The sequence below is a fragment of the Pseudomonas aylmerensis genome (genome assembly GCF_001702265.1).
GTDB classification, from domain to species: Bacteria; Pseudomonadota; Gammaproteobacteria; order Pseudomonadales; family Pseudomonadaceae; genus Aquipseudomonas; species Aquipseudomonas aylmerensis.
In genome coordinates, this window is sequence record NZ_MAUE01000014.1 from 1 (window position 1) to 87,258 (window position 87,258).

Genomic DNA, 87,258 nt, shown 5'->3' on the forward strand with positions numbered 1-87,258 from the left:
TGAACTGGTCAAGTAATCTTGGACACCGATTAAGGTTTCACGCCACCAGCTTCTCCCTGGCGACTGGTGACCGATAGTCGTTGTAGCTATGCGGCCTGGTGATGTTGTAGCGCGATACATAGCGCTGCACATCCGCTCGGGCCTCATGTTCCGACCCGTAGCCTGCTTCTGGCACCCACTCTGATTTCAAACTTCCAAAGAAACGCTCCATCGGAGCGTTATCCCAGCATTCGCCTTTACGGCTCATGCTTTGTCGGAGTCCATGTTCCAGCAGTTCATTTCTGAATTTATGGCTGGTGTACTGGCAACCTTGGTCGGAGTGAAACAGTACGTCTTTTGGGCGACCGCGCAGTTCAATCGCCATGCGCAGGGCTTCGCAGGTCAGCGTGGCATCAGAGATCATCGAAAACGACCAGCCCACAATCCGGCGAGCGAACAAGTCCAGAACCGCCGCAAAATACAGCCAACGCTTGCCGACTTTGATGTACGTCACGTCCCCACACCACACCTGATTGACCGTCGCAACATCAAACTTGCGTTTGAGCACATGCGGTGCCACCAAAGCCTCCACGCCAGGTGACTTGTACTTATGGCGCCGGCGTTGACGGCTGACAATGCCTGCTTCTCGCATCAAGCTGCGAGCCATGAACCGCCCGACATCATGCCCGCCGGCTTGCAGCTGTTTAGCCAAGGTACGAGCGCCCGCAGACTCTCTCGACGCCCTGTGGTGCTTGACCAGCATAGCCTTGAGTTTCTCTCGCTTAGGGCTCACCTTGCCTTGGCGCTGACGCCATGCGTAAAAGCTACTGCGGTTTATTCCGAACACACGACAGCAATCGTTAACGCCGTACTGCTCGCCCAGCTCACAGATCAACGAGAGTGATCTTTGGCGTCCAAAAGCAGGAGAGCACTGGCCTTTTTTAGGATTTCGATATCCCGGTCTCTTTGCCTGAGCAAGGCTTTAAGTTCCTGGATCTCTCGCTGATCCGCGGTAATCGCCTTGGCTCCCACCGGAGTCGAGCCCAAGCGTTCCTTGCGAACTTGATCGACCCAGCGGCGCAAGGCCGTAGGGCCAATATCCAAGCTGGCACAGACCTCGGGAACCGACTGCCCCTCGTCCAGCACCATGCTGGCAGCCTTGAGTTTGAACTCACATGAATAAGATTTACGCATATCCAAACACCTCAGATTTGGACGCCATCATAGCGCCCGATTGAGGTGTCCAAAATCATTAGGCCAGTTCAGCTTGCCCGCGAAGGCGCCAGATCAGTCACCCTCTGCAGCGACTGACCCACCGCTTTCGCGGGCAAGCCCGCTCCCACAGTTTTGATCGCTGTTCGGGCTTGGGATTCGGGGTGCTGCACCGGCATTTAAGCGGACAGCACAACTCGGTTCCAGCCTTGAAATACATCCCAAATGTGGGAGCGGGCTTGCTCGCGAAGGCGGTGGACCAGTCACCCTCTTCAGCGACTGGCAAACCGCTTTCGCGGACAAGCCCGCTCCCACCTTTATCGTGCCCACTCCAGAGGGAGTGAGGCGCTTAGATCCGCACGTTGCCGCGCGGCCCGGCGATTGCCCAGATGATCAGGCCCAGTACCGGCAACAACAGGATCAGCAGGATCCAGAGCACCTTGGCCCCGGTGCTCGCGCCGCTTTTGAACACGTTGATGATCGCCCAGATATCCAGCGCCAGGATGATCAGCCCGATCAGGCCGTTGAAAGTGGAACCCATGGTGTCGCTCCTAAGTGAGGGCATGCACTTGTAGGATAGTCAGCCCTGGCCGGGGTTCCGTTTTATTTCAGACGTGTACGGCGACTTTCAACGCTTCCAGGGACGGCTCGGCCTTGATGCCGACTTCAGCGCACAACTCGAGCACGCGCGGCAGGTCATTGCCGTAGACCAGCACGGCCTGGATTTCATCATCGAGCAATTGGCTGAAATCCAGCAGCACATAGCCGCCATCTTCCGGGCTCAGGGCGCTCATCTGGATCTGGATACGATTGAGCGCAGTCAGGTCCTCGGTCTTGGCCAACTGCTTGGGCTTGAGGTTGAACGCCACACCCGGGCCGAACGAGGCGACGATCTGCGCAAACAGGTCGCCATAGGTATCGGCCTGGAACAGCACCGTGTCCGGCAGGCTGCCAACCACCACCCACTCGCCCAACGGGATCGGGAAGGTGTCGTCGTAGTTGATGTCCGGGTTGGCCGCCAGGAAGGCCACCGGATCGGCGTAGGCCTGGGCCGCTTCATCGGCGATGCGCGCCACCTCGTCTGCGCCCATGACCCCGGCGCTGATTTTGCTGATGAGTTCGACGAGGGCGGTTTTCATGGGGTGGTCCTGTAGCGGGCTGGTTTTCGAGGGCGCACAGCCTACACCAGTTTTTGCAACTGCGCCGCCGTATCCGTGGCCCCCATGGTCTGCGCCGCTGCCAGCGCCGTAGCGCCTTGGGCGTCGGTGGTCTTGGGGTTGGCGCCCTGGCTGAGCAGGTAGTCGACCATTTCCACGCGATTGAACATCGCCGCCATCATCAGCGCGGTGCGGCCGTCAGAGGATGCCGCTTCGACCGGCGTGCCGCCTTCGATCAGCGCCTTGACCACCGGCAGATTGCCCTTGAACGCCGCACCGGCAATCGGCAACTGGTTCTTGTCATTCGCGATCAGCGGGTCTGCCTTGAATTCCAGCAGTACTTTGACCGCTTCGGCGTGGCCGTGATACGCGGACAGCATCAGCAAGGTGTCGCCGTTGTGGTTACGAAAATTCGCCGGCAAGCCCTTGGCCAGCAGCGCGGCGAGCATGGCGGCATCGCCCTTGCGGGCCACGTCGAAGACTTGCTCGGCAAATTCGGCGGCTTCGTCTTCGGTCATTTGTTTGGCGTGGTCTGACATGTGGGAACTCCGTGTCTGGTACTGAATAGGCGCCAGTGTCGCGACGGAGTTCCCAGCTGTCATGGCTTTTTTGTCAAAAGCGCCCATAGGCAGAATCAATAGCGGAACTGCCCACCCTGGATCTGCGCGAGTAATTGCCCGGTCACCGGCACGTAGCAGTCGGACCCCGGCAGCCACGCGTACACCGGGTCATTGCCGGCCTTGTCCGGGTCAAACGCCTCTTCCTTGAGCCGCACTTTCTGATACTTGAAGGTGCCGGTGGTTTCCATCTTCACCTTGATCCGCAGGAACAGTGGCACCGCATAGTGCGGCAGTTGGCCATGGGCGAATTGCAGCAGCTCGCGCATGTCCAGTGAGGCCAGGGATTCGCTCGGAGTGATAGCGACCATGCCCGCGCGGCCATTGGTGTTTTCGATTTCGACCCCATAGGCCACTACCTCGGCGATCTGCGGGTGCTGCAGCAGGACGTTCTCGACCTCGGTGGTGGAGACGTTTTCGCCTTTCCAGCGATAGGTGTCGCCCAGGCGATCGACAAATTGCGCATGGCCGAAGCCGATGCTGCGCAACAAATCGCCGGTATTGAAGTAGCGGTCGCCCTTTTCAAACACGTCGGTGAGGATCACCTTGCGGTTCTTTTCTGGGTCGGTGTAGCCGTCGAACGGCGATTTATCATCGATCCGCGCCAGCAACAGGCCTTGCCCGCCGGTTTGCACCTTGCGCATGAAACCATCGGCGCCCCGGATCGGCTCACCGCTGTCGTGGGCGTAGTCCACCAGCGCCCAGTGTTGCAGGCAGAAGCCGATGGTGTTGTCGAAATTCAGCACGTTGGTAAAACCGATGTTGCCGTCGCTGGCCGCGTACAGCTCGCAGATATGCTCCACGCCGTAACGCGCCTTGAACTGCGCCCACACTCCGGGGCGCAGGCCGTTGCCGACCATCTTGGTGACCTGGTTATCACGATCGAGCCCGCTGAGTGGCTGGTCGAGCAGGTAGCGGCACAACTCGCCCACGTAACCGAGGGTGGTGGCCTTGAACTTGCGCGCGTCATCCCAGAATTGACTGGCGCTGAACTTACGGCGAATGGCAAAGCCCGACGCGCCGATAATCGCCGACCCCCAGCACACGCACAGGCCGGTGGCGTGGTAGAGCGGCAACGTGCAATAGAGGACGTCTTGCGGGCCCATGTCCAGGGCGATGCTGCCGAAACTCACGGCGGTCTTGGTCCAGCGGCCGTGCTTCATGATGCCGGCCTTGGGCAGGCCGGTGGTGCCGGACGTGTAGATATAGAAGCATGGGTCGTTGAAGAAAATCTGTGCAGTGCTGGCGGGGTTGTCCTCCGCGCGCTCGGCGCTCGCGGCCAGCAGGTCGAGGTAGCCCTCGGGCACGGCGGCGGGTTGCTGGTCGGCGACAAACCAGGTACGCCGGGCCTCGATCTGCACCTGCTCACGTACTGCGTCATAGGCTGCTACCAGCTCAGCGCCCACCACCACCGCCACCGGGCTCACCAGGTTCAGGCTATGCACCAGCGCACCCTGGGTCTGCGCGGTATTGAGCATCGCGCAGATGCCGCCGAGCTTGGCCACGGCCAGCACACTCAGCAACAGTTCCGGGCGGTTTTCGATAAACAGCGCCACCACGTCGCCCTTGCCGATGCCCTCGGCCTGCAGGTGATGGGCGATACGGTTGGCGCGCTGATTGGCTTCGCGGTAGCTGAGCACGCGGTCGCCATACAACAGCGCCGCGCCATCAGGGTTGCGCAGGGTCGCTTGCTCAAAGTGCCAGCCCAAGCCGCAGGGCTGTTGGGGATCGGTGACGTTGGCGGCGCGCATGCCGCGCACCACCCGTGGCAGGGCTCGAACGATGGCGGGCATCTTACGCAGCATCATGCCCCAGGTGATCATGTCGTTTTGCGGATGGCTCATGGAGGAACGTCCTTTTTCTTATTCTTCGTATGATCCAGAAACACCGACTCTCTTGTAGGCAGAAGGCCGAATGCATTGAAGGAAAATACGTCAGCCCCTCTTCGGCTGTACACGCGGGATTTGAAAAGTTTTGTATCCCGAGGGGCGCGTGCTGAAAAAAGGAATTTAGCCGCGTGCGGGCAGTCTTTATGGATAACGGCACGCGCAATTCGCCGGGTTGAGCAGCGCAAAATGCAGGATGCATGATGGCCATTCATGCAAATTGCACGAAAACGAAAAATCTCATTTTTTATAAGCCACTGATTTATAACGATATTTTTAAAATACAGTAGCTGGCACAATCACTGCACCTATCACTCCATGCTTGCCAACTTGAGCCAACGGAGCTGATAGACATGAGCCTGATCCAAGATAAATTCGCTTCAGTATTCTCCAACTACGACGTCACCACCCAGCCACGTCCCGACGGCGGCATCCTGTTGACCCTGCGCAACAGCGAAGGCAAACAGGTCAAGCGTTCGATTTCCTACCAGCAGCTGCACACCGCCGATCAACTCACTTGGGTGATCAGCGCCATTCGCCGCGACCTGGCCGAACAAGCCAGTGAGTTGCCGCAAATCTCGATGCTGCAGAGCCAGAACCGTTTTGCCCTGCCGACTTACCATTCGGCCTGAGCAAGCAACCAAAAAAAGGGCCGCAATGCCGTTGAGCATTGCGGCCCTTTTTCATGAACTCAGCACAGGCCTCGGCGCGCCGCCTCGTTCATCGCCTGCACGCGGTTGGTGACCTCCAACTTGCCGTAGATGTTGCGCAAGTGGAATTTCACCGTGGCTTCGGACGTATTGCGTATCTGGCTGATCTCCCAGACCGTCTTGCCTTCCGCGGCCCAGCGCAGGATCTCCAACTCGGTGGGGGTCAAGGGCTTGCCGGACAAGCTCAGCCGCCGCCTGACGGCATCGGGCACGCAGTACGGTGACGACTCCTCTGTGCCTATCATTAAGTTCTCTCCCTTTTATTGGCGGACGTCCTGTCAGCATTCGGATTCCTCCTATTGACAGGTGATATAAACATCGATGCCGCAGAGAGTTACATAACGAATGGTATTAAGGCGTAGGGCCCGCAACAAACAGCCGGGCCTTACAGGAATTTAAGTTTCTTCCCACAGCAACTAACAACTCATCGGGGTTGATGTTTGTAATTCGCCGCAATCAGTCGTCCAATCCGGGGAAACGTCGGGCGATCTCATCTCCCGTGAACGCGGGTACCTGGCCTTGAGCGTTATTGAACAGCCGCAGCGTGACCAAGTGCGGGTTCTCGCCAATATCAAACCAATGTGCAATACCCGCCGGGATCACCAGCAGGTCATGCTTTTCGCAACGTATGGCGTACACATAGTCGCCAATGTGCAGGGTGTACAAGCCTTGGCCCGCAATAAAGAAGCGCACTTCGTCGTCACTGTAACGGCGCTCATCGAGGAACTGCGCGCGCAGTGAGTCTTTTTGCGGGTGGTCGCCGGTGACGCTGAACACGTCCACGCGCTCGTAGCCCAGGGCGTCGATCTGCGCCTGGTACGCCGCGATCATTTGCGCGTCGCTGGCCCCCTGCTCGATGGATGCGGGCTGCCAGCGCTCGAACCGCACACCGTGCTCGGCGAGGGTCGCGGCGATGTCGTCGGCATGGGTCAGGACCTTGTTCGGGGTATCCGGTGAAGTGACGGGGTAGACGGCGACATAGCTCATTGAGGGTTTCCTTGGTTCTGCTCTTGCAATCGAAGACCGATGATAACGGCGGCGGCCAGGGCCGCGACGCTGGCGATGCTGAAAGTCAGGGTCGGCCCCAACAGGTTCCAACTGTAGCCGGAATACAGCGCGCCCAACGCACCGCCGGTACCCGCCAGCGCGGCATACAGCGCCTGGCCCTGGCCTTGTTGTCTAGCGCCGAAGCTGCGTTGCACAAAGGCGATGGCCGCCGCGTGAAAGCTGCCGAAAGTCGCGGCGTGCATGACCTGCGCCAGCAGCAGCACCCAGAAGTACTCGGCAAACGATCCCAGCAGCAACCAGCGCAGGGCCGCCAGCAGGAAACTGGCCAGCAGCACCCGGCGCAGCGAAAAACGCGTGAGGATGCGGCTCATGCCGAGGAACATCAGCACCTCCGCCACCACTCCCAGCGCCCACAGCATGCCGATCGTGCCCCGGCTGTAGCCCAAGTGTTCCAGGTGCAGGGTGAGGAAGGTGTAGTACGGGCCGTGGCTCATTTGCATCAGCGCCACGCAGGCATAAAACGCCAGTACCCCAGGGCTGCGTAACTGCTTGAGGAACCCCTCCCCGGCCAGGCGATTGCCGAGGCTGGCCGGTTGCGCATTCGGCACCCACAGGCTGGCACCGATGATGCCGGCCATGATCACCACGACGACTACCGGGTAGATGTCCAGGCTCAGCCAGTCGAACAGGCGGCCCATGATCACCACGGTGAGGATAAAACCGATGGAGCCCCACAGGCGGATCTGGCTGTAGCGCGAGGTCTGTTTTTGCAGGTGCGCCAGGGTGATCACCTCAAACTGCGGCAGCACCGCGTGCCAGAAGAACGCATGCAGTGCCATCACCAGGGCCAGCCAGGCGTAGGTGTGGCTGACGAAGATCAGCGAAAAACTCGCCAACGTACACACCGCGCCAAAGCGCACGATGGCCAGGCGCCGACCGGTGTAGTCGCCGAGCCAACCCCACAGGTTGGGTGCCACGCAGCGCATCAGCATGGGGATGGCCACCAGCTCGCCGATGCGCGCGCTGGAGAACCCCAGATGATCGAAATACAGCGCCAGGAACGGCGCCGTCGCCCCGAGCAGGGCGAAGTAGAACAGGTAGAAGCTGGAGAGGCGCCAGTACGGGAGGGCTGGGGTCATTACCGGGGCTGCATCGCCGCCCGGCAAGAACAAGCGCCCTTGCCACGGCAAGCTCGCTCACCCCTACAGGCGGTCACAGCTGGCCCAGCACCGGGGTGGTCACCTGTACATCAGCGTTTTGCCCACGGTTGCGCAGCAGGTGGTCCATCAGCACGATGGCCATCATCGCCTCGGCAATCGGCGTGGCGCGAATGCCTACGCATGGGTCGTGGCGGCCCTTGGTGATCACATCCACCGGGTTGCCGTGCACATCGATCGAACGGCCCGGCGTGGTGATGCTCGACGTGGCCTTGAGCGCCAGGTGCGCAACGATTGGCTGCCCGGAGGAAATACCACCGAGGATGCCGCCGGCGTTGTTGCTGAGGAAACCTTCGGGGGTCAGCTCATCACGGTGCTCGGTGCCGCGCTGCGACACGCATCCAAAACCGGCGCCGATTTCCACGCCTTTCACCGCGTTGATGCTCATCAACGCGTGGGCCAGCTCGGCGTCGAGGCGGTCGAAGATCGGCTCGCCCAGGCCCGGCTTGACGCCTTCGGCGACCACCGTGATCTTGGCGCCGACGGAATCCTGGTCGCGGCGCAACTGGTCCATGTAGGCCTCCAGCTCCGGCACCTTGTCCGGGTCGGGGCTGAAGAAGGCGTTGTCTTCGACGCTGTCCCAGGTCTTGAACGGAATCTCGATCGGGCCCAACTGGCTCATGTAGCCACGAATGACGATGCCCTGGGTTGCCAGGTATTTCTTCGCGATCGCGCCGGCGGCCACGCGCATGGCGGTTTCGCGGGCCGAGCTGCGGCCACCGCCACGGTAGTCGCGCTCGCCGTATTTGTGATGGTAGGTGTAGTCGGCGTGAGCCGGGCGGAACAGGTCCTTGATCGCCGAGTAGTCCTTGGACTTCTGGTCGGTGTTGCGAATCAGCAGACCAATGGCGCAGCCGGTGGTACGGCCTTCGAACACGCCGGAGAGAATCTCGACCTCGTCGGGCTCCTGGCGCTGGGTGGTGTGGCGGCTGGTGCCGGGCTTGCGGCGGTCGAGGTCACGCTGCAAGTCTTCCAGGGACAGCTCGAGGCCAGGCGGGCAGCCGTCGACAATGGCGACCAACGCCGGGCCATGGCTTTCGCCCGCGGTGGTGACAGTGAACAGCTTGCCGAAGGTATTGCCGGACATGCAGAGCGCTCCGTGAAATCAGTTGAATCAAGTCAACCGTAATAACTTAAGGCGGCCAGTATACGCAGGCTAACTCACTAGTTCATCCTCGAAACCTTACCGGTAGACGTTGGTCCAACCGGCACCTTCCCAATGATGGCGCGATGATGCTGCGAGTTCTGCTTTTGACCCTCACCCTGTTTTCCAGCCTTGGCTTCGCCGCCTCCCCTGTCGTCCTGCAACGGCCCATCAGCCTGGACACCGGCAGCGGCGAGCTGTTTGGCTCGCTCTTGTTGCCCAAATCCGACAAGCCGGTACCGGTGGTGTTGATCATCGCCGGCTCCGGTCCCACCGATCGCAACGGCAACAGTGCCGACGGCGCACGCAACGACAGCCTGAAGCGCCTGGCCTGGGTGCTGGCGCGGCACAACATCGCCAGCGTGCGCTACGACAAGCGCGGTGTGGCCGCGAGCCTGGCCGCCACCCCGGATGAACGCAACCTGACCCTGGACGCCTATGTGGCGGACGCCGTGGCCTGGGGCAAGCAGCTCAAGGCCGATGAACGCATGGGCCCGCTGATCCTGCTGGGCCACAGTGAAGGCGCATTGGTGGCTGCCCTGGCGGCACCGCAACTGGACCCGGCCGGGGTGATCTCGCTGTCCGGCAGCGCGCGGCCGGTCGACCAGGTGATCCGCCAGCAACTGGCCGACCACCTGCCCCCTGCCCTGTTGCTGCGCAGCAATGAAATCCTTGATCACCTCAAGGCCGGCCAGGTGGATGCCGATGTGCCTGGCCCGCTGGAGGGTATTTTCCGTCCCAGCGTGCAGCCGTATCTGATCAGCCTGTTCCGCGCCGACCCGTCGGCGGCCTTCGCCAAGCTGAACATGCCGGCGCTGATCATCCAGGGCACCAACGACATCCAGGTCGGCGTCGACGATGCCCGCCAACTGAAAAACGCCAAGCCCGACGCGCAATTGACGGTGATCGAAGGCATGAACCACGTGATGCGCATCGTGCCCAATGACGTAAAGCAGCAATTGGCCTCCTACAATGACCCGCAACTGCCGCTCGCCGCCGAGTTGGGCAGCCGCCTGGTGCGCTTTATCGACGGACTTCAACCCCGTTAAGCGACAATTTGCCTCCAGTCCTGCAGAAACCGGCCGATAAGCCCTGAGTCGACAGCAAAAAGACTGTCGACTCGCTGGGCTTGGACAGGATCGCGCCGCATGACAACCACTGAAGCAACACCGGAACCAATCGCCGACACCCCGGCTGAAAAAACCGAGGCCGTCGACGCGGCGCCCCTGCCGTGGGCGGATGTTCAGGCTGAGCATTTCAAGATGCTGCGCCTGGCGCCGCTGGCCACCGACCGCGCCACAGGCGTGCGGCCATTGCGGTTCGTGCAGTTCGGCTATGCCGAGCGCCACGACAAACGCCACAGCCTGTTGCGCATGGTCATCCAGCTGCCGGGGCAGCGCGTGCGCCGTGAGCAGAACCATCTGGATATCTGGGTCGACCATGACACGCACCGCGTGCACTTCGGCCCGGGCAACAGCCTGGAAATCGAACCGGCCAACCGTGGCATCGGTCGCTTCCTGGTGGCCCAAGGCGCCGCCTGGGCGAAGAAGAAGTGGTCACACTACCGCGTCGACGGCGTCGACCTGGCCAACAAGGACGCCCTCAACGAATCCACACGCCTGCGCCGCGATCACTTCCTGCGCATCCAGGGGTTTGATGTGGCTTACGCCGATGTGCAGCACCTCAAGGGCAACGTGCAGCCGGGCAAGGTCAGCGACGTGCTCGACAGCTGGAACACCGAGAAAGTGCAGTTCGTGGAAATTCTCGAAGCCGCGCAGATGCTGCAACAGGCCGAGCAGAACCTGGCGGAGCAGGAAGTGAAGCTGCGCAAGGAAGAAGAAAAGGTCACCAAGTTCAAGCGCGAAGACAGCGGCTTGCGCTTTACGATTACCTGCCTGGTGGCGTTTACCGTGTTTCAGGCGGGGTTGTTGATCTGGATTGCCACTCACCGGTAATGCAACTGTAGGCGCCCGGTTTGCCGGCGATGGTGGCCTCAAGAGAGCCATCGCCGGCACGCCGGGCGCCTACAGGGCGTGCTTCACACCCGAGCGGCAAAGACCGCTTGATGCTGGCGGCACTGCTCGGCCGTCAACATGAACACCCCGTGGCCACCGCGCTGGAACTCCAGCCAGGCGAAGTCCACTTCCGGATACAGCGCCTCGACGTGCACCTGGCTGTTGCCCACTTCGACAATCAACAAGCCCTTCTCGGTCAGGTGGTCTGCCGCTTCGGCCAGCATGCGCCGCACAAGGTTCAAGCCATCATCGCCACAGGCCAGGCCCAGCTCCGGTTCGTGCTGGTATTCGTCCGGCATGTCGGCGAAGTCTTCGGCATCCACATACGGCGGGTTCGACACGATCAGGTCGAAGCGCTGGCCCGGCAGGCCGTCGAAGCCGTCGCCTTGCACGGTGTAGACGCGCTCGTCGACACCATGGCGCTCGATGTTCTGGTTCGCCACCTCAAGGGCTTCGAAGGACAAGTCGCCCAGCACCACTTCGGCGTCCTGGAACTCGTAGGCACAGGCAATGCCGATGCAACCGGAGCCGGTGCACAGGTCGAGGATGCGCGCCGGTGGCTGGGCCAGCCAGGGTTCGAAGCGGTTTTCGATCAGTTCGCCAATCGGTGAACGCGGGATCAGCACGCGCTCGTCGACGATAAACGACATACCGCAGAACCAGGCCTCTTTCAGCAGGTAGGCGGTAGGCACGCGCTCGTGGATACGTCGATGCAGCAAGCGCTGCACGTGGGAGATTTCCTCTTCTTCCAGATTGCAATCCAGGTAGCTGTCGGCGATTTCCCACGGCAGGTGCAGGGCGCCGAGCACCAATTGCCGGGCCTCGTCCCAGGCGTTGTCGGTGCCATGGCCAAAAAACAGGTCTTCCCCATGGAAACGGCTGACAGCCCAACGGATGTGGTCGCGCAAGGTGCGCAGGCGGGAAGTGATCACGGGGGCAGACTCCTGGAAAAAACGACTGGCGATTCTAACAGCCTTCGCCTGTACCGACGATGTACGAAAAGCCCCGGCCATACGTCGGATTTCATCAAAATTGCCATCATTCGGTTAAACAAGCCGCCCACTTGACATGGCTGCACGTCAACAACGGCGTACCTTACGATGGTAGCGATTCACAGAACCGCTCAGCCAGTGGACAATGTCACAAAAGCCCCCCTCACAGGAGCCCCCAGAATGTCCGTTCCAAAGACGATGTTTCAACTCAGCGGTCGTGGTTATGCGGCAGCCAACCTTGGCCATGCGACCCTCGTGATCATCGATGCCCAGAAGGAATACCTCAGCGGCCCGCTCGCCCTCTCGGGCATGGACGCGGCGGTCGCCAACATCCAGCAACTGGCCGCTGCCGCGCGCAACGCCGGGCGCCCGATCGTGCATGTGCGTCACCTGGGCACCGTCGGCGGCCTGTTCGACCCGCAAGGCGAGCGCGGCGAATTCATTCCCGGCCTGGAACCTGTCGGCGACGAGACCATCATCGGCAAACTGCTGCCCAGCGCGTTCCACGGCACCGGCCTGGAAAAACACCTGCAGGACCTTGGCTCCCTGGACCTGATCGTCTGCGGTTTCATGAGTCACTCCAGCGTCAGCACCACCGTGCGCGCCGCCAAGAACCTGGGCTTTCGCTGCACCCTGGTGGAAGACGCCTGCGCGACGCGCGACCTGCCCTACAAGGGCGGCATCCTCAGCGCCGAGCACGTGCAACAGACCGAAATGGCCATCATGGCCGACAACTTCGCGACCCTCGCGTTGACCAAAGATCTGATCTGATCGACCCATGGGATGAGCGGCGCGGCGTGTTTTATGTCCCGCTCATCTGCAAATGCCTGTCATTTGCTGCAATTACCTCGGGTACAGGAACAACCTGTGTATCTTCCGGTCGAAGGGCCGATACCCTGGAGGAAAGGTCGGAATGAAGATATCCGATGGTTTTGATGCTCGTCGCTTGCGCCCCAAGGGCCCGAGCAACTGGCGTCTGCGCCTGGTGGCCGGCATTGCCGCGCTGCTGGCGATTGTTGGTGTGCTGCTGGCGGGTGCGGGTGCCGCTGGTTTATTCGGTCACTCGCCGGCCCTTGGCGAACTGAATGCCAGCCCCGGCGGCTCGGCGATCTTGGCGGTCATTGGCCTGCTGGTGCTGTGGCTGGGCGTCTGGCTGTGGCGTCGCAGCCGTCGGAAGATGCGTCAGCCGTTGTCGCTGAACATCGCTTCACACCTGATGAAAAAGCACGACTGATGGCGCTTGGATAGCGTTTCCTGCGCCCTGGCCGCCGCGATTTAGGTAAACTGCCCGCCCTTCGCGGAGGCTGACATGCAAGACGACGATTTTTCCCTGTTCAAAAACGAGCTGCGCGGCGTCAAGCCGATCAAGCACGACCGCGCCGACACCGGCAAACCCAAGGCCGACCGGGCGCAGATCGCCAAACTGCGCCAGGCTGCAACCGTGCGCACCGACGCCCCCACCGTGGATGGCCTGTCGGACCAGTTCGTGATCGACGTCGGCCCCGAAGACGAACTCATGTGGGCCCGCGACGGCGTGCAGGAAAGCCAGATACGCAAGCTCAAGGCCGGCCAGATCCCGTTCGAAGGCAGCCTCGACCTGCACGGCATGACCGTGGAAAAAGCCCGGGAAACCCTGTGGGCCTTCCTTGCCGAAGCCACCAAATTTGAAATCCGCTGCGTGCGCGTCACCCACGGCAAGGCTGTGCGACTGGACGGCAAGCGTCCGATGATCAAAAGCCACGTCAACACCTGGCTGCGCCAGCACACCCAGGTACTCGGCTTCACCTCCTGCCAGGCCCGCCACGGCGGCGCGGGGGCGGTGTATGTGATGCTCAAGCGCACCATGATGGAAGGACGTGACGAGTAACAAGTGCCATCGTCAGGCTTGCAGCGATGTGCCCGCCACCGTAACCTTGCGCTTTGCGAAAATCCCACAGGTAGTTTCATGTCCCTGGAACAGAATTACACCGCGATCCTCGGCCAACTCGGCGAGGACGTTTCCCGCGAGGGCCTGCTCGACACGCCAAAGCGTGCCGCCAAGGCGATGCAGTACCTTTGCCGCGGCTATGAACAGACCCTGGAAGAAGTCACCAACGGTGCCTTGTTCAGCTCTGACAACAGCGAAATGGTGCTGGTCAAGGACATCGAGTTGTATTCGTTGTGCGAACACCACCTGCTGCCGTTTATCGGCAAGGCGCACGTTGCCTACATCCCGAGCGGCAAAGTGCTGGGCCTGTCGAAGGTCGCGCGGATTGTCGACATGTATGCGCGCCGCCTGCAGATCCAGGAAAACCTCAGTCGCCAGATCGCCGATGCGGTGATGCAAGTGACGGGTGCCCTGGGCGTGGCCGTCGTGATCGAGGCCAAGCACATGTGCATGATGATGCGCGGTGTCGAGAAACAGAATTCCTCGATGATCACCTCGGTGATGCTGGGTGAGTTCCGCGAAAACGCGGCCACCCGCAGCGAATTCCTCAGCCTGATCAAGTAATCAGCTGGGTAGGAAAAAACCGGCGTTCATCGCCGGTTTTTTTTCGCCTGCAGAAATCAGGTAAGCTGCGGCCCCTTCTTCATGGGCAAGAGGTTTCAGCCATGTTCGTCAAAGCACTTCGAGTGGGCCTCGGCCACGTCATCATCGCGGGCGACTTCCTTACCCGTCCGCGTAAAAAGCAGCGCCCCGCCGAACAACAGGCACAGGTCAACGAAGCGGCCAAGGGCCTGACCCTGTATCAATTCCACGCCTGCCCGTTCTGTGTGAAGACTCGCCGCACCCTGCACCGCCTGAATGTGCCGGTGGCGCTCAAGGATGCGAAAAACAACGAGCAGGACCGCCAGACCCTGCTGGAGCAAGGTGGCAAGATCAAAGTGCCGTGCCTGCGCATCGAAGAAAACGGCCAGACCACCTGGATGTATGACTCCAAGGTCATCATCGACTACCTGGACAAGCGCTTCGCCGCGGTCTGACAAACACTGAAGATCGAATGTGGGAGCGGGCTTGCTCGCGAAAGCGGCGGATCAGTCAATCAATCTATCGACTGACACAGCGCATTCGCGAGCAAGCCCGCACACATTGAGTTCAGATTACCAAGTCAATATTCAGCAGCGCCGAGCCCAGGCATTTGCCATGGGCATCCAGCGCCAGGGAGCGGGTCACGCCACCGCGCAGAATCCCCGGCAAGACGAAGTTCAGCGCCTGGACAGTGGGCAATTCATAACGCCGCACCGGCGCAGCACCCGGTTCCAGCAGGCCGGCAAAGAACTCGGTCACGCGTTCGGCCGTGAGCTGTTCACACAGCAACGGGTAATCCTCGGCGCGATAAGCAATGATCGAGATGTTCGAGGTGTCGCCCTTGTCCCCGGTCCGGGAGTGGGCCAGCGTGTGCAGTTTCATGCTTCGATCCTCGGGTTGACCGCGCTTCGCGGCAGCAGTAATGACGCCACCGCCACCACCTGGCGCACGCTTTTACTGGCACCGCCGCCGCCGGAGGGGCCGTTGGTGTAGAGGGTTTCCACTTCATTGCCGATCCGTACCGCTTCGCCACGCTCCTCGCATCGAGCCGCGACGCGCAAGCGCACTTCCCAAGGCTCGACACTGCTGCGCGGGCCGTGGAGCGAGTCCATGCCGATCAGCTCGGCGCGCACGTCCTGCATCTTCACGCCGGTTAACGCCAGACGCTTGAGTACGACATCCCGCGCCAATTGAGCCCGTGCGACGGCGCCGGGGCCGCCGTAGGACATCTGCCCTTCGCCGATCCAGCCATCCAGATAGCCCACGCTGACCTTCAACTGTTCAGGTCGCGCGCGACCCGCGGCGCCCTGGGCGCGCACACGATCAACCGCTTCCTCGACAAAACCCACCTGGGAAAAATCGGCGGTCACATCAGGCGTCAAATACGCCGCGGGATCATGCACTTCATAAATCAGTTGCTCGGTGCAGGTCGCACGGCTGACCCGTCCACCTGAGCCTGCAACCTTGGTGATCAGCGCTTCGCCCTCGGCATTGATCTCGGCCAAGGGGAACCCCAGGCGCGCCAGGTCATCCACATCCTTGAAACCCGGGTCGGCAAAATAGCCGCCACTGACTTGCCCGGCGCATTCGAGCAAATGTCCAACTAAAGTGCCGCGACCCAAGCGCTGCCAGTCATCCGCGGCCCAGCCGAACTCGAACATCTGCGGCGCGAGGAACAGCGACGGGTCGGCGACACGTCCGGTAATTACCACATCGGCGTCGGCGCGCAGGGCTTCAAGGATGCCGTCCACGCCCAGGTAAGCATTGGCGGATATCAGCCGTTCGCCGAGTGAACCGACGGTCTGGCCGTTATCCAGCACTTGCTCGGGCTGCAACGCAGCCAAGACATCGTCGCCCACCACCGCGACCACCTTGAGGCGCAGGCCCAGCTCGCTGGCGATGCGCCGCACTTCAATCGCCGCCGACACCGGGTTGGCCGCGCCCATGTTGGTGATTACCCGCAGGCGGCGACGCCCGGCGCCCTCCCCCACAAACGGCAACACACGGCGCATGCGCTCACTGAGCAGCGGGTCATAGCCGCCGTCGGGATCCGTGATCCGCGCCTGTTGCGCCAGGGCAATCGTGCGTTCGGCCAGGCATTCAAAGACCAGGTAATCCAGATCGCCCTGTTCAGCCAGTTCCACGGCGGGTTCGATACGGTCGCCGGAATAGCCGGCACCGGAACCGATGCGCAAGGTTTTCATCTCAAATCACTCCCAGGAGCAACGCGGTCAGGGTCATCAACACCGACGCGGCAAACAGAAAAGGGATGGTGAAGCGCTGGTGATCGGCCAATTCGATCTTGCACAGGCCCACCAACAGGAAAGTCGCGGGGGTCAGCGGGCTGACCGGGAAACCGGTGGTGTGCACGCCCAGCAGCGAGGCCTGGGCCACCTGCAACGGGTCGATACCGAGGGCCTTGCCGACTTCGGCGATCACCGGCATCACGCCGAAATAATACGAATCGGGGTCGAACAGCATGCTCAACGGCATGGAAATAAAGCCCACCACCGCCGGGATCAACTTGCCGTGGCCGGCCGGAATCTGCGCCACCGCCACTTCGGCGATCGCCTTGAGCATGCCGGTGCCTTGCATGATGCCGGTGAACACCCCGGCGGCGAGCAGGATACTGGCCATGGTCAGCGCGGTTTTCGCATGGGCATCGATGCGGGCGCGCTGGGCGTCCACATTCGGGTAGTTGATGCACAGGGCCACCACGGTGCCGAGCATGAACATCACCACCGGGTCGACCCAGCCGGCGATCATCACCACCATCACCAACACAGTCAGCACCAGGTTGACCCAGAACAGCCGAGGCCGGCGCAGCTGGATGTCGGCGTCGCTGAGCACCCGTTGCGGCACGGCATCCACGCTGGAACCGGCGCCCAGGCCCAGGCGTTTTTCCTCGCGACGGCCGAGCCACCAGGCACAGGCGAAGACGAAGACCAGGCCGACAATCTGCACCGGGATCAGCGGCTGGAACAGATCCGCCACCGGCACATGCAGTGCCGCCGAGGAGCGCAGCACCGGGCCGGTCCACGGCAGGAAGTTGACCCCCGCGGCCATCGCGCAGACACAGGCAAGGATACGTTTATCAATGCCCAGCCGCGTATACAGCGGCAGCATCGCCGGCACCGTCACCAGGAAGGTCACCGCGCCGGAGCCGTCGAGGTGCACCAACAGGGCCAGGGTCGCGGTACCGACGACAATCCTTGTAGGACGCGTCCCTACCGTGCGCAGGATGCGATCAATGATGGGGTCGAGCATGCCGGCATCGGTCATGATCCCGAAAAACAGGATCGCGAACACAAACATGCCCACCACGGGGGCGACGTTCTTGATACCGGTAATGATGAAGGCGCTGGTTTGCAGGCCGAACCCACCGAGCAACGCGGCGATGATCGGCAAGGCGATCAGGGCCACCAGCGGCGAGAGGCGTTTGCTCATGACGGCAGCGAGCAGGCACAGGATGGTGATGACACCCAGGGTAGCGAGCATGGGTTACTCCAGAGCGGCCTTTGCGGCCGGTTATTGTTTTCCCCCGAGTATTGGAATCACGTTACCCTTTGTAAATTGGAATGTTCAGCGAGTCATGTTCGTAAAAACAAAACGCTCGAGAAAAACAACAATGAAAAATTCGATCCAGCATATCCAGGCATTCCTCGCGGTGGCCCGTACCGGGAGTTTCACCAAGGCGGCCAACGAACTGCACCTGTCACCTTCGGCGCTGACCGTGCAAGTCCAGCAATTGGAGGATTGGCTGGGCGTTGCCCTGCTCGACCGCAGCCCGCGCCATGTGAGCATCACGGCCGCCGGCCAGGACGCGCGCGGCCCTATGGAAAAACTGCTGCTGGACCTGGACAACATTGTCACCGGTTCCCGCGACCTGGCCGCCTTGCGTCGCGGCGTCGTCACCATCGCCGCCCTGCCCTCGGTCTGCGCCGGCACCCTGCCCCCGGCCCTACGGCTGTTTCGCGAACGCTTTGGCGGCATCGAAGTGCGCCTGCACGACCTGGTGGCCCATCGCATTCATGCCCAGGTACGTGCAGGCGAGGTTGATTTCGGCATTGGTGTACGCGCACGGCTCAGTCACGGCCTGGCGTTTGTGCCGGTGCTCAATGATCGACTGTGCGCCTTCGTGCCGCTGGACCATCCCCTCACCCGCCATCGCCAGCTGACCCTGGAGCAACTGGCGGACCAGCCGATCATCCTCACCGGGCGTGACAGCAGCGTGCGGGAGCAAGTGGATGCGTTGTTTGATGAGACGCAGCTGACGATGAATGCAGGCATGGAGGCCAACTATATGTCCACGGTCCTTGCCTTGGTGCGCCAGGGGCTGGGCATCAGTGTGCTGCCGGAGTCGGCGGCGGACAGTTTGGCAGGCTTGAAACGCATCAATATCGATCATCCCGGCGTGAACCGGGAGATCGGGCTGATCAGCCGCAGCGGCATGAGCCTGAGCCCGGCGGCGCAGCGCTGTTTTGACCTGCTCAAGGCCCAGATGCCCTCCTTGTAGGAGCCCGGCTTGCCGGGCGCCTACAGATTGAGGGCGTTCAGTCGAGCATCGCGATGTGCTTAGGGTGGCTGGCCACACGCGCCAACCACGCCTGCACGCCCGGATACGCATCCAGGTCAAAACCACCTTCCCGGGCCACGTGGGTATAGGCATACAAGGCCACGTCCGCGATGGAGAACTGGTCGCCCACCAGGTACGGCGTCAGTTGCAGCTGGCGTTCCATGACCTTGAGGGCTTTGTAACCGCCCTTGTGCAGCTTCTTGTATTCCTCGAGGCGCTCCTGCGGCAGCCCCAGGTAAAACTGGATGAACCGCGCCACCGCAATGTACGGCTCGTGGCTGTACTGTTCGAAGAACTGCCACTGCAACACCTGCGTGCGCAGGCGCGGCTCGGTGGGCAGGAATTCGCTGCCGTCGGCGAGGAAATTCAGGATCGCGTTGGATTCCCACAGGCAGGTGCCGTCATCGAGCTCCAGCACGGGGATCTTGCCGTTGGGGTTCTTTGCCAGGAATTCGGCGGTCTGCGTATCACCCCTGAGGATGTCCACATCCACCCATTGGTACGGGATGCCCAGCAGGTTGAGCATCAATTTGACCTTGTAGCAGTTGCCCGACTTGTAATCGCCATAAACCTTGTACATGGGGCTCCCCTTATGCCGCTTGCGCGTGCTGTGCTTGACGGACCACTGCGGCCAGGCGCTTGAGACCTTCGTCCAGACGGGACGGGTCGATATGGCTGAAATTGAGTCGCAGTGAGCCCAGGTGCTGGTCCGGCTCGGAAAAGAACGGTTCACCGGGCATGAACGCGACGTCCTGATCGAGCGCAGGAGCCAACAAGGTGCGGGTGTCGAGCGGCTGTTTCAAGGTCAGCCAGAAGAATAATCCACCCTGGGGCACTTGCCAGTCGGCCAATTCGCCGAAGTGACGCAGTAATGCCGCCTGGAAGGCATCGCGGCGCTCGCGGTAAAAGCTGCGCAATTGCACTAGGTGCTGCTGGTATTTCTGCGTGCCGATCCACTGCATCGCCTGCCACTGGCCGACGCGGTTGGTGTGCAGGTCCGCCGACTGCTTGAGCTTGAGCAAGTGCGGGAACAGGTCCGGGCTGGCGATCAGGTAACCGACGCGCAGTCCCGGCAGCAAGGTTTTGGAAACCGTGCCGGTGTAGATCCAGCTGGCTTTGTTCAGGCGGCCGACGATGGGCTTGGCGCTGCCACCGTCGAAGGTCAGCTCGCGATAGGGTTCGTCTTCGATCAGGGTGACGCCGAATTCATCGAGCAACACGGCGACAGCCTCGCGCTTGGCCTCGCTGTAGCGCACGGCGGACGGGTTCTGGAACGTCGGGATCAGGTAGATGAACGCCGGGCGATGGCGCTCAAGTTTGGCGCGCAAGCTGGCCAGGTCGGGGCCGTCTGCTTCCAGCTGCACCGTGAGGCAATCGGCGCCGAACAGTTGGAAGATCTGCAACGCGGCCAGGTAGGTCGGGCCTTCCAACAGGATTTTCGTGCCCTTGTCGATATACAACTTCGCCGCCAGGTCGAGGGTTTGCTGCGAGCCGCTGACCACCAGTACCTGGCTCGCCTGGCACGGCACCCCCAGGGCGCGCGCCTCGGCCGCCAGCAACTCACGCAATTGTGGTTCGCCCTCGCTCATGCCGTATTGGCCGATGTTCAGCGGCATGCCCTCCCACTGCAAGGCAGGCAACATGGCCTCGGCCGGCAGGCCACCGGCGAACGACATCACTTGCGGGCGCTGGGCTGCCGCGAGGATTTCACGGATCAAGGAGCTTTTGAGGCGCGTAACACGTTCAGAGAAGGCCATAAGGTCACCGGTAGCAAAGCCTGTGGGAAATACGTCAAACTGGTTGACCGAAATTACGACAGCTTGAATGGATACGTCAACATGCTTGACCTTAAAAACCAGGGCAGCCAGCAAGAGGCGATGCAAGCGTTCTTCTTCGGCTACCAGGCGTTCACTGCCAAAGCCGATGAAATGCTCGAACGCCGCGGCCTGAGCCGGGTGCACCAGCGCATCGTATTTTTTATCGCACGCTACCCGGCCTTGAGCGTGAAGGAGTTGCTGGAACTGCTCGGCGTGAGCAAGCAGGCGCTGAACATGCCGTTGCGCCAATTGCAGGAGATGCACCTGGTCAACAGCGTTGCGGCGCAGACCGACAAGCGCAAACGCCTGCTGGAACTGACGGAGGAAGGTATGCGGTTCGAGCAATCACTGCGGCGTGAGCAGGTGAAGCTGTTGCAACGTGCATTCAGTGAAGCCGGGGAGGAAGCCGTGGCGGGCTGGTTGGCGGTGAATCAGGCCCTTGCCGGGCAGCCTTGATTGCTTTGCAGATGTGCTTGTGGCTGTGGCTGGACTTGTGGCGACCACTGAATCTGGGGATGCGGTAATGGCTTGTGGCAACAACTGGATCTGGGGCTGTGGCAAGGACTTGTGGCAACAACTGGATCTGGGGCTGTGGCAAGGGCTTGGGGCAACAACTGGATCTGGGGCTGTGGCAAGGGCTTGGGGCAACAACTGGATCTGGGGCTGTGGCAAGGGCTAGGGGCAACAACTGGATCTGGGGCTGTGGCACTGACTTGTGGCGAGCGGGCTTGCCCCGCGTTGGGGTGCGAAGCAGCCCCAATTCAGTCACTGCATTCTTACAGACAGAACCTGCCAGCAGGTTTTGGGGCTGCTGCGCACCCCAACGCGGGGCAAGCCCGCTCACCACAATTAAGTCCAGTTCACCCCAATAAGCCCAGTTCACCCCAACAAGCCCAGCTCCCCCCAACAAGCCCGGTTCACTCCAATAAACCCAGCTCACCAAAAAACGCGGCTCCCCCCTATCCAGACACCACACCCGTGGCCTTCCATCGACTTTCGCCCAAACAATCGAAAACATTATTTGCTTTATTTGTATACAAAAGCATAATTCGCTTCGTGCGAGTTCCTGACCTATCGGTCAACAAAACCCGCCAGTACCTCAAAGCGCTGCTGCCCACTGTCGTGACCGGCGCTGGAAATAACAATAAAACTCTTGAGGAGTACTCGCTGTGGAAAGCCGCAAATCCGAAGCCCCAACGCTGGATCTCTTACCCGCACGCAGTGGCTGGCTGGAACGCCTGTTCAAACTGCGCCTGCATGGCACCACAGTGAAGACCGAACTGATCGCCGGCCTCACCACGTTCATCACCATGGCCTACATCATCTTCGTCAACCCCAACATCATGGCCGACGCCGGCATCGATCATGGCGCGGCGTTTGTCGCCACGTGCATCGCCGCGGCGCTGGGTTGTCTGTTGATGGGCCTGTACGCCAACTGGCCGGTAGGCCTGGCGCCGGGCATGGGCCTGAACGCGTTTTTCACCTACACCGTGGTCGGCACCATGGGCTATCACTGGGAAACCGCGCTGGGTGCGGTGTTCATTTCCGGCGTGTTGTTCATGGGCCTCACGCTCTCCCGGATCCGCGAGTGGCTGCTCAACAGCATTCCGGTCAGCCTGCGCCACGCCATGGGCGCGGGTGTCGGTCTGTTCCTCGGGGTGATCGGCCTGAAAACCGCCGGGATCATCGTCGACAGCCCGGCCACGCTGATCAAGCTCGGCTCGCTGCATGAGCCGGCGCCGCTGCTGGCGGCGGTGTGTTTCCTGCTGATCGCGATCCTCAGCTATCACCGCGTATTCGGCGCGATCCTCATCAGCATCATCGCCGTGACCCTGGCCGGCTGGGGCCTGGGCCTGGTGCATTACAACGGGATCCTTTCCACCCCACCAAGCCTGGCACCGACCTGGATGGCCATGGACGTGAAGGGTGTGTTCAATGTGAGCATGATAAGTGTGGTATTTGCCTTTCTTTTTGTGCACATGTTCGATACCGCCGGTACACTGATGGGCGTTGCGCAACGCGCCGGGCTGGTCAATGCCGACGGCAGGATCGATAACCTGTCCCGCGCCCTCAAGGCCGACAGTGCCTCCAGTGTGTTCGGCGCCATGGTCGGTGTACCGCCGGTGACCAGCTATGTGGAAAGCGCTGCCGGTGTTGCCGCCGGTGGCCGTACCGGGTTGACGGCGGTCACGGTCGGCGTGCTGTTCGTGGCGGCGATGTTTTTCGCGCCGCTGGCGGGCATGATCCCGGCCTACGCCACGGCGGGTGCGCTGATTTACGTGGCGATGCTGATGATGGCGAGCATGGCCCATATCAATTGGGATGAAGCCACCGACAGCATCCCGGCCATCGTGACCGCGATCATGATGCCGCTGACCTTCTCGGTCGCCGACGGGATCGCCCTGGGCTTTATCACCTATGTGGCGCTCAAGGCCGGCACCGGCAAGTACCGCGAGATCTCCGTGAGCCTGTGGGTGCTGTGCGCGATCTTTATCGCCAAGTTCGTCTTTCTATAAAAAAAGGAGCATGCAATGAGTCTGGAAACCTGGCTGCTGTTCAGTGGCGCTGCACTGGTAGTGATCCTGATCCCGGGGCCGCTGTCGTTGCTGATGATCAGCAACAGCCTGAACTACGGCCTGCGTCGCTCATACCCGGCGTTTCTCGGCGGGGTGATCGCCTCGATCTGCCTGTTGAGCGCGTCGGCCCTGGGCCTGGGCGCATTGCTGCTCGCGTCGGAAAACCTGTTCAGCGCACTGAAGATCGTCGGCGCGCTGTACCTGTTCTATCTCGCCTGGCAGAGCTGGCAGCAATCACGCCAGCCATCCCAGGGCGCGACAGTGCCGCAGGCTGCGCCGGTGCCACGCTTTCGCGCGCTGTTCGGGCGCGCTTTTGTGCTGGGGGCCAGCAACCCCAAGGACATCCTGTTTTTCGCCGCCTTTTTGCCGCAGTTCCTGAGCAGCCAGCAACCTTTCCTGCCTCAATTGCTGATCATGATCGCCACCTGGACCCTACTCGACCTGCTGTGCAAGCTGGCCTACGGCCTCGGCGCCCATGGTGCTGCGCGGTACCTGCGCAGTGGCAGCGGCCAAAGCTGGTTCAACCGCGTCAGCGCCGCCCTGTTCGGCAGTGCCGGCGTGGCTTCGCTGATCAAGGCTAGAATGGTTTCACTTTGACGAAATAAACCGTTGGCGGCAGATTGCCCTGGCTGGGCCATTGAATGCCGGTGACGATCGGAACGAGGCGCTGCTCCCTCATGGCGCTTCGGACCGTGGCAGCCACGACTGAATCCTGATGCGCGTTGATGGCCGTATTCACCCAGCCATCAGTCAGGCGCATATTCAACTGAACGCTCCCTCGCTCAAGCCACTGATAGGTCATGTAATACAGCTGGCTTGAACGTGGATGCGTCGCCACCAGTTCATGCATCGGAACATGCCCTCGCCTTACCTGCCATTCGTGAAGGCTGAAACCCTGCTGCTCGAGCACTGACCTGACAGCCGCGCGTTGGGCGGTTCTTCTCTCAATCGCCAACGACATGTCACCGGACCGCAGCCGCGCATCCAACGCCACAGGGGGCCTGAAGTCGACACGCGTAAAGCCTGGGGTCTTGCCTTCGTAACCAATGAACACTGACGTCGGCTTCCTTTGCACAGGCCGCAGCATCCTCAGCAAATCATCCGTCTGACCGGGCCTCACCGGATTGGGGGTCATCCAATCGTCCAACGTCGCCCGCAGGTTGAGCAAATGGCTGGCCGTTGCCGAGCGAGAGGAGTCCGAAAGCTCAAGCACCCGGGCCACTGCAAACTTGCGGCTGTGACGCGTCAGCCCTGGGAACGCCCTGCCGACCTCTGCCTCCGGCGGCCCGGTGAACAGAGGGGCATGGAGCTGCCACTCACCGGTTGCGGTACGCGTCGCCGGCAGCGGTTGCTCACCCAGCGCGGTGGTGGTCCATCGCTCAATGTCCACGCTGACCCTTGAAACCAGTGGCTCGTGTTTGCCGATAAACACGAACTCGCTCAGCGGCGCGTGATCGCCTTGGTGGAGCAACCGGTAATAACCCGCCGCCGATTGCGTGGGCGTGTCATAGCGCCGGCCCACGTAAATAAGGTCATAGGGAAATCCTGGCGGTTCCAGCGGCACATGGAACACCCCTGAAGCCACGGAAGCCAGCGACTGCGCGTCGGGGGCGGGTGCACGCCAACTGAACCAGTGATCGGCCGGTGCGGATGACTGGCGGATCCGGTTGTGCGTGGCGATGCGCACACTGGGCGGGCGCCAACTCGGCGGCTGCACCGCTTGCCACGGACTGAGTAGCGCGGAACTCGGACCGGCCACGGGCGCATCCGCCCCCAGCAGCCATTCCTTGGACGAATAAATCGTCAGGATCAGCTCATCCGTTCCCGGCGCGTCGCTGTTTTTCAGGCGGAAAAACGCTTCGCCCTCACGGCGGTAAACCGGGTAATGGTGCGTGTCTTCCACCAAGAAGTGCTCGCCGCGCCGCACGTGGAGGCCCTTTTCCCCAGGCCCCTGCAACACCTCCGCGTTGTGCGGCCTGCCCGGGGTGCGAAACCGTTCCAGGGGCTTGAGCCGCGCGACTGCCGGGGACGATCGCGGCAGGTTGAGGGGCCGACCAAACTGCGCGAGGGTTGAACGATGGATCCGTCCCAGGCTTGCACCTATCGACCGCGTCATCGGGCGAACCACCGCGCCCGCCTTCACCTTTGGGCCGGGCACAAAGCTCAGCAACAGGTCTATCGCCAAAAATACCGAGCCAAATGCCACGTCCACCGCAACCCGAGGATCACCCGTGCGGTGATAGTGCCGCGCGGTCAGCAGCAGCTCATACAGTTGGTTACCCAAGCCAAAAAACGGCAGGACAATCGACAGCAAGGCCCGCCCCCGGCTATCCGCCTCGGCCTCCAGGCGCTGCTCGCGGTAGGTCTCCAGACTTTTGCGCGACTGACTAACGGCCTGTGCCTGACGGTGCAGATCAATCGCCCTCGCCTGATACAGGAGCGCCCTGGCATCACTGTGTGAGGTGGGCACCAAGGCCAGCCAGTGCTGCGGGTCACTGGCGATCTGCTCGAGAATCTGTTTTTCAATGTCCTCGACCCGTGCAGTGGGCACCAGGTGTTTGACGGAGAACGAGCGAACAAACTCGACGCCGCGCCAGAACCCATTCACCAGGGCGTAGTCAGGGCGCAAGTCGGCGGGGTCGAAGGACGTCGCGTGTGTTTGCCCGGGATGCGCGTTGATGGCTTCGAACGCCCAGCCGGGTGCAATGTGCCGTGCCAGTGCGCTGACGTGATCAGGCGATGCCCAGTGACGGTTCAGGTGTTCCTGGGCCGCTTGCAGGTTGGCGTGCTCACTGAGGCTCATGCCATCCGGCGCGGCGGGCCAGTAAACCACGCAACGTTGGGAAAGCCGGTCATGAATCACCAGGATGCCCGCGCAATAACGATCATGCTGCAGGGTATAGGCCACCAGATGCACGATGTACAGCTGCAATTGATCGCCGTGTTCCAGCAAATCCTGAGGAATGCGTGCGTTCATGGCGGTGTTGAAAAAGCGCTGCGCCTCCAGCGTCAACCCGCGTCGAACCGCCGAATACAGATCTGCGTCGGCACCTGCCCGCAAGACGCGTCTCAAGAGTTTTGGCACACGCATGTCGGTACCGGGCGAATAAAACACACTGTCGATCAATGCCGCATAGCGCCCGCCGATATCCAGCGAGAACACCATATTGATCAAGTAGTCCGCGCTCAGTTGCTGCTTCCATGCGGGTTTGAGGTACTCGGCGTACTTGAAACGCCACCACGTGGGCATCATCTGCGGGTCGAGGTTATGCAGCGCCAATTGCAGCAGGCTGAACCGCGAACGCTCGAGGCTGGGCGTCAGGACTTCCTTGCGATCGCCCACCGTACAGCTGCTTTCCCAACCACAGACCTTGCCGTCGACGTGGTCGGGCATGTCGATAAACGGTGTGTCGATATCCAGTTGCGGGAACAGGCCGTCCTCGCGTAAGCGCGCAATCAACCGTTCACGGGCATAGGTGTGCAGATCCGGCAGCCGCTGTTTAAGGTGCTCTTCAAACGCCAGCATGCTGCCCAGGGAGTGGCGCAGCAGGTGCTTGAAGCGCTTGCGCTGCGCCACGCTCGACTCGCCCAGCCAGGACGGCAGTTTTTTCTTCGCGCTCGCAGCTTTGCGCACCAGCGCCACATGCACCTGCGCCTGGATCAGCGCATCGCTGACCGGCGCATGCAGATGCTGCTCCAGTTCGACCGCCAGCAGCAGGCGGCTCAAGGCAATATCCGCGGTTTCACTGAATACTCGGGCGTCGCCATCGAGGCCGCGCTGCAGGGACAGGTAATCCTTGAGCAGCCGTTTGAGCGCCAGCAGCACGGGGTTACCCTCGATGATTTGATAACGCACCGCGAGGGTTTGGTCGGCAGCCTGCTCACGCACACTTTGGCGTTTGGGTCGCTCGACGTAGCGCCCCAGCACCGATTCATCTCGGCTGCCAAGGCTGGCCCTGATCCCCACGGATAATGCGCCAAGGCTGTCAAATACCGTCACGCCGCCGTCTCGCCCGAACGCACACAGCACCACCGGTTCGCGCCGCTCGGGATCACTGAGCGCCGCCTTGCGGGTCACCACGAACAGGCTGTGCAACGGAGAATCGGTATCGGGTCCAGCCCCCACCAGAACCGACAGCACGCAGGCCTCGCTGTCTGCCCGCTTGCTGGCCAGCGGCGTATCCAGCACTTCGAGCAGCAGGTCGCGGTGGGCTGTGCGGACCAACTTGAGTCGGTACTGCAACTCGATTTCGCCACGCAGCCAATCGGTCCAGAGTTGGAGGACAGAGGCCAGGCGATGGCGTTCACCGTCGGGTTTTGCCTTCCAGAACGCCACGTCGAACAGCTGCAGTTGCGCCCCCTGCACCAGCGCGGACAAGGTGTCCGCGGTAGCCTTGAGTTGCGCTTCAAGCGTCACGAAATCCCGCAAGGCTTGGGTGTCTTCCACAGGATCCTGCGGGTTCAGCAGTTTCATCAGGCCTTTTTCGTAGCGCTTGACTTGGTGCAGCGCAGTGTCCATCGCCAGCCACGGCGCCGTGCTGGCGAAAATGATCTCGTGGCGCCGTCGATGTCGGTCCCAGGCCTGCAATGGCTGGCGCATACTCCCCAACCGTGGCGTGCCCACCCAATGTGTTCGGCCGCGCTCGACGTCGGCGAGATAGCGGCCGGCGTCGGTCACTGGAGGCTGTCGCGCACCGGCAAAGACCTGCGCCAGGTTGATCGACACCGCGCACGCCAACTCATTTTCCCATTGGCTCTCCAGCATCGCCTGGGCGCTGAGCACAAACACATCGCTCTTCACCGCTGAACCTTGCCACACCGCTGCAGCGGTCATTTGCGCCGGGCACACCGGGTGCCGACGCCGCAAGGGCAGGCACTGCCACAGCTCATCCAGTGACGTCCCCTGGATCAGCGCCACCAGGCCGCACTGCAATTGGCTGAATGAGCGGTACTCGTAATAGTTGCGCGTCAACCCTGGCAGGTACATCACGTGCGGCGACTGCGCAGGGTCATCCGCGCGATGAATATGCAGCGCACCGGGGATGGGCATCAGCCGCGGGCCCACACCCGGCCACATCAACTGATTGACCTTGAGGCTGGCCCACGGCTCACCCGCACGTTGCCGCGCCTGCGCCGTCGGCGCATCCACCAGCGCCTGGACCATGGCCCGCCCTGCAGTCGATAACTCGTCCAGTTGCCAGGCCACAAAAGCCTGGTCGGCGAACGCCTGCTGGTGCAACTGGGTCCAGCGCTCCTGGCGCGTCAGCCACGATCCCGGCACCAGCGCCTGCCAATAGTCGCTGTATGCCTGGGCAAGCCGCCCAAACAGGTTCAGGGCAATCACCCGCTGCAACGCCTCCAGCGGGGTAAACGGCAGAACGCGGGCGGGATCGTCCTTGAGGCTCAGGGTGGTGTATTGGTTGAGATTGATCGGCACCGAAGGCAGCACCAACAGGCGCAGCGTGCGGTCGGTCAGGCTCTCGACTTTTTGCGCGGCGGCAGGCGGCTTGGGCTCGGTGAGCAGCAGCTTGTCCGGGTCCAGGTCAAAGGCCTTGCGCAACTCGGCGCGAATGACCCGCAAGACCCTGGGCGCTCCGAGGATAAGGCGCGAGCGTAATTTGGCTGATTCGGCACTGCGCAGATCAGCGGCTGCGAGCCAGTTGATCAGCAGGCTGGGATGGGGGCTGGCGTTGATCCGCCGCGTCAATTGAGTACGCATCGCCTGCCATGCATCGTCGTCAGGCACATCGGAATCGTCAGGTAAGGTCACGGCGGTATCTGCGTCGAGGAAAACACCTAGCCTATGCAGCACCCGCCCTGATAAGGCGCTAGATAATTGAACGCGCCCCGGGCAAAAAAAAGCCCGCAGTGTGGGCGGGCGAAAAACCAACGAAGAGCTTTGGGGGTGTGAAGCGAGGTGACGACTCAGCTACCGCGATAGGTGGAGTAGCTGTAAGGCGAAATCAGCAGGGGCACGTGGTAGTGGTCCTGTTCGGCACTGATGCCAAAACGCAGCACCACCACATCGAGGAACGCAGGCTGTGGCAATTGCACGCCGCGGGCGCGGTAATAGTCGCCGGCGCTGAATTGCAATTGGTAGACGCCACTGCGGTAATCCTCCCCTTGCAGCAGCGGCGCGTCGCAGCGACCGTCGCTGTTGGTCACGGCCGTGGCGACCAGCTCCAGTTGCGCGCCTTCGACGCGGTACAGCTCAACCTGGATGGCGCTGCCTGGGCAGCCGTGGGCTGCGTCCAGTACGTGTGTGGTCAGTCGTCCCATGGGTTGGGGCTCCCTTGCGTTGAGTGAAATAAGCCGCCCCCTTATGGGGCATGAAAAAGTCGCGATTGAGCTGATTAAGACACTTTTAATAAAAATTGTACACAATAAAAATCACAAAGTTTCTGACACCCCTACTGGCACACGCCCCAAGCTCAAAAACTCAACACCCCTTGCTTTTAAACGACCTTTTATCCATTTACTGACCAACCGGGCAAGTTTCTTGCAGTGTTAAGCTGCGGCAACCGCCGAGAAAAAATGCGGAAATACAGGCTTACAAAGTGACTATCAAGTTGTATACAATCAGCCCATCGCTGTGACGCCACCCAGTCTTTCCGCTGGCCGCCACACACTTGCTACCACGAACAAGAAGGAAGACTGCAGTGAGCGCTGACTACCCACGCGACCTGATCGGTTACGGCAGTAACCCTCCTCACCCCCACTGGCCGGGCAAGGCGCGCATCGCTTTGTCGTTCGTACTCAACTACGAAGAAGGTGGCGAGCGCAACATTTTGCACGGCGACAAAGAGTCCGAAGCCTTCCTTTCGGAAATGGTCTCGGCCCAGCCGCTGCAGGGCGAACGCAACATGAGCATGGAGTCGCTGTACGAGTACGGCAGCCGTGCCGGCGTGTGGCGCATCCTCAAGCTGTTCAAGCAATTCGATATCCCGCTGACCATCTTCGCCGTAGCCATGGCCGCCCAGCGCCACCCGGATGTGATCCGCGCGATGGTCGAGGCCGGCCACGAGATCTGCAGCCACGGCTATCGCTGGATCGACTACCAGTACATGGACGAGGCCCAGGAGCGCGAGCACATGCTCGAAGCCATCCGCATCCTCACCGAACTGACCGGCGAACGCCCACTGGGCTGGTACACCGGGCGCACCGGCCCCAACACGCGGCGGCTGGTGATGGAGGAAGGCGGCTTCCTGTATGACTGCGACACCTACGACGACGACCTGCCCTACTGGGAACCCAACAACCCGACCGGCAAGCCGCACCTGGTGATCCCCTATACCCTGGACACCAACGACATGCGCTTTACCCAGGTGCAGGGTTTCAACAAGGGCGATGACTTTTTCGAGTACCTCAAGGATGCCTTCGACGTGCTGTACGCCGAAGGCGCCGAGGCGCCGAAGATGCTTTCGATCGGCCTGCACTGCCGCCTGATCGGCCGCCCGGCGCGCCTGGCCTCGTTGAAGCGCTTTATCGAATACGCCAAAAGCCACGAACAGGTGTGGTTCACCCGCCGCGTCGATATCGCCCGTCACTGGCAAGCAACCCACCCGTACACGGGAGCTGCGAAATGACTGCGTTTAAGACATTGAAACCCTCGACCTTGAGCCGCGACGCTTTCGTCGCAGCCTTTGCCGACATCTACGAACATTCGCCATGGGTGGCCGAAAAGGCCTACGACCTGGGACAGGACACCTCGATCGACCAGATCGAAACCCTGCACCAGCGCATGAGCGACATCCTGTTGAGCGCCGATCATGCCAGCCAACTGGCGCTGATCAACGCTCACCCGGACCTGGCCGGCAAAGCCGCCGTCCAGGGCCAACTGACCGAAGCCAGCACCAATGAACAGGCTGGCGCCGGTATTCACCAATGCACGGCCGAAGAGTTCTCGCGCTTCACCGAGCTGAACGACGCCTACAAGGCCAAGTTCAAGTTTCCCTTCATCATGGCGGTAAAAGGCAGCAACCGGCATCAGATCCTCGCCGCGTTCGAAACGCGCATCCACAACTCGGTGGACACCGAGTTCAAGTGCGCGCTGGACGAGATCAACAAGATCGCGTTGTTCCGATTACTGACTCTTTAAGCAGACCTGGCCCGAGCGGTTCATGAACGCCCAGGGCCTGGCGAGCATCCCAAGCCACTCTATTTAAGGCAGACAAGAAGAATGAAAGCTTACGCCGTACCTTTCGAGAAGTTCGTCAACCTGGCCGACGCCCGCCTGGGCACCAAGATCATCTCCGTCACCGATGACTGGTTCGCCGACGCCAACCGCCTGTTCCAGCCGACCCCGGCCGTGTGGAAGGAGGGCGTTTTCGATGACAACGGCAAGTGGATGGACGGCTGGGAGTCGCGCCGCAAGCGCTTCGAAGGCTACGACAGCGCGGTGATCCGCCTGGGCGTACCGGGCTCGATCAAGGGCGTGGACATCGACACTTCATTCTTCACCGGCAACTTCCCGCCATCGGCCTCGCTGGAAGCCTGCTTCCTGGCCTCGGGCGAGCCGGATGACAATACCCAGTGGGTGGAAGTGCTGTCGGCCGTCGAGCTGCAGGGCAACAGCCACCACTACCACGAAATCAGCAACGACCAGGCGTTCAGTCACCTGCGCTTCAACATCTACCCGGATGGCGGCGTGGCCCGCCTGCGTGTGTACGGCGTGCCGTTCCGCGACTGGTCCGCAATCGGCGACAACGAACAGGTCGACCTGGCTGCCGCGTTGAATGGCGGTCGCGCCCTGGCGTGCTCCGATGAACACTTCGGCCGCATGAGCAACATCCTCAACCCGGGCCGTGGCATCAATATGGGCGACGGCTGGGAAACCGCACGTCGTCGCACGCCAGGCAATGACTGGGTGATCGTCGCGCTGGGTCACCCGGGCGAGATCGAGAAGATTATCGTCGACACCCTGCACTTCAAGGGCAACTACCCGGACACCTGCTCGATCCAGGGCGCTTTCGTGAAGGGCGGCACCGACAGCCAGATCGAAACCCAATCGCTGTTCTGGCGCGAACTGCTGCCGGCACAGAAACTGGAAATGCATGCCGAACACACCTTCGCCGAACAGATCAAGGCACTGGGCCCGATTACCCACATCCGCCTGAACGTGTTCCCGGATGGCGGTGTGAGCCGCCTGCGCGTTCTCGGCAAGGTCGCGAAGTAACACCCGATCGTTCCCACGCTCCGCGTGGGAACGCATTCCGTGACGCTCTGCGTCACAAGAGCGGACGCAGAGCGTCCGGGGCGGTGTTCCCACGCAGAGCGTGGGAACGATCCATAGACAAGATTAAGAAGACAGCCATGCGCACACTGATGATCGAACCCCTGACCAAAGAAGCCTTCGCCCCTTTCGGAGACGTTATCGAAACCGATGGCAGCGATCACTTCATGATCAACAACGGGTCGACCATGCGCTTTCACAAGCTGGCAACGGTAGAAACCGCGCAGCCTGAAGACAACGCGATCATCAGCATCTTCCGCGCCGACGCGCTGGATATGCCGCTGACCGTGTGCATGCTGGAGAGACACCCGCTGGGCAGCCAGGCTTTCATCCCGCTGCTCGGCAACCCCTTTCTGATCGTGGTCGCGCCACTTGGCGATGCACCTGTATCAGGCTTGGTCCGCGCCTTCGTCACCAACGGCAGGCAGGGCATCAATTACCATCGCGGCGTCTGGCACCACCCGGTGCTGACGATCGAAAAGCGGGATGACTTCCTGGTGGTTGATCGCAGTGGCACAGGCAATAACTGCGATGAGCATTTCTTCAAAGAGGATGAGCGATTGATCCTCGCCCCCCACCAATAAGAGAAGGCCGGATCACCCGACAACAAGGGTGACAGGCGAGAGGTAAAGACTGTGGAAGCACATCTGTTGGAATGGCTGAACCTTAGCGTGCGCTGGGTTCACATGATCACTGGCGTCGCCTGGATCGGCGCTTCGTTCTACTTCGTCTGGCTGGAAAACAACCTCAACCGCGTCAACCCCAAGGACGGCCTGGCCGGTGACTTGTGGGCGATCCACGGTGGCGGTATCTACCACCTGGAAAAATACAAACTGGCCCCGCCGACCATGCCGGACAACCTGCACTGGTTCAAATGGGAAGCCTATTTCACCTGGATGTCAGGCATCGCGCTGCTGTGCGTGGTGTTCTACTCCAACCCGACCTTGTACCTGCTGGCCCCGGGCAGCAGCCTCAGTGGTCCGGAAGGCGTGCTGCTGGGCATCGGCTCACTGTTCGTCGGCTGGTTCATCTACTCCTTCCTCTGCGACTCGGCCCTGGGCAAGCGCCCTGCCCTGCTCGGTTTCATTCTGTTCGTGCTGTTGATTGCCGCCGCGTACGGCTTCAGCAAAGTGTTCAGTGGCCGTGGCGCGTACCTGCACGTGGGCGCCGTGATCGGCACCATCATGGTCGGTAACGTGTTCCGCATCATCATGCCGGCGCAACGCGCGCTGGTGGCGGCAATCGCCGAGAACCGCACGCCGGATCCGGCCCTGCCGGCCAAGGGCTTGCTGCGTTCACGCCACAACAACTACTTCACCCTGCCCGTGCTGTTCATCATGATCAGCAACCACTTCCCGAGCACCTACGGCAGCCAGTACAACTGGCTGATCCTGGCCGGGATCGCGGTGGCGGCAGTGCTGGTGCGGCATTACTTCAACACCCGCCACAACAGCCAGAAGTACGCGTGGACCTTGCCGGTGGGCGCCTTGGCGATGATTTGCCTGGCGTATGTGACCGGGCCCAAGCCCGTTGCGACCGCTCCGGACGTGGCCAAGGCACCGGCGGCGATCGAGTACCAGCCGCTGCCGGAAACCGCCTTGGGCGGTGGCTTGAAGCCCGCAGCCCCTGCCGCGCCAGCCGCGCCAGCCGCAGAACCTGCACCTGCGCCGGCCCAGGCGACGATTGATTTCGACAAGGTGCACGGGGTGATCCAGGAACGCTGCGCCGTGTGCCATTCGGCCAAGCCCACCAGCCCACTGTTCAGCACCGCGCCGGCCGGGGTGATGTTCGATACCCCGGCGCAGATCCAGCAGCAGGCGGCGCGCATTCAAGCGCAAGCCGTGGCGAGCCAGATCATGCCGTTGGGCAACATCACCCAGATGACCCAGCAGGAGCGTGACTTGATTGGCACGTGGATCAATCAGGGGGCGCGTACCAACTGACAGCCTGACACAGGTCCAAATGTGGGAGCGGGCTTGCTCGCGAATGCGGTGTGTCATCCAACACATCAGTGGCTGAACCACCGCATTCGCGAGCAAGCCCGCTCCCACAGGGGATTTTCTGAGTTTCGAAGATTGCGTTCCAAACAACACAAAAATAAAAAAGATCCGAGGTGTTGCATGTCCCAGTTAGAACCGCAGATCCCTGCCGCGCCCGCGATGGAGCGGCTGCCCCTCTTGCAACTGATTCTGGTAGGCCTGCAACACGTCTTGCTGATGTACGGTGGCGCCGTCGCCGTCCCCCTGATCATTGGCCAGGCCGCCGGCCTGAGCCGTGAAGAAATCGCCTTTCTGATCAACGCCGACCTGCTGGTAGCCGGTATCGCCACCCTGGTGCAGTCATTCGGCATCGGCCCGGTGGGCATTCGCATGCCGGTGATGATGGGCGCCAGTTTTGCCGCCGTGGGCAGCATGGTCGCGATGGCCGGCATGCCCGGCATCGGTCTGCAGGGAATCTTCGGCGCGACCATCGCCGCCGGCTTCTTCGGCCTGTTAATCGCGCCGTTCATGTCCAAGGTCGTGCGTTTCTTCCCGCCGCTGGTGACCGGCACAGTGATCACCGCGATCGGCCTGTCGCTGTTTCCGGTGGCCGTGAACTGGGCCGGTGGCGGCAGTGCAGCGGCCACCTTCGGCTCGCCGATCTACCTGGCAATTGCCGCCCTGGTGCTGGCCACCATTTTGTTGATCAACCGCTTCATGCGCGGTTTCTGGGTCAATATCTCAGTGCTGATCGGCATGGGCCTGGGGTACGCCTTGTGCGGCGCCATCGGCATGGTCGACCTCGCCGGCCTGGCCCAGGCGCCGTGGGTGCAAGTGGTGACGCCGCTGCATTTCGGCATGCCCAAGTTCGAGCTGGCGCCGATCCTGTCGATGTGCCTGGTGGTGGTGATCATTTTCGTCGAATCCACCGGGATGTTCCTCGCGCTGGGGAAGATCACCGGCCAGGACGTCACGCCGAAGATGCTGCGCCGCGGCCTGTTGTGTGATGCCGGCGCGTCATTCTTCGCCGGTTTCTTCAATACCTTTACCCACTCCTCGTTCGCGCAGAACATCGGCCTGGTGCAGATGACCGGCGTGCGTTGCCGCTCGGTGACCATGATGGCCGGCGCCTTCCTGATCGTACTCAGCCTGTTGCCCAAGGCCGCGTTCCTGGTGGCGTCGATTCCACCGGCGGTCCTCGGCGGCGCGGCGATTGCCATGTTCGGCATGGTCGCGGCCACCGGTATCAAGATCCTCCAGGAAGCCGACATTGCCGACCGCCGCAACCAGTTGCTGGTGGCGGTGAGCATCGGCATGGGCCTGATCCCGGTGGTGCGCCCGGAGTTCTTCGCGCAACTGCCACTGTGGATGAGCCCGATTACCCACAGCGGGATCGCCATGGCCACCCTCAGCGCGTTGTCGCTGAACATATTGTTCAACATTCTCGGCGGGGCTGAACGCCCTGTCGTCGCCCACACGCATTGATTCCTTCGTTAAAACAACAATAACAACGAACAGGAAACTGCCCCATGCACGCCATTCACCCGGGGCCGGCCACCCGCCGTGCCCCATTCCTGCCCCATGCGCTCTGTAACGGCGCACTTGAGCCAAGGCTTTGGAGCCAGTATTCTCCGCGCCCGCTCGAATCGACTCAAAAAAAAACAGCCAATGTAAAAGCTGACTGCAAGGCCAACTTACCCCGGCCCAATGTCTGCTGCCAAAGTGCGCAAAAGTTCTCGATATTCGACTGCATCCGATGCAGCCGACGGGGATTTTTTGGCTTTTTAAACACCTTGGCGCAGCTCTTGCTAAAAGCATTAAAGCTGACCGAACAGACGATTTTTGCAGCGAACCAAAAGGCGCCACACCAGAGCGCCTGCGTAGAAGAAAAACCATAAAACTTTAACTCGGGAGCAACCGAATGAAACCTATGTTCAAAGGCCTGATGCTGGCGGGATCCCTGCTGGCCGGTGGCCAGGCCGTGGCCGGTGATCTGTTGCAGTGGCAGAACAACAGCCTGACTTACTTGTGGGGCAAGAGCTTTACCGTCAACCCGCAGATCCAACAAACCGTGACGTTCGAACATGCCGACGCCTGGAAGTACGGCGACAACTTCTTCTTCCTCGACCGCATCTTTTACAACGGCAAGGAAGACGGCAATGTCGGCCCCAATACTTATTACGGTGAGTTCAGCCCGCGCCTGTCGTTTGGCAAGATTTTCGACAAGGACTTGTCATTCGGCCCGATCAAGGATGTCCTGCTGGCCTTCACTTATGAGTTCGGCGAAGGCGACAACGAGTCGTACTTGCTCGGCCCAGGCTTTGATTTGAATATCCCTGGTTTCGACTACTTCCAGTTGAACTTCTACCAGCGCCAGACCGAAGGCAATCGTCCGGGTGACGGCGTCTGGCAAATCACCCCGGTATGGTCGTACACCGTGCCGGTCGGCAACTCCGACATCCTCATCGACGGCTTCATGGATTGGGTGACGGACAACGACAAGAACGCGCGCGGCACTTACCACGCCAACCTGCACTTCAACCCACAGGTCAAATATGACCTGGGCAAGGCGCTGCACTGGGGCGACAAACAGTTGTACGTAGGTTTCGAATACGACTACTGGAAGAACAAGTACGGGATCGAGGATTCCGGCGCGTTCAAGACCAACCAGGACACCGCGAGCTTCCTGGTCAAGTACCACTTCTAAATAACACTGCAAAACAAATGTGGGAGCGGGCTTGCTCGCGAAGGCGGTGGATCAGTCAGCGATTCGGTGGCTGACACACCGCTATCGCAGGCAAGCCAGCTCCCACATTTTTAGACCGGTGACAGGCCTAAGAACCTCGACAGTTCCTCGCGCTTGGCCAACGCATCCTTCCTGCCCAGCTCGATCAATTCGCTGCAGTACCCCGCCTCGAACAGCAGGTAGCTCAACACCCCCGCCCCGCTCGTCTTGGTCGCCCCCGGCCCGCGCAGGAACAGGCGCAGCGCCGCCGGCAATTCCTGCCGATGACGTGCTGCGATTTCATCGATCGGCTGGCTGGGTGCAATCACCAGCACTTCAACCGGGGCCAGGCCCTGTATCGCGGCATCCGCCGGCAACACGTGGCTGAACTGGTTCAAGCGCTCCAGCAGTTCGATATCACTTTCCAGGCTGTCAATGAACGTGCTGTTGAGCATATGCCCGCCAATCTGCGCCAACGTCGGCTCCTGGCCGGTGTAGGTGCGCTGCGTCGACGGCTCGTTGCCCCGCGGGTTGCCGCTGACGCCGACCACCAGCACTCGGCTGGCGCCCAGGTGCAAGGCCGGGCTGATTGGCGCCGATTGTCGTACGGCGCCGTCACCGAAATATTCCTGGTCGAGTTTCACTGGCGCAAACAACAAGGGGATCGCCGAACTGGCCAGCAGGTGTTCAACCGTCAGTTGCGTCGGCACGCCGATACGCCGATGGCGCAACCACGCGTCGATGGTGCCGCCGCCTTGGTAGAAGGTCACGGCCTGCCCGGATTCGTAGCCGAACGCCGTCACCGCGACCGCATGCAAATGCTGGTGGCGGATGGCTTCGTCGATGCCGTCCAGATTCAACCGCTCCTGCAGCAAATCGCGCAGCGGCGCGCTATTGAGCAACGCCACCGGCACCTGGGCGCCGATGCCCAGCAGGCTGTGGATAAAGAACCGGCTCGCCTGGCGAATCACCCCCGGCCAGTCGCTGCGTAACACCCGATGGCTGCGAAAGCCCTGCCAGAACACGATAAGACGTTGGACCGCGGCGGTGAAGTCCATGGCGCCACTGGCCAGGCTCACCGCATTGATCGCGCCGGCAGAGGTGCCGACGATCACCGGAAAAGGGTTCGGCGCTCCCGGCGGCAACAGCTCGGCAATCGCCGCCAATACCCCCACCTGATACGCCGCTCGCGCCCCGCCGCCGGAAAGAATCAAGCCTGTAACCGGTTCAGCTGGGCGCATCGCATCACTCCGTGTGGGGAAAGCTCGTTCTTTGTGGCGAGGGCGCTTGCTCCCGGAGGACTGCACAGCCGCCACACGCTCTTATCAACGACGTTTTTCGTACAGTTTAGGCTCACCGGGTGGCCGGCTCTTGAAGCGGCGATGGGTCCACAGGTATTGCTCGGGGCATTCTCGTACCGAGGCTTCGACCCACTGATTGATCCGCAGGCAATCGACTTCATCGCTTTCGCCGGGGAAGTCGGTCAACGGCGGGTGGATCACCAGGCGGTAACCGCTGCCGTCCGCCAGGCGCTCCTGGGTGAACGGCACCACCAGCGCCTTGCCCAGGCGGGCAAACTTGCTGGTGGCGGTCACCGTGGCGGCCTGGATGCCGAACAACGGCACGAACACGCTTTGCTTGGCGCCGTAGTCCTGGTCCGGTGCGTACCAGATGGCGCGGCCGGCGCGCAGCAGCTTGAGCATGCCGCGCACGTCTTCACGCTCGACCGCCAGCGAATCGAGGTTGTGACGCTCGCGACCACGGCGCTGGATGTAGTCGAACAACGGGTTGCCGTGCTCGCGGTACATGCCATCAATGGTGTGTTTCTGCCCCAGCAGGGCCGCGCCGATTTCCAGCGTAGTGAAATGCAGGGCCATGAGGATCACGCCCTTGCCATCCAGCTGGGCCTGCTTGAGGTGCTCAAGGCCTTCGACGTGGGCCAGGCGCGCCAGGCGCTGACGCGACCACCACCAGCTCATGGCCATTTCAAAGAAGGCGATGCCGGTGGAGGCGAAGTTTTCCTTGAGCAGGCGCTTACGCTCCTTGGCGGATTTTTCCGGGAAGCACAGTTCCAGGTTTCGCGCGGCGATACGCCGACGTTCACCGGCCACCCGGTACATGCCCGCTCCCAGCAGGCGACCAATGGTCAGCAGCGCGCGGTACGGCAATTGGGTGACCAGCCACAGCAGGCCGAGTCCCAGCCATAACAGCCAAAAACGCGGGTGAAAAAATACAGCTCGAAAACGCGGGCGATCCATTACAGATTCCGGTAAAGACAGGGCCGCGCATTCTACAACGGTTCGACTCGGCTTGCGGCCAGTGAGTGTTCTCGTTATAAGTCTCGACACTTTTCGTGACAAGCCGCTTTTGCCGACCATGAGCCAAACCGAACCGCTAGACCAAGATCCCGTGTTCCAGCTGAAAGGCAGCATGCTCGCCATCACCGTGCTGGAACTCGCCCGCAACGACCTCGACGCCCTGGATCGCCAGCTCGCCGCCAAGGTCGCCCTGGCGCCGAACTTCTTCAACAATGCCCCGCTGGTGCTGGCCCTGGACAAATTGCCGGCCGGCCAAGGCTCGATTGACCTGCCCGGCCTGATGCGTGTGTGCCGCTCCCATGGCCTGCGTACCCTGGCGATTCGCGCCAGCCGTATCGAAGACATCGCCGCCGCCATCGCCATTGAATTGCCAGTACTGCCGCCATCCGGCGCGCGCGAGCGTCCGCTTGAACCTTTGGTCGGCGAAGTGAAGAAAAAACCGGAAAAACCTCCGGAGCCTACGATCAAGCCTACAAAGATCATCACCTCGCCCGTACGCGGCGGGCAGCAAATTTACGCCCAGGGTGGCGACCTGGTGGTGATCTCCTCGGTCAGTCCGGGGGCGGAACTTCTCGCCGATGGCAATATCCATGTATACGGCCCGATGCGCGGACGTGCCCTCGCCGGCATCAAGGGTGATACCAAAGCGCGTATTTTTTGCCAGCAGTTGACTGCTGAACTAGTGTCCATCGCAGGCCAGTACAAGGTTTCAGAAGATTTGCGCCGTGATCCGCTGTGGGGGGCCGGGGTGCAGGTCAGCCTGTCGGGCGATGTGTTGAACATCATCCGTCTTTAACGGATACTGCCGCATTTTCCAAGCATCTCTAGACTCTGATAGCACAGCGAAACCGGCAAGACTTGCGTAGGAATAATTGAAAGTTGGCGTTTCCCCTACGGAAACCACATCTTTTTCCTACTAGGGCTGCCCGCCTGCAGCGAGTTCCAAGAGATGTTTTTCAGGGACTGAAAAGTCCTTTTTCCTTAGGGGTGAAACACCTTGGCCAAGATTCTCGTGGTTACATCCGGCAAGGGTGGTGTGGGTAAGACCACCACCAGCGCCGCTATCGGTACCGGCCTCGCTCTGCGCGGCCACAAGACAGTCATCGTCGACTTCGACGTCGGTTTGCGTAACCTCGACCTGATCATGGGCTGCGAACGCCGCGTGGTGTACGACTTCGTCAACGTGGTGAACGGCGAAGCCAACCTGCAACAGGCCCTGATCAAGGACAAGCGCCTTGAGAACCTGTACGTGCTGGCCGCCAGCCAGACCCGTGACAAGGATGCACTGACCAAAGAAGGCGTGGGCAAAGTCCTCGCCGAGCTGAAAGAAACCTTCGAATACGTGGTGTGTGATTCGCCGGCGGGTATCGAAACCGGTGCTCACCTGGCGATGTACTTTGCCGATGAAGCCATCGTGGTGACCAACCCGGAAGTGTCCTCGGTACGTGACTCGGACCGCATGCTCGGCCTTCTGGCCAGCAAATCCAAGCGCGCCGAGGAAGGCCAGGACCCGATCAAGGAACACCTGCTGCTGACCCGCTACAACCCTGAGCGCGTCAGCAATGGCGAAATGCTTGGCGTTGAAGACGTCAAGGAAATCCTCGCCGTGACCCTGCTGGGCGTGATCCCGGAATCCCAGGCGGTGCTCAAGGCATCCAACCAGGGCGTGCCGGTGATTCTCGACGACCAGAGCGACGCCGGCCAGGCGTACAGCGATGCCGTTGATCGCTTGCTGGGCAAGACCGTGGAACATCGCTTCCTCGATGTCAAGAAGAAGGGATTCTTCGAGCGTATCTTTGGAGGCAACTAAACAATGAAATTTCTCGACTTCTTTCGCGCCAACAAAAAGCCAAGTACCGCGTCGGTAGCGAAAGAGCGTCTACAGATCATCGTGGCGCACGAACGCGGCCAACGCAGCACTCCGGATTACCTGCCGGCCTTGCAGAAGGAACTGGTCGAGGTGATCCGCAAGTACGTCAATATCGGTAACGATGACGTGCATGTCGCCCTGGAAAATGACGGCAGCTGCTCGATTCTGGAACTCAATATCACCCTGCCTGATCGTTGATCGAACAGGCGGCCGCCACGGCGGCTCGTTCACTCTGACCCGTTTTACGGGCCGGGTGGGCGAGCCGCCGTTGGCGTTTGTTACGAGGCTGTTTAATGCCGCTGTCCACTATCCATATCCTGCACCAGGACGACGCTGTCCTGGTGGTGAACAAGCCGACCCTGCTGCTCTCGGTGCCTGGCCGCGCCGATGACAACAAGGACTGCCTGATCACGCGCCTGCAGGAAAACGGCTACCCCGAAGCCCGCATTGTCCACCGCCTGGACTGGGAAACCTCGGGCATCATCCTGCTCGCCCGGGATGCCGATACGCACCGAGAACTGTCCCGTCAGTTTCACGACCGCGAAACCGAAAAGGCCTACACCGCCCTGGCCTGGGGCCAGCCGGAACTGGACAGCGGCAGCATCGACCTGCCGCTGCGCTACGACCCGCCGACCAAGCCACGCCACGTGGTCGACCACGAATTCGGCAAACACGCGCTGACCTTCTGGAAGGTGCTGGAGCGCTGCGGCGACTGGTGCCGCGTCGAACTGACGCCGATCACCGGGCGTTCGCATCAGTTGCGCGTGCACATGCTGTCGATCGGGCATCCATTGCTCGGGGATGGGCTCTACGCCCACGAACAAGCCCTGGCCGCCTGGCCACGCCTGTGCCTGCACGCCAGCATGTTGAGCTTCACCCATCCGCAAAGCGGCGAACGCGTGCGCTTCGAGTGCCCTGCACCGTTCTAAGCTGCACACACGCTCAAATGCTGTCGAGCTTTAGCGAGGCTGCGAAGGCGGTGGCACTGACAGTCCTTCTGTGCCTGACACACCGCCTTCGCGGCCTCGCTGGGGCTCGACGGCTCCCACAGGGGGGGCGGCTGTGTGGCTGGGATTGAGCAGGCACCGGGTTTCGCTGATTGCAGTTTGTGCAGAGTGTCGCTGGGTGAGCTGGATCCCAGCGACCACTAGGTTTCGCTATGTGGCTGAGATTCCAGCCACCACACCGCCCAACTGTGGGAGATGTCGAGCTTTAGCGAGGCTGCGAAGGCGGTGGCACTGATAGCTCCTCTGTGCCTGACACACCGCCTTCGCGGCCTCGCTGGGGCTCGACGGCTCCCACAAGGGGGCGGCTGTGTGGCTGGGATTGAGCAGGCACTGGGTTTCGCTATGTGGCTGAGACTCCAGCCACTACACCGTCTAAATGTGGGAGCTGGCTTGCCTGCGATGGCGGTGTGTCAGCCACAAATCTTTCACTGACAGACAGCCATCGCAGGCAAGCCAGGTCCCACAGTGGTTCTGTGTGGTGTTCAAGAAGGCAGCTTCACTTCAAATGTGTAGCCAATACGGTAAACTCCGCGCATTGCTGTCTGGAGCTATTTATGCGCGAAGCGTTGAATCAAGGCCTGATCGACTTCCTCAAGGCCTCCCCTACTCCTTTTCATGCCACCGCCGCCCTGGCCCAGCGCCTCGAAGCCGCCGGCTACCAGCGTCTCGACGAGCGCGAAACCTGGACCACCGAAGCCAACGGTCGCTACTACGTGACCCGCAACGACTCCTCGATCATCGCCTTCAAGCTCGGCCGCCACTCGCCGCTGCTGGGCGGCATCCGCCTGGTCGGCGCCCACACCGACAGCCCGTGCCTGCGCGTCAAGCCGCAGCCGGAACTGCAGCGCCAGGGTTTCTGGCAGTTGGGCGTCGAAGTCTACGGCGGCGCGCTGCTGGCGCCGTGGTTCGACCGTGACCTGTCCCTCGCGGGCCGTGTCACCTTCCGCCGTGACGGCAAGGTCGAAAGCCAGCTGATCGACTTCAAGCTCCCCATCGCCATCATTCCCAACCTGGCCATTCACCTGAACCGTGAAGCCAACCAGGGCTGGGCGATCAATGCGCAGACCGAGTTGCCACCGATCCTCGCCCAATTTGCCGGCGATGAGCGCGTGGACTTCCGCGCCGTGCTCACCGAGCAACTGGCCCGCGAACATGGGCTGAACGCCGACGTGGTGCTCGACTACGAGCTGAGCTTCTACGACACCCAGAGCGCCGCCGTGATCGGCCTGAATGGCGACTTCATCGCCGGCGCACGCCTGGACAACCTGTTGTCGTGCTACGCCGGCCTGCAAGCCTTGCTCACCAGCGAGACCGATGAAACCTGCGTGCTGGTGTGCAACGACCACGAAGAAGTCGGTTCCTGCTCGGCCTGCGGCGCCGATGGCCCGATGCTCGAACAGACCCTGCGGCGCTTGTTGCCGGAAGGTGATGAATTCGTACGCACCATTCAGAAATCGCTGTTGGTGTCTGCGGACAATGCTCACGGCGTCCACCCCAACTACGCCGAAAAGCACGACGCCAACCACGGCCCCAAGCTCAACGCCGGCCCGGTGATCAAGGTCAACAGCAACCAGCGCTACGCCACCAACAGCGAAACCGCCGGGTTCTTCCGCCACCTGTGCATGGCCCAGGAAGTACCGGTGCAAAGCTTTGTGGTGCGCAGCGACATGGGCTGCGGCTCCACCATCGGCCCGATCACTGCCAGCCACCTGGGCGTGCGCACCGTGGACATCGGCCTGCCGACGTTTGCCATGCACTCCATCCGTGAACTGTGCGGCAGCCATGACCTGGCGCATCTGGTGAAGGTACTCGGCGCGTTCTACGCGAGCCGCGACCTGCCCTGATCTCGGCAACTGACTGCGGTCAGAACTGTGGGAGCGGGCTTGCTCGCGAAGGCGGTGTGTCAGCCACTGAATCGGCTGACTGATGTATAGCCTTCGCGAGCAAGCCCGCTCCCACATTCATTTCTACGCACACCTGATCTGTATCACCTGCATTTTCTGCAATCCGGCCTAGACTTGTCAGAATTCCCACTCTGACAAGGCCGTCGCCCGATGATCTCCATGTCCTCCTTCCACGCCATGCTTATCCCTATTGTGATCGGCATGATCATGCTCGCGGTCGGCTTCAACTTTCGTGACAAACCTGCCGGGGTGTTCGGCATGTGGGTGGGCATGCTGCTGATCCTGGGCACCGTGGTGTACAAGATCCTCGCCAAACTGGCCGAATGACAAATGCACTCGCATTGGGCATAGCGGCCTCGTACACTCGGTCAATTCGTCGTTTCCAAGGTTGACCGCCTCGTGCTTTCCCGTCTGTTCGCCCTGCCCTGTTACCTCCTGATCGCTCTGCTCACGCTGCTGCCGCTCGCGCCTGCCCAGGCCGTGAGCCTGCCCGGCCTGCTGGGCAGCACCAACAAGACCCAACCCCAGGCCGAAGTGCCGCTCGGCCAGTCCCTGGACGAGGTGATCAAGACCCTGGAAAACGACCAGCAACGCACCCAGTTGCTGAGCGACCTGAAGAAACTGCGCGAAGCCACGCAAAAGGCCCAGCCGGCCGCCGAACAAGGCGTGCTCGGGTTGATCGGCAGTACGCTGTCAGGCCTCGAGCAACAGTTCTCCGGTGCCGACAGCCCGCTGGGACGCTGGTCCAATGAAGTCGACCTGGCCAAGGATGAACTCGGCGCGCTGATGCTGCCGGCCAGCGAATGGCTGCCGATCATTTTCGGCTTTGCCTTGATCCTGGCGGTGTGGAGCCTGCTCGCAGCCGCGCTGATCTGGCTGAGCCACCGCGTGCGTGAGCGCTTCGGCCTGCCCGAGGAACTGCCGCAACACCCGCGCACCTGGGACATGCTGCGCTTTGCCCTGCGAAAACTGGGGCCGTGGCTGATCGCGCTGGTGATCACCGTGTACCTGAGCTACGCGCTGCCCTCTTCCCTGGGTAAATCCCTGGCGATGGTGCTGGCCTACGCGCTGGTGGTCGGCACGTGTTTCTCGGCGATCTGCGTCATCGCGTTTTCGGTGCTGGACGGCCCCCACCGTCACCGCGCGCTGTATATCCTGCGCCACCAGGCGTTTCGTCCGCTGTGGCTGATCGGCAGCTTTGCGGCCTTCGGCGAGGCGCTGAGCGACCCACGGATGATGCAGGCCCTGGGACAGCACCTGGCGCACACTGCCGCGACCGTGGCGAATGTGATGGCCGCGCTGTCCACCGGCGTGTTCATCCTGCGCTTTCGTCGTCCGATCGCCCACCTGATCCGCAACCAGCCGCTGTCCCGCCGCCTCACGCGCCGCGCCCTCAGCGACACCATCGAAATCATCGGTTCGTTCTGGTACATCCCGGCCTTGCTGCTGGTGGGTATCTCGCTGTTCGCCACCTTCGTGTCCGCCGGCGACACCAGCACCGCCCTGCGTCAGTCACTGTTGTGCACGGTGCTGCTGGTGTTGTGCATGGTGATCAACGGCCTGGTCCGCCGCCACGCCCTCAAGCCGCAACGTGGGCACAAGCGCCATGCGCTGTACTCCGAGCGCCTGAAAAGCTTCGTCTACACCCTGGCTCACCTGGTGGTGTGGCTAGTGTTTATCGAGCTGGGCCTGCGGGTCTGGGGCCTGTCGCTGATCCGCTTTACCGAAGGCGACGGCCATGAAATCAGCGTCAAGCTGTTCGGCCTGGGCGGCACGCTGCTGTTTGCCTGGCTGATCTGGATCCTCAGCGACACCGCGATCCACCACGCCCTCACCCGCTCGCGCAAAGGCCTGGCGAATGCCCGCGCGCAGACGATGATGCCGCTGATCCGCAACGTGCTGTTCGTGACCATCTTCATCATCGCGGCCATCGTCGCGCTGGCGAACATGGGCATGAACGTCACGCCCCTGCTGGCCGGTGCCGGTGTGATCGGCCTGGCCATCGGTTTCGGTGCACAGTCGCTGGTGGCGGACTTGATCACCGGCCTGTTCATCATCATCGAAGACTCCCTGGCCATCGATGACTACGTGGATGTCGGCGGCCACCTCGGCACGGTCGAAGGCTTGACCATCCGTACCGTGCGCCTGCGCGATATCGACGGCATCGTGCACACCATCCCGTTCAGCGAGATCAAGAGCATCAAGAACTACTCGCGGGAGTTCGGCTACGCGATCTTCCGCGTGGCGATCCCCTACAACATGGAAATCGACGACGCGATCAAGCTGATGCGCGATGTTGGCCAGAAGATGCGCAACGACCCGCTGCAACGCCGCAATATCTGGTCGCCGCTGGAGATCCAGGGGGTGGAAAGCTTCGAATCCGGCAGCGCGATCCTGCGCGCGCGGTTCAAGACGGCACCGATCAAGCAATGGGAAGTGTCGCGGGCGTTCAACTTGTCGCTCAAACGCCACCTGGACGAAGCCGGCCTGGACCTGGCCACCCCGCGCTTGAGCGTGCAGGTGGTGACGGGGGCGTCGGGCGGGTTGGAGAAAGAGAAGAACGCGTGAGTGGGAAGGGACTGTGGTGGCCTGAGGTCTTGTTGGGTTGAACGGGGCTGTTGTGGTGAGCGGGCTTACACCCGCGTTGGGCTGCGTAGCGGCCCCCTCTCAAGAAAACACTCAGTGCATCAGGTAAACATCAGCGGCTGGTTTTGGGGCTGCTTCGCAGCCCAACGCGGGGCAAGCCCGCTCACCACAAAAAGGCCTGCTCACCACAATAGCCCTGCTCACCCCAACAAGCTTTGAGGCTACAACAGGCCCGCATATCACACCAACCGAGCCTGCTGCAGCGCTGGCTCAGGACAGCGCGGCGCCGTCCATCTTCTGGCGCAGGCTCAACGGACGCATGTCGGTCCAGGTTTCTTCGATGTAGGCCAGGCATTCTTTCTTCAGGCCGCTCTTGCCCACGGTGCGCCAGCCTTCTGGCACCGCCTTGTAGTCGGGCCAGATGGAATACTGTTCTTCATGGTTGACCACTACCTGAAACAGGATGTCGTCGCGGTCAAATACTGAGGTCATTGCTGTTCTCCATCGCTCAAAGGCTGGCTGCGCACCACGCGCAGCGCTGATATCTGTAGAAACGTACCAAAGCGTAAAAAAATTAGAGGCTGGCCACCGCTGCGGCCAGGGCGCGCCCGAAGATCTCGGCCACTCGGTCGACTTCGGCGGCGGTGATCACCAGCGGCGGCAGGAAGCGCACCACGCTGCCATGCCGGCCGCCGAGTTCCAGGATCAGGCCGCGCTTGAGGCATTCACGCTGCACCAGCGGCGCCAATTGGCGATGCACCGGTGGATGGCCCTGGATATCCAGGGTGCCCTCGGGGTCGACCAATTCCACGCCGAGCATCAACCCACGCCCGCGAATGTCGCCAAGGTGCGGGAATTCACGCTGCAGGATTCTCAGGTGTTCACCGAGGCGTTCGCCCATGGCGGCCGCGTGGCCAGCCAGGTCGTGTTCCTTGAGGTAGCGCATCACCGCCGAGCCCGCCGCCATGGCCATCTGATTGCCACGGAAGGTCCCGGCATGCGCACCCGGCAACCAGGTGTCGAGCCAGTCGCGATACACCACCACCGCCAACGGCAGGCTGCCGCCGATGGCCTTGGACATCACCACCACGTCGGGAATGATGCCGGCGTGTTCAAAGGCAAACATCTTGCCGGTACGGCCAAAACCGCTCTGGATTTCATCCACGATCAACGCCACGCCGGCCTGCTCGGTGATCCGCCGCAAACCGCGCAGCCAGTCGAGATCGGCCGGGATCACGCCGCCCTCGCCCTGCACCACCTCGACGATCACCGCCGCCGGCAGCAACACCCCGGCTTCCGGGTCATTGAGCAGGTTCTCCAGGTAATGCAGGTTGACCCGCACACCCTCGGTGCCGCCGAGCCCGAACGGGCAACGGTAGTCGTAGGGGTACGGCAGGAATTGCACGCCATTGCCGAGCAAGGCGCCCAAGGGTTTCTTCGGCCCCAGGCTGCCCATCAGGCTCAACGCGCCCTGGCTCATGCCGTGGTAGCCGCCCTGGAACGACAACACCGTGCTGCGCCCGGTGGCGGTGCGCACCAGCTTCAACGCGGCTTCCACCGCGTCGGTGCCGGTCGGGCCGCAGAACTGGATCTTGGCTTCGCGCGCCAGCGCGGTCGGCAACAGGCCGAACAGGTCCTGCACGAACTGGTCCTTGACCGGCGTGGTCAGGTCCAGGGTGTGCAGGGGCAGTTCGTCACTGAGCACCTGCTGGATGGCTTCGATCACCACCGGGTGGTTATGCCCCAGCGCCAGGGTGCCGGCGCCGGCCAGGCAGTCGATGAAGCTGCGGCCTTCCACGTCTTCCACGTAGATACCCTTGGCGCGCTTGAGCGCCAGGGGAATGCGCCGCGGGTAACTGCGCGCGTTGGATTCCTGCTGGCGCTGTCGAGCCAGCAGCGGGGTTTCGTCGAACTGGTAGAGCGTTTCCGCGGGCGCCGGGCTGGCTTGCACCGGGGCATCTTCGATACGGCTGATAGCGACTGACATCTCTCGATCCCTCAATACGCTGATGATGGTGACCAAACTGCCGATCCGTTGGCGTCTGGCCCAAGGGCATGCGCACGGATTTCCTGTTCTGGAAACGCACCAGCGAGAAGAGGATTTAGGGGACAGTGACGGTTAACGGATGGATGAGCCTCGCGCCCGGCGTCACAACCCGAGGTATTTTTCGTTCAGCGCATACAAAATCGCGCAGGTCTCCGCATCCAGGCACCCGCCGTAATCCCGCGGGCGAAAGTGCATCTGGAAGGCGCGCGTGCGCCACTCGAACATCTGGCGATTCTGCGCCGGTTTATAGCCATAGCGCTGGAACGCCCGCTCCACCTCCACTTCAGGCGGCAACCCCAGGCGAAACCGGCGCTGGTACATGGCCCGCGTCGACTCGTCAAACCACGCGCCCACTCCCGCCTCGAACAACGTGCGCCACGGCAGGCGCGGCCCCGGGTCACTCTTGCGCCAGTAGGCCACGTCCGAGTGCCCCAGCACGTCGGCCGGGCCGATCTGCGGATGGCGCCCCAGGATGTCGCGCATCAGGGCGATGAGCACCTCCACCTGCGCCTGGCTGTACGCGGGAAAGGTAAACACCCCGCCATCGTCGCGCGCCAGATTGACGATCTCGATGCCGATCGCCCGGCTGTTGAGGTTGTCACGCCCGCCCCAATGGCTGGCCCCGGCATGCCACGCACGCAGGTCCTCGCCCACCAGGCGAAAGACGCGCAACTCTTCATACCCGGCGGCGCGGTAGCCGGGCTCATCGGGGTCGGGCAGCAGATAGTGAGCGCTGACCCCGTTCTGCGTCAGGGTCCGCAAGGACGAGGCGAAAGGCGCCGCGGTGTAGTGCAGGACCACCTGACGCACGGGCTCGCCGCTGCGTTCGTTGAAGTCCCGGGCAGGGAAACTGGTATCGATGACCAACATAAGAACTGTCCTTTTCAGTACAGGCCGAGTCTTTCGGCCCGTTCAAGCGCAAAAAAATTACCGCCATCCTGAAGGGTTGATCTTCAGCAGGGCGGTAACTATTTGGCACATGAGAAAACGGATCAGCGTCGCAACGGCATGCCCAGGTCGACGCGCAGGCCATCGGCCTGGCTGTCGAATGTCAATGAGCAGGAACACCGCTGCACGATGGCCTGCACGATCGCCAGGCCCAGGCCACAGCCTTCGCTGTTGCCATTGCGCCAGAAGCGTTGGGTAAGGTACTGCAGGTCCTCGGCGGAAATCTGCGTGCCGTGGTCACGCACGCGGAACACCACCTGATCGCCAGCGTTGAACACATTCAGCTCTACCCGGGTGTCGGCCGGGGTGTGGCGCAAGGCGTTGTCCAGCAGGTTGCGCAGGGCCGCGACGGCCAGGCCCACCGGCATTTCCACCGGAGCGCTGGTGAGGGTGTCTGCCAGGACCAGGTCGATGCGCTGGTTGTCGCCGGCGTTCGCATCCTCGATCGCCAGCCGCGCGACTTCCTCGGCGCTGGACTGCAAGCCGTCGTCGAATGACAGGCTGCCCTCTACCCGCGCCAGTAGCAGCAATTGCTCCAGGGTCCGGTGCAGGCGGTCGGCGCCTTCCTCGGCGTGGGCCAGCGACTGGTCGCGCGCCGCGCCCTCGGTCATGCGCGCGACTTGCAGGTGGGTCTTGATCGCGGTCAGTGGGCTACGCAACTCGTGGGCCGCATCGCCGGTCAGGCGGCGTTCGCGCTCGATGGTCTTGGCGATGCGCTGCAGCAGTTGGTTCTGCGTATCGAGCAGCGGCTTGAGCTCGCTGGGCAACGGGTGAATCTGCAGCGGCTCGAGGGAATCGGCGCTGCGGCGCATCAGCGCGTCACGCATGCGATTGAGCGGCAACAGGCTCTGGCCGATGCCTAGCCACAACAGGCACAGGCAACCCAGCATCGCCACGCCGACCGGCACCGAAGCGGCCAGCAGGATCGACAGGTTCAGCGCCTCGCGCTCCACCTGGCGGTCGGCGGTGGTGATCAGCAGGTCGCCACGCGACAGGGTAAAACTGCGCCAGCCCACACCGTCAACCACCTGGTCGCGGAAGCCGCTCTTGCGCGACTCCAGGCCCTCTTCCGGGGTGGTATGGCTGCGCGCGAGGATTTCGCCGCGCAGGGAGCTGACCTGGCAGGCCATGCCGCCCGGCACATGCAGTTGTTCGGCGCTGAAATGCGCGCCGCCGCTGACACTCGCCAGCCCCGGCATTTGCTCGGTCAGCCCCGCTACCATGCGCGCGGACGCCACCAGGCGCTGGTCGAGGGAAAACATCATCTGGTTGCGCAGGTCGTTGAGCATCCAGGCCGCTGCCAGGGCCCAGATAAGCACAAAAGCGGCGCCCAACTTGAAGGTCAGGCGCAGGCGCAGGCTTTTCACGACACGTCCTCTCCCCCGTCCGCCGGCCCGAGGCGGTAGCCCAGGCCACGCACGGTTTCGACGATGCCATTGCCCAATTTGCGCCGCAGGTGGTGGATATGCACGTTGAGGGCGTTGCTTTCCAGTTCGTCGTTGAAGCCGTAGACGCTGTCCTTGAGCTGTTCGCTGGACAGCACCCGGCCCTTGTTATGCAGCAGGGCCTGCAGCAGCGCCTGCTCGCGGCGCGACAGGTCGACCGGCTGGCCGCCGAGGAAGGTCTCGCGGCTGCTGGGGTCATAGGCCAGGCGGCCGTGCTCGATCAGGTTGACGCTGCGCCCCGCCACGCGCCGCAGCAGGGTCTGCAGGCGGGCGGCGAGTTCACGCAGGTCGAATGGCTTGAGCAAATAGTCGTCGGCCCCGGCTTGCAGGCCGTCGACACGATTGGTCACCGAATCTCGCGCGGTGAGGATCAGCACCGGGATTTCGAGGCCCTGGCTGCGCTGCTGCTGCAACAGCTTGAGGCCATCTTCGTCGGGCAGGCCGAGGTCGAGCACCATGATGTCGAACGTGGCCGCCTTGAGCATCGCCCGCGCCGCCGCCGCCGTGGCCACGTGCTCGACGGTAAAGCCCTGGGCGCCAAGGCCGGCGACGATGCCGCTGGCGATCAGCTTGTCGTCTTCACAGACCAGTACGTGCATGGTGAACCCTTCATGAAAGATGGGGAGGATTAAAGGTGTCGCGGATTAAGCGCCGATTATGCCGTGAAAAGAGGCGCGCTCAGTCATCCCCTTCACTTTAGAATAGCGCCCGGTTAATCATCGGTTAATCAACGCCACACATTGTGTGCCTACTTGCATCGAACTAAGGCTTGACCATGCGGCATCTGTTTACCTTTCTGCTGGTGTTGTTCGCGGGATTCGCCCAGGCCGCGCCGGGCAACCCGTTCGAGACCAAACCCGACTTCCTGCCGGTGGGCAAAGCGTTCACCTTTACCTCCGAGCGCCTGGAATCCGGTGAGACCCAGCTTTACTGGCAGATTGCCGACGGGTACTACCTGTACAAGCAGCGCATGAAATTCGATGGCCTGGCCGAACAGCCAGTGCTGCCGCAGGGCGAGGCCCATAGCGATGAGTTCTTCGGCGAGCAGGAGGTGTATCGCCAGGGCCTGGAAGTGAAGATCCCCGCCGGCGCCACCGGCCAGGTCAAGCTCGGCTGGCAAGGCTGCGCCGATGCCGGCCTGTGCTACCCACCGCAATCGATCACTGTAGACCTGGGCGGCAACCCCGCCGTTGCCGCTACCGCCGAGGCGCAGGACCAGAGCCTGGCCAGCGGCCTGCAGCAACGCAGCCTCGGTTGGAGCCTGCTGGTGTTCTTTGGCCTCGGGCTGCTGCTCGCGTTTGCCCCCTGTTCGTTACCGATGCTGCCGATCCTCGCCGGCCTGGTGGTGGGCAGTGGCGCCAGCCCGCGTCGCGGCTTTGCCCTGGCCAGCAGCTATGTGGTGTGCATGGCCCTGGTGTATGCCGCGCTCGGCGTGTTGGCCGCCCTGCTCGGCGCCAACCTTGCCGCACTGCTGCAAACACCGTGGATCCTCGGCAGTTTCGCCGCGCTGTTCGTGATCCTCGCGCTGCCGATGTTCGGCTTCTTCGAACTGCAACTGCCGGCCTTCCTGCGTGACCGCCTCGACAACGTCAGCCGCCAGCAAAGCGGTGGCAGCCTGCTGGGCGCCGGGGTTCTCGGCGCGCTGTCGGGCCTGTTGGTGGGGCCCTGCATGACTGCGCCCCTGGCCGGCGCCCTGCTGTACATCGCCCAGAGCGGCAATGCCGTGCACGGGGGCTTGATCCTGTTCGCCATGGGCATCGGCATCGGCATTCCGCTGTTGCTGCTGGTGACCGTGGGCAACCGCTTCCTGCCCAAGCCGGGCACCTGGATGAACGTGCTCAAGGGCGTCTTCGGCTTCCTGTTCCTGGGCACCGCGGTGCTGATGATTCGCCCGGTGGTCGACGACAGCCTGTGGATCGGCCTGTGGGGCGCACTGGCCTTGGTGATGGCTTACTGCGGCTGGACCCTGGCCCGCGAGTACGGCCTGGCTGCCAAGGTGTTCGGTGCCGGTTCGCTGGTGCTCGGCCTGTGGGGCGCGGTGCTGGTGGTGGGCGCAGCCGGTGGCAGCGATGACCTGTTCCAGCCATTGAAGGTCTACAGCGGTTCGCGAGTCGCCACCGCAACGGACGCCCACGACGCCTTCATGACCATCAACGATCCAGCCGTGCTGCAAAGCCAGCTCGACAGCGCCAAGGCCCAGGGCCAATGGGTGCTGGTGGACTACTACGCCGACTGGTGCGTGTCGTGCAAAGTCATGGAAAAACAGGTGTTCGGCAAACCCGAGGTCATGGCCGCCCTTAAGGATGTCCGCCTGCTGCGCCTGGACGTCACCGCCGACAACGCCGCCAGCCGCGCGTTGCTCGGCCGCTACAAAGTGCCGGGGCCGCCGAGCTTTGTCTGGATCGGCCCCGATGGTGAGGAGCGCCGTGCCCAACGCATCACTGGCGAAGTGGACGCCGCCACTTTCCTGCAACGCTGGACCCAGACCCGGGACGCCCTCTGATGCTGACCCTGACCATCGGCACCTTCGCCATCGCCCTGAATCACATCCTGTTGATCGGCGCGCTGATTCTCGCCACCCTGGTGGGTTGGCGCGTGGCCAAGCGTGGCGGTGAAAACCCGGAATCGGTGCTGTTCAGCCTGTTCCTGCTGGGCATGCTGGTGGCCCGCATCAGCTTTGTGCTGATGTACTGGAGTGACTACAGCAACGACTGGCTGCAGATGGTCGACCTGCGCGACGGCGGTTTCCTCGCCTGGCCTGGCGTGGTCGCACTGGTGCTCGGCGCACTGGCCTACGGCTGGCGTCGCCCGGCCCTGCGCAAGCCGCTGAGCGCCGGGGTGATCACCGGCCTGCTGTTCTGGGGCATGGCCACCCTGTCCCTGAGCCTGTACGACAAAGGCACGCAACTGCCGGACATCACCCTGCGCAATGCCAATGGCGAGGTGGTGCAACTGGCCGACTACAAGGGCGGCCCGCTGGTGATCAACCTGTGGGCCACCTGGTGCCCACCGTGCCGGCGGGAAATGCCGGTGCTGGAACGCGCGCAACACCAACGCCCGGACGTGACCTTCCTGTTCGTCAACCAGGCTGAAAGCATGCAGAGCGTCAGCACCTTCCTCGCTACCCAGGGCCTGACCCTCGACAACGTACTCTTCGACGCCAGCGGCCGCCTCGGCCAGGCCGTGGGCTCCATGGCACTGCCGACCACGTTGTTCTACCGGGCTGACGGACGCCTGATCAACAGCCACCTGGGCGAGTTGTCCCAGGCCAGCCTGGCCCGTGCCATGGAACCCTTCGACACCGAACCTGCCGCCATAAGGAAACCGACATGCCCCGCCTCCGCCACCTGCTGACCCTGCTGCCGCTGACCTTCCTGTCACTCAGCGCGACAGCCACCCTGGCCCAGGCCGAAGACTGGCCGGCACCGATCAAGCAGATCGAGGCCAAGGGCGCCAAGATCCTCGGCAAGTTCGATGCGCCCAGTGGCCTCACCGGCTACGCCGCGCAATACCAGAATCGCGGCATGGCGCTGTACCTGACCGCCGACGGCAAGAGCGTAATCGCCGGCAACCTGTACGACGCCCAAGGCAATGACCTGAGCAGCGCGCCCCTGGAAAAACTGGTATACGCGCCGATGGCCAAGGCAGTCTGGGCCAAGATGGAAAACAGCAGCTGGATCCAGGACGGCGACAAAAACGCGCCGCGCACCGTCTACCTGTTCAGCGACCCCAACTGTCCGTACTGCAACATGTTCTGGGAACAGGCGCGGCCATGGGTGAAAGCCGGCAAGGTGCAGTTGCGCCACATCATGGTCGGCATCATCCGCGAAGACAGCCCAGGCAAATCCGCCGCACTGTTCGCCGCCAAGGACCCGCAAAAAGCCCTGGAAGAACACGAAGCCGCCGGCAAAGCCAGCAAGTTGCAGGCGCTGGCCAAGATCCCGGCGACTATCGAAGCCAAGCTCGACGCCAACATGAAGTTGATGGATGAGCTGGAACTGTCGGCAACGCCGGCGATTTTCTACCTGGATGACAAGGGCCAATTGCAGCAACAGCAAGGGGCGCCGTCGCCGGAGAAGTTGGTGAAGATTCTGGGGCCAAAGTAAGCAACGCCTGGCCTGACCTCATCGCCGGCAAGCCAACTCCCGTAGGAGCCGGCTTGCCGGCGCTGAGGCCCTGGCAGACCACAACGATCAAAGCCCCTCCAGCTCCGCCATCAAATCACTCAACCGATCCACTTTCTCCGCGCTGATCTCGTTCGCCGCCAGCCCATCAATGTACTCGGCCAGCTCCGCTACCGTGCTGCACTCGAACATGGCTCGCAGCGGTACATCGCGTTGCAGGGACTTCTGCACGCGCGAGGCAATCTGCGTGGCCAGCAACGAGTGTCCGCCCAGCTCGAAGAAGTTGTCCTGCACGCCCACCCGCTCGACTTTCAGTACCTCGGCCCAGATGGCGGCCAGGGTGGTCTCCAGTGCGTTGCGTGGCGCCAGGTAGTCCTGGCTGTGCAACTGGCCGATTTCGAGTGCCGGCAGGGCCTTGCGGTCGAGCTTGCCGTTGGCGTTGAGCGGCAGGCGCTCGAGCCATAACCAGTGCAACGGCACCATGTATTCCGGCAGTTCGGCGCGCAGGCGTTGCTTGATGCGGTCCAGGCGTTCGCTTGAACTCAGCGCTTCATCGGCCGCCACCAGGTAGCCGACCAGATGCTTGCCGTTGACGCCTTCCTGCACGCCCACGGCGGCATCACGCACGTACGGCTGCTCGTGCAGGCGCGCTTCGATTTCACCCAGTTCGATGCGGTAACCGCGAATCTTCACCTGATGGTCGATACGCCCGACGTATTCCAGCACGCCATCACTGCGCCGACGCGCGAGGTCGCCAGTGCGGTACAGGCGCTCGCCCGGCGCGCCGAACGGGTTCGGCACAAACACCTGGGCGGTGCGCAGCGGATCGCTGACATAACCGCGGCCCACACCGGTACCGGCCACGCACAGCTCGCCGACTGCACCTCGCGGCACCAACTCCAGCGCGCCATCGAGCAGGTACAGGCGGTTGTTGTCGGTCGGTGTACCGATCGGCAGGTAAGTGCCACGGGTCGACGCCACATCGACGCGGAAGAACGCCACATCGTCCGAGCACTCCGCCGGCCCGTAGGCGTTCACCAGGCCAATCTGCGGGTATCGCTGCAGCCACTGGTGCGCGAGTTCCGGCGGCATCGCTTCGCCGGTCGGCAGCATCCAGCGCAGGCCGTCCAGGCTCATGCGCTCCTGGGCCAGCATGCCCTGGATCAGCGACGGCACGCTTTCCAGCACGGTAATGCCCTGGGCCTGTACATGCGCCAGCAAGCCTTGCGGATCGTGGGCAATGGTGTTCGGCACGATGTCCACCCGCGCGCCGAACAGCGGCGCGGCAAGGAACTGCCACACGGAAATATCGAAACTTTGCGAGGCAGTCTGGGCGATCACATCCGCCGGCCCGAGGTCCAGGTACGGCACCTTGCTCAACTGGTTGTTGAGCATGCCGCGCTGTTCGACCATCACGCCTTTGGGCAGGCCGGTGGAGCCCGAGGTGTAGATCACGTAGGCGAGGTTGTCCGCTGCGCTGTAGATACCGGGATTGGCACCACGGCCAGGCACTTCTTCCCACACCAGCAGTTGGCAATCAAAGCCCTGCAGCAGTTCGATGGCCTGCTCGCGGCACGCCTCGGTGCACACCAGCAACGGCGTGCGGCTCAGGTCGATGATGCGGCTCAGGCGCTGGCTGGGCAGCCCCGGGTCCAGCGGCAGGTAACCGGCGCCGGCCTTGAAGCTGCCGATGATCATGCCCAGCAGGTCCAGGTTGCGCTCAGCCAGCAACGCCACCGGTTGATCCAGGCCCACACCCGCCGCGATCAACGCGTGGCCGAGGCCGTTACTGCGCCGGTTCAACTCGTCATAGGTCCACTGCTGGTCGAGGCAGCTGGCGGCAATCCGCTGCGGATGCGCGGCCACCTGCGCCTCGAACAACTCGATGTAGCTGCTCTCCAGTGGATAGGCGTGTTCGCTCTGGTTGCAGCCGTCTACCAGGAACTCGCGCTCCTGCTCGCCGATCAGCGGCAGGTCGGCCATGTCGCCATGGAAGCCCTGCACCAGCGCCAGCAGCAGGCGCTTGAATTCGCCAAGCATGCCCTGCACGGTGGTTTCATCGAAATAACGCTGGTCGTAGGACAGGTGCAAACCAAGGTCATCCCCCGGATAACACACCGCCGTCAGCGGAAAGTTGGTGTGGGTGCGGCCGGAGTCCGAGGTGGCATTCAAGCTTTGTGCACGGTCCAGCACCGAGACTTCCACCGGAGCGTTTTCGAACACGAACAGGCTGTCGAACAGCGGTTGGCCCTTGGGCAGTTCGCTGTGTTCCTGAATAGTCACCAGCGGCAGGTATTCGTACTCGCGCAGCTGCATATTGCTGTCGAGCAGGCCGTTCAACCACTCGCGCACGCTGCAACGCTGGCCGTCCTCGGGCAGCTTCACACGCAGCGCGATGCTGTTGATAAACAGGCCGACGGTGCGTTGCATCTCGGGCATTTCCACGGGGCGCCCGGCCACGGTGACGCCGAACAGCACGTCGCGGTCGCCGCTCAGGCGCCGCAGCACCAACGCCCAGGCTGCCTGTGCGAAGGTGTTGACGGTGAGCTGATGGGCCTGGGCCAATTCGCGCAACTGCGCGCCGTCGCGGGCATCGAGGCGGGTGTAGCAGTCGCCCACCACCATGCCGCCACTGTGACCGGCATGTTCACGCAGGAACGGCCGATCGCTCGGGATCGGCGTGGTGCGCTCGAACCCCTGCAGGTTCTGCTGCCACCACTGGCGCGCTGCGTTCAGGTTCTGGCGTTGCAGCCAGGCGATGTAGTCGCGATAACGCGGCGGCGTAGCCAGTTGCGCCTCGCGGCCTTCGCCGAGGGCCGTGTAGAGCTCAAAGAAGTCATTCATCAGCAGCGAACGACACCAGGCATCGATGAGGATGTGGTGGTTGCTCATCATGAACCAGTAGCGCGCTTCGCCGACACGGATCAGGCGCAGGTGGAACGGCGCCTGGTTGAGCAGATCGAAACCGGCTTCGCGCTCCTGCTTGAGCAACGCCTGCAGACGCGGCTCCTGCTCGCTCTCCGGGTCGGTGCTCCAGTCCAGATACTCGATCGGCGTGCTGCCGGGTTTGTGGATCACTTGCAGCATGTCTTCGCCGACATTCCAGCAGAATGACGCGCGCAACGCTTCGTGACGGGCAATCACCGCCTGCCAGGCCTGGGCGAAACGCTCGGGGTCGAGCGCGCTGTTGATGCGGTAGCGGTCCTGCATGTAGTAGAGGCCGGTGCCCGGTTCCAGCAGCGTGTGCAGCAGCAGGCCCTCCTGCATCGGGGTCAGCGGGTAGACGTCTTCGATGGCACTGGCCGGCACGGGCAACGCATCCAGTTGCGACTGGGTCAGGTGGGCCAGCGGGAAATCGGACGGGGTCAGCCCGCCCACGCAGTCCTCAAGGCAATGCGCAACCAGGCCTTGCAGTTCGGCCAGGTAGGCATCAGCCAGCGCCTGGAGGGTCTGCGGGTCGTGGCGTTCACGGCTGAAGGTCCAGCGCAGCACCAGTTCACCGCCGTAGACCTGGCTGTCCACGCTCAGCTCATTGGGCAGCGGCGCGTCCGGGTCATGGGCCAGGCCGGCGGACTCGTCCAGCGGATGGAACAGCGCATCGGCGCCGAAGCTCTGGTCGAACTGGCCGAGGTAGTTGAAGGTGATCGCGGCACTCGGCAACGCGGCCATGCTGCGCTTGCACAGATCATCCGCCAGGTAGCGCAGCACGCCATAGCCGAGGCCCTTGTGCGGCACGCCGCGCAGTTGCTCCTTGATCGCCTTGATCGAGTCGCCCTGCCCGGCTTGTGGGGTCAGGCGCAATGGATAGGCACTGGTGAACCAGCCGACGCTGCGGGTCAGGTCGATGTCGTCGAACAGCGCTTCGCGACCATGCCCTTCGAGTTGGATCAGCGCCGAAGCGTGGCCACTCCAGCGGCACACCACGCGGGCCAGGGCCGTCAGCAGCAGGTCGTTGACCTGGGTGCGGTAGGCGCTCGGCGCTTGTTGCAGCAATTGGCGGGTGTGTTCGGCATCCAGGCGCACGCTGACGGTGTCGGCATCGCGGTGGCGCAGCGACCCTTGCGGGCGAGCGACCGGCAACGCCACCGCTGGGCCCGCCAACTGGTCCTGCCACACGCGCAACTCTTCGCGCAGCGACTCGCTGCCGGCATACGCCTGCAGGCGCGCGGCCCAGTCACGCAAGGCACTGGTCTTGGCCGGCAGGTTGACGGATTGGCCGTCGCTCAGTTGCCGGTAAACGGTCTGCAAATCCTCCAGCAATACGCGCCACGACACGCCGTCCACCACCAAGTGATGGATCGCGAGCAAAAGGCGTTGCTGGCCTTGCGGGCCATCCACCAACAAGGCCCGCAGCAGCGGCCCGTGTTCGAGATCGAGGCTGCGTTGGGTGTCGGTGAACAGCGCGGTGCACTGCGCCATATCACGCACTTTCGCTTGCATCAGCACGCCGCCTTCGGGCACGGCCAGGTGTTCGGCGTGCCACTGCGCATCGCGCGGGGTGAAACTCAGGCGCAGGGCGTCGTGGTGTTCGAGCACCGCCAGCAGCGCCTGTTCAAGGCGATGGGGTTCCAGCAGTTGCAGCGGTTTGAGCAGCAAGGCCTGGTTCCAGTGCTGCCGGTTGGGAATGTCCGTATCGAAGAACCAGTGCTGGATCGGTGTCAGGCCCGAGGGCCCCGTGAGCACGCCCTGCTCGGCGATGACCTGCTCGGAGCGCGTGGCGACGGCGGCCAGGGTTTGCACGGTCTGGTGCTGGAACAGGTCACGCGGGCTGAAGTGAATCCCGGCCTGCCGCGCGCGGCTGACCACCTGGATCGACAGGATCGAGTCGCCGCCCAGTTCAAAGAAGTTATCGTCCAGGCCCACCTGTTGCACGTTCAACACCGCGCACCAGATGGCGGCCAGGGTCTGTTCCAGCTCGTTGCGCGGCGCCACGTACTGTTGGCGGTTGGCCTCGGGGTCGGGTTGCGGCAAGGCGCGGCGGTCGAGTTTGCCATTGGCGGTCAGCGGCATGCTGTCCAGCACGATCAGGTGCGCGGGCACCATGTAGTCCGGCAACTGCGCCTTGAGGTGCGCCTTCAGCGCGTCACGCAAGGTGCCCTGGTCGGCGTCGCTGACCAGGTACGCCACCAGTTGCTTGCCGCTCGGCGAATCCAGCGCCAGCACCACCGCTTCGCGCACGGCTTCGTGTTCCAGCAGGCGGGTTTCGATCTCGCCCAGCTCGATGCGGAAACCACGAATCTTCACTTGATGGTCGATGCGCCCGAGGTACTCCACCAGGCCATCGGCGCGTTGCCGAACCAGGTCGCCGGTGCGATACAGACGCCCACCGCTGGCCGCAAACGGATCCGCGACGAACCGCTCGGCGGTCATGCCTGGACGCTCGTGATACCCCTGGGCCAGGCCGGCACCGCCGACGTACAACTCGCCGGTCGCACCCTGTGGCACCAACGCCAGGTCGGCGTCGAGAATGTAGGCCACGCGGTCACCGATAATGCTGCCGATCGGCACGCTGGCCGCGCCCTCCTCCACGTGCTGCGGCGCCAGGCTGGCGAGCGGCATCACCACGGTTTCGGTCGGGCCATAGGCGTTGAAAAACACGTCGGGCTGGAACGCTGCGCGGATGCGCTGCAGGTGCTCGCCGGTGAGGGCCTCGCCACCGGTGATGCACATGCGCACCGGCAGCGTCTGGTGTTGGGTCGCCAGCCATTGCGCCAACTGGCTGCCATAACTCGGGGTGAAACCGAGGATGTTGATACGATGGGTGCGGATCAGCGCGCAGATTTCCTCCGCATCCCACTGGCCCTGGGCACGCAACACCACCTGCGCGCCGCTGAGCAGCGGCACCAGCAGGCGCTCGGTGGCGGCGTCGAAGTTGATCGAATAGAAATGCAGCTCGCAGTCATCCGGGCGCATGCCGAAGCGCTCGATCACCGCCTGGCAGTGCATGGCGATTTCACCGTGGGCGACCACCACGCCTTTCGGCTTGCCGGTGGAGCCGGAGGTGTAGATCAGGTACGCCTGGTGCTGCGCCAGGCTAATGAACGGCAGCTCGCCGGCCGGGTAATTTGCCAGCACCGGCAAGTCATCTTCCAGGCACCAGCAGGCCACGGTAGCCGGCAATTCGCCGAGCGCTGCGAACATCGCCGCATCGCTGAGCAGCAGGCCGATGCCACTGTCTTCGATCATGTAGTGCAGGCGGTCGAGCGGGTATTCCGGGTCGAGCGGCACATAGGCGCCGCCCGCCTTGAGGATTGCCAGCAGGCCGATGACCATTTCCAGCGAACGCGGCAACGCCAGGCCGACCCGCACCTGCGGGCCGACGCCGCGCTCGCGCAGCATCCAGGCCAGGCGATTGGCGCGGGCGTCGAGTTCGGCATAGGTGAGGGTCACGCCGGCAAAGGTCAGCGCCGGGGCATCCGCACGCTTGGCCGCCTGTAGGCTGAACAGTTGATGAATGCACTGGTCGAGGCGATGTTCACCGGCCTCGACGCCCAGGCTGTCCTGCAAGGCTCGTTGCTCAACCGCGGTCAGCAACGGCAGTTCGCTGAGGCGCTGCGCGGGATTTGCGATCAGGGCTTCAAGCAGGTTGCGCCAATGTTCGGCCATGCGCGCAATGCGCGGTTCATCGAACAGGTCGGTGCTGTAGGTCAGGCAGCAACCCAGGCGATGGTCGAGGTCGGTGACTTCCAGGTTGAGGTCGAACTTGGTCGCGCGGGCATCGTTGGCCAGGTACTCGACAGTCATGCCGGCGAGTTGGCGGCTCTGCTGGAACTCCCAGCGCTGCACGTTGCACATCACCTGGAACAGCGGGTTGTAGGCCGCGCTGCGAGGCGGTTGCAGGGCTTCGACCAGATGATCGAACGGCAGGTCCTGGTGGGACTGGCCTTCGATCACGGTGTGGCGCACCTGCTCGAACAGCTCAGCGACATTCATCTGCCCATTGAGCTGGCAGCGCAGCACCTGGGTGTTGAGGAACGCACCGATCAGGCCTTCGCTTTCCGGGCGAATCCGGTTGGCCACCGGGGCGCCGATGCGCAGGTCGGTCTGGCCGCTGTAGCGGTAGAGCAACACGGCCAGGGTCGCGGTCATGGTCATGAACAGCGTCAGGCCGCGCTCGGCGTTGAACGCGCGCACGCGGGCGGCCAAGTCGTCGCTCAGGTCGAAGCGGTAGAGCTCGCCCTGATGACTTTGCACCGGTGGCCGCGGACGATCACCGGGCAGTTCCAGCAGCGGGTGTTCGCTGCCCAGCTGCGCCGTCCAGTAGTCCAGTTGGCGCTGGCGTTCGCCGCTTTCCAGCCACTGGCGTTGCCACACGCTGTAGTCCAGGTACTGCACCGGCAACGGCGGCAGCGGCGACAGGCGTTCATCGATAAACGCTTCGTACAGGGCGCTGAGTTCACGGGCAAAGATGTCCATGGCCCAGCCTTCGGTGACGATGTGGTGCAGGGTCAGCACCAGGTAGTGCTCCTGATCGCCCGCCTTGACCAGGCACGCGCGCAGCAACGGCCCGGTCTCCAGGTTGAACGGCGTGTGGGCCTCCTGATCGGCACGTTGCTGCAGGCGCTGCTGGCGCTCGGTTGCGTCCAGCGCCGAGAGATCCTGCCAGTCCATGCGCAGGCCGGTCTGCGCCGAGACTTTCTGATAGGCCACGCCATCGACACTCGGGAAGGTCGTGCGCAGGGTTTCGTGGCGCATGACCAAGGCCTGCAACGCCGCCTCGAATCGCCCCACATCCAGCACGCCACGCAGGCGCGCCATGCCGCCGACATTATAGGCCGGGCTGTCCGGTTCCATCTGCCACAGGAACCACATGCGCTGCTGGGAATAGGACAGCGGCACCTTCTGGCTGCGGTCGACCTGGGCAATTGCCGTCTGCTGGTTGCGCTGGCCGGAGGCCTGGATCAGCGCCACTTGCTCGGCAAAAGCGCCCAACTCGCTGGCTTCGAACAACGTGCGCAACGGCAACTCGACGTCGCAGGCCTGGCGGGTCCGGGAGATGATTTGCGTGGCCAGCAACGAATGGCCGCCGAGGGCGAAAAAGTCATCGCGCAGACCCAGGCGTGGCACGCCGAGCACCTCGCGCCAGATCGCCGCGATCTGTTGCTGCAACGCGGTTTCGGGCTCGATATGTTCGCGGGTTTGCCACACCGGTGCCGGCAAGGCACGGCGGTCGAGCTTGCCGCTGGGGCTCAGGGGCATGGCGTCCAGGCGCATCAACAGCGCGGGCACCATGTACTCCGGCAGTTCGGCGGCCAGCGCGGCCTTGACGTCCTGTTCATCCAGCGCGGTGCTGGCGGTGTAGTAACCGATCAACTGCGCGTCGCGCACCAGCACCACGGCCTGGGCGATACCGTCCAGGGCCAGCAGGCGCGCTTCGATCTCTTCGGGCTCCACACGGAAGCCGCGCAGCTTGACCTGCTGATCAAGGCGGCCCAGGTATTCGAGCACGCCGTCGGCGCTCCAGCGCGCGCGGTCACCGGTGCGATACAAGCGTGTGCCGCCCTCGCCCAGTGGATCGGCGACAAACCGTTCAGCGGTCAACCCGGCGCGTCCGAGATACCCGCGTGCCAGGCCGATGCCGCCGATGCACAGCTCACCCGGCACACCGGCCGGCAACGGATTGAGCTGCTCGTCCAGCACGCGGCAGATCACATTGCCCAGCGGCCGGCCAATCGGCGAGCGCTCGCCGTCTGCGGCCGTGCACTGCCAGTGGGTGACGTTGATCGCGGTCTCGGTCGGGCCATAGCGGTTGTGCAACTGCACTGCCGGCAACTGTGCCAACACACGGTTGCGCAACTCGGCGGGCAAGGCTTCGCCGCCGGAAAACAGGCGACGCAGGCTGGTGCATTCGGCCGCCAGCGGTTCATCGATAAACAGCTGCAACAGCGGCGGCACAAAGTGCAACGTGGTTACGCCGTGCTCCTGCACCAATTGCGCAATGCGATGCGGGTCGCGATGCTCACCAGGGCCGGCCAGTACCAGGCGGCACCCGGTGATCAGCGGCCAGAAGCACTCCCACACCGACACGTCGAAACTGATCGGCGCCTTCTGCATCAGCACATCGGTGTCATTGAGTTGATAAGTCGCCTGCATCCACTGCAAGCGCTCGGCCAGGGCCGCATGGGTATTGCCCACGCCCTTGGGCTGGCCGGTGGAGCCGGAGGTGTAGATCACGTAGGCGAGGTTATCGCCCTCCAGGTGCAGGCCCGGTGGCTGGGTCGGCCAGCTGTCCAGGTGCAGGCTGTCCATGGCAATCACGCACACGCCGGGCGCAGCCGGCACGCGGTCCAGCAATGGGGTCTGGGTCAGCAGCAGGTGTACGCCGCTGTCCTTGAGCATGTAGGCCAGGCGGTCGGCGGGGTAGTCCGGGTCCAGCGGCACATAGGCACCGCCAGCCTTGATGATCGCCAGCAGGCCGATCAACAGCTGCGGCGAACGCTCGGCGGCGATGGCCACGCACACGTCGGGGCCGACGCCTTTGTCGCGCAGGTAGTGGGCCAGGCGGTTGGCCTGGGTGTGCAACTGGGCGAAGGTCAGGCTAGCGTCCTGCCAGACCAGCGCGGTGCGGTCCGAGGTCTGCTGGTTGAGCAACTCGGGCAGCCACTGCCGGGCCGGCGCACACGGTGCCGTGCTCCACGCGGGCTGTTCGTCCTGCAGCCTCAACGGCAGGTCGCCGAGGGTTTGCTGCGGCTGCTCGCAGACCGCTTGCAGCAGCTGGATAAAGTGCTCGGCCAGGCGCTGGAGGGTCGCGTGTTCGAACAGTTCATCGGCGTAATCGAAGGACAGGCTCAAGCGCCCATTACGGTCTTCTTCGCTGTGCAGTTGCAGGTCGAACTTGGCTTCGCGGCTGTGCCACGGCAGCTCCTCGGCGAGCATGCCGGGCAGGCGGCGCAAGGCGCTCAAGTCGCGTTGCTGGTGGTTGAACATGACCTGGAACAGACCTTGTTCGCGCGCCTGCGGAAAGGCTTCCAGCAGTTGTTCGAAAGGCAAGTCCTGATGCGCTTGCGCGCCTAATACCGTCTCGCGAGTCGAGGCCAGCAGTTGGCTGAAGGGCAGGCGCCCGTCCAACTCGGCGCGCAGCACCAGGGTGTTGATGAAGAAGCCGATCAGGCCTTGGGTTTCCTGGCGCGGACGGTTGGCATTCGGCACGCCAATGCGGATATCGCGCTGGCCGCTGTAGCGGTAGAGCAGGCTCTGGAACGCCGCGAGCAACACCATGAACGGCGTGGATTGATTGGCCTGGGCGGTCTGGCGAATCGCTGCGCTGAGGCCGGCGCTCAAACGCACACTGTGGCGCGAGGCGCTGTAGCGTTGCTGCGCCGAACGTGGGCGATCGGTGGCCAGGCTCAGGGGCGGATGCTCCTCGCCCAGCTGCGCTTTCCAGTACGCCAGTTGCCGCTGGCCTTCGCCCTGGGCCAGCCATTGGCGCTGCCAGCTGCCGTAGTCGGCGTACTGCAGGGTCAGTGGCGGCAAAGTCAGGGCCTGGCCCTGGCTGGCGGCGGCGTACAGGCGCGAGAACTCGTCGAGCAGAATATTCAGCGACCAACCGTCGGCGATGATGTGGTGAAGGGTGACCAGCAATTGGTGATCTTCATCGTCCAGGCGCACCAGGGTTACCCACAGCAACGGGCCTTTTTCCAGGTCGAACTGGGTACGGGCTTCGTCCTCGCGGATCTGTTGCGCGCGAGCCTCACGCTCGGCGGCAGGCAGGTCACTGAGGTCGATGACTTGCAGCTCGAAATCGGCGTGAGCAGCCACGCGCTGGAAAGCCTGGCCATCGCGTTCGTAGAAACGCGTGCGCAAGGCCTCATGGCGCTGGATCAGTTGCTGGAAGCTCACGCGCACCGCGTCTGCGTCCAACTCGCCCCGCAGGCGCAAGCCACCGGGGATGGTGTAGGCGCTGCTCTGCGGGTCCAGTTGCCAGGTGATCCACAGGCGGTTCTGTGCCAGCGATTGCGGCAGTTCGTCCTCGCGCGACAAGGCAGCAATCGCGCCTTGGGCCAGGCCACCGTCCTGTTGCAGTTGCGCCACGCTCGCGGCGAACGCCGACAGCGTCGGCGCCTCGAACAGCAGGCGCAGGTTCAGTTCCAGGCCAAGGGTTTCACGCAGCCGCGCGACCACCTGGGTGGCGGTGATGGAGTTGCCGCCGAGCAGGAAGAAATGGTCATCGGCGGCCACGCTCGGCACCTGCAATTGCTCACACCAGATCGCTGCGATCCGGCTTTGCAGCTCGGATTCCAACGCCGCATCGCTTGCCTGCACGTGCAGGTCGGGGAACTGCGCATAGCTGTCGAGGCTGCCATCGGCGTGACGCAACGCACACGCGGCACGCTGCACTTTGCCGCTGGAGGTCTTGGGCAAGGCGCCGGGATTGAGCAACACCACCACGCTCGGCGCTTGCTGACAGGCCTCGGCCACCGCTTGGCGGATCGCCTTGATCAGCGCGTCGGGCGGCAGGATTTTCTGCACGCTGCGGCTGATTTCCACGGCGATGCCGATTCCTTCCAGGCCCTGGTCATTCACCGCGAACGCCGCAACGCGGCCCTTGCGCACCACCTCGACTTCGCGCTCGATGGTCTGCTCGATATCCTGGGGATACAGGTTGTGGCCACGCACGATCAGCAGGTCTTTGAGACGCCCGGTGATGTACACCTCGCCGTCTCGGATAAAGCCCAGGTCACCGGTGCGCAGCCACGTACGCCCGGCGTGTTGGACGAAAGTCCTCGCGGTGGCCTCGGGGTTGCGCCAATAGCCATGGGCGATGCTCGGCCCGGTGGCCCAGAGTTCGCCGACGCAGTTGTCGGCCAGTTCACTCAAGGTCTGTGGGTCGGCGATCAGCACCGCGTGTTCCGGCTGGCTGGTGCCGCAACTCATGATTGCACTGCCCTGCCCAGGCTCGGCGCGATTGGCGGCCAGGGCCTGCTCGTCGACACGCAGCGCCGGGATGCCCTGGCCACGGCGACCACCGGCGACAAACAGGGTGGCCTCGGCCAGCCCGTAGGAGGCGAAGAAATTGTTCGGGGTGAAACCGCAGCTCGCGAACTTCTCGGCGAAGCGTTCCAGTGTGTCGAGGCGAATCGGCTCGGAGCCGGAATAGGCCACGCGCCAGCGGCTCAAGTCCAGGCGTTCCAGCGCGGATTCACTGACCCGCTCGCTGCACAGGCGGTAGGCGAAGTCCGGTCCGCCGCTGATGGTGCCGCCGTATTCGCTGATCGCTTCCAGCCAGCGCAACGGCCGGCCGAGGAAGTATGCCGGCGCCATCAATACGCACGGTACGCCACTGAAGATCGGTTGCAACAGGCCACCGATCAGGCCCATGTCGTGGTACAGCGGCAGCCAGCTGACGATCACGTCGTCGGGGTTCAGGTCGATACCGAAGCCACGGCGGATCAGCACTTCGTTGGCCACCAGGTTGCCGTGGCTGACTTGCACGCCCTTGGGCAACGCCGTGGAGCCGGAAGTGTATTGCAGGAAGGCAATGTCGTCGGGCTGCAGCTCAGGGGCCAGCCAACGCTCGGCGATGCCGGCATCGAGGGTGTCGACACTCAGCACCGGCGGCGCGTTGTCGATCTGGGCCAGGCCATCGCCGAGGCTGGCGATGGTCAGCAGCAGGCGCGGTTCGGCATCGGCGATGATCGACAGCAGGCGCTCCTGATGGTGACGGCGCGTGGACTCCGGCGGATAAGCCGGCACCGCGATCACCCCGGCGTACAGGCACCCAAAGAACGCTGCGACGTAGTCCGGGCCGCTGGGGAACAGCAACACTGCGCGATCGCCCAGCGTCGCCTTGGCCTGCAAGGCGGCGGCGATGGTCCGGGCGCGCTGGTCCAGGTCACGGTAACTGAGCACCACGCTGTGCTCGGCCGACTCGGCGAGGAAGCGCAGAGCCACCTGGTCCGGGGTCTGCGCAGCACGACGTTGAAGGGACTCGACCAGGTTACGGGGAAGTTCGAAGGCGTCCATCATGGGGTTCCTGCCTGAAATCGGCTTACGGGAAATTCGGGAAGTGGGGAGCTGTCAGCCGGCGGCCAGTTGCCGCGCCGCGCCATTGCGCCAGCGGGCCAGGTGTTCATCGGCGTAACGGCGCACGCAGCGCAATACGGCGCTTTCGTGCTGCACAAGGAAGAAGTGGTGACCGTCGAACATGTCGAGGGAAAAGCCGCTGGCGGCATCGAGTTGCCAGTCGAGCAACTGGTCGGCGCGCACGCTGTCCTGCTTGCCGCCGAACACATGGATCGGCATGTCCAGCGGCGTGCGCTGGCCATAGATGAAGCTGCCGCACAGCAGGAAATCGGCGCGCAGGATCGGCAGCATCAACTGCATCAACTCGGGGTTGGCCAGGGCTTCTTCGGCGGTGCCTTGCAGCTCGCGCAGGCGGGCGATCAACTGCTCATCGGTTTTCTCGATGGCGTATTCGCTGACATCCCGGCGCGCCGGCCCGGCGGTGCCGGAGGCAAACAACGCGAGCGGCGCGGGCACACCGCGGGCCTTCAAGGCGTGCGCCAGTTCGAACGCCAGCAGGCCGCCGAGGCTGTGGCCGAACAAGGCGTAGGGGCCGCTCAAGTCGCGGCTGATTTCTTCCGCGAGCTGCGCCGCCAGGGCCTTGATATCGCGCTGCAGGGGCTCGTCCATGCGCATGCCACGCCCGGGCAATTCCAGCGGGCACACGTGCAGCCATTCCGGCAGGGCTCGGCGCCAACGCGCGTAGACCATGGCGCTGGCACCCGAATAGGGTAGGCAAAACAGGCGCAGTCGCGTCGGCGCAGTCATCGGCCGACGACTCCAAACTGAAACACGCTGTATGCACGATAGAAACCCATTTCGTCCTCCTGCGGGGGCTGATCCTTGGCCGTTTTACTAACGGACCTGTCACCCAGAAGAACGGACGGCACTGGCAAATAATTAGTCGCCGGGGGCGAGCGCGACGTGGTTCACATCTAACAAGAAAGCATAAGATTAGTTCGCCTTCTCATTTGACAATCATTATCATTAAGCATAATTTGTTGCCCGATGTGTAGGAGGCCTCAGCAAGGACGCCCTCCCCTAACCTCTTTTGCGACAAGGTGATTTCCATGACGGAACCAGTAACCACAGGCAGGTGCGACTCACCACTTCTCCAGGCTTTCGTCGACAATCGACTGATATTGGTGAAGATCGCGGCACGCATTACCGGCTGCCGCTCGCGGGCCGAAGACGTAGTGCAGGACGCCTACTTCCGGCTGCAATCCGCGCCGACGATCACCTCGTCGTTCAAGGCCCAGTTGAGCTATCTGTTCCAGATCGTGCGCAACCTGGCAATCGATCACTACCGCAAGCAGGCCCTGGAGCTCAAATACTCCGGGACGGAAGAGGAAGGCTTGAATGTGGTTATTCACGGCGCTTCACCGGAAACCTCGCACATCAACTTCAATACCCTGGAAAACATCGCCGACGCCCTGACGGAGCTGCCGCAGCGCACCCGCTACGCGTTCGAGATGTACCGCCTGCACGGCGTGCCGCAAAAGGACATCGCCAAGGAACTCGGCGTCTCGCCGACCCTGGTGAACTTCATGATCCGCGACGCGCTGGTGCATTGCCGCAAGGTCTCGGGCAACCACAGCGATACGTTTGCACGCCGGGTCTAAACGTTGATGCGCGAAGGGCCGGGCCGTTGCGCGCCAAGAATCAGCAGCGCCGCGCGTTTATGGGCGAAGTCGAATTCTCGCTGGCAATGGGGGCAACGATTCTGCGCGGGGCCTGCGGCCCCTTCTGCACACTGCGCATCCAGGTAGAAGTAATGCACCATCGCCGCCAACCGCGCATCGAAACGCCGCAGGACTTCACCGTGGGAAAGGTCGCAAAGATCAGTGGGATGTGACATGAAGGGCACTCGCAAACATCGTCAACCGTTGGTTGAGATGACGTGAGCAGCGCTAGGAAATTTAGCCGTCAGGGCGTCGGCATGACGTCAATGCGATAGGGTTCGAAAATCTTCAGCAGCTCGCCGCTGTCACGCAGGCGCTTGAGCAAGGCGGAAAAAGCCGCGCCGGTGATCGGCGCCTTGGGGCGCAGCAAGGCGTAGTGGTGGTAGACCTGGTCGATGCGCTCCGAAACCAGGAACTGCCCGGCCATGTCCGCATTGCGCACCAGGAAATCACTCAGGTAGGAACGCGTGACCAGCGCAATATCCGCACGCCCGCGCACCACCATCAGCAGGTTGCTGTCATGGGAATACGTCAACGTGGCGTTGAACTGCTCGGCCAGGTATTTGGGGTCAGGGTTGAAATGCGCGAAGGCGTAGTGATAGCCGCTGAACACCGCCAGGCGTTTGCCGGTGAGGTCGGTGAAATAGTCCTGGCCGCGATCAAGCTGCCGCTGGGCGACGAAGATTTCCGCGTCTTCCAGGCCCATGTCCACGCTGGTGTGAGGAATTTTCTGCCAGCCCCAGTCGGGGTTTTCGAAAATGGCCATGTCGATACGGCCCTGTTCGAAATCACGAAAACGTCGCGGGATGGAGGTGGGCACCAGTACGAACTGGTAGTCGGCCTGTGAAGCATTGAGCGCTTCGACCAACTGCGGCAGCAGCCCGGTGTCGGCGCCCTGCTCGGGGCGCACGGTGTAGGGTGGAAAGTGCGCGGCGCCGATCCGTACCAATTGCGCAGCCGAAGCCGGCATCCACCACGCGGTGCCCAGTGCCCAAAAAGTAAGTCCTGCAGCCAGCCGCCATGGCGAAAACATCAAGGCACACACCGTTCACTACGTTAATGGCGATAAGCTAGGCGTTTTTGTCTGGCGAGACAACTTTTTCACCGTCAAATGAATAGCTTGCGCCTCAGTCGGGCTTCAACACCATCAGCAGGGCTTCTTCAGCCAACTCTTCCAGCGTCAGGCTGCCCTCGGCGCGAAACCAGGTGGTGGTCCAGGACAGCGCACCGGTGAGGAAACGCCGGGTGATAAACACATCGCCCTTGATGTAGCCCGCCGCCTTGGCCTCACCCAGCACCTGCAGCCAGATCTGTTCATATACATCGCGCAGGGCCAGCACCTGGGCCTGGCCCTCGGCCGACAGCGAACGCCATTCATAGACCAACACCGCCATGGCTTCGCCACTGCCGCCCATGATCGACTGCAACTCGCAACGGATCAGCGCCAGCACGCGTTCGCGCACGGTGGTCGCTTCTTCGAGCGAGGCGCGCATCATCGCCGTGTTGTAATGAATGGTTTCCTCCATCACCGCCCGCAGGATCTCGTCCTTGCTCTTGAAGTGATGAAAGATGCTGCCGGACTGGATGCCCACGGCGCCGGCCAGGTCGCGCACCGTGGTGCGTTCAAATCCCTTGTTGCGAAACAGGTGAGCCGCGGTCTGCAGCAACTTGCCCCGGGCACTGTCGGGGTCAGTCAATTGGCCACCTTCGACCATGGTGCGCATCACCCGCAGGGCTTTTTGCTCATCCATGCTGCTCTCCTCTACTTCTACGGACGTCTTGGCCGGCAATTTAGGCCGTGGCCGCCACCCAAGCAAGCGCTTGGGCAAAACTTGTGTCTGGAGTTTACAAACCAAGCGCTTGCTTGGTAGTCTCGTTGCCAGCCATTCGAGGAAGGATTTCTCATGAGCAAGACGGTTCGTATCGGCTGCGCCAGTGCCTTCTGGGGCGACACGTGCACGGCCGCCGCCCAATTGGTGCACGGCGGCGCACTGGATTACCTGGTGTTCGACTACCTGGCGGAAGTCACCCTGTCGATCCTCGCCGGTGCGCGGATCAAAGATCCCCAGGCCGGCTACGCCACGGATTTTGTCGAAGTGTTGACGCCGCTGCTCGGCGAGATCCAGCGCCAGGGCATCCGCGTGATCAGCAACGCCGGCGGTATCCACCCGCAGGCCTGCGCCGCCGCCCTGCAAGCGGCCTGCGACAAGGCTCAGGTCCCGCTGAAAATCGCCGTGTTGCTGGGTGACGACCTGCACCCTCAACTCAAGCACCTGGACGGCATCACCGATATGTTCAACGGCGCGCCGCTGCCGCCACTGTGCGTGTCGGCCAATGCCTACCTCGGCGCACCCGGGATTGTCCAGGCACTGCAGTTGGGTGCGGATATCGTGATCACCGGTCGCGTGGTCGACAGCGCGGTGGTCAGCGCAGCGCTGGTGCATGCCTTCGACTGGTCCTGGCAGGACTATGACCGCCTGGCCCAGGCGGCACTGGCCGGGCACATCATCGAGTGCGGCGCGCAATGCACCGGCGGCAACTTTACCGATTGGCGCGACGTACCGGACTACGAGCACATCGGCTTCCCCGTCGTCGAAGTGAGTGCCGACGGCCAGTTCACCGTGAACAAGGTCGATGGCACGGGCGGCCTGATCAGCGAACTCAGCGTGGCCGAGCAACTGCTGTATGAGATCGGCGACCCACGCGCCTACTTCTTGCCCGATGTGATCTGCGATTTCAGCCAGGTCAAATTGCACCAGCAAGGCAAACACAGCGTACGCCTGCACGGTGCCAGGGGCTTGCCGCCGACCGACCAGTACAAGGTCAGTGCAACTTACCCGGACGGCTTTCGCTGCACCGCGAGTTGCCTGATTGCCGGCATCGACGCGGTGGCCAAGGCCGAGCGCGTCAGCCAGGCGATCATCAACAAGACCGCCGAACTCTTCAGCCAGCGCGGCTGGGCGCCCTACACCGACGTGAACATCGAGCTGCTCGGCAGCGAGGCCACCTACGGCGCCCACGCCCAGCGCCAGGATTGCCGCGAGGTGGTGGTGAAGATGGCGGTGCGGCACCCGAGCAAACAGGCCTTGGTGCTGTTCGCCCGCGAGATCGCCCAGGCGGCTACCGGCATGGCGCCGGGGCTGACCGGCATTGTCGGGGGACGCCCGACGGTGTACCCGCTGATTCGCCTGTTTTCATTCCTGATCGACAAGTCCGCCTGTGAGGTGGTGATCGACTTCCAGGGCGACAAACACCCCTGCGTGCTGCCGACGGCCGACGCCCCTCTCCTGCCGGCCGCTGCCGTGGATCCGCCCAAACCCCAAGGCCGCGCCGACGCCAGTGTGCCGTTGGTGAAGCTGGCCGTGGCGCGCTCCGGCGACAAGGGCAACCACAGCAATATCGGCGTGATCGCGCGCGCGCCGGAGTACCTGCCGTGGATCGCCGAGGCGCTGACCCCGGAAGTCATCGTCGACTGGATGGGCCACGTGCTCGACCCCGTGCACGGCCGCGTCGAGCGCTGGTACCTGCCCGGCAGCCACAGCCTCAACTTCCTGCTGGAGAACGCGCTGGGCGGTGGCGGCATCGCCAGCCTGCGCATCGACCCGCAAGGCAAGGCCTTCGCCCAGCAACTGCTGGAAATCCCCATCGCCGTGCCGCAACACATCGCTGATCAACTCACTTAAAGGAGCGTTGCCGTGGCCTTCGATTCGATCTTCAAAGCCGACCTGTTCCAGGGACACACCGTGATCGTCACCGGCGGTGGCAGCGGGATTGGCCGCTGCACCGCCCACGAGCTGGCGGCCCTTGGCGCCCGCGTGATCCTGGTCGGACGCAAGCCGGAAAAGCTGCAGAAGGTCGCGGCGGAAATTGCCGAGGATGGCGGCACTGCCCATTGGCAGGCCTGCGATATTCGTGATGAAGAGGCGGTGAAAGCGCTGGTCACGCAGATCATTCAAGCACATGGCCCAGTGCATGGCCTGGTGAATAACGCCGGCGGCCAGTACCCGTCGCCGCTCGCGTCGATCAACCAGAAGGGCTTTGAAACGGTGCTGCGCACCAACTTGGTGGGCGGTTTCCTGATGGCGCGGGAAGTGTTCAACCAGTCGATGAGCAAGCATGGCGGTGCCATCGTCAACATGCTTGCCGACATGTGGGGCGGCATGCCCGGCATGGGCCACTCCGGCGCGGCACGCTCGGGCATGGACAACTTCACCAAGACCGCCGCCTTCGAATGGGGGTATGCCGGGGTGCGGGTCAATGCCGTGGCGCCGGGATGGATCGCCTCCAGTGGCATGGACACTTACGAGGGCGCGTTCAAGGCGGTGATCCCGACCCTGCGTGAACACGTGCCGCTCAAGCGGATCGGCACCGAGTCGGAAGTCAGCGCGGCCATCGTGTTTCTGCTCAGCCCCGCCGCGGCCTTTGTCAGCGGCAGCACCCTGCGCATCGACGGCGCCGCCAGCCTGGGCAGCCGCGCCTGGCCGTTGCACAAGGCCGCGTCGCCAAGTGAACCTTTCAACGGTTTTCACCGCGCGTACCTGCCCGATGTCCTCAAGGCGGAGCGCTGAACCATGCCGGTGATTGAAAGCCTGATCGACGCCCACAGCCCGCAGTTTGCGCAGAACCGCGAAGCCATGCTGGAAGGCATCCAACACCTGCGCCAGCTGGAACACGCGCTGCTCGCCAAGGCGCAGGCGGCCAAACCGAAGTTCGACCAGCGCGGCCAACTGCTGCCACGCGAACGCCTCAATTTGCTGCTGGACCCCGGCGCACCGTTCCTCGAACTGGCGAGCCTGGCCGGCTACAAACTGCATGATGACAAGGACGGCAGCGCCGCCGGTGGCGGCTTGATCGCCGGCATCGGCTACGTCAGCGGCGTACGCATGCTGGTGGTGGCCAATAACAGCGCAATCAAGGGCGGCACCATTTCCCCCACGGGCCTGAAGAAATCCCTGCGCCTGCAACAGATCGCCATGGAGAACAAACTGCCGGTGGTGACCCTGGCCGAAAGCGGCGGGGCCAACCTCAACTATGCCGCCGAGATTTTCGTCGAAGGCGCGCGCAGCTTCGCCAACCAGGCGCGCATGTCGGCCATGGGCTTGCCGCAGATCACCGTGGTGCACGGCTCGGCCACTGCAGGTGGGGCGTATCAGCCGGGGTTGTCGGACTACGTGGTGGTGGTGCGCGGCAAGGCCAAGCTGTTCCTCGCCGGCCCGCCGCTGCTCAAGGCCGCCACCGGTGAAATCGCCACGGATGAAGAACTGGGCGGCGCCGAGATGCATGCGCAAACCGCCGGTACCGCCGAATACCTGGCGGAAAACGATGCCGACGGCGTGCGCATCGTGCGCGAGATTGTCAGCCTGTTGCCGTGGGATGAGCGCCTGCCGCCGGCGTCGAGACGGGCGTATGCCGAGCCGCTGTATCCCATCGACGAGCTGTTGGGGTTGATTCCCGATGACCCGAAGAAACCCTATGACGTGCGCGAGATCCTCGCGCGGCTGGCGGACGGCTCGCAGTTCCTCGAGTTCAAGGGCGAGTTCGATGCCCACACGGTCTGCGGCCACCTGCAGATCCAGGGGCGCGCCGTCGGCGTGATCGGCAACAACGGCCCGATCACGCCCAAGGGCGCGAGCAAGGCCGCCCAGTTCATCCAACTGTGCGACCAGAGCCGCACGCCTCTGTTGTTCCTGCACAACACCACCGGGTTCATGGTGGGCACCGAGTCGGAGCAACAAGGCGTGATCAAGCACGGTGCGAAGATGATCCAGGCGGTGGCCAACGCGCGGGTGCCTAAACTCACGGTGGTGGTCGGCGGTTCGTACGGCGCCGGCAACTATGCGATGTGCGGGCGTGGCCTGGACCCGCGGTTTATCTTCGCCTGGCCCAACAGCCGCACGGCGGTCATGGGCGGTGCACAGGCGGGCAAGGTGCTGCGGATTGTCACCGAGGCCAAGCAGTTGAAGGACGGCCTGGTGCCGGATCCCAAGGTGCTGGACATGCTCGAGCAGGTCACGGCGCAGAAGCTCGACAGCCAATCCACTGCGCTGTATGGCAGTGCGAATCTGTGGGATGACGGGCTGATTGATCCCCGCGATACCCGCACGCTGCTGGGGTTGCTGCTGGATATTTGTCATGAGGCTGATGTGCGGCAGTTGCAGCCCAACAGCTTTGGCGTGGCGCGTTTCTAACGCTCAGGAGAACAACAACAATGATCTTCACCCAGGAACACCAGGCACTGCGCCGCACCGTCCGCGCCTTCGTCGACCGCGAGATCAACCCCCATGTGGATGAATGGGAAAAAGCCGGGCGCTTCCCCATCCACGAGATTTTTCGCAAGGCCGGCGACCTCGGCCTGCTGGGCATCTCCAAGCCGGAACAGTTCGGCGGCATGGGCCTGGACTACAGCTATTCGATCGTCGCCGCCGAAGAGTTCGGCACCATCCGCTGCGGTGGCATCCCCATGTCCATCGGCGTGCAGACCGACATGTGCACCCCCGCCCTCGCCCGCTTCGGTTCCGATGAACTGCGCGATGAATTCCTGCGCCCGGCCATCAGCGGCGAACAGGTGGGCTGTATCGGCGTGTCGGAAACCGGCGCCGGTTCCGACGTGGCCGGGCTGAAAACCCACGCGCGCAAGGACGGCGACGACTACGTGATCAACGGCAGCAAAATGTGGATCACCAACTCGCCCAGCGCCGATTTTATCTGCCTGCTGGCCAACACTTCCGATGACAAGCCGCACATCAACAAGTCGCTGATCATGGTGCCGATGAACACCCCGGGGATCAGCGTCAGCCCGCCCCTGGAAAAGCTCGGCATGCACAGTTCGGAAACGGCCCAGGTGTTTTTCGATGACGTGCGCGTGCCACAGCGCAACCGCATCGGCCACGAAGGCGCAGGCTTCATGATGCAGATGCTGCAATTCCAGGAAGAACGGCTGTTTGGCGCGGCCAATATGATCAAGGGCCTGGAGTACTGCATCGACAGCACCATCGCCTATTGCCAGGAGCGCCAGACCTTCGGCAAGGCGCTGATCGACAACCAGGTCATCCACTTTCGCCTGGCCGAGCTGGCCACCGAAATCGAATGCCTGCGCGCACTGGTCTACCAGGCCACCGAGCAATACATCAAAGGCCAGGACGTGACGCGCCTGGCCTCCATGGCCAAGCTCAAGGCCGGGCGCCTGGGCCGTGAAGTCAGCGACAGTTGCCTGCAATACTGGGGCGGCATGGGCTTCATGTGGGACAACCCGGTGGCGCGGGCTTATCGCGATGTGCGCCTGGTCTCGATTGGCGGCGGCGCCGACGAAATCATGCTGGGCATCATCTGCAAACTGATGGGCACCTTGCCGGGGAAAAAAGCATGAACACGCTCTTGCTGGAGCCGCATAACGGCGTGCTGCACATCACCCTCAATCGCCCTGAAAATCGCAATGCGATGAGCCTGGAAATGGTCAATGAACTGCGCGCGGTGCTGGCGCAACTCGACGGCCAGGTACGCGCCTTGGTGATCAGCGGCGCCGGCGGGCATTTCTGCGCCGGGGCCGATGTGAAGGACCTGGTCACGGCGGGCACTCAACTCCAGGCGCTGAACCGGGCGTTTGGCACCTTGTTGCAAGAAGTCGAGGCGGTTCCCCAAGTCGTGATCGTGGTGCTGCAAGGCGCGGTGCTGGGCGGCGGCTTTGGCCTGGCGTGCGTGAGTGATATCGCGATTGCCGATCACCAGGCGCAGTTCGGTTTGCCGGAAACCAGCCTGGGCTTGCTGCCGGCGCAGATTGCGCCGTTCGTGGTCAAGCGTATCGGCCTGACCCAGGCCCGCCGACTGGCACTCACGGCGGCGCGCTTTGACGGCCTTGAAGCCGAGCGGCTGGGCGTCGTGCACTTCACCGAGCGCGACCCGCAGGCATTGGCGGAGCGCCTCGACGAGGTGCTAGGGCAGGTACTGCGCTGCGCGCCGGGAGCGAATGGACGGACCAAATCCCTGTTGCTGGCGAGTGTGGACGAGCCGCTTGAGGCGGTGCTGGATCGCGGCGCGCAGTGGTTTGCCGAGGCGGTGAGAAGTGAAGAAGGGATTGAGGGGACGCAGGCGTTTGTGCAGAAGCGCAAACCGCGGTGGTGCAAATGACGTCTTCGCAGGCAAGCCAACGCCCACAGGGAAATGCATTCCAACGGTGAGAGCGGCGCTGCGACAACCCGACCTGCCCGCAATGAGGCCCGAACCATCACCTCCATCAGTCAAGGGATAAGCCCATGCCCGACTTCACCAAGATCCTGATCGCCAACCGCGGCGAAATCGCCTGCCGTATCCAGCGCACCGCCCAGGCCCTGGGCTACCGCACGGTTGCGGTCTACAGCGACGCCGACGCGCAGGCGCTGCATGTGCAGATGGCCGACGAGGCGGTGAATATCGGGCCCGCGCCGGTGCAGCAGTCCTACCTGAATATCCCGGCGATTATCCAAGCGGCCAGGCTCACCGGCGCCGATGCGGTGCATCCCGGCTACGGTTTTCTATCGGAAAACCCCGCGTTCGCCCACGCCTGCCAGCAGGCCGGCCTGACGTTCATCGGCCCCAGCGCCGAGGCCATCGAGCTGATGGGCAGCAAGCGCCTGTCCAAACTCGCCATGCTCGAGGCCGGGGTGCCGTGTATCGCTGGCTACCAGGGCGCGGCCCAGGACGACAGCACACTGCAGCGAGAAGCCGAGCGCATCGGCTATCCCTTGATGATCAAGGCCAGCGCCGGCGGCGGCGGTCGAGGCATGCGCCTGGTGTATCAGCCCGAGGCGCTGTTGGACAACCTGCACACCGCCCGCTCCGAGGCGAAAAACGCCTTCGGCAGTGACGAACTGATCCTCGAACAGGCACTGATCGAGCCGCGCCACGTCGAAATCCAGGTGTTTGGCGACAGCCACGGCCACCTCATCTACCTGGGTGAGCGTGACTGCTCGATCCAGCGGCGCCATCAGAAAATCATCGAAGAAGCACCCTGCCCGGTGATGACGCCCGCGCTGCGCCAGGCCATGGGCGAAGCCGCACTCAGGGCGGGACGTGCGGTGAATTATGTCGGCGCAGGTACCGTGGAGTTTCTGCTCGATCGCAACGGCCAGTTCTACTTTCTGGAAATGAACACCCGCCTGCAGGTGGAGCATCCGGTCACCGAATTGATCACCGGCCTCGACCTGGTGGACTGGCAACTGCAGATCGCCGCCGGCCACACCCTGCCGTTGGACCAGGCAGGCGTGACCCTCAGCGGCCACGCCATGGAAGTGCGCCTGTACGCCGAAGACCCGGCCCAGGGCTTTCTGCCGCAAACCGGCAAGGTCCGGCATTGGCAACCGGCGGCGGGCGTGCGGGTTGACCATGGCGTGCTGGAGGGCCAGCGCATCAGCCCGTTCTACGACCCGATGCTGGGCAAAATCATCGCCCACGGCGCCACCCGCGAAGAGGCCCGGCGCAAGCTGCTGCGCGCGGTGGAAGACACAGTGCTGCTGGGGGTGGCGAGCAATCAACACCTGCTGGCCGACCTGCTCAAGCACCCGGGGTTTGTCAGCGCTGACTTCAGTACCGGGTTTATTGCCGAACACTTCAGCGAGGTGCCAGCCCTGGCGGCGACCGAGGAACAGCTCGCCGTGGCCGCCGCGCTGTTTTATCAACACAGCGCCGGCCAGCATCGCCAGGGGTTGGCGGGCTGGCGCAACAACGCCACGCTGGCGTGGACCTACCGCCTGGCCGTCCACGACGAGGTCCGCGAAGTCGCGGTCAGCGTGCTGGAGAACGAGCGCCTGCACGCCAACGGCCTCGACATCCACCCCCTTGCCACCGACGGGCGCTGGGCCAGCCTGATCATCAATGGCATCCGCCGGCGTATCGCCTATCACCTTGATGGCGACCAGCTGTGGCTGCCCGGCATCACCGTGACCAACCGCACCCAGCAGGTCGTCGAGCGCCAGGCGGACGCCGGCAGCGGCCGGGTCAAGGCCCCCATGGATGGTGCCATCGTCGATGTGCGGGTCAACGCCGGCGACACCGTGAGCAAAGGCCAGCTGTTGCTGGTGCTGGAGGCGATGAAAATGGAGCACCCGCTGAAGGCCGACCGGGACGGCGTGGTCAAGGGCGTGCAGGTGACTGCCGGCGATCAGGTGCGCAATCGCCAGGTTTTGCTCGAGATCGAATAAGCGCTGGGCGGGAACTACAGGGCCGGGCTACGCTCTATCCCCATCAGTAAGGGATGAGTACGGGAAGCTGCACAATGCCTCATTGGCTGATTATTGACCTTGAAGCCACGACGGATGACGGCGGCTGGCCCGTGACGGAGATGGAAGTCATCGAGATCGGCGCGAGCCTGGTGAACCGCCAGGGCCGCGAGCTGGACCACTTCCAGCGCTTCGTACGGCCCCTGCGTCGGCCCTTGTTGACGCCCTTTTGTCGCAAGCTGACCCACATCACCCAGGCGAATATCGACAGCGCGTTGCCGATGATCGAGGTGTGGTCGCTGTTCGAGCGCTGGCTGGGCCAGCACCAGGCACGCCTGGAGGGCTGGGCCAGCTGGGGTGACTACGACCGTGTGCAACTGGAACTGGAATGGCAGCGCCATGAGCTGGCCAGTGCACTCGCCCACACGCCCCATGTAAACCTCAAGCAGCGCTTCGCCAAGGCCCGGCGCCTGGACAAGCCGCTGGGGCTCAACGCCGCCCTGCAATTGGCGGGGATGCAGTTCCATGGGCAGCAACATCGGGCCCTGGAAGACGCGCGCAACACCGCCCGGCTGCTGCCGCTGATTTTGCCGGTCTAGGCAGCTCCCGAAGGCTTGGGCATACTGGCCAGCCTTTTTCCGTAATCTGCTCTTCCTGCAGGCGCCGGCTTGCCGCCGATCAGGCCCTCAAGCCTTGCATCGGGCGCCTGCAGGAAGCAGGAAGCCTTAACCCACTTTCCGAGGAATCGCCCATGTTTAAAGTCAACGAGTACTTCGACGGCACCGTCAAGTCGATCGCTTTCGGCACCGCTGAAGGGCCGGCGACCATCGGCGTCATGGCCCCGGGCGAATACGAATTCGGCACCGCCCAGCGTGAAATCATGCACGTGGTGTCCGGTGCCCTGACCGTCAAGCTGCCCGACGCCAGCGACTGGGAAACCTTCGCCGCCGGCAGCCAGTTCAACGTACCGGCCAACAGCAAGTTCCAGCTGAAGGTCGCCGTGGACACCGCTTACCTGTGCGAATACCGCGGCTAAGCCGTCGACCGGTCAAAAAAATGCCCGTCTCCTGCGAGACGGGCATTTTTTATGCGCGCGGCACCCTATTCAAGCAGCGTCACCGGCATGCCGACTTCAAGCCGGCCCACGCCGTCATTGACCAGGTTCTGGCCAAAAATCGCGCCGTTTTCGGTCTTTCGATATGCCTCGAGGGTCGCGAAAGGCTCGCGGTCGGCACTGCGTTCGCCGGTGTTCGGGTCGATGGTGGTGAGGATGCACCGTGAGCACGGCTTGACCGCGCGGAACTCGACATCGCCAATGCGCAGGCGCTTCCAGCCGTCTTCGGCAAAGGCGTCGCTGCCTTCGATCACAAGGTTGGGGCGAAAGCGCAGCATCTCCATGGGCCGGCCGATGCGTTGCGAGAGGTCGTCCAGGGAGGCCTGGCCGATCAGCAGCAACGGGTAACCATCGGCGAACGCAACCTGGTCGTCATCGCGCCCGTAGCCCGCTTCGGTGTTACGCGCACGTTCAAGGGGAATGTGCACCAGCCGGGTCGGCTTGCCGATAAAGTCACTGACCCACGCCGCCGCTTCGTCACCTGCGTCCGGCACGCGCAGGGTGTCGCGCCAGATGGTCACACCGCGCAACGCGGCCTCGCCGGCCGGCAACGCCACGTCCAGCGGCGCATACCCGGGCGAACTCAAGCTCAGGCCACCGCTGCTGCTCCACAGCGCCGACAACTGGCTCATCTTCGCCACGGCCCGCTGCGTGAGGAAACGCCCACTGGCCTCGTCCACCAGCATCCAGCGTCGGTCCCCGTCCAGCCCCAGCTTATCCAGGCCAATGTGTTGCAGGCTCTCGGCCTTGCCGGACTTCAAGGGGTAACGGTACAACGCGCTGAGACGAAGCATGGGCCTGCATTCCTGAGGGGCAAAGCCGTCACCCTAAGGTCAAGCCGGCACTTCGTCCAGCATCAGACGCTGACGCACCACATCGACGAGTTTGTCGGGCTGGAATTTGGACAGGAAGTTGTCGCAACCGACCTTCTTCACCATCGAATCGTTGAAGCTGCCCGACAGCGACGTGTGCAACACCACATACAGCCCACGCAGGCGCGGGTCGTTGCGGATCTCGGTGGTGAGGCGGTAACCGTCCATCTCGGGCATTTCGGCGTCGGTGAAGATCATCAGCAGTTTGTCGGTCATCACCTGGCCGCTGTCGGCCCAGGCCTTGAGCATGTTCAGCGCCTTGAGGCCGTCGCTGGCGATGTGCATCTTCACGCCCAACTGGCCGAGGGTGTCGCGCAGTTGCGACAAGGCCACATTGGAGTCGTCGACCAGCAGCACTTCGCGACCACGCGCACGTTCGAGCACCGGGTCGTCGAGTTTTTCGCGGGAGACCTTGGCGTTGTATGGCACGATTTCGGCGAGGACTTTTTCCACGTCGATGATCTCCACCAACTGGTCATCGACCTTGCTGATGGCGGTGAGGTAGTGCTGGCGCCCGGCGCTGGTCGGCGGCGGCAGGATAGCCTCCCAGTTCATGTTGACGATGCGGTCCACGCCGCCCACCAGGAACGCCTGCACCGAGCGGTTGTACTCGGTGACGATAATCGTGCTGTTCGGCCCAGGCACCAAGGGGCGCATGCCAATCGCCTGGGACAGGTCGATCACCGGCAGCGTCTGGCCACGCAGGTTGACCACGCCGCACACGAACGGGTGGCGCTGGGGCATCAAGGTCAACTTGGGCAGTTGCAGGACTTCCTGGACCTTGAACACGTTGATCGCGAACAGCTGGCGCCCGGCCAGGCGAAACATGAGGATTTCCAGGCGATTCTCACCCACCAGTTGCGTGCGTTGGTCTACCGTGTCGAGAATGCCGGCCATTAAAAGCTCCTGGTGTGCGCTGAAAGTGTGGCGCGAGGGTGAGTGCATTGCATGGAGAGGTTATCGGCGGCGAGCGCCAGACCTTGACCCTGGTAAAATGCCATGTAAATTCATTGATGTCACACTGACATCATGGTTTACTGCGAACGCCGCTCCAGAGGCGGTGCAGCCACGTTGCGCGACATTCAAATCGACGCAAGGTTCCGCTATCTAAGGGATTCCCTTAGACACAATCGGGCCCAACCTGATATTCGCAATATCTAATAGCCATTAATGTGACGCCATTCTCAATGCATGAATGGAGTCAGGCTTTTGTTTGCCATCCCAAGCCCTCGGCCCACGGGCCTTCCAGACCTCCACGCGAGGGTAACTGAAGGTGTGCAACGGACCCCGCTCATGAGGGCCACGCACCGCCGTCGCCATCATTCAAATAAGCGTCCTACTGAAATCTCAGAAGCGACCTACAGATTTCAGTCATATTTCAGCGCTAGTTTTAAGCCATTCACCCGGTGCGACATCTCATCACCCGACCTTAAGTTGTGGAGACTTGCATGATGAACGACGGTAACGAGTGGCAACTTGCACTTCCCGAGTTTCTGCATGAAGCCGAGAAGCTACTGGCCAAGTCCGAAGAGTGCCTCAGTCATCTGCATATGATCCGCAATGACAGCGACGCGATCGACTGCATGAAGATCAGCCTGATCAAGCTGGCTGAAAAGGCCGACGCCCTGGCGCTGCAGGCCATCAGCGAGTTCTCGCGGCACATCCAGTACCTGATCGCGAATGCCGAAAACCCTCTGCACCTGCATGACCAGGCCCTGGATGCGCTGCATGATTGCCTGACGTTACTGGCCTGGCAGTTGGAACTCATCGACGCCAAGACCGGCCAACTGACCCTGGATGAAACCGAGCAAACGACCTTGATTGCCACGGTCATCCTGCAGATCCCACAAAAAGACTTCAGCACCAAACCGCAACAACGAATGCATCACACGTCCTGAACCAATGACAGGTCGTATTCGCACCCTGAGTTATCTAAAAACGACCGGAATAAATATCAAATAGCCACTAACGGACATATCGATACAAACCAACTTCGATAATACAACTTCCCACTGTTCCAAACTCTGTGGTTACCGTCAGGGTATTTGCCCGGATATAGGCACGGCAAAAGCAAAGTGCCAGGCGACCAACGGTTACAGGGGTGATACTATGCCCCGCTCGAAGTAACTCAACTTCATCATGTATAAAAACGATTCGGCCACGCATTCCACACAAAGCCCTGTCAGCCGCCGTGACCGGTCTTCCCGCAGCGAACCCTCATTGGCTCCATCCGCTATGTACGCCAACTTCAAGTCACTCCTCGCCAGGTCCGTGTCCCGCAGCCATGCTCGACGCCTGGTCCTTGCCTTGTGCCTTGTCTCGCTGCTGCTCAGCCTGTGGACCTTCGCCCGCGCCGAGCCGATGCCGCTGGTGGTGGTGCTGTTGAACCTGGCGATCGTGGTGGTGGTTGGCCTGCAGCAGTGGCGCTCACGCAAGTCCATCAAGTTCCAGCCCCAGGAACTCGCCGACCGCCTGCTGCAGGTGCAGGAAAACGAGCGCCACCGCCTCAGCCGCGAACTGCATGACGATATCGGCCAGCTACTGACCGCCGCCAAGCTGCAAAGCGAGTGGCTCAAACGCCGCCTGCCGGAAGACCTGCAGAGCCAATGCACGGTGCTGTGCAACACCCTCAATGAAACCCTGGCCAAGGTGCGTGACGTCTCCGCCATCCTCAACCCGCGCCAGCTGGCCAGCCTGGGCCTGGAAGCGAGCCTGCGCGCGCACCTGCTCAAGACCCTGGAAAACACCCCGATTCACTGGAGCCTGGAATGCCAGCAACGGCTGACCGGCATCCCGGAAGAAATGGCCGTGGCGGCCTTTCGCATTACCCAGGAAGCGGTGACCAACATGCTACGCCACGCCCAGGCGCGCAACTTGCTGGTACGCCTGCAACGCCTGCCCGAAGGCCTGTCGCTGTTTATCAGCGATGACGGCCTGGGCTTTTCGCCTGCCATCAACCCCGGCCTGGAAGGTCAACGGGGCATGGCCGGCATGTCGGAGCGGATTGATCAGCTGGGGGGCACCTTGTCCGTCAGCAGCCAGCCAGGCAAAGGGACACGGATCGACGCGCTCTTCCCCTGGGCGCCACGCGCCCTCGAACGGGCCAGTTCCCCTAAGGTTCTCGAGTGACCTGCAAATTACTCCTGGTGGATGACCATGCACTGATCCGGGCCGGCGTACGCGCGCTGGTCCAGGACATACCCGGCTATACGGTGATCGGCGAAGTCAGCGATGGCGCACAACTGCTGGAGCAGTTCAGCGCGCTGTTGCCGGATATCGTGCTGCTGGACCTGTCGATGAAGCACACCGGCGGCCTGGATGCCTTGCAGCAACTCAAGCGCGGCTACCCCAAGAGCAAAGTGCTGATCCTGTCGATGCACACCGACCCGGAACTGATCATGTGCGCGCTGGAGTCCGGCGCCCATGGCTACCTGCTCAAGGACACCACCGCCAACGAGCTGGAACACGCGCTGCTGGCCTTGCGCAACAACGAGCGCTACCTGAGCCCGGCGATCGCCCACACCGTGATCAACCAGGCGCTGGTGCGCGGCCAGGGCGCCACCACGCCCGCCGGCCACAGCCATAACCTCACTGCCCGGCAGTTGGAGATCCTGCGCTTGATCGTGCGCGGCAAGTCCACCCGTGAAATCGCCCACGGCCTGGGCCTGAGCATCAAGACCGTGGAAGCGCACCGTTCGCAAATCATGAAGCGCCTGCAGATTTTCGACGTGGCGGGCCTGGTGTTATTCGCGGTGCGCGAGCAGATCATCAGCCTGGACGACTAACGGCGAATTCACCGGCAGGTGCACGCGCAAGGCCTTGGGCACGGCCTCGAAGTGCAAGTCGTCGCCTTCCAGCGGCTCGCCGTCGAGGTTGATGTACAGGCCCTGTGCAACCTTGATATTGACCCACGGCAGGCGCGCGCGGACGAACATGGTGTCCAGGCCCCAGCCGTTGGTCATCAGCTCGCGCAGGGTGCCGACCACCTCCTGGGGCGCCGGCAGGATGCTGACGTCCAGCAAGCCATCATCGGCCAATGCCTCCGGGCATAGCACATGCCCTCCCCCAGCCTGGCGCCCGTTGCCGATCCCGAGCGCGAGCAGTTCGCCTTTCCAGTGAAAATCCGGGCCTTCCAGCTCGCCATAGGCGGCCTTCAACTCGCTGAAACGGGTCAAGCCGGTGAACAGGTACGCCGCACCGCCGAGCACCTTCTTCAGGTCCTCGGAGGTGTTGGCGGTGACCTGGCTGCCGAAGCCGCCGGTGGCCATATTGAGGAAGATTTGCCCGCCGACCCGGCCGAGGTCGATCGCCTTGGGCGGCACGTCCAGCAATGCCAGGGCCTGGGCAGGTTCCAGCGGGACCCCGGCGGCGCGGGCGAAGTCGTTGGCGGTGCCCAGGGGCATGAGCACCAGGCTGGCATCGGTGTTGGCCTGGGCCATGGCTTCGGCGACATCGCGCAAGGTGCCGTCGCCGCCGCCGGCGATGATATGCGGGTAGCCGCCGTCCAGCGCTTCATTGACCAGGCGCTGGGCGTCGCCGCCCTCCCATGTGACCCGCACCGCCAGTTCCCAGCCCAGGTCGCGCCGGGCCTGCACGGCCGCGCGCACGTCCTCGTTGAGGGCTTGCTTGCCGTGGAGGATCAACAGTGCCTTGTGGGTGGTCATGGGGGGGTCTCCTGGGTTCTAAGGTGCTTGAAGGATGTTGACCTTTGGTGGATGAGTTGACGCAGTCGTGTGGGTTGACCCAGGCTGAGGCGCAGTTGATGAGTAAGTTGCACAAGGGCTGACTTCCTGGGGGT

General features: G+C 62.8%; 75 protein-coding genes and 1 pseudogene. 43 read left to right on the forward strand and 33 right to left on the reverse strand.

Going from position 1 to position 87,258, the window contains the following annotated elements:
• Positions 1-37 precede the first annotated feature (37 nt).
• From BBG20_RS11790 to BBG20_RS11815, 6 genes are all read right to left on the reverse strand, one after another.
• Positions 38-874: an IS3 family transposase gene (locus tag BBG20_RS11790; RefSeq protein WP_065899479.1), complete on the reverse strand. Its 837-nt coding sequence runs from the start codon at positions 872-874 to the stop codon at positions 38-40.
• Positions 871-1,173, reverse strand: a complete 303-nt coding sequence (locus tag BBG20_RS33125; RefSeq protein WP_065899480.1) for an IS3 family transposase — start codon at positions 1,171-1,173, stop codon at positions 871-873. Before BBG20_RS33125 ends, BBG20_RS11790 begins: the two co-directional genes overlap by 4 nt.
• 367 nt (positions 1,174-1,540) lie before the next feature.
• Entirely contained in the window at positions 1,541-1,732 is a 192-nt protein-coding gene (locus BBG20_RS11800; RefSeq protein ID WP_003172956.1) for a PLDc N-terminal domain-containing protein, read from the reverse strand.
• A gap of 67 nt (positions 1,733-1,799) precedes the next feature.
• Positions 1,800-2,330 (reverse strand): hypothetical protein, encoded by a 531-nt coding sequence (locus BBG20_RS11805; protein WP_065903349.1) that lies wholly within the window; start codon positions 2,328-2,330, stop codon positions 1,800-1,802.
• 41 nt (positions 2,331-2,371) lie between these two features.
• Positions 2,372-2,887 (reverse strand): ankyrin repeat domain-containing protein, encoded by a 516-nt coding sequence (locus tag BBG20_RS11810; RefSeq protein WP_065903353.1) that lies wholly within the window; start codon positions 2,885-2,887, stop codon positions 2,372-2,374.
• A gap of 95 nt (positions 2,888-2,982) precedes the next feature.
• Positions 2,983-4,809 (reverse strand): long-chain-acyl-CoA synthetase, encoded by a 1,827-nt coding sequence (locus BBG20_RS11815; protein ID WP_065903355.1) that lies wholly within the window; start codon positions 4,807-4,809, stop codon positions 2,983-2,985.
• 395 nt (positions 4,810-5,204) lie between these two features.
• On the opposite strand from BBG20_RS11815, the gene BBG20_RS11820 reads away from it, so the two are divergent.
• Positions 5,205-5,483 (forward strand): DUF3509 domain-containing protein, encoded by a 279-nt coding sequence (locus tag BBG20_RS11820; protein ID WP_003172952.1) that lies wholly within the window; start codon positions 5,205-5,207, stop codon positions 5,481-5,483.
• 59 nt (positions 5,484-5,542) lie between these two features.
• Here the strand turns inward: BBG20_RS11820 and BBG20_RS11825 are convergent, their stop codons facing one another.
• From BBG20_RS11825 to aroC, 4 genes are all read right to left on the reverse strand, one after another.
• A complete protein-coding gene (locus BBG20_RS11825) occupies positions 5,543-5,806 on the reverse strand; it encodes a response regulator transcription factor (protein WP_065903357.1) in 264 nt (87 codons plus the stop codon).
• A gap of 211 nt (positions 5,807-6,017) precedes the next feature.
• Positions 6,018-6,548, reverse strand: coding sequence for a 1,2-dihydroxy-3-keto-5-methylthiopentene dioxygenase (locus BBG20_RS11830; RefSeq protein WP_065903359.1), 531 nt, complete (start codon positions 6,546-6,548; stop codon positions 6,018-6,020).
• Positions 6,545-7,708 (reverse strand): MFS transporter, encoded by a 1,164-nt coding sequence (locus BBG20_RS11835; protein ID WP_065903361.1) that lies wholly within the window; start codon positions 7,706-7,708, stop codon positions 6,545-6,547. The genes BBG20_RS11830 and BBG20_RS11835 overlap by 4 nt, the downstream gene beginning before the upstream one ends.
• A 73-nt stretch (positions 7,709-7,781) precedes the next feature.
• Positions 7,782-8,873, reverse strand: coding sequence for a chorismate synthase (gene aroC, locus BBG20_RS11840; protein ID WP_065903363.1), 1,092 nt, complete (start codon positions 8,871-8,873; stop codon positions 7,782-7,784).
• Positions 8,874-9,016: 143 nt separating this feature from the next.
• On the opposite strand from aroC, the gene BBG20_RS11845 reads away from it, so the two are divergent.
• Together BBG20_RS11845 and BBG20_RS11850 are read left to right on the forward strand one after the other, a co-directional pair.
• Positions 9,017-9,979 carry an alpha/beta hydrolase gene (locus BBG20_RS11845; RefSeq protein WP_065903365.1) on the forward strand — a complete coding sequence of 321 codons (963 nt, stop codon included), beginning with the start codon at positions 9,017-9,019 and terminating at the stop codon, positions 9,977-9,979.
• Between the two features lie 99 nt (positions 9,980-10,078).
• Positions 10,079-10,885, forward strand: a complete 807-nt coding sequence (locus BBG20_RS11850) for a hypothetical protein (protein WP_065903367.1) — start codon at positions 10,079-10,081, stop codon at positions 10,883-10,885.
• An 83-nt stretch (positions 10,886-10,968) separates the two neighbouring features.
• Here the strand turns inward: BBG20_RS11850 and prmB are convergent, their stop codons facing one another.
• Positions 10,969-11,877 (reverse strand): 50S ribosomal protein L3 N(5)-glutamine methyltransferase, encoded by a 909-nt coding sequence (gene prmB / locus BBG20_RS11855; protein WP_065903369.1) that lies wholly within the window; start codon positions 11,875-11,877, stop codon positions 10,969-10,971.
• A gap of 240 nt (positions 11,878-12,117) precedes the next feature.
• Here prmB and BBG20_RS11860 point away from each other — a divergent pair, with 240 nt between their 5' ends.
• The 5 genes from BBG20_RS11860 to BBG20_RS11880 all read left to right on the forward strand — a co-directional run bounded on the left by BBG20_RS11860 (position 12,118) and on the right by BBG20_RS11880 (position 14,901).
• Positions 12,118-12,708, forward strand: a complete 591-nt coding sequence (locus BBG20_RS11860) for a cysteine hydrolase family protein (RefSeq protein WP_065903371.1) — start codon at positions 12,118-12,120, stop codon at positions 12,706-12,708.
• Between the two features lie 142 nt (positions 12,709-12,850).
• The gene (locus BBG20_RS11865) at positions 12,851-13,171 is read left to right on the forward strand and encodes a hypothetical protein (protein ID WP_065903373.1); all 321 of its coding nucleotides are present in this window, start codon (positions 12,851-12,853) and stop codon (positions 13,169-13,171) included.
• A gap of 75 nt (positions 13,172-13,246) precedes the next feature.
• Positions 13,247-13,804, forward strand: coding sequence for a Smr/MutS family protein (locus BBG20_RS11870; RefSeq protein ID WP_065903379.1), 558 nt, complete (start codon positions 13,247-13,249; stop codon positions 13,802-13,804).
• Between the two features lie 78 nt (positions 13,805-13,882).
• Positions 13,883-14,428, forward strand: a complete 546-nt coding sequence (gene folE, locus BBG20_RS11875; protein WP_003442011.1) for a GTP cyclohydrolase I FolE — start codon at positions 13,883-13,885, stop codon at positions 14,426-14,428.
• Between the two features lie 101 nt (positions 14,429-14,529).
• On the forward strand, positions 14,530-14,901 hold the full coding sequence (locus BBG20_RS11880; protein ID WP_065903382.1) for a glutathione S-transferase N-terminal domain-containing protein: 372 nt from the start codon (positions 14,530-14,532) through the stop codon (positions 14,899-14,901).
• Positions 14,902-15,013: 112 nt separating this feature from the next.
• Here the strand turns inward: BBG20_RS11880 and BBG20_RS11885 are convergent, their stop codons facing one another.
• From BBG20_RS11885 to BBG20_RS11895, 3 genes are read right to left on the reverse strand one after another with little or no spacing between them, the layout of a single operon-like run.
• Positions 15,014-15,328, reverse strand: a complete 315-nt coding sequence (locus BBG20_RS11885) for an AtuA-related protein (protein WP_065903385.1) — start codon at positions 15,326-15,328, stop codon at positions 15,014-15,016.
• Positions 15,325-16,650 (reverse strand): acyclic terpene utilization AtuA family protein, encoded by a 1,326-nt coding sequence (locus BBG20_RS11890; RefSeq protein WP_065903387.1) that lies wholly within the window; start codon positions 16,648-16,650, stop codon positions 15,325-15,327. The genes BBG20_RS11885 and BBG20_RS11890 overlap by 4 nt, the downstream gene beginning before the upstream one ends.
• A gap of 1 nt (position 16,651) precedes the next feature.
• Positions 16,652-17,944, reverse strand: coding sequence for a CitMHS family transporter (locus BBG20_RS11895; protein ID WP_065903389.1), 1,293 nt, complete (start codon positions 17,942-17,944; stop codon positions 16,652-16,654).
• A gap of 130 nt (positions 17,945-18,074) precedes the next feature.
• Between BBG20_RS11895 and BBG20_RS11900 the strand changes: the two genes are divergently transcribed.
• Positions 18,075-18,962 (forward strand): LysR family transcriptional regulator, encoded by an 888-nt coding sequence (locus BBG20_RS11900; protein ID WP_065903398.1) that lies wholly within the window; start codon positions 18,075-18,077, stop codon positions 18,960-18,962.
• A gap of 37 nt (positions 18,963-18,999) precedes the next feature.
• Here BBG20_RS11900 and BBG20_RS11905 read toward each other — a convergent pair whose 3' ends face one another.
• Both BBG20_RS11905 and BBG20_RS11910 read right to left on the reverse strand, forming a co-directional pair.
• A complete protein-coding gene (locus BBG20_RS11905) occupies positions 19,000-19,602 on the reverse strand; it encodes a glutathione S-transferase family protein (protein WP_065903401.1) in 603 nt (200 codons plus the stop codon).
• 10 nt (positions 19,603-19,612) lie between these two features.
• Positions 19,613-20,779 carry an aminotransferase-like domain-containing protein gene (locus BBG20_RS11910; protein WP_065903404.1) on the reverse strand — a complete coding sequence of 389 codons (1,167 nt, stop codon included), beginning with the start codon at positions 20,777-20,779 and terminating at the stop codon, positions 19,613-19,615.
• Between the two features lie 81 nt (positions 20,780-20,860).
• On the opposite strand from BBG20_RS11910, the gene BBG20_RS11915 reads away from it, so the two are divergent.
• The 3 genes from BBG20_RS11915 (at position 20,861) to BBG20_RS11925 (ending at position 24,012) form a co-directional block, all read left to right on the forward strand.
• Positions 20,861-21,295: a MarR family winged helix-turn-helix transcriptional regulator gene (locus BBG20_RS11915; protein WP_065903407.1), complete on the forward strand. Its 435-nt coding sequence runs from the start codon at positions 20,861-20,863 to the stop codon at positions 21,293-21,295.
• 713 nt (positions 21,296-22,008) lie between these two features.
• Positions 22,009-23,355: an NCS2 family permease gene (locus BBG20_RS11920; protein WP_065903410.1), complete on the forward strand. Its 1,347-nt coding sequence runs from the start codon at positions 22,009-22,011 to the stop codon at positions 23,353-23,355.
• Positions 23,356-23,370: 15 nt separating this feature from the next.
• Entirely contained in the window at positions 23,371-24,012 is a 642-nt protein-coding gene (locus tag BBG20_RS11925; protein WP_065903413.1) for a LysE family translocator, read from the forward strand.
• Here BBG20_RS11925 and BBG20_RS11930 read toward each other — a convergent pair.
• Together BBG20_RS11930 and uraH are read right to left on the reverse strand one after the other, a co-directional pair.
• A complete protein-coding gene (locus tag BBG20_RS11930; protein WP_065903415.1) occupies positions 23,993-29,185 on the reverse strand; it encodes a dermonecrotic toxin domain-containing protein in 5,193 nt (1,730 codons plus the stop codon). The two genes, BBG20_RS11925 and BBG20_RS11930, sit on opposite strands and share 20 nt — an antisense overlap.
• A 155-nt stretch (positions 29,186-29,340) precedes the next feature.
• Positions 29,341-29,694, reverse strand: a complete 354-nt coding sequence (gene uraH / locus BBG20_RS11935) for a hydroxyisourate hydrolase (protein ID WP_065903417.1) — start codon at positions 29,692-29,694, stop codon at positions 29,341-29,343.
• 380 nt (positions 29,695-30,074) lie between these two features.
• On the opposite strand from uraH, the gene puuE reads away from it, so the two are divergent.
• The 8 genes from puuE to BBG20_RS11970 all read left to right on the forward strand — a co-directional run bounded on the left by puuE (position 30,075) and on the right by BBG20_RS11970 (position 37,333).
• On the forward strand, positions 30,075-31,001 hold the full coding sequence (gene puuE, locus BBG20_RS11940; protein WP_065903420.1) for an allantoinase PuuE: 927 nt from the start codon (positions 30,075-30,077) through the stop codon (positions 30,999-31,001).
• The gene (gene uraD, locus BBG20_RS11945; RefSeq protein ID WP_065903423.1) at positions 30,998-31,513 is read left to right on the forward strand and encodes a 2-oxo-4-hydroxy-4-carboxy-5-ureidoimidazoline decarboxylase; all 516 of its coding nucleotides are present in this window, start codon (positions 30,998-31,000) and stop codon (positions 31,511-31,513) included. The genes puuE and uraD overlap by 4 nt, the downstream gene beginning before the upstream one ends.
• Before the next feature lie 81 nt (positions 31,514-31,594).
• Positions 31,595-32,590, forward strand: a complete 996-nt coding sequence (alc, locus tag BBG20_RS11950; protein ID WP_065903426.1) for an allantoicase — start codon at positions 31,595-31,597, stop codon at positions 32,588-32,590.
• Positions 32,591-32,727: 137 nt separating this feature from the next.
• A complete protein-coding gene (locus BBG20_RS11955) occupies positions 32,728-33,231 on the forward strand; it encodes an ureidoglycolate lyase (protein WP_027603915.1) in 504 nt (167 codons plus the stop codon).
• Between the two features lie 51 nt (positions 33,232-33,282).
• Entirely contained in the window at positions 33,283-34,590 is a 1,308-nt protein-coding gene (locus BBG20_RS11960; RefSeq protein WP_065903429.1) for a urate hydroxylase PuuD, read from the forward strand.
• Between the two features lie 177 nt (positions 34,591-34,767).
• The gene (locus BBG20_RS11965; RefSeq protein ID WP_065903433.1) at positions 34,768-36,111 is read left to right on the forward strand and encodes a nucleobase:cation symporter-2 family protein; all 1,344 of its coding nucleotides are present in this window, start codon (positions 34,768-34,770) and stop codon (positions 36,109-36,111) included.
• A 44-nt stretch (positions 36,112-36,155) separates the two neighbouring features.
• Complete coding sequence (locus tag BBG20_RS32425) at positions 36,156-36,524, forward strand: hypothetical protein (protein ID WP_141697272.1); 369 nt, start codon at positions 36,156-36,158, stop codon at positions 36,522-36,524.
• A gap of 23 nt (positions 36,525-36,547) precedes the next feature.
• Positions 36,548-37,333, forward strand: a complete 786-nt coding sequence (locus tag BBG20_RS11970; RefSeq protein ID WP_065903436.1) for an outer membrane protein OmpK — start codon at positions 36,548-36,550, stop codon at positions 37,331-37,333.
• Between the two features lie 110 nt (positions 37,334-37,443).
• On the opposite strand, the gene BBG20_RS11975 is transcribed toward BBG20_RS11970, so the two are convergent.
• Entirely contained in the window at positions 37,444-38,592 is a 1,149-nt protein-coding gene (locus BBG20_RS11975) for a patatin-like phospholipase family protein (protein ID WP_065903439.1), read from the reverse strand.
• 84 nt (positions 38,593-38,676) lie between these two features.
• Positions 38,677-39,609 (reverse strand): lipid A biosynthesis lauroyl acyltransferase, encoded by a 933-nt coding sequence (locus BBG20_RS11980; protein WP_065903442.1) that lies wholly within the window; start codon positions 39,607-39,609, stop codon positions 38,677-38,679.
• 118 nt (positions 39,610-39,727) lie between these two features.
• Here BBG20_RS11980 and minC point away from each other — a divergent pair, with 118 nt between their 5' ends.
• The 7 genes from minC (at position 39,728) to BBG20_RS12010 (ending at position 47,018) form a co-directional block, all read left to right on the forward strand.
• Positions 39,728-40,465 carry a septum site-determining protein MinC gene (gene minC, locus BBG20_RS11985; protein ID WP_065903444.1) on the forward strand — a complete coding sequence of 246 codons (738 nt, stop codon included), beginning with the start codon at positions 39,728-39,730 and terminating at the stop codon, positions 40,463-40,465.
• A gap of 201 nt (positions 40,466-40,666) precedes the next feature.
• Positions 40,667-41,479, forward strand: coding sequence for a septum site-determining protein MinD (gene minD, locus BBG20_RS11990; RefSeq protein ID WP_003175251.1), 813 nt, complete (start codon positions 40,667-40,669; stop codon positions 41,477-41,479).
• A 3-nt stretch (positions 41,480-41,482) separates the two neighbouring features.
• Entirely contained in the window at positions 41,483-41,737 is a 255-nt protein-coding gene (gene minE, locus BBG20_RS11995; protein WP_003175252.1) for a cell division topological specificity factor MinE, read from the forward strand.
• A gap of 95 nt (positions 41,738-41,832) precedes the next feature.
• Positions 41,833-42,468 (forward strand): RluA family pseudouridine synthase, encoded by a 636-nt coding sequence (locus tag BBG20_RS12000; RefSeq protein ID WP_065903447.1) that lies wholly within the window; start codon positions 41,833-41,835, stop codon positions 42,466-42,468.
• A 632-nt stretch (positions 42,469-43,100) separates the two neighbouring features.
• Entirely contained in the window at positions 43,101-44,390 is a 1,290-nt protein-coding gene (locus tag BBG20_RS12005; RefSeq protein ID WP_065903452.1) for a M18 family aminopeptidase, read from the forward strand.
• Positions 44,391-44,609: 219 nt separating this feature from the next.
• Positions 44,610-44,777 carry a hypothetical protein gene (locus BBG20_RS32925; RefSeq protein ID WP_162946051.1) on the forward strand — a complete coding sequence of 56 codons (168 nt, stop codon included), beginning with the start codon at positions 44,610-44,612 and terminating at the stop codon, positions 44,775-44,777.
• Positions 44,778-44,849: 72 nt separating this feature from the next.
• Positions 44,850-47,018, forward strand: coding sequence for a mechanosensitive ion channel family protein (locus tag BBG20_RS12010; protein ID WP_065903455.1), 2,169 nt, complete (start codon positions 44,850-44,852; stop codon positions 47,016-47,018).
• A gap of 288 nt (positions 47,019-47,306) precedes the next feature.
• On the opposite strand, the gene BBG20_RS12015 is transcribed toward BBG20_RS12010, so the two are convergent.
• The 5 genes from BBG20_RS12015 to BBG20_RS12035 all read right to left on the reverse strand — a co-directional run bounded on the left by BBG20_RS12015 (position 47,307) and on the right by BBG20_RS12035 (position 52,075).
• The gene (locus BBG20_RS12015) at positions 47,307-47,528 is read right to left on the reverse strand and encodes an MbtH family protein (protein ID WP_065903458.1); all 222 of its coding nucleotides are present in this window, start codon (positions 47,526-47,528) and stop codon (positions 47,307-47,309) included.
• 82 nt (positions 47,529-47,610) lie between these two features.
• A complete protein-coding gene (locus BBG20_RS12020) occupies positions 47,611-49,023 on the reverse strand; it encodes an aspartate aminotransferase family protein (RefSeq protein ID WP_065903461.1) in 1,413 nt (470 codons plus the stop codon).
• Positions 49,024-49,185: 162 nt separating this feature from the next.
• Positions 49,186-49,953, reverse strand: coding sequence for an N-acetylmuramoyl-L-alanine amidase (locus tag BBG20_RS12025; protein WP_065903464.1), 768 nt, complete (start codon positions 49,951-49,953; stop codon positions 49,186-49,188).
• Between the two features lie 122 nt (positions 49,954-50,075).
• Positions 50,076-51,398 carry an ATP-binding protein gene (locus tag BBG20_RS12030; protein WP_065903466.1) on the reverse strand — a complete coding sequence of 441 codons (1,323 nt, stop codon included), beginning with the start codon at positions 51,396-51,398 and terminating at the stop codon, positions 50,076-50,078.
• Entirely contained in the window at positions 51,395-52,075 is a 681-nt protein-coding gene (locus tag BBG20_RS12035; protein WP_065903475.1) for a response regulator, read from the reverse strand. The genes BBG20_RS12030 and BBG20_RS12035 overlap by 4 nt, the downstream gene beginning before the upstream one ends.
• A gap of 176 nt (positions 52,076-52,251) precedes the next feature.
• Here BBG20_RS12035 and dsbD point away from each other — a divergent pair, with 176 nt between their 5' ends.
• The 3 genes from dsbD to dsbG are packed head-to-tail and all read left to right on the forward strand — an operon-like array spanning position 52,252 to position 55,582.
• The gene (dsbD, locus tag BBG20_RS12040; protein ID WP_065903483.1) at positions 52,252-53,979 is read left to right on the forward strand and encodes a protein-disulfide reductase DsbD; all 1,728 of its coding nucleotides are present in this window, start codon (positions 52,252-52,254) and stop codon (positions 53,977-53,979) included.
• The gene (locus tag BBG20_RS12045; protein WP_065903485.1) at positions 53,979-54,830 is read left to right on the forward strand and encodes a prolipoprotein diacylglyceryl transferase family protein; all 852 of its coding nucleotides are present in this window, start codon (positions 53,979-53,981) and stop codon (positions 54,828-54,830) included. The genes dsbD and BBG20_RS12045 overlap by 1 nt, the downstream gene beginning before the upstream one ends.
• Positions 54,806-55,582, forward strand: a complete 777-nt coding sequence (gene dsbG / locus BBG20_RS12050) for a thiol:disulfide interchange protein DsbG (protein WP_065903488.1) — start codon at positions 54,806-54,808, stop codon at positions 55,580-55,582. Before BBG20_RS12045 ends, dsbG begins: the two co-directional genes overlap by 25 nt.
• An 87-nt stretch (positions 55,583-55,669) precedes the next feature.
• Here the strand turns inward: dsbG and BBG20_RS12055 are convergent, their stop codons facing one another.
• On the reverse strand, positions 55,670-68,566 hold the full coding sequence (locus tag BBG20_RS12055) for a non-ribosomal peptide synthetase (protein WP_065903490.1): 12,897 nt from the start codon (positions 68,564-68,566) through the stop codon (positions 55,670-55,672).
• 51 nt (positions 68,567-68,617) lie between these two features.
• The gene (locus tag BBG20_RS12060; RefSeq protein WP_065903494.1) at positions 68,618-69,370 is read right to left on the reverse strand and encodes a thioesterase II family protein; all 753 of its coding nucleotides are present in this window, start codon (positions 69,368-69,370) and stop codon (positions 68,618-68,620) included.
• A 302-nt stretch (positions 69,371-69,672) separates the two neighbouring features.
• Between BBG20_RS12060 and BBG20_RS12065 the strand changes: the two genes are divergently transcribed.
• Positions 69,673-70,224 (forward strand): RNA polymerase factor sigma-70, encoded by a 552-nt coding sequence (locus tag BBG20_RS12065; protein ID WP_065903497.1) that lies wholly within the window; start codon positions 69,673-69,675, stop codon positions 70,222-70,224.
• On the opposite strand, the gene BBG20_RS32430 is transcribed toward BBG20_RS12065, so the two are convergent.
• The 3 genes from BBG20_RS32430 to BBG20_RS12075 all read right to left on the reverse strand — a co-directional run bounded on the left by BBG20_RS32430 (position 70,221) and on the right by BBG20_RS12075 (position 72,035).
• Positions 70,221-70,460, reverse strand: a complete 240-nt coding sequence (locus BBG20_RS32430; protein ID WP_141697273.1) for a hypothetical protein — start codon at positions 70,458-70,460, stop codon at positions 70,221-70,223. The genes BBG20_RS12065 and BBG20_RS32430 overlap by 4 nt on opposite strands.
• Positions 70,461-70,528: 68 nt before the next feature.
• On the reverse strand, positions 70,529-71,317 hold the full coding sequence (locus BBG20_RS12070) for a substrate-binding periplasmic protein (RefSeq protein ID WP_083221366.1): 789 nt from the start codon (positions 71,315-71,317) through the stop codon (positions 70,529-70,531).
• A 94-nt stretch (positions 71,318-71,411) separates the two neighbouring features.
• Entirely contained in the window at positions 71,412-72,035 is a 624-nt protein-coding gene (locus BBG20_RS12075) for a TetR/AcrR family transcriptional regulator (protein ID WP_065903504.1), read from the reverse strand.
• 153 nt (positions 72,036-72,188) lie between these two features.
• On the opposite strand from BBG20_RS12075, the gene BBG20_RS12080 reads away from it, so the two are divergent.
• The 8 genes from BBG20_RS12080 to ppnP all read left to right on the forward strand — a co-directional run bounded on the left by BBG20_RS12080 (position 72,189) and on the right by ppnP (position 81,510).
• Positions 72,189-73,967, forward strand: a complete 1,779-nt coding sequence (locus BBG20_RS12080; protein ID WP_065903507.1) for an acyclic terpene utilization AtuA family protein — start codon at positions 72,189-72,191, stop codon at positions 73,965-73,967.
• Between the two features lie 12 nt (positions 73,968-73,979).
• Complete coding sequence (locus BBG20_RS12085) at positions 73,980-74,852, forward strand: SDR family oxidoreductase (protein WP_065903510.1); 873 nt, start codon at positions 73,980-73,982, stop codon at positions 74,850-74,852.
• Positions 74,853-74,855: 3 nt separating this feature from the next.
• Entirely contained in the window at positions 74,856-76,472 is a 1,617-nt protein-coding gene (gene atuC, locus BBG20_RS12090; protein ID WP_065903514.1) for a geranyl-CoA carboxylase subunit beta, read from the forward strand.
• Between the two features lie 20 nt (positions 76,473-76,492).
• On the forward strand, positions 76,493-77,650 hold the full coding sequence (gene atuD, locus BBG20_RS12095) for a citronellyl-CoA dehydrogenase (RefSeq protein ID WP_065903517.1): 1,158 nt from the start codon (positions 76,493-76,495) through the stop codon (positions 77,648-77,650).
• Positions 77,647-78,408 carry an enoyl-CoA hydratase/isomerase family protein gene (locus tag BBG20_RS12100; protein WP_065903520.1) on the forward strand — a complete coding sequence of 254 codons (762 nt, stop codon included), beginning with the start codon at positions 77,647-77,649 and terminating at the stop codon, positions 78,406-78,408. Before atuD ends, BBG20_RS12100 begins: the two co-directional genes overlap by 4 nt.
• 125 nt (positions 78,409-78,533) lie before the next feature.
• The gene (locus BBG20_RS12105; RefSeq protein WP_065903522.1) at positions 78,534-80,456 is read left to right on the forward strand and encodes an acetyl/propionyl/methylcrotonyl-CoA carboxylase subunit alpha; all 1,923 of its coding nucleotides are present in this window, start codon (positions 78,534-78,536) and stop codon (positions 80,454-80,456) included.
• A 74-nt stretch (positions 80,457-80,530) separates the two neighbouring features.
• Positions 80,531-81,073 carry an exonuclease domain-containing protein gene (locus BBG20_RS12110; protein ID WP_065903525.1) on the forward strand — a complete coding sequence of 181 codons (543 nt, stop codon included), beginning with the start codon at positions 80,531-80,533 and terminating at the stop codon, positions 81,071-81,073.
• Between the two features lie 152 nt (positions 81,074-81,225).
• On the forward strand, positions 81,226-81,510 hold the full coding sequence (ppnP, locus tag BBG20_RS12115; RefSeq protein WP_058424671.1) for a pyrimidine/purine nucleoside phosphorylase: 285 nt from the start codon (positions 81,226-81,228) through the stop codon (positions 81,508-81,510).
• 65 nt (positions 81,511-81,575) lie between these two features.
• Here ppnP and BBG20_RS12120 read toward each other — a convergent pair whose 3' ends face one another.
• Together BBG20_RS12120 and BBG20_RS12125 are read right to left on the reverse strand one after the other, a co-directional pair.
• The gene (locus BBG20_RS12120; RefSeq protein ID WP_065903526.1) at positions 81,576-82,382 is read right to left on the reverse strand and encodes an MOSC domain-containing protein; all 807 of its coding nucleotides are present in this window, start codon (positions 82,380-82,382) and stop codon (positions 81,576-81,578) included.
• Between the two features lie 39 nt (positions 82,383-82,421).
• Positions 82,422-83,357 (reverse strand): chemotaxis protein CheV, encoded by a 936-nt coding sequence (locus BBG20_RS12125; protein WP_065903528.1) that lies wholly within the window; start codon positions 83,355-83,357, stop codon positions 82,422-82,424.
• 551 nt (positions 83,358-83,908) lie between these two features.
• Between BBG20_RS12125 and BBG20_RS12130 the strand changes: the two genes are divergently transcribed.
• The 3 genes from BBG20_RS12130 (at position 83,909) to BBG20_RS12140 (ending at position 86,245) form a co-directional block, all read left to right on the forward strand.
• Positions 83,909-84,358, forward strand: coding sequence for a hypothetical protein (locus BBG20_RS12130; protein WP_177343940.1), 450 nt, complete (start codon positions 83,909-83,911; stop codon positions 84,356-84,358).
• 337 nt (positions 84,359-84,695) lie between these two features.
• Positions 84,696-85,589 carry a sensor histidine kinase gene (locus BBG20_RS12135; RefSeq protein ID WP_065903530.1) on the forward strand — a complete coding sequence of 298 codons (894 nt, stop codon included), beginning with the start codon at positions 84,696-84,698 and terminating at the stop codon, positions 85,587-85,589.
• Positions 85,586-86,245 carry a response regulator transcription factor gene (locus BBG20_RS12140; protein WP_065903532.1) on the forward strand — a complete coding sequence of 220 codons (660 nt, stop codon included), beginning with the start codon at positions 85,586-85,588 and terminating at the stop codon, positions 86,243-86,245. Before BBG20_RS12135 ends, BBG20_RS12140 begins: the two co-directional genes overlap by 4 nt.
• Here the strand turns inward: BBG20_RS12140 and yegS are convergent.
• A complete protein-coding gene (gene yegS, locus BBG20_RS12145) occupies positions 86,204-87,124 on the reverse strand; it encodes a lipid kinase YegS (protein ID WP_065903534.1) in 921 nt (306 codons plus the stop codon). The genes BBG20_RS12140 and yegS overlap by 42 nt on opposite strands.
• 47 nt (positions 87,125-87,171) lie before the next feature.
• On the opposite strand from yegS, the pseudogene BBG20_RS31755 reads away from it, so the two are divergent.
• Positions 87,172-87,246, forward strand: a pseudogene (locus BBG20_RS31755) (DUF2802 domain-containing protein); the annotation flags it as partial.
• Positions 87,247-87,258 lie beyond the last annotated feature (12 nt).

What these genes read in the sequence shown, in the direction of transcription:
- BBG20_RS33125 (WP_065899480.1), bottom strand. Translation starts at nt 1,173, where the DNA reads ATGCGTAAATCTTATTCATGTGAGTTCAAACTCAAGGCTGCCAGCATG.
- BBG20_RS11800 (WP_003172956.1), bottom strand. Translation starts at nt 1,732, where the DNA reads ATGGGTTCCACTTTCAACGGCCTGATCGGGCTGATCATCCTGGCGCTG.
- BBG20_RS11805 (WP_065903349.1), bottom strand. Translation starts at nt 2,330, where the DNA reads ATGAAAACCGCCCTCGTCGAACTCATCAGCAAAATCAGCGCCGGGGTC.
- BBG20_RS11810 (WP_065903353.1), bottom strand. Translation starts at nt 2,887, where the DNA reads ATGTCAGACCACGCCAAACAAATGACCGAAGACGAAGCCGCCGAATTT.
- BBG20_RS11815 (WP_065903355.1), bottom strand. Translation starts at nt 4,809, where the DNA reads ATGAGCCATCCGCAAAACGACATGATCACCTGGGGCATGATGCTGCGT.
- BBG20_RS11820 (WP_003172952.1), top strand. Translation starts at nt 5,205, where the DNA reads ATGAGCCTGATCCAAGATAAATTCGCTTCAGTATTCTCCAACTACGAC.
- BBG20_RS11825 (WP_065903357.1), bottom strand. Translation starts at nt 5,806, where the DNA reads ATGATAGGCACAGAGGAGTCGTCACCGTACTGCGTGCCCGATGCCGTC.
- BBG20_RS11830 (WP_065903359.1), bottom strand. Translation starts at nt 6,548, where the DNA reads ATGAGCTATGTCGCCGTCTACCCCGTCACTTCACCGGATACCCCGAAC.
- BBG20_RS11835 (WP_065903361.1), bottom strand. Translation starts at nt 7,708, where the DNA reads ATGACCCCAGCCCTCCCGTACTGGCGCCTCTCCAGCTTCTACCTGTTC.
- aroC (WP_065903363.1), bottom strand. Translation starts at nt 8,873, where the DNA reads ATGTCCGGCAATACCTTCGGCAAGCTGTTCACTGTCACCACCGCGGGC.
- BBG20_RS11845 (WP_065903365.1), top strand. Translation starts at nt 9,017, where the DNA reads ATGATGCTGCGAGTTCTGCTTTTGACCCTCACCCTGTTTTCCAGCCTT.
- BBG20_RS11850 (WP_065903367.1), top strand. Translation starts at nt 10,079, where the DNA reads ATGACAACCACTGAAGCAACACCGGAACCAATCGCCGACACCCCGGCT.
- BBG20_RS11860 (WP_065903371.1), top strand. Translation starts at nt 12,118, where the DNA reads ATGTCCGTTCCAAAGACGATGTTTCAACTCAGCGGTCGTGGTTATGCG.
- BBG20_RS11865 (WP_065903373.1), top strand. Translation starts at nt 12,851, where the DNA reads ATGAAGATATCCGATGGTTTTGATGCTCGTCGCTTGCGCCCCAAGGGC.
- BBG20_RS11870 (WP_065903379.1), top strand. Translation starts at nt 13,247, where the DNA reads ATGCAAGACGACGATTTTTCCCTGTTCAAAAACGAGCTGCGCGGCGTC.
- folE (WP_003442011.1), top strand. Translation starts at nt 13,883, where the DNA reads ATGTCCCTGGAACAGAATTACACCGCGATCCTCGGCCAACTCGGCGAG.
- BBG20_RS11880 (WP_065903382.1), top strand. Translation starts at nt 14,530, where the DNA reads ATGTTCGTCAAAGCACTTCGAGTGGGCCTCGGCCACGTCATCATCGCG.
- BBG20_RS11885 (WP_065903385.1), bottom strand. Translation starts at nt 15,328, where the DNA reads ATGAAACTGCACACGCTGGCCCACTCCCGGACCGGGGACAAGGGCGAC.
- BBG20_RS11890 (WP_065903387.1), bottom strand. Translation starts at nt 16,650, where the DNA reads ATGAAAACCTTGCGCATCGGTTCCGGTGCCGGCTATTCCGGCGACCGT.
- BBG20_RS11895 (WP_065903389.1), bottom strand. Translation starts at nt 17,944, where the DNA reads ATGCTCGCTACCCTGGGTGTCATCACCATCCTGTGCCTGCTCGCTGCC.
- BBG20_RS11900 (WP_065903398.1), top strand. Translation starts at nt 18,075, where the DNA reads ATGAAAAATTCGATCCAGCATATCCAGGCATTCCTCGCGGTGGCCCGT.
- BBG20_RS11905 (WP_065903401.1), bottom strand. Translation starts at nt 19,602, where the DNA reads ATGTACAAGGTTTATGGCGATTACAAGTCGGGCAACTGCTACAAGGTC.
- BBG20_RS11910 (WP_065903404.1), bottom strand. Translation starts at nt 20,779, where the DNA reads ATGGCCTTCTCTGAACGTGTTACGCGCCTCAAAAGCTCCTTGATCCGT.
- BBG20_RS11915 (WP_065903407.1), top strand. Translation starts at nt 20,861, where the DNA reads ATGCTTGACCTTAAAAACCAGGGCAGCCAGCAAGAGGCGATGCAAGCG.
- BBG20_RS11925 (WP_065903413.1), top strand. Translation starts at nt 23,371, where the DNA reads ATGAGTCTGGAAACCTGGCTGCTGTTCAGTGGCGCTGCACTGGTAGTG.
- uraH (WP_065903417.1), bottom strand. Translation starts at nt 29,694, where the DNA reads ATGGGACGACTGACCACACACGTACTGGACGCAGCCCACGGCTGCCCA.
- uraD (WP_065903423.1), top strand. Translation starts at nt 30,998, where the DNA reads ATGACTGCGTTTAAGACATTGAAACCCTCGACCTTGAGCCGCGACGCT.
- alc (WP_065903426.1), top strand. Translation starts at nt 31,595, where the DNA reads ATGAAAGCTTACGCCGTACCTTTCGAGAAGTTCGTCAACCTGGCCGAC.
- BBG20_RS11955 (WP_027603915.1), top strand. Translation starts at nt 32,728, where the DNA reads ATGCGCACACTGATGATCGAACCCCTGACCAAAGAAGCCTTCGCCCCT.
- BBG20_RS11965 (WP_065903433.1), top strand. Translation starts at nt 34,768, where the DNA reads ATGTCCCAGTTAGAACCGCAGATCCCTGCCGCGCCCGCGATGGAGCGG.
- BBG20_RS32425 (WP_141697272.1), top strand. Translation starts at nt 36,156, where the DNA reads ATGCACGCCATTCACCCGGGGCCGGCCACCCGCCGTGCCCCATTCCTG.
- BBG20_RS11970 (WP_065903436.1), top strand. Translation starts at nt 36,548, where the DNA reads ATGAAACCTATGTTCAAAGGCCTGATGCTGGCGGGATCCCTGCTGGCC.
- BBG20_RS11975 (WP_065903439.1), bottom strand. Translation starts at nt 38,592, where the DNA reads ATGCGCCCAGCTGAACCGGTTACAGGCTTGATTCTTTCCGGCGGCGGG.
- BBG20_RS11980 (WP_065903442.1), bottom strand. Translation starts at nt 39,609, where the DNA reads ATGGATCGCCCGCGTTTTCGAGCTGTATTTTTTCACCCGCGTTTTTGG.
- minC (WP_065903444.1), top strand. Translation starts at nt 39,728, where the DNA reads ATGAGCCAAACCGAACCGCTAGACCAAGATCCCGTGTTCCAGCTGAAA.
- minE (WP_003175252.1), top strand. Translation starts at nt 41,483, where the DNA reads ATGAAATTTCTCGACTTCTTTCGCGCCAACAAAAAGCCAAGTACCGCG.
- BBG20_RS12000 (WP_065903447.1), top strand. Translation starts at nt 41,833, where the DNA reads ATGCCGCTGTCCACTATCCATATCCTGCACCAGGACGACGCTGTCCTG.
- BBG20_RS12005 (WP_065903452.1), top strand. Translation starts at nt 43,101, where the DNA reads ATGCGCGAAGCGTTGAATCAAGGCCTGATCGACTTCCTCAAGGCCTCC.
- BBG20_RS32925 (WP_162946051.1), top strand. Translation starts at nt 44,610, where the DNA reads ATGTCCTCCTTCCACGCCATGCTTATCCCTATTGTGATCGGCATGATC.
- BBG20_RS12015 (WP_065903458.1), bottom strand. Translation starts at nt 47,528, where the DNA reads ATGACCTCAGTATTTGACCGCGACGACATCCTGTTTCAGGTAGTGGTC.
- BBG20_RS12020 (WP_065903461.1), bottom strand. Translation starts at nt 49,023, where the DNA reads ATGTCAGTCGCTATCAGCCGTATCGAAGATGCCCCGGTGCAAGCCAGC.
- BBG20_RS12025 (WP_065903464.1), bottom strand. Translation starts at nt 49,953, where the DNA reads ATGTTGGTCATCGATACCAGTTTCCCTGCCCGGGACTTCAACGAACGC.
- BBG20_RS12035 (WP_065903475.1), bottom strand. Translation starts at nt 52,075, where the DNA reads ATGCACGTACTGGTCTGTGAAGACGACAAGCTGATCGCCAGCGGCATC.
- dsbD (WP_065903483.1), top strand. Translation starts at nt 52,252, where the DNA reads ATGCGGCATCTGTTTACCTTTCTGCTGGTGTTGTTCGCGGGATTCGCC.
- BBG20_RS12045 (WP_065903485.1), top strand. Translation starts at nt 53,979, where the DNA reads ATGCTGACCCTGACCATCGGCACCTTCGCCATCGCCCTGAATCACATC.
- dsbG (WP_065903488.1), top strand. Translation starts at nt 54,806, where the DNA reads ATGCCCCGCCTCCGCCACCTGCTGACCCTGCTGCCGCTGACCTTCCTG.
- BBG20_RS12055 (WP_065903490.1), bottom strand. Translation starts at nt 68,566, where the DNA reads ATGATGGACGCCTTCGAACTTCCCCGTAACCTGGTCGAGTCCCTTCAA.
- BBG20_RS12060 (WP_065903494.1), bottom strand. Translation starts at nt 69,370, where the DNA reads ATGACTGCGCCGACGCGACTGCGCCTGTTTTGCCTACCCTATTCGGGT.
- BBG20_RS12065 (WP_065903497.1), top strand. Translation starts at nt 69,673, where the DNA reads ATGACGGAACCAGTAACCACAGGCAGGTGCGACTCACCACTTCTCCAG.
- BBG20_RS32430 (WP_141697273.1), bottom strand. Translation starts at nt 70,460, where the DNA reads ATGTCACATCCCACTGATCTTTGCGACCTTTCCCACGGTGAAGTCCTG.
- BBG20_RS12070 (WP_083221366.1), bottom strand. Translation starts at nt 71,317, where the DNA reads ATGTTTTCGCCATGGCGGCTGGCTGCAGGACTTACTTTTTGGGCACTG.
- BBG20_RS12075 (WP_065903504.1), bottom strand. Translation starts at nt 72,035, where the DNA reads ATGGATGAGCAAAAAGCCCTGCGGGTGATGCGCACCATGGTCGAAGGT.
- BBG20_RS12080 (WP_065903507.1), top strand. Translation starts at nt 72,189, where the DNA reads ATGAGCAAGACGGTTCGTATCGGCTGCGCCAGTGCCTTCTGGGGCGAC.
- atuC (WP_065903514.1), top strand. Translation starts at nt 74,856, where the DNA reads ATGCCGGTGATTGAAAGCCTGATCGACGCCCACAGCCCGCAGTTTGCG.
- atuD (WP_065903517.1), top strand. Translation starts at nt 76,493, where the DNA reads ATGATCTTCACCCAGGAACACCAGGCACTGCGCCGCACCGTCCGCGCC.
- BBG20_RS12100 (WP_065903520.1), top strand. Translation starts at nt 77,647, where the DNA reads ATGAACACGCTCTTGCTGGAGCCGCATAACGGCGTGCTGCACATCACC.
- BBG20_RS12105 (WP_065903522.1), top strand. Translation starts at nt 78,534, where the DNA reads ATGCCCGACTTCACCAAGATCCTGATCGCCAACCGCGGCGAAATCGCC.
- BBG20_RS12110 (WP_065903525.1), top strand. Translation starts at nt 80,531, where the DNA reads ATGCCTCATTGGCTGATTATTGACCTTGAAGCCACGACGGATGACGGC.
- ppnP (WP_058424671.1), top strand. Translation starts at nt 81,226, where the DNA reads ATGTTTAAAGTCAACGAGTACTTCGACGGCACCGTCAAGTCGATCGCT.
- BBG20_RS12120 (WP_065903526.1), bottom strand. Translation starts at nt 82,382, where the DNA reads ATGCTTCGTCTCAGCGCGTTGTACCGTTACCCCTTGAAGTCCGGCAAG.
- BBG20_RS12125 (WP_065903528.1), bottom strand. Translation starts at nt 83,357, where the DNA reads ATGGCCGGCATTCTCGACACGGTAGACCAACGCACGCAACTGGTGGGT.
- BBG20_RS12130 (WP_177343940.1), top strand. Translation starts at nt 83,909, where the DNA reads ATGATGAACGACGGTAACGAGTGGCAACTTGCACTTCCCGAGTTTCTG.
- BBG20_RS12135 (WP_065903530.1), top strand. Translation starts at nt 84,696, where the DNA reads ATGTACGCCAACTTCAAGTCACTCCTCGCCAGGTCCGTGTCCCGCAGC.
- yegS (WP_065903534.1), bottom strand. Translation starts at nt 87,124, where the DNA reads ATGACCACCCACAAGGCACTGTTGATCCTCCACGGCAAGCAAGCCCTC.